At 44.3% G+C, this 115343-nt stretch carries 94 protein-coding genes and 1 pseudogene (2 of these 95 running past the window's edge); 51 read left to right on the top strand and 44 right to left on the bottom strand.

The features are described from left to right. The 3 genes in view from C1S73_RS03805 to C1S73_RS03795 are tightly spaced (at most 28 nt apart) and all read right to left on the bottom strand, a layout consistent with a single transcriptional unit that may run on beyond the window. Positions 1–270 carry the beginning of an ATP-binding protein gene (locus C1S73_RS03805; RefSeq protein ID WP_038868733.1) on the bottom strand. 1080 nt of this gene lie to the left of the window's left edge, so only the first 270 of its 1350 coding nucleotides appear in the window; its start codon is at positions 268–270; its stop codon lies off the left edge, out of view. Further along, the gene (locus tag C1S73_RS03800; protein ID WP_038868732.1) at positions 260–919 is read right to left on the bottom strand and encodes a response regulator transcription factor; all 660 of its coding nucleotides are present in this window, start codon (positions 917–919) and stop codon (positions 260–262) included. Before C1S73_RS03800 ends, C1S73_RS03805 begins: the two co-directional genes overlap by 11 nt. A gap of 28 nt (positions 920–947) precedes the next feature. After that, positions 948–1376: a PepSY domain-containing protein gene (locus C1S73_RS03795; RefSeq protein ID WP_038868731.1), complete on the bottom strand. Its 429-nt coding sequence runs from the start codon at positions 1374–1376 to the stop codon at positions 948–950. Between the two features lie 338 nt (positions 1377–1714). Between C1S73_RS03795 and C1S73_RS03790 the strand changes: the two genes are divergently transcribed. Continuing rightward, on the top strand, positions 1715–3052 hold the full coding sequence (locus C1S73_RS03790; RefSeq protein WP_038868730.1) for a GGDEF domain-containing protein: 1338 nt from the start codon (positions 1715–1717) through the stop codon (positions 3050–3052). A 62-nt stretch (positions 3053–3114) separates the two neighbouring features. Here C1S73_RS03790 and radD read toward each other — a convergent pair whose 3' ends face one another. Next, positions 3115–4869 carry a DNA repair helicase RadD gene (radD, locus tag C1S73_RS03785; protein ID WP_038868728.1) on the bottom strand — a complete coding sequence of 585 codons (1755 nt, stop codon included), beginning with the start codon at positions 4867–4869 and terminating at the stop codon, positions 3115–3117. A 154-nt stretch (positions 4870–5023) separates the two neighbouring features. Here radD and rsuA point away from each other — a divergent pair, with 154 nt between their 5' ends. The 3 genes from rsuA to C1S73_RS03770 all read left to right on the top strand — a co-directional run bounded on the left by rsuA (position 5024) and on the right by C1S73_RS03770 (position 8102). After that, positions 5024–5725, top strand: a complete 702-nt coding sequence (gene rsuA, locus C1S73_RS03780) for a 16S rRNA pseudouridine(516) synthase RsuA (RefSeq protein ID WP_038868727.1) — start codon at positions 5024–5026, stop codon at positions 5723–5725. Positions 5726–6237: 512 nt separating this feature from the next. Further along, a complete protein-coding gene (locus C1S73_RS03775; RefSeq protein WP_038868726.1) occupies positions 6238–7440 on the top strand; it encodes a Bcr/CflA family multidrug efflux MFS transporter in 1203 nt (400 codons plus the stop codon). Next, complete coding sequence (locus tag C1S73_RS03770; RefSeq protein WP_038868724.1) at positions 7440–8102, top strand: DUF2913 family protein; 663 nt, start codon at positions 7440–7442, stop codon at positions 8100–8102. The genes C1S73_RS03775 and C1S73_RS03770 overlap by 1 nt, the downstream gene beginning before the upstream one ends. Before the next feature lie 153 nt (positions 8103–8255). Here the strand turns inward: C1S73_RS03770 and C1S73_RS03765 are convergent, their stop codons facing one another. Both C1S73_RS03765 and C1S73_RS03760 read right to left on the bottom strand, forming a co-directional pair. Beyond that, complete coding sequence (locus tag C1S73_RS03765; RefSeq protein ID WP_038868723.1) at positions 8256–10160, bottom strand: alpha/beta fold hydrolase; 1905 nt, start codon at positions 10158–10160, stop codon at positions 8256–8258. Positions 10161–10376: 216 nt separating this feature from the next. Further along, positions 10377–11816: a DUF2867 domain-containing protein gene (locus C1S73_RS03760; RefSeq protein WP_038868721.1), complete on the bottom strand. Its 1440-nt coding sequence runs from the start codon at positions 11814–11816 to the stop codon at positions 10377–10379. Positions 11817–11910: 94 nt separating this feature from the next. Between C1S73_RS03760 and C1S73_RS03755 the strand changes: the two genes are divergently transcribed. The 8 genes from C1S73_RS03755 to fabV all read left to right on the top strand — a co-directional run bounded on the left by C1S73_RS03755 (position 11911) and on the right by fabV (position 23957). Next, complete coding sequence (locus C1S73_RS03755) at positions 11911–13287, top strand: MATE family efflux transporter (protein WP_038868720.1); 1377 nt, start codon at positions 11911–11913, stop codon at positions 13285–13287. Positions 13288–13416: 129 nt separating this feature from the next. Continuing rightward, positions 13417–14088 carry an ABC transporter ATP-binding protein gene (locus tag C1S73_RS03750; RefSeq protein ID WP_038868719.1) on the top strand — a complete coding sequence of 224 codons (672 nt, stop codon included), beginning with the start codon at positions 13417–13419 and terminating at the stop codon, positions 14086–14088. Beyond that, entirely contained in the window at positions 14069–16522 is a 2454-nt protein-coding gene (locus C1S73_RS03745) for an ABC transporter permease (RefSeq protein WP_038868718.1), read from the top strand. The genes C1S73_RS03750 and C1S73_RS03745 overlap by 20 nt, the downstream gene beginning before the upstream one ends. A gap of 8 nt (positions 16523–16530) precedes the next feature. Then, positions 16531–17646, top strand: a complete 1116-nt coding sequence (locus C1S73_RS03740; RefSeq protein WP_038868755.1) for a lipocalin-like domain-containing protein — start codon at positions 16531–16533, stop codon at positions 17644–17646. 330 nt (positions 17647–17976) lie between these two features. After that, positions 17977–19146 carry a Na+/H+ antiporter NhaA gene (nhaA, locus tag C1S73_RS03735; RefSeq protein ID WP_038868717.1) on the top strand — a complete coding sequence of 390 codons (1170 nt, stop codon included), beginning with the start codon at positions 17977–17979 and terminating at the stop codon, positions 19144–19146. Positions 19147–19592: 446 nt separating this feature from the next. Further along, positions 19593–20219: a TetR family transcriptional repressor PsrA gene (gene psrA, locus C1S73_RS03730; protein ID WP_038868716.1), complete on the top strand. Its 627-nt coding sequence runs from the start codon at positions 19593–19595 to the stop codon at positions 20217–20219. Between the two features lie 69 nt (positions 20220–20288). Continuing rightward, complete coding sequence (locus C1S73_RS03725) at positions 20289–22574, top strand: acyl-CoA dehydrogenase (protein WP_038868715.1); 2286 nt, start codon at positions 20289–20291, stop codon at positions 22572–22574. Positions 22575–22754: 180 nt separating this feature from the next. Next, positions 22755–23957 (top strand): enoyl-ACP reductase FabV, encoded by a 1203-nt coding sequence (gene fabV / locus C1S73_RS03720; protein WP_038868713.1) that lies wholly within the window; start codon positions 22755–22757, stop codon positions 23955–23957. 104 nt (positions 23958–24061) lie between these two features. On the opposite strand, the gene C1S73_RS03715 is transcribed toward fabV, so the two are convergent. Together C1S73_RS03715 and C1S73_RS03710 are read right to left on the bottom strand one after the other, a co-directional pair. Continuing rightward, positions 24062–25744, bottom strand: coding sequence for an aspartate:alanine antiporter (locus C1S73_RS03715; RefSeq protein ID WP_038868712.1), 1683 nt, complete (start codon positions 25742–25744; stop codon positions 24062–24064). A gap of 182 nt (positions 25745–25926) precedes the next feature. Next, complete coding sequence (locus C1S73_RS03710; protein ID WP_005428550.1) at positions 25927–26193, bottom strand: GrxA family glutaredoxin; 267 nt, start codon at positions 26191–26193, stop codon at positions 25927–25929. Between the two features lie 359 nt (positions 26194–26552). Between C1S73_RS03710 and C1S73_RS03705 the strand changes: the two genes are divergently transcribed. Beyond that, complete coding sequence (locus C1S73_RS03705; protein WP_038868711.1) at positions 26553–27791, top strand: iron-containing alcohol dehydrogenase; 1239 nt, start codon at positions 26553–26555, stop codon at positions 27789–27791. Positions 27792–27858: 67 nt separating this feature from the next. Here C1S73_RS03705 and C1S73_RS03700 read toward each other — a convergent pair whose 3' ends face one another. The 5 genes from C1S73_RS03700 to C1S73_RS03680 all read right to left on the bottom strand — a co-directional run bounded on the left by C1S73_RS03700 (position 27859) and on the right by C1S73_RS03680 (position 33446). Then, the gene (locus tag C1S73_RS03700) at positions 27859–28713 is read right to left on the bottom strand and encodes a MurR/RpiR family transcriptional regulator (RefSeq protein WP_038868710.1); all 855 of its coding nucleotides are present in this window, start codon (positions 28711–28713) and stop codon (positions 27859–27861) included. A 310-nt stretch (positions 28714–29023) separates the two neighbouring features. After that, a complete protein-coding gene (gene panP, locus C1S73_RS03695) occupies positions 29024–30670 on the bottom strand; it encodes a pyridoxal-dependent aspartate 1-decarboxylase PanP (RefSeq protein WP_038868709.1) in 1647 nt (548 codons plus the stop codon). Between the two features lie 121 nt (positions 30671–30791). Then, entirely contained in the window at positions 30792–31304 is a 513-nt protein-coding gene (locus C1S73_RS03690; RefSeq protein ID WP_038868708.1) for a hypothetical protein, read from the bottom strand. 208 nt (positions 31305–31512) lie between these two features. Beyond that, the gene (locus C1S73_RS03685) at positions 31513–32418 is read right to left on the bottom strand and encodes a LysO family transporter (RefSeq protein WP_038868707.1); all 906 of its coding nucleotides are present in this window, start codon (positions 32416–32418) and stop codon (positions 31513–31515) included. A gap of 107 nt (positions 32419–32525) precedes the next feature. Next, on the bottom strand, positions 32526–33446 hold the full coding sequence (locus C1S73_RS03680; protein ID WP_038868706.1) for an HDOD domain-containing protein: 921 nt from the start codon (positions 33444–33446) through the stop codon (positions 32526–32528). 370 nt (positions 33447–33816) lie between these two features. On the opposite strand from C1S73_RS03680, the gene C1S73_RS03665 reads away from it, so the two are divergent. Beyond that, entirely contained in the window at positions 33817–34404 is a 588-nt protein-coding gene (locus C1S73_RS03665; protein WP_038868704.1) for a TfoX/Sxy family DNA transformation protein, read from the top strand. 211 nt (positions 34405–34615) lie between these two features. On the opposite strand, the gene C1S73_RS03660 is transcribed toward C1S73_RS03665, so the two are convergent. The 3 genes from C1S73_RS03660 to C1S73_RS03650 all read right to left on the bottom strand — a co-directional run bounded on the left by C1S73_RS03660 (position 34616) and on the right by C1S73_RS03650 (position 37806). Next, on the bottom strand, positions 34616–35164 hold the full coding sequence (locus C1S73_RS03660) for a hypothetical protein (protein ID WP_038868703.1): 549 nt from the start codon (positions 35162–35164) through the stop codon (positions 34616–34618). Between the two features lie 207 nt (positions 35165–35371). After that, positions 35372–35869: a response regulator gene (locus C1S73_RS03655; RefSeq protein WP_038868702.1), complete on the bottom strand. Its 498-nt coding sequence runs from the start codon at positions 35867–35869 to the stop codon at positions 35372–35374. Then, positions 35866–37806 carry an ATP-binding protein gene (locus C1S73_RS03650; protein ID WP_038868754.1) on the bottom strand — a complete coding sequence of 647 codons (1941 nt, stop codon included), beginning with the start codon at positions 37804–37806 and terminating at the stop codon, positions 35866–35868. The genes C1S73_RS03655 and C1S73_RS03650 overlap by 4 nt, the downstream gene beginning before the upstream one ends. 185 nt (positions 37807–37991) lie before the next feature. Here C1S73_RS03650 and C1S73_RS03645 point away from each other — a divergent pair, with 185 nt between their 5' ends. The 4 genes from C1S73_RS03645 (at position 37992) to C1S73_RS03630 (ending at position 43772) form a co-directional block, all read left to right on the top strand. After that, positions 37992–39254, top strand: a complete 1263-nt coding sequence (locus C1S73_RS03645) for a DUF945 family protein (protein ID WP_038868701.1) — start codon at positions 37992–37994, stop codon at positions 39252–39254. A gap of 131 nt (positions 39255–39385) precedes the next feature. After that, positions 39386–40480 (top strand): 3-phosphoserine/phosphohydroxythreonine transaminase, encoded by a 1095-nt coding sequence (gene serC / locus C1S73_RS03640; RefSeq protein WP_038868699.1) that lies wholly within the window; start codon positions 39386–39388, stop codon positions 40478–40480. 164 nt (positions 40481–40644) lie between these two features. Continuing rightward, a complete protein-coding gene (locus C1S73_RS03635) occupies positions 40645–41817 on the top strand; it encodes a sugar ABC transporter substrate-binding protein (protein WP_038868698.1) in 1173 nt (390 codons plus the stop codon). Beyond that, positions 41814–43772 (top strand): diguanylate cyclase domain-containing protein, encoded by a 1959-nt coding sequence (locus C1S73_RS03630; protein ID WP_038868697.1) that lies wholly within the window; start codon positions 41814–41816, stop codon positions 43770–43772. The genes C1S73_RS03635 and C1S73_RS03630 overlap by 4 nt, the downstream gene beginning before the upstream one ends. Positions 43773–43862: 90 nt before the next feature. On the opposite strand, the gene C1S73_RS03625 is transcribed toward C1S73_RS03630, so the two are convergent. The 5 genes from C1S73_RS03625 to C1S73_RS03605 all read right to left on the bottom strand — a co-directional run bounded on the left by C1S73_RS03625 (position 43863) and on the right by C1S73_RS03605 (position 49379). Next, complete coding sequence (locus tag C1S73_RS03625; protein ID WP_038868696.1) at positions 43863–44249, bottom strand: hypothetical protein; 387 nt, start codon at positions 44247–44249, stop codon at positions 43863–43865. 504 nt (positions 44250–44753) lie between these two features. Further along, on the bottom strand, positions 44754–45767 hold the full coding sequence (locus C1S73_RS03620) for a helix-turn-helix domain-containing protein (protein ID WP_038868752.1): 1014 nt from the start codon (positions 45765–45767) through the stop codon (positions 44754–44756). A 570-nt stretch (positions 45768–46337) separates the two neighbouring features. Then, positions 46338–47285 (bottom strand): helix-turn-helix domain-containing protein, encoded by a 948-nt coding sequence (locus C1S73_RS03615; protein ID WP_038868695.1) that lies wholly within the window; start codon positions 47283–47285, stop codon positions 46338–46340. A gap of 70 nt (positions 47286–47355) precedes the next feature. After that, on the bottom strand, positions 47356–48288 hold the full coding sequence (locus tag C1S73_RS03610) for a helix-turn-helix domain-containing protein (protein WP_038868694.1): 933 nt from the start codon (positions 48286–48288) through the stop codon (positions 47356–47358). 170 nt (positions 48289–48458) lie between these two features. Then, complete coding sequence (locus C1S73_RS03605) at positions 48459–49379, bottom strand: helix-turn-helix domain-containing protein (protein WP_038868693.1); 921 nt, start codon at positions 49377–49379, stop codon at positions 48459–48461. Between the two features lie 163 nt (positions 49380–49542). Between C1S73_RS03605 and C1S73_RS03600 the strand changes: the two genes are divergently transcribed. Then, positions 49543–50346 carry an EAL domain-containing protein gene (locus C1S73_RS03600; RefSeq protein WP_042604558.1) on the top strand — a complete coding sequence of 268 codons (804 nt, stop codon included), beginning with the start codon at positions 49543–49545 and terminating at the stop codon, positions 50344–50346. A 4-nt stretch (positions 50347–50350) separates the two neighbouring features. On the opposite strand, the gene dsdC is transcribed toward C1S73_RS03600, so the two are convergent. Beyond that, positions 50351–51292, bottom strand: coding sequence for a DNA-binding transcriptional regulator DsdC (gene dsdC, locus C1S73_RS03595; protein ID WP_038868748.1), 942 nt, complete (start codon positions 51290–51292; stop codon positions 50351–50353). A 256-nt stretch (positions 51293–51548) separates the two neighbouring features. Here dsdC and dsdX point away from each other — a divergent pair, with 256 nt between their 5' ends. Then, on the top strand, positions 51549–52838 hold the full coding sequence (dsdX, locus tag C1S73_RS03590) for a D-serine transporter DsdX (protein ID WP_235860732.1): 1290 nt from the start codon (positions 51549–51551) through the stop codon (positions 52836–52838). 15 nt (positions 52839–52853) lie between these two features. Next, positions 52854–54185, top strand: a complete 1332-nt coding sequence (locus C1S73_RS03585) for a D-serine ammonia-lyase (RefSeq protein ID WP_038868691.1) — start codon at positions 52854–52856, stop codon at positions 54183–54185. Between the two features lie 87 nt (positions 54186–54272). Here C1S73_RS03585 and cydC read toward each other — a convergent pair whose 3' ends face one another. From cydC to trxB, 3 genes are all read right to left on the bottom strand, one after another. Beyond that, complete coding sequence (gene cydC / locus C1S73_RS03580; RefSeq protein WP_038868690.1) at positions 54273–55997, bottom strand: heme ABC transporter ATP-binding protein/permease CydC; 1725 nt, start codon at positions 55995–55997, stop codon at positions 54273–54275. Next, positions 55990–57777: a heme ABC transporter permease/ATP-binding protein CydD gene (cydD, locus tag C1S73_RS03575; RefSeq protein WP_038868689.1), complete on the bottom strand. Its 1788-nt coding sequence runs from the start codon at positions 57775–57777 to the stop codon at positions 55990–55992. Before cydD ends, cydC begins: the two co-directional genes overlap by 8 nt. 103 nt (positions 57778–57880) lie before the next feature. Further along, positions 57881–58840 (bottom strand): thioredoxin-disulfide reductase, encoded by a 960-nt coding sequence (gene trxB / locus C1S73_RS03570; RefSeq protein ID WP_038868688.1) that lies wholly within the window; start codon positions 58838–58840, stop codon positions 57881–57883. A gap of 371 nt (positions 58841–59211) precedes the next feature. Between trxB and C1S73_RS03565 the strand changes: the two genes are divergently transcribed. Both C1S73_RS03565 and C1S73_RS03560 read left to right on the top strand, forming a co-directional pair. Next, a complete protein-coding gene (locus C1S73_RS03565; RefSeq protein ID WP_009705852.1) occupies positions 59212–59868 on the top strand; it encodes a 2OG-Fe dioxygenase family protein in 657 nt (218 codons plus the stop codon). Next, positions 59852–61087 (top strand): cysteine desulfurase-like protein, encoded by a 1236-nt coding sequence (locus tag C1S73_RS03560; protein ID WP_038868687.1) that lies wholly within the window; start codon positions 59852–59854, stop codon positions 61085–61087. Before C1S73_RS03565 ends, C1S73_RS03560 begins: the two co-directional genes overlap by 17 nt. 79 nt (positions 61088–61166) lie before the next feature. On the opposite strand, the gene C1S73_RS03555 is transcribed toward C1S73_RS03560, so the two are convergent. Beyond that, on the bottom strand, positions 61167–61991 hold the full coding sequence (locus C1S73_RS03555) for a DUF2797 domain-containing protein (RefSeq protein WP_038868686.1): 825 nt from the start codon (positions 61989–61991) through the stop codon (positions 61167–61169). Positions 61992–62331: 340 nt separating this feature from the next. On the opposite strand from C1S73_RS03555, the gene C1S73_RS03550 reads away from it, so the two are divergent. Then, positions 62332–63675, top strand: a complete 1344-nt coding sequence (locus C1S73_RS03550) for a GGDEF domain-containing protein (protein ID WP_038868684.1) — start codon at positions 62332–62334, stop codon at positions 63673–63675. A gap of 158 nt (positions 63676–63833) precedes the next feature. Here the strand turns inward: C1S73_RS03550 and C1S73_RS03545 are convergent, their stop codons facing one another. The 3 genes from C1S73_RS03545 to C1S73_RS03535 form a co-directional block, all read right to left on the bottom strand. Beyond that, a complete protein-coding gene (locus C1S73_RS03545) occupies positions 63834–65204 on the bottom strand; it encodes an SLC13 family permease (RefSeq protein ID WP_005443284.1) in 1371 nt (456 codons plus the stop codon). A 245-nt stretch (positions 65205–65449) separates the two neighbouring features. After that, positions 65450–66196 carry a SanA/YdcF family protein gene (locus C1S73_RS03540; RefSeq protein WP_038868683.1) on the bottom strand — a complete coding sequence of 249 codons (747 nt, stop codon included), beginning with the start codon at positions 66194–66196 and terminating at the stop codon, positions 65450–65452. A gap of 166 nt (positions 66197–66362) precedes the next feature. After that, positions 66363–68051, bottom strand: a complete 1689-nt coding sequence (locus C1S73_RS03535) for an NAD-dependent malic enzyme (protein ID WP_038868682.1) — start codon at positions 68049–68051, stop codon at positions 66363–66365. Between the two features lie 237 nt (positions 68052–68288). On the opposite strand from C1S73_RS03535, the gene C1S73_RS03530 reads away from it, so the two are divergent. From C1S73_RS03530 to C1S73_RS03520, 3 genes are all read left to right on the top strand, one after another. After that, positions 68289–70643 carry a helicase-related protein gene (locus tag C1S73_RS03530; RefSeq protein ID WP_038868680.1) on the top strand — a complete coding sequence of 785 codons (2355 nt, stop codon included), beginning with the start codon at positions 68289–68291 and terminating at the stop codon, positions 70641–70643. Between the two features lie 111 nt (positions 70644–70754). Then, positions 70755–71513 carry a phospholipase A gene (locus tag C1S73_RS03525; protein ID WP_038868679.1) on the top strand — a complete coding sequence of 253 codons (759 nt, stop codon included), beginning with the start codon at positions 70755–70757 and terminating at the stop codon, positions 71511–71513. 235 nt (positions 71514–71748) lie between these two features. After that, complete coding sequence (locus tag C1S73_RS03520; RefSeq protein WP_038868678.1) at positions 71749–72126, top strand: hypothetical protein; 378 nt, start codon at positions 71749–71751, stop codon at positions 72124–72126. A 148-nt stretch (positions 72127–72274) separates the two neighbouring features. Here C1S73_RS03520 and C1S73_RS03515 read toward each other — a convergent pair whose 3' ends face one another. The 8 genes from C1S73_RS03515 to C1S73_RS03480 form a co-directional block, all read right to left on the bottom strand. Further along, a complete protein-coding gene (locus tag C1S73_RS03515; RefSeq protein WP_038868677.1) occupies positions 72275–73378 on the bottom strand; it encodes a phosphoribosylaminoimidazolesuccinocarboxamide synthase in 1104 nt (367 codons plus the stop codon). 204 nt (positions 73379–73582) lie between these two features. Further along, a complete protein-coding gene (locus C1S73_RS03510) occupies positions 73583–73975 on the bottom strand; it encodes a SulA-like leucine-rich domain-containing protein (protein WP_038868675.1) in 393 nt (130 codons plus the stop codon). 458 nt (positions 73976–74433) lie between these two features. Next, positions 74434–74721 carry a hypothetical protein gene (locus tag C1S73_RS03505; RefSeq protein WP_038868673.1) on the bottom strand — a complete coding sequence of 96 codons (288 nt, stop codon included), beginning with the start codon at positions 74719–74721 and terminating at the stop codon, positions 74434–74436. Positions 74722–74987: 266 nt separating this feature from the next. Beyond that, positions 74988–75173, bottom strand: a complete 186-nt coding sequence (locus tag C1S73_RS03500; protein WP_038868672.1) for a hypothetical protein — start codon at positions 75171–75173, stop codon at positions 74988–74990. Positions 75174–75351: 178 nt separating this feature from the next. After that, a complete protein-coding gene (locus C1S73_RS03495; RefSeq protein ID WP_038868671.1) occupies positions 75352–76332 on the bottom strand; it encodes a J domain-containing protein in 981 nt (326 codons plus the stop codon). A gap of 76 nt (positions 76333–76408) precedes the next feature. After that, positions 76409–77077 (bottom strand): YiaD family glycine zipper/OmpA-like lipoprotein, encoded by a 669-nt coding sequence (locus C1S73_RS03490; RefSeq protein WP_038868670.1) that lies wholly within the window; start codon positions 77075–77077, stop codon positions 76409–76411. A 156-nt stretch (positions 77078–77233) separates the two neighbouring features. Beyond that, positions 77234–77929, bottom strand: a complete 696-nt coding sequence (locus C1S73_RS03485; RefSeq protein ID WP_038868669.1) for a DUF2786 domain-containing protein — start codon at positions 77927–77929, stop codon at positions 77234–77236. Positions 77930–78071: 142 nt separating this feature from the next. After that, positions 78072–78755, bottom strand: a complete 684-nt coding sequence (locus C1S73_RS03480; protein WP_038868668.1) for a DUF3334 family protein — start codon at positions 78753–78755, stop codon at positions 78072–78074. 259 nt (positions 78756–79014) lie between these two features. On the opposite strand from C1S73_RS03480, the gene ydiJ reads away from it, so the two are divergent. Continuing rightward, positions 79015–82050 (top strand): D-2-hydroxyglutarate dehydrogenase YdiJ, encoded by a 3036-nt coding sequence (gene ydiJ, locus C1S73_RS03475; protein ID WP_038868667.1) that lies wholly within the window; start codon positions 79015–79017, stop codon positions 82048–82050. A gap of 92 nt (positions 82051–82142) precedes the next feature. Continuing rightward, a complete protein-coding gene (locus tag C1S73_RS03470; protein WP_038868666.1) occupies positions 82143–82604 on the top strand; it encodes a methyltransferase family protein in 462 nt (153 codons plus the stop codon). Between the two features lie 124 nt (positions 82605–82728). Here the strand turns inward: C1S73_RS03470 and C1S73_RS03465 are convergent, their stop codons facing one another. Beyond that, positions 82729–83454 (bottom strand): DUF3581 domain-containing protein, encoded by a 726-nt coding sequence (locus tag C1S73_RS03465; RefSeq protein WP_038868665.1) that lies wholly within the window; start codon positions 83452–83454, stop codon positions 82729–82731. Between the two features lie 925 nt (positions 83455–84379). Here C1S73_RS03465 and C1S73_RS03460 point away from each other — a divergent pair. The 6 genes from C1S73_RS03460 to C1S73_RS03435 all read left to right on the top strand — a co-directional run bounded on the left by C1S73_RS03460 (position 84380) and on the right by C1S73_RS03435 (position 93393). Further along, the gene (locus tag C1S73_RS03460) at positions 84380–87022 is read left to right on the top strand and encodes a hypothetical protein (protein WP_038868664.1); all 2643 of its coding nucleotides are present in this window, start codon (positions 84380–84382) and stop codon (positions 87020–87022) included. Between the two features lie 15 nt (positions 87023–87037). After that, positions 87038–87787 carry an ADP-ribosyltransferase gene (locus tag C1S73_RS03455; RefSeq protein ID WP_038868663.1) on the top strand — a complete coding sequence of 250 codons (750 nt, stop codon included), beginning with the start codon at positions 87038–87040 and terminating at the stop codon, positions 87785–87787. A gap of 14 nt (positions 87788–87801) precedes the next feature. Beyond that, entirely contained in the window at positions 87802–88575 is a 774-nt protein-coding gene (locus C1S73_RS03450; RefSeq protein WP_038868662.1) for an ADP-ribosyltransferase, read from the top strand. A gap of 110 nt (positions 88576–88685) precedes the next feature. Continuing rightward, positions 88686–89426, top strand: a complete 741-nt coding sequence (locus tag C1S73_RS03445) for an ADP-ribosyltransferase (protein WP_038868661.1) — start codon at positions 88686–88688, stop codon at positions 89424–89426. A 57-nt stretch (positions 89427–89483) separates the two neighbouring features. Continuing rightward, positions 89484–91772, top strand: coding sequence for a hypothetical protein (locus C1S73_RS03440; RefSeq protein WP_038868660.1), 2289 nt, complete (start codon positions 89484–89486; stop codon positions 91770–91772). 4 nt (positions 91773–91776) lie between these two features. Then, complete coding sequence (locus tag C1S73_RS03435; RefSeq protein WP_038868659.1) at positions 91777–93393, top strand: M91 family zinc metallopeptidase; 1617 nt, start codon at positions 91777–91779, stop codon at positions 93391–93393. Between the two features lie 97 nt (positions 93394–93490). On the opposite strand, the gene hutH is transcribed toward C1S73_RS03435, so the two are convergent. From hutH to hutC, 5 genes are all read right to left on the bottom strand, one after another. Next, positions 93491–95026: a histidine ammonia-lyase gene (gene hutH, locus C1S73_RS03430; RefSeq protein WP_038868658.1), complete on the bottom strand. Its 1536-nt coding sequence runs from the start codon at positions 95024–95026 to the stop codon at positions 93491–93493. A gap of 11 nt (positions 95027–95037) precedes the next feature. Further along, positions 95038–96735: a urocanate hydratase gene (hutU, locus tag C1S73_RS03425; RefSeq protein ID WP_038868657.1), complete on the bottom strand. Its 1698-nt coding sequence runs from the start codon at positions 96733–96735 to the stop codon at positions 95038–95040. Between the two features lie 96 nt (positions 96736–96831). Next, positions 96832–97845 (bottom strand): formimidoylglutamase, encoded by a 1014-nt coding sequence (hutG, locus tag C1S73_RS03420; RefSeq protein WP_038868656.1) that lies wholly within the window; start codon positions 97843–97845, stop codon positions 96832–96834. Position 97846: 1 nt separating this feature from the next. Further along, positions 97847–99097, bottom strand: a complete 1251-nt coding sequence (gene hutI / locus C1S73_RS03415) for an imidazolonepropionase (protein ID WP_038868655.1) — start codon at positions 99095–99097, stop codon at positions 97847–97849. A 119-nt stretch (positions 99098–99216) separates the two neighbouring features. Further along, positions 99217–99924: a histidine utilization repressor gene (hutC, locus tag C1S73_RS03410; protein ID WP_038868653.1), complete on the bottom strand. Its 708-nt coding sequence runs from the start codon at positions 99922–99924 to the stop codon at positions 99217–99219. Positions 99925–100117: 193 nt separating this feature from the next. On the opposite strand from hutC, the gene C1S73_RS03405 reads away from it, so the two are divergent. The 5 genes from C1S73_RS03405 (at position 100118) to rplT (ending at position 104355) form a co-directional block, all read left to right on the top strand. Continuing rightward, entirely contained in the window at positions 100118–100861 is a 744-nt protein-coding gene (locus C1S73_RS03405) for a sporulation protein (RefSeq protein WP_038868652.1), read from the top strand. Between the two features lie 304 nt (positions 100862–101165). After that, positions 101166–103094 carry a threonine--tRNA ligase gene (gene thrS, locus C1S73_RS03400; protein WP_038868651.1) on the top strand — a complete coding sequence of 643 codons (1929 nt, stop codon included), beginning with the start codon at positions 101166–101168 and terminating at the stop codon, positions 103092–103094. A gap of 54 nt (positions 103095–103148) precedes the next feature. Further along, positions 103149–103649, top strand: a complete 501-nt coding sequence (infC, locus tag C1S73_RS03395; RefSeq protein WP_038868650.1) for a translation initiation factor IF-3 — start codon at positions 103149–103151, stop codon at positions 103647–103649. A 117-nt stretch (positions 103650–103766) separates the two neighbouring features. Continuing rightward, positions 103767–103961, top strand: coding sequence for a 50S ribosomal protein L35 (gene rpmI / locus C1S73_RS03390; RefSeq protein ID WP_009705876.1), 195 nt, complete (start codon positions 103767–103769; stop codon positions 103959–103961). Between the two features lie 40 nt (positions 103962–104001). Further along, positions 104002–104355 carry a 50S ribosomal protein L20 gene (rplT, locus tag C1S73_RS03385; protein WP_004727974.1) on the top strand — a complete coding sequence of 118 codons (354 nt, stop codon included), beginning with the start codon at positions 104002–104004 and terminating at the stop codon, positions 104353–104355. Between the two features lie 14 nt (positions 104356–104369). Here rplT and C1S73_RS28185 read toward each other — a convergent pair whose 3' ends face one another. Then, entirely contained in the window at positions 104370–104498 is a 129-nt protein-coding gene (locus tag C1S73_RS28185; protein ID WP_265102050.1) for a hypothetical protein, read from the bottom strand. 177 nt (positions 104499–104675) lie between these two features. On the opposite strand from C1S73_RS28185, the pseudogene C1S73_RS03380 reads away from it, so the two are divergent. The 11 genes and pseudogenes from C1S73_RS03380 to pheT form a co-directional block, all read left to right on the top strand. Continuing rightward, positions 104676–104955 (top strand): annotated as a pseudogene (locus tag C1S73_RS03380) (MazG nucleotide pyrophosphohydrolase domain-containing protein). 15 nt (positions 104956–104970) lie between these two features. Continuing rightward, the gene (locus C1S73_RS03375) at positions 104971–105351 is read left to right on the top strand and encodes a RidA family protein (protein ID WP_038868649.1); all 381 of its coding nucleotides are present in this window, start codon (positions 104971–104973) and stop codon (positions 105349–105351) included. 10 nt (positions 105352–105361) lie between these two features. Continuing rightward, a complete protein-coding gene (locus tag C1S73_RS03370; protein WP_038868647.1) occupies positions 105362–105751 on the top strand; it encodes a VOC family protein in 390 nt (129 codons plus the stop codon). Position 105752: 1 nt separating this feature from the next. Continuing rightward, positions 105753–106067 (top strand): heavy metal-binding domain-containing protein, encoded by a 315-nt coding sequence (locus C1S73_RS03365; RefSeq protein WP_038868645.1) that lies wholly within the window; start codon positions 105753–105755, stop codon positions 106065–106067. A gap of 635 nt (positions 106068–106702) precedes the next feature. Further along, entirely contained in the window at positions 106703–107512 is an 810-nt protein-coding gene (locus tag C1S73_RS03360) for a helix-turn-helix domain-containing protein (protein ID WP_038868644.1), read from the top strand. Positions 107513–107682: 170 nt separating this feature from the next. Next, positions 107683–108471, top strand: coding sequence for a TetR/AcrR family transcriptional regulator (locus C1S73_RS03355; protein ID WP_038868643.1), 789 nt, complete (start codon positions 107683–107685; stop codon positions 108469–108471). Positions 108472–108685: 214 nt separating this feature from the next. After that, positions 108686–111064, top strand: a complete 2379-nt coding sequence (locus C1S73_RS03350; RefSeq protein ID WP_038868641.1) for an efflux RND transporter permease subunit — start codon at positions 108686–108688, stop codon at positions 111062–111064. Positions 111065–111090: 26 nt separating this feature from the next. Then, positions 111091–111882: an outer membrane lipoprotein-sorting protein gene (locus tag C1S73_RS03345; protein WP_038868640.1), complete on the top strand. Its 792-nt coding sequence runs from the start codon at positions 111091–111093 to the stop codon at positions 111880–111882. A 33-nt stretch (positions 111883–111915) separates the two neighbouring features. Next, positions 111916–113073, top strand: coding sequence for a hypothetical protein (locus C1S73_RS03340; protein ID WP_373863211.1), 1158 nt, complete (start codon positions 111916–111918; stop codon positions 113071–113073). Between the two features lie 250 nt (positions 113074–113323). After that, the gene (gene pheS / locus C1S73_RS03335) at positions 113324–114307 is read left to right on the top strand and encodes a phenylalanine--tRNA ligase subunit alpha (RefSeq protein ID WP_038868637.1); all 984 of its coding nucleotides are present in this window, start codon (positions 113324–113326) and stop codon (positions 114305–114307) included. 18 nt (positions 114308–114325) lie between these two features. Then, positions 114326–115343: the 5' end (the start) of a phenylalanine--tRNA ligase subunit beta gene (gene pheT / locus C1S73_RS03330; RefSeq protein WP_038868636.1), read on the top strand. The gene runs 1388 nt beyond the window's last position; 1018 of the gene's 2406 nt are visible here — the first part of the coding sequence; its start codon is at positions 114326–114328; its stop codon lies beyond the right edge, outside the window.

Genomic DNA, 115343 nt, shown 5'->3' with positions numbered 1-115343 from the left:
GTAAGGGCGACTAAAGCGAGGGTCGGAAAGTTGAGTAGAAAGAGAGAGTTGTCCCTTACTGTCAACTTCAAGCTGAGCGGCTATTTCGTCCATAAAGACATTTAATTGTGAACGAGTGTCATCCACCATGTAATGATAAACTTGAGTTGGAATTGTCACGCCGGCAGCGAGGATCATTGCGGTGAGCCAAACCACCGCTGCAAGCACTAAGCGGCTTTTAATACTTAGCCGCTTGAGAACGTGCATTGGCAGTTTGTTTTTACTCGGCATTCAACTGATACCCCAAGCCACGTACTGTCTTAATGATCTTTGGTGCGATTTTCTTACGAATACGACCGATAAAAACTTCGATGGTGTTGGAGTCACGGTCAAAGTCTTGTTTGTAAATGTGTTCCACCAACTCAGTACGCGAAATGACCTTCTCTGGGTTATGCATGAAATACGCGACTACTTTGTATTCCAATGCAGTAAGGCTAACCGCTTGTCCTTGCCATAGAACTTTCGAAGAACGCGTATCTAGGCTCAAATCCCCAATCTTCATTACTGGGGAAGCATTACCAGATGCTCGACGTAATTGAGCTCGTAATCGAGCCGTTAACTCCATCATTTCAAATGGCTTTGTTAAGTAGTCATCCGCGCCTGCGTTTAAGCCTTCAACGCGTTGGGATAGGGTGTCACGTGCACTGAGTATGACAACAGGGGTGTTAATGTTCTCATCTCGAATCCCCTTAAGTACTGTTAAACCGTCCAGTTTTGGCAGGCCTAAATCAAGCACGATCACATCCCACTCTTCAGACGTCGCGCGATAAAGCGCATCAATGCCATCTTGGGATAACTCTGGTACCCAACCATTGTTTTCTAAAGTTTCGATAATTTGTTCGCCTAGGCGAGGTTCATCTTCGACAACAAGTATTTTCATGTTCTTTCTTCTTATTATGTTTGATGGATTATTGCGGTTTGAGCGCTTTATTGAAGTTACGACCTTTGATTTCTAGCATTTCAAGCGTAGCAGCATCGTATTCCACTTTGATCACGCTGTCATCGAATAGGATTTTTAGCTCGTAAACCCATTCATCGTCATCTTCTTCCAACTCTACTTTAATAATACGCCCATAAAGATCATTCTCCACCGCTTCATACATATCAGAGAAAGGGCGAATATAGCCTTTCTGCACAGCGCGATAGACTTCGTCTTGATCTTCATCGAATTCAATTCGGGTTCCCGGTTTTTCAACGTCACGAACAATGGCGTGTCCATCTTTGTCGTCATGATGGTCATTGTGATCGTGATGATTCGCAAAGCTTGGCGCAGACAACAAAAGTGGCACTAAACCTAACAGCATGGGTAGCTTGCGTGTAATGAAGGATTTAGACATAGCAAAGCCTTTTTGGGAGAGTTAGCAAAATTATATCCGCTTGTACATGAATGGAAAGTGAATGTGGATTTAGGTGCAAAATTTTCTGCGCTCGAACCGTTAAAAATATAAATTCCGTAATTTAAATAGCTTATAGAGAAAATTGACACTAATTAGGCAAAAGACGGGTTCGCGTTTTGCAACATGCCTATAAACAAAAACACAACAAATGTATATTTTTCGCGCGATATGCTGTTGATATAAATGTTACATATAATTGGTCTGGACAAATCATAGAGCACTTTAATTGGATAGCTCGGTGCAGTTCATAGTGTATGCATGGAGTTCTAGGATAAAGAATGCTTCTTTTTAAATTGTCGAAAAACTCATTAGTGATTTCGTTTTGCCTCTATATCGTCGTAGTTTCAGTGATGAGCGTATGGGCGATCAATCGCAGCGAAAAAGAGTTTGCCTCTATTGCGAACTATCTGGAACTTTATAAAAGTACCGCGATATTAACTGGGCTACGAATCGAGTCTGATTTGAAGAACCAATCCGATGTAAACTTTACCCAACAACAAATAGAGAGCTCGCAACGAGTTAAATCTCTTAACGATGCAGAATTAACCCCAAATGAACGCATCGCGTTTTCTGCTCTAGATGACTTGTTTCGCTACAATAGAGAACTAACAGAACGACCTAACGTTCATATCTACTATCGTTCTTATGAGGGAAAGAAACTTATCTTCTCGAAAGCGAATGATGATCTTGCTATCGACGCATCGATGTTTGATCCCATGCTATGTAGTCAAACTCGTTCCTGTACTTTGAATATGCACGACTCAGACTTAGCGGATCGCGTCATCTTCTCGGAAAACTTCAATAACACAGAAACCGGTGAAACCGCATTCAGCATCTCCAGTCCCGTTTATTTAAATGGTCAGATTTTGGGAGATGTCGTTGTTGAAGTTTATGTGAACTACCATTTTTTAGATGGTCAAAGCCTCACATCAGAAAAAGTAAATGGGCATTACTATGTCACGATAGGGCATGATAAGTACCCTTTTTATGACCTTACTGGAGGATTAGTGCTACCTCTCGATAATACGAGCGTGGTTATCTATCAGCTTCCGGTAGTAAAGGTGCTGATCGATAATCTATGGGTGTTGTTGGTAGCTTGGGGGTTGGTGCGCACCTACCATCGATTGTATTCCTCTAATATAAGGCATCAAAACCACTTAGCGCATGCAATAAAAAATGCCAGCAAAGATGAATTGACGTCTCTACATAACCGGAAGGTGTTTGAAGATGAAGAATTTGAGCAGGTAATAAAACAAGGCCACTACTCTGTGATTTTGATTGACGGTGATAAGTTTAAAGAGATCAATGACAACCATGGCCACAATGCTGGTGACATGGCATTGATTCATATTGCTCGAACGATGCAATCTACGTTCCGTCAGAGCGATTGGTTGATTCGTTTGGGCGGAGATGAGTTTGTAGCGGTGATTCCTTCTTGTTCCTTAGAGTCTGCGGAAAACTTAGCTTTACGACTCAAGGAGAATATCGTTGCCAAGCCTTTAGATCGTTATAATGTAGAAGTAAAAGTAACGACAGGTGTGGCCAAAGCAACAGGGAATGAATCCCTGATAGACGTTATCGAACTCGCTGACCGGGATATGTACCGCTCAAAATAACCGAGAGTTTTCAGTAATCATGTCGCGCCGTTGTATTCAATCTGGACGCGATAATGTGCCGATTACTGCTTTAATTCGTCTTCAAAAATCTTGTCTCGTAACTTCCAAAAACGACCAGACTTTCTCGCTATTACAAATTGAGGTAAGCGAAAGCGATGCTGATTCGCGACCACTTTGGTCGGGGAAGCCTCTTCAAATGGACGATGCTTGTCGGCTAAATGAGGGCGAACAAATTGATCTCTAAAGGTTTGCTTCTGCTTTTTGGTGTTTAAAGACCAAAACTCATGCACCAATGCATTCCCTTCACCTTGATAAGACTCTCCAGAGTATGTCACTTTCAGTTGCGACTTACCGTCACTGGACTTAAATACCGACAAATCCATTTCTGTACATTCGAAGATCAGCGCATCTTTCAGGTTTAATGCTTCTTTGAGTTTTTTGTCTGGATCGACAAGTGTGGCGTCGCACTCATGGCAAATACGAGCCGCAATGTCATTATCTGCACCACATTCGCCGCAGTATTTTGCTCTAAACCGATAACCACAATGCTCGCGTTCTCCGGTTTCGTCATCTTCAAAATAGCCTTGGCAGCGACGGCCAAAGTGCTCAAGCAAGAAACCATTGCTGTCTAACTTGCCCCAAAAGTTATTGTTGAATCCGCAAGCAGGGCAGGGAATAGTGATGATCTCGCTGGTGGAGTCTGGCTTTGGGTCGCCCACTTCTGGTTGGTATAAGTCATAGCTGTTACCGGCATAATCGAGCACTAAACATTCGGTTTTGCCTTCTGATAAACGCAGACCACGACCAACAATTTGCTGATACAAGCTGACTGATTCCGTGGGCCGTAGAATCGCGATCAAATCAACATGCGGTGCATCGAAGCCTGTGGTTAAAACGGAGACGTTAACTAGGTATTTAATCTCACGGTTTTTAAACGACTGAATGATCGCATCTCGCTCTGGAGTTGGTGTATCACCAATCACAATGGATGTTTCCCCTTCAGGTAATAAACCATGAATTTCTTGAGCGTGTCGTACCGTCGCAGCAAATACCATCACACCTTGACGTTCTTTGGCGTATTGAATGATCTGTTCAACGATTTGTGGCGTGGCGCGTTTGGCTTTGTCGATCACCATATCCATTTCGGCTTCTTTGTATCGTCCAGTACTGGCTGGCTTAAGCTGCGAGAAGTCGTAGGACAGTACTGGCGCATCCATCATACGTGCAGGTGTTAAGAAGTTTTCATCCAATAAATAACGAATCGGTAGTTCGAAGATACAATCACGGAAAAAACGAGGTTCTTCGGTACGAACTTGTCCGCGAGTGTGGTATTGGTAAATCCACCCCATCCCAAGACGATATGGCGTTGCGGTTAAGCCAAGGACCTTGATACCTGGATTGAGCTCTCTTAGGTGAGTGATGACTTTTTGGTAGCTGCTGTCTTTATCATCGGGTACGCGGTGGCATTCATCAATGACCAGCAAGGAAAATTGGTTTTTGAATGAATCTAAATTGCGTACGACTGATTGAACGGATGCGAATACCACCTGTTGATCGGTTTCTTTTCTGCCTAAACCCGCCGAAAAAACTGAGCCTTTTAAATCGTAGCCTTCATACTTGGCGTGGTTTTGTTCCACCAACTCTTTAACGTGTGCGAGCACTAATACGCGTCCCTTGGCGAGTCTCGCCAGTTCTGCAATAACCAAACTCTTACCGGCACCTGTTGGTAGTACAATGACCGCTGGTGTGGTGTGTTTGCGAAAATAATGAATCACCGCTTTTACAGAGTCGGCTTGGTAAGGGCGAAGGGTGTACATGAAAATCTGTGAAATTGCTCAACTATTCTAATTAGGATCGCTATAATACCCGACTTTTATACCCAAGTGACTTTTGAGTGCGGTTTTACTTACCGATTGTTAGCTTAAATGGGCTTGGGCAGAGGTCATTTGGGTATAATTCAATGAGGTATTCATGCGTTTAGATAAATATTTGTGTGATGCTCTGGGTGCGACTCGCAAGCAGGCAACAAAGATCATCAAAAGTGGCGAAGTAACCATCAATGGTGAAGTACAAAAAAGTGGTTCTTTTAAAGTACCAGAAGGTGGTGTCGTCCAGTGGGATGGTCGTGACGTTGGTAAACCTGGCCCACGTTACATCATGCTATACAAGCCTGCGGACTTTGTTTGTTCGCATGAAGACGGGCATAACCCGACCGCTTTCGTTCTGCTCGATGAGCCGAAAGTAGAGAACTTGCACTTTGCTGGTCGTTTGGATGTCGATACGACAGGATTAGTTTTGATCACTGACGATGGCCAATGGTCTCATCGTATTACTTCACCTAAACACAAGTGTGAGAAAACCTATCGTGTTTGGTTGGTGGATGCGATTGAGCCAGACTACGTGGAGAAGTTTGCCCAAGGGATAGAACTTCGCAATGAACGTGAACCGACATTACCAGCACACTTGGAAATCGTGAACGAAGCCGAAAACGAAGTGCTATTGACGATTGTCGAAGGCAAGTACCATCAAGTGAAGCGCATGTTTGCTGCTCTTGGCAATAAGGTTGAACACCTTCACCGTGAGCGTATCGGTTCTATCGTATTGGATGAAGCTCTAGAGCCCGGTGATTACCGTGTGTTAACCGAAGAAGAAGTCGAATCGGTATTAAAGTAATTCTTTCTGATTGGAAATAATCGCTGTTCTGGGAAATTGTTTAGTTCTCGATAGGAACTAGTGTTTTGGTAGGAAATCACTCAGAATGGGGTTTCCTACCAAATTTGTGTTAATGACTGAACCAGTCATGTATTCGCTGCTCGTAAACGCAGGCTGAACTGTATTTAATCTGAGAAAAACCTTTTCTCTTGTTGGTCCTTACTGACGATAAGTACAGACGGTGTTAACTTCACCGCCTCTTCGTTTTAGCTCGGTTATATTGTCGCTGCGCATAATCATCATGCAGGTTTAAGCGTCGAGTTAGTCAAGACCGCCTTGGTATACTTTCGTCAGTAATGCTCAAGTGACACTAAAAAGTGAAAAAGTACTTGAGCATCTGTATTTCTCAATAGTATGGATACTACGCACTGTTTTTTGTAACTCTGTTATGAAGCCAGTGTTCGAGAAGTGTCACTCATCTGTCTCAATCAATGTGGAATGTTGATGGGAGGACCACAACAAGAGGTAAATCAATGACAGAAAAAGCCCAAAGTGCTCCCCAGTCACAAATCAGTTTTTTATTGTTTCTTGTTCTCGGTGCAATCGGTGCATTAACCCCGCTTGCTATCGATATGTATCTGCCAGCTATGCCTACTATCGCGAAAGATCTAGGCGTGACAGCAGGGGCAGTGCAAATTACGTTAACGGCGTACACCGCAGGCTTTGCGTTAGGCCAGTTGCTTCATGGACCGCTAGCTGATAGCTATGGTCGCCGACCTGTACTCATTTTAGGTGTGTTCTTTTTTGGTTTGGCGGCGGTAGTTAGTGCAACTACAAATGGTATTGATGCTCTGACGTATGTACGTACTGCACAAGGTTTTGCAGGAGCAGCAGCTGCCGTGATCATCCAAGCTGTCGTTCGCGATATGTTTGACCGTGAAGACTTTGCACGTGCAATGTCGTTTGTGACCCTAGTTATCACTATTGCGCCGCTTGTTGCGCCTATGATCGGTGGTCACTTAGCGATTTGGTTCGGTTGGCGCTCTATCTTCTGGGTATTGGCTATCTTTGCTGTCGTAGTGATTTTGCTGGTGTTATGGATGATTCCGGAAACGCTAAAACCAGAAAACCGTCAGCCATTAAGATTCCGAACAACAATTCGCAACTATGCACGCTTGTGTTCAAATCCTGAAGCATTAGGTTTAATGCTTTCTGGGGCGTTCTCGTTCTCAGGTATGTTTGCATTCCTGACGGCGGGTTCATTTATCTATATAGATTTGTATGGTGTTCGACCGGACCAATTTGGTTATCTATTTGGTTTGAACATCGTGGCGATGATCATCATGACCAGCATCAACGGTCGTTTGGTGAAAAAAGTCGGCTCTCATACCATGCTTCGTTTTGGTTTAGCTGTGCAATTAACCGCGGGTATTGGTCTGTTTGTTGGTTGGATGTTCAACCTTGGTTTGTGGGGTATGGTGCCATTTGTCGTGCTGTTTATTGGTACCTTGTCTACGATTGGTAGTAACTCAATGGCGTTGTTGTTGAGTGGTTACCCAACCATGGCTGGTACAGCATCTTCACTTGCTGGCACCTTGCGTTTTGGTACTGGTTCACTTATTGGTGCGCTGGTTGCTGCAATGCCGAGCGGTGTTGCATGGCCGATGATCATCGTTATGTTTGCTTGTTCAGTGCTGTCTGCACTGTTTTATTGGACTTTAGGAAGAAAGGCGTAATGTCTAATTACACCAAAGAAATTCAACACTTGGTTAATTCTGCTCTGGAAGAACTGGATCAGGAACATCGTTCAGGTAAATTGGCGAATGCGCCAGTTGCTAACAATCATTACTTGGTTCGTTGGGTGACCAAAGCGCTAAAATCACAGCGTTTCGGTCGCACTGTTGGGGATGATTTAACGCGTTGGCAAAAAGCGGGTCGTTCAAAAGGGAACGATGCTGGCTTGCTGTTTATCTTCAAACGTATTTCTGCTTATTACGCACAATTCTTCCCAGAAGGCGAAGAACAGAAAGTGATCAAAGATTCAGACATTGAAGCGTTTTTGGATCTTATGGAGCAAGCTCAGTGGGAAGTGTCGACTTCTGAGCAACTGATTGGTTGTGGTAAAGTACAAATCTTCACTGAGGGTCAAAACTCTCTGGCGCTTTGTGCAGACCAATGTGAAAGCTGTTTTGATGGTGAAGTGCTTGCTAAACCGATGAGTTGGTTTGTTCGCGGTAACCACGCTGAATTTGTCGAGAAAGCAACGCAAGCTGGCTACATGGTCCATAAGGTGACCGATTACAAGTCAATGGTGAAATACCACGGTGAATACCTGATCTTCCCTGCGAATGAAGGTAATCAGCTGGCAGAGATCCCGTTGTCATTTAAAGCAGACTAGACCGTATCAAGCATCTCAATAAGTAACCCAGTTTCACCTACAGGTGAGATAAGAACGTTACTTATCGGAGATTACGGCTCTTTAAAGCGTACATACTGTGGTGTGTACGCTTTTTTTGTTTTTGAGGGCATGACATTCACTTCTATCAAGCGATTAAACAAACTTATGGCTGTGATCGTAGAAGTTCATTATCCGTTTTAGGGCCCAATCTCGATATCGGTCGGATTCAATTAAAATGTCATGCCTTGCATGAGGAATGCTTAAAAGCCTTGAACTGGCACAATGCTCATTGAATAAGTCTTGGGCAGGCAACGACACAACGTTATCCCCCTCCGGTTGCACGATTAAAATCGGCGTTTTAATGTCTTTGGCTTGAGCTAAACAATTTTTACCCGCAGCAACGGCTTCGCTAATCCACTTAGGGCTAACACCACCGAGTCTCAAGTTGGGGTGGTTGCTCAACAAATCACTGTAGGCTTTAAAGCGATTAGGGCTACTTGTATGGTCATTGCCTTCAAAGGTTTTAGTCACAAATGCTGTTTGGGTAGGGGCGAAATTCGGTGTTTTCTGAAGTTGACTGATGAGTTTAATGGTGGCCGTTTGAATGCCGCCAACCACTTTGGGTAATTTGATACCAAACATTGGGCTTGTTAGGGCGCAAGCTTTAACGTTGTGATCATAACTCGCGAGGTATTGAGTTGCGACAGCACCTCCCATCGAGTGGGCGAGCATCATAACTTCGTCTTTATGTTGGCTCTCTACAACCTCTTCAAGAAACTGAGCTAAGTCTTCAACATAATGTTCAAATTGGTCCACGTGTCCAAGTTCGCTGTGTTCTGCCAAGCGTTGCGACTCTCCCTGACCTCGATGATCAAAGGAATAGATATTGAAGTATTGGCTGAGTTCGTAAATGACTTCTTTGTACTTCCAAAACGATTCATTTCGCCCCTGAACAATGACTAACGTTCTTGTATGGTTTTGAGGGTTCACGTTAATCCAAGCGATATCATTATTCATCGCACCTTTAAAGTAACCGCTCTTTCTGTTTTGCCATACGTCATCTATTTGATGGTGATAATCCTGCTTATGGTGGCTCAATTCCGAGGTAATGGGGTGATAGCGTTTATAAGGCTTGTGAGGAATATTGAGTTTTCTTCCTATGCTGGTCACAAACAAGCGGCCTAGTTGAGCACCGTGCAAATAATCCGCATCGAGTTGCTTTTTCGTACTCTCAACAACCGAAGATTGTAAGTTCCGCGCTGGAGAAATCTCGTAAATGTTTACATCACCAGGAGGAGAGGCGAGAAAGCGTCGAGTTTGTCGATAAGTTTCTTCGTGTTTGAGCAAAATAGCCGATAGCTCACTCATTGTTTTGGATGGCGCGCGCTTTAGCACGGCTTCTATTAAAGGATGATGCTCGTCAAAGTCTATGGGCATCGTCCGGATTACCACGATGTGTTTGTAACCTCGACGATAAGCTTCTTCAACTGGGATTGGTGCAGATACACCGCCGTCTAACCAACGTGCGCCATTAAACACTACGGGCTTTTTGTGCAGAGCGGGAATCGCACAAGATGCTCTCAGCACATCCTTCCAATTATCAACGGTGACATCAAAACACTCTGTCGTTAGGTTTCGTGCGTGTGTCGCGACGGCGACGACTTGCTTTGTTTTGAGTAAATCAGAACCTTTTTCCCAGTTTAACGGGATGCTTATCTCGGCATTGTCTACTAAAAAATCTAAGTCAAACCCTTCACCATTGAGCAAGTATTTCGTGAGTTTAAAGAACTCAGGGCGTCGTGTTGTTTCTGTGATGATTTTGTAAGCATGCCCTTGATGCCCACAGATATACGAGGCGAGGTTGAGAGAGCCAGCAGAAGTACCAATCAGCAAGTCAAAAGGATTGAAATCAGCATGTAGAAAGGCATCTAACACGCCTGCAGTAAAAATGCCTCGCTGGCCGCCACCTTCTGTCACCAACGCGATCTTATCGACGTGTTGCTGACGAAGCATAAAGTTATCGTGGTGTTTACTGCTAATGATGTATCGATTGCCCATTGTGATTCCAAAATCTGCTTAACGTTATAGTCACTAAGTTCAGAACAAAGCCGGTCTAAAAAGGTATGAGCTAAGAATAATATGGAGATTGTACTGAAATAAATTCAATTAAATTTACAGAGTGTTAATCAATATAGAACCTTTTCAATAGCACTCTCAAATAGCCTTTATCTGCTTTGTTTGAAAGTGCTATGAGCGGCCAACCGCAATGGGGCGTTACTCACGCTCTAGATGCTCTGCTTCTTTGGCGATCGCTTTTACCATACCTTTGAAGATGAATAGGTGTGCTGGCATCATCGCAAACCAGTAAAGCAAACCAGGGAAGCCTTGCGGGTGCCACCATGCGGTGATATCGAATTCGCGCTCTTCGCCATCGTCTTTGATTGTAATTTCTAAACGACCAAGTCCGGGACCTTTCATACCGAAAAACAGTGAGAGGAACTGGTTCTCTTCGCAGCGAATGACCTTCCATGAATCAATGAAATCACCTACTTTGAGCTCTGGCCCCGGTGGTGAAACTCGAATGGGTTTTCCTCCACCAAAGAAGATATCAAGCCACTCTCGGGTGCGCCAAAGGATGTTGGCAAAGTAATAGCCTTTTTCAGGGCTCCCGATCTTTTGTGCGACTTTCCAAAGTGATTCTGAAGAAGCTTTTGTCTTAATGCTTGCTCCTGCTTGTTTTGGATAATAGCCGTAGCCTGGTTGCCAACGTTTGAGAGCTGCTGGTTCAAACCCCCATACGTTACTACGCACAAAAGTTCCCTCTGTAGCGATGGTGTCCGCTACGGACTGTTCATAGCTGATTAACTCTTGTGGAAATCGTTCGTGAATGGCTTTGGTATTGGCAATGTAATCGTGCTCTAAACCAGCAAGCAGCGCTTTACCAATACTTGTGGGAACTGACGTCACAATGGCTAACCAATACGATGCCATTTTGGGTGTTAGCAGTGGCGTTGACCACAGTCTGTAAGGTTTCTTCGTTATTTTACAAATGACTTCAAATTGCTCGCGATAACTTAATGTATCCGGCCCACCAACTTCATAGATTTCACTTTCTGTTGGTTTGGTTTCTGCCAGTTCCAGCAAATAGTGATTGAGGTTGGGTAGGGCGATTGGGTTAGCTTTGGAGTCGACCCACTTAGGCGCAATCAGAATCGGCAGGTTATAGACGAAGTCACGCATGATCTCGAATGCCGCAGACCCTGGCCCAATAATCACGCCTGCGCGAAGCTCGGTAACAGGAACACCGGCTTGACGAATGATCTTCCCCGTCGCTTTACGTGCTGCTAAGTGTTGAGAGTTGCCGGTTTGAGGCTGAATCGCACTCAAATAGATCACGTGTTCTACGCGACTTTTCTCAAGCGCATTTTTAAAGTTCTCTGCGAGGTTTAACTCGTACTCAACAAAGTCGTGACCTTGTGCCATACCATGCACAAGGAAGAACACCAAATCAAAATCATTTACGACTTCAAGCGTCGCTTCTGCGTCTGCGAGGTCTAAATAAGTGAGAGTGAGATTAGGGTGTGGCTGAGTTCGAGATTCTAAATAGTCAATATGACGAGCTGCTGCAGTGACAATGTAACCTTTATCGATCAGTTGTGGAAGAAGTTGAGAGCCTATGTAGCCGGAAGCCCCGAGTACCAACACCTTTTTCATTATGAATCCTTTTATTACTGGTGGATTAGTCACCACTGGGTATAATCATGAGACACTTTTCCCGTTCTATCAATAAGTTGTCGTCGGAGCGAGCATGACTTTTTTCTCACAATTGGTTATTCATGCTGATAAGTCGTTTTTACGTCGACTATTTGCCATCGCATTACCCATAACTTTACAGAGCATGATGTTCTCCAGCCGAAGCTTGGTGGACGTACTGATGCTCGGTCAATTGGGAGAGGCTGAAATTGCTGCGGTCGGCGTTGCGGCAAGAGCGACATTCGTTACGACCATCATGCTCCTTGGCGTCACAACCGGCGGGGCGTTGTTAACAGCGCAGTACTGGGGAGCGGGAAACAAAGTAGGTGTAAGGCAAAGTACGTCGTTGACGTGGATGATCTCCATGGTTTTCGCTGCCCTTACGGTGGTGTTGTTCGTTCTGTTCCCAGAACCAATCATGCGCCTGACAACGGATTCGGAAGAGGTGATTCGACTTGGTGCTGATTATCTCGTTATTTCATCGGTTAGTATGTTTGCTGTAGCCTGTGTCGCAAGTATGGCTGTCGGTCTTCGAGCCATGCATCAACCCGGGCTTAGCACCTTTTTCAGTGGCATCGGCATTCTGTCCAACATCTTCCTTAACTGGGTGCTCATTTTTGGTCAATTTGGCTTTCCTGCGATGGGTATTAAAGGGGCTGCCATTGCAACCGTTATCAGTGGTGCTATTGAAGTAACTTGTTTATTCAGTTACCTGTGGTTTAAAAAACACATCATTGCGTTTTGTCTGGATGATATTCGTGCCAGCTTGGTGTTGGATAAAATTACACGTTTCTTGAAGCTCTCTCTTCCGACCACATTTAACTTCCTTGCTTGGGCGGGTGGTTTGTTTGCCTATCATGCGATTATGGGGCAAGCAGGCGTTCAAGGTTTAGCGGCATTGTCAGTAATGACGCCGGTAGAGTCAATTGCTCTAGCTATGATGATTGGTTCATCTAACGCTGCTGCAGTATTGGTGGGCAATCAATTGGGAGCGAAGAACTTTGGCCCTGTCTATTATCAAGCTTGGGCGACGGTGATCCTCAATGTGGCGATTGCTATCGTGGTGGCGATTTTACTTCTGTTTTCTAACCAACTTATTCTCGACGCCTTCAGTGCGTTGACACCAGAAACGCGCCACCTAGCTGAACAGTTTATGGTGATTCTTGCCGTCGGCGTGGTTCTTCGCTCTGTTCCTATGATGGCCATTGTCGGTGTGCTTCGTGCGGGTGGGGATGTGAAGTTCTGCTTGTACCAAGATCTGATTGCGCAATGGGTGATTAGCATTCCTCTTGCCGCCTTTGGTGCTATCTACCTAGGCTTTGAACCACAATGGGTTTACTTATTGTTTCTAACCGAGGAAGTGGTTAAGTGGGGGACATGTTTACACCGCATGGCGAGTAAGAAATGGATGAAAAATTTGATCGATGCTTAAGAAGGGTCGCGAGACAAGTTGCATTTGTAGTCTGATAGTGTGATCAACTATTCAAATTACTTCCTACCAACCGGATTTTAGTGTAGATTCTGATTCCAATTTTTAAACACCATTTGAGCGGCAAAATCAATGTTGAAACTGTCAGACCTATGTAAAGGCTATGTAGACGGGGGCGAATTTCATCCTGTACTACAAGGGGCAGAATTAACATTACAACAGGGTGAACAAGTTGCATTAATGGGAGAGAGTGGTTCTGGTAAGAGTACACTCCTTAATTTAATTGCAGGCCTTGATATCGCTGACTCTGGTGAAATTCAATACCCAAGTTTCGCGATGCACAGTGCTCCAGAGCGCTTAAGAACACTTTATCGTCGAAACAACATCGGCAACATCTTTCAGCAATTCAACCTGCTGCCTACTTTGAATATTGCAGATAACATCCGTTTCTGTCGCCAGTTAAAAGGCTTGCCTGAAGACAAAGGTTTATGGCGCCAAATTCTCTCTGCACTCGATCTTATGCCGCTTTTAGGGCGTTATCCAGAAGAGGTATCAGGTGGACAGCAGCAGCGCGCTGCGATTGCTCGTGCGCTGTATATGGAGCCGAAGATCTTACTTGCCGATGAGCCGACTGGTAGCTTAGATGAACGAAATGCTGAAGCGGTAATGCGCTTGTTGACCAGCCTTGCTCGTCAGCTTGAGTGTACGCTGTTGTTGGTGACGCACAGTGAAAAGGTCGCTGAGCACATGGAAGGCCGCATTCGTCTTCAAGGAGGGCAATTGCATGTTATGGCCCGTAGTTAAGGCGCTACTCGGTCATTACCGTCGTTACCCACTTCAAATTATTCTTGTTTGGCTTGGTTTAACCCTCGGAGTATCACTCCTTGTTGGTGTGACTTCAATTAACCAACACGCGAAACAGAGCTACGAAACTGGTGAGAAACTTTTTTCCAACCCTTTGCCTTACCGTATTCGTACTAAACACTCTGCAAACAAAATTCCTCAAGGCTTTTATATCCAGCTTCGTCGTGCTGGTTTTAATCAATGCGCACCATTTGATGTTCTACATTTAGACACCAACACCGATCTAAGTTTGATGCTAGTGGGGGTTGACCCTGTTGCATTGCTGCCGCTACAGCAAGGTAAATCGCTTAAAGATCTTCCAATGTTGACGTTAATGAAGCCGCCATATCCAATCTTAGTCAGCCAAGATTTAGCTGCACATATGTCATGGAGTAATGGGGACTTTATTACACTGAATGATGGCAGTCAGCTCGGACCTTTGAAGGTTGATAGTGACAACTTGCTTTCTGGTACGCGTTTAGTCACGGACATCTCTCTATTAAGAATGCTGCAACGCAGTTCAGGATTGTCTGCGATTGCTTGTGGTGAAATGCCAGAGGAAAAAGTTCTGGCGCTAAAAAACATGCTACCTAATGGCATGACGTTGGTGCGCAATAGCCGAACAGAGTTAGAATCGCTTACTAAAGCATTCCACATGAATTTAACGGCCATGGGAATGTTGTCCTTCCTTGTTGGTTTGTTTATCTTCTATCAAGCAATGTCTCTGTCTTTTATCCAACGTCAACGTTTAGTTGGTATTCTTCGCCAAACGGGCGTGAATGGCATGCAGCTCGCACAGGCATTGATGTTAGAACTGACCATTCTAGTTTTGGTTGCATGGGCTTGTGGTAACTTCTTCGGGTTGATCTTAGCGAATGAACTGATTCCTGCAGTGTCATCCAGCTTAAGTGATTTATACGATGCCAACGTTGGTCTCACCATTGGTTGGTCATGGGAATCGAGTTTATATAGCTTGGCAATGTCGGCGTTGGGCGCTCTGATTTCTTGTTTATGGCCTTTGATTCGTTTGTTGAAATCACAACCCATCCGTCTTTCTTCTCGTTTATCTTTGATGCGCTTTGCTGGACGTGAATTCTCTTGGCAGGCGTTTGCTGCTTGTGCTTTTTGTGTGGCGGCCGTTGCGGTTTATCAAGCTCCAAGAACGCAAGAGTCAGGTTTTGCTATCATCGCGCTAATGTTGATCAGCGTGGCGTTGTTTATGCCATTTTTGATGTGGCATATGTTCCAAAGTTTCTCTTATTCATTACGTTGGGTTCGTGTCCGTTGGTTCTTCGCTGATGCGGCGGCAAGCATGAGTTACCGGGGTGTTGCTACGATGGCCTTTATGCTGGCACTTGCGGCGAACATTGGTGTTGAGACCATGGTAGGCAGTTTCCGTGATACGACCGACAAATGGTTGAGCCAACGTCTTGCTGCAGATATCTACATCTACCCTACGAACAACTCAGCAGCTCGCATGAGTGCTTGGTTAAAAGAACAACCAGAGGTCGATACCGTTTGGTGGCGTTGGGAAAAAGATGTGCCTACGGAACGTGGAGCGCTTCAAGTAGTGAGTACAGGGGCTTCGGAAGGGGAACTTGATTCACTCACAGTAAAACTTGGCGTGCCTAATTATTGGTATCACTTACATCATTCAAAAAGTCTGATGGTCAGTGAGTCTATGGCATTGAAGCTCGACATTCGCCCTGGTGACTATATTGATCTTCAGCCACCGTTAGGGGGAGGGTGGCAAGTTGTTGGGGTGTACTACGACTATGGCAACCCCTACAACCAAGTGATGATGTCGCACCGAAATTGGCTGTATGCTTTTGCGGGCTCAGGTAACGTTGGACTTGGCGTTTTACTTGAAGACAATGTTAATGGCGAAGGTTTGAAACGTCGCTTAGAAAACGTGTTCCGCTTGTCACAAGACCGAGTCTTCGACAACAACAATATCTATAACCAAGCCATGAGAGTGTTTGACCACACCTTTGCGATTGCAGGCACACTAGGCAACATTACATTGATTATTGCTGTGTTTGGCTTGTTCTTTGCCACCCTTGCTGGCGAGTTTTCACGGCAAAGGCACTTTTCTTTACTTCGTTGTATGGGCGTGTCGGGTAAAGAGCTTGTCCTCCTTGGTGGGTTACAGTTGTTTGCTTTTGGTATGATCTCCGCCATTATTGCCGTCCCGCTCGGATTAGCGTTGGCACATTTGATTGTTGATATCATTATTAAGCAATCTTTTGGCTGGTCTTTAGAGTTGCAAACGATCCCTTGGGAGTATGTTCAGACGATTGCTTGGGCGATGTTTGCCATCATGATCGCGGGGGCATTGCCAGTGATCAGAATGATTAAGAGTACTCCGATGAAGTCGTTGAGGGATGCTCTGTGACGAAGAATATGAAGCCGAAAAAGATCTTCTCGATATCAGTGTTGGTGTTTATTGCTTTCATTGCATTAACGGGTGCGACACTGTATTTCACCCATTGGGCCGAAGCGACGGCAACGAAAGAGAGTGACATTAGCGCAGTACTACAAAGAGAAAGCAAAACGATCTTTGAACCAGTGTTGCCAGATGAACATGTCTCGCTTCCGCAGGATTTTCGCTTCCATCCAGATTATCAACATGAATGGTGGAATTACTTTGCCAAATTACAAGATAAGCATGGCAAGGTTTACAACGTTCAATGGAGCTACTTTAGAGTTGCAACAGATGAGCGTGATACCAGAGGTTGGCAAAATCCACAGCTTTTTATCTCCCATATTGTGATTAGCAATGGCTCTAAAGTATGGAAAGAACAAAGAGTGGCGCGTGGTGGCATTGGACAAGCTGGAATGACAAATCGCCCGTTCCGTCTGTGGATAGATAATTGGACGTGGCGAGCGTTAGGTTCTACGCCCTTTCCGGGTAACTTAGAGGTGACAACGGATACCTTTGGTATGGATTTAAATACCACTACTAGCGGCCCGTTCGTCGTGAATGGCGATAAAGGCTTTCAAGTTAAGCACGCGCTCCAATCTGTCGCATCCTTTAGCTTCAGTGCGCCTTTCTTAAATGTAAAAGGCAACCTAACCTTAAATGGTCGGGATATTGAAGTGACAGGGGCTGCGTGGACGCAAAAAGAGTGGGGTAGTGGCCTAATCGGTGAAGGACAACAAGGCTGGGACTGGTTTGTTTTCAATCTTGATGATGGGCGAGCACTTACGGTGAGTCGCTATCGTCATCATGGACAGGTTCCCCATCTGTTTGGCACTTTAGCGACACGTTCCGGTAAGGTGATCAACTTAACTGAGAAAGAATTAACCATGACACCTTTGCAGGTCACTGGCTTATCAAACGGAAGAAGGCTACCGCTGCAATGGATCATTAATGTCCCCGAGCACAACATCAATTTGACGACGAGAATCATAAAATCGGACATGTGGCTTCCGTTTGTGATCCCTTATTGGGAAGGGCCGATACTCGCATCGGGTTCCAATGAGGCGTGGGGATTTATGCAACTCACCGGTTACTAAAAAGAACAGAAAGCCACCTCATCAAAGGTGGCTTTTTTGTCGTTGAAACACGCAGTTTTCGTCGTAAAACTGCATGTTAATCACGAAAATCAGTCACATATTATACTAAGTTAATAGTAATCTATGTGAATACATAGACTTATAGGGAGATTGTCAGGTCTTGTAAATTTATATGTTCTTGTTGAAAAATACGATGTGTCGTAAAGAATACATCGGAAAAATCGAAGTTTATACTCTGAACAAGCGATTATTCTAAAATTTTCAGCAGCTATACACTCTCATCATTCTTTGTTAATCGTTTATTAAGATAATAAATATAAGGGCGAAATCATGAACGATGTCATTCGTGACTTTTTCAAAATGGAATCCGCTGGTGGTATTCTTCTGGTAATTGCTGCGGCAATTGCGATGACCATTGCTAACACCCCACTTGGCGAAACTTATCAAGCTATGCTGCATACTTATGTATTTGGTATGTCAGTTTCTCACTGGATCAACGATGGCCTTATGGCTGTGTTCTTCCTACTAATCGGTCTTGAAGTAAAGCGTGAGCTTCTTGAAGGCGCACTAAAATCGAAAGAAACCGCAATCTTCCCGGCAATTGCTGCGGTTGGCGGCATGTTGGCTCCTGCACTTGTTTACGTTGCTTTCAATGCTGGCGACCCTGAAGCGATCTCTGGTTGGGCAATTCCAGCGGCGACAGATATCGCATTTGCGCTTGGTATCATGGCGTTATTAGGTAAACGTGTGCCAATCGCTTTGAAGGTGTTCCTGCTTGCACTTGCAATCATTGATGACCTTGGTGTTGTTGTGATCATCGCGTTGTTCTACACCGGTGACCTATCAACAATGGCCTTGTTAGTTGGTTTTGCGATGACTGGCTTGCTCTTTATGCTGAATGCAAAAGGGGTGACTAAGCTAACACCGTATATGATCGTTGGTGCTATTCTCTGGTTCGCGGTTCTGAAATCTGGTGTCCATGCAACATTGGCAGGTGTGGTGATCGGTTTTGCTATTCCACTGAAAGGTAAGCAGGGTGAACACTCTCCACTAAAACACATGGAGCATGCACTTCACCCATATGTAGCATTCGGTATTCTTCCTCTATTCGCGTTCGCAAACGCAGGTATCTCATTAGAGGGTGTATCGATGTCAGGTCTGACTTCAATGTTGCCATTAGGTATTGCACTGGGTCTGTTGGTTGGTAAACCTCTGGGTATCTTCACATTCAGTTGGGCGGCAGTGAAACTAGGTATTGCTAAGCTGCCGAAAGGCGTGAACTTTATGCATATCTTTGCGGTGTCAGTGTTGTGTGGTATCGGCTTTACGATGTCTATCTTCATCTCATCATTGGCGTTTGCAAACGTGAGTCCTGAGTTTGACACTTATGCTCGACTAGGCATCTTGATGGGCTCTACCACTGCCGCTGTACTTGGCTATGCGTTACTGCACTTCTCGTTGCCAAAGCAGGCGTCAGAAGAGGTTGCTGAGGAATACTAAAGCGAACCGCTTTTAGAGCAGCAATTTGAAATATGAAAACCTCTCAATTGAGAGGTTTTTTTATATCTTGGATTTACTATTTGCTAGTGCATAGCGGGGAACGACAGACGAAAAAAAGCCCAGAAGAAAATTTATCTGGGCGGATACAAACATAGGAGTTAATAAGAAAAAGCAGCAATGTAACAACCAGAAAGAAACAAGTTTGACGGCCTGAAAAACTTTAAATGCCCTAGTTGTTACAGTAATTCAGACCGAGCTAATTCAATTCAGTTCCATTTTTTTTAGAAGTTTTTTTCACAAAATAATATTCGCTTTAAATTCATTCCTTTACGCCTGCACTTTCTATGTCTGGTCAGACCAATGCTTGAAAATGTGATGTTAATCATTTGTTAATCTGTCGTTTCGGGAGTATATTTTCAAACAGTTGTTTAATACGAGTGATTGAAATGGCCCCGAGAAGTACAACAAAAGAAAAAATACTCGATGTAGCAGAAGGACTATTTGCAGAATACGGCTTCAATGACACATCACTAAGAACCATTACTGGTAAGGCGAACGTAAACCTTGCTTCGGTAAACTACCATTTTGGCGATAAAAAGACGCTCGTTAGAGCCGTTTTAGACCGCTATTTAGAAGCGTTAATGCCGAGCATTAAAACATCTCTGATAGAGCTAAACACCCGTGACGATTACAACATGGATGAGGTATTCGAATCGTTGCGCTTACCCTTACGGGCGTTAAATGATGTGCGACCAAACGGTACTGCCTTGTTTATGTTGTTGATAGGGCGAGGTTACACCGATGTGCAGGGGCACTTGCGCTGGTTTATCAGCACCAGATATGACGAAGTGCTGAAGTTGTTTATGTTCTCCATAGGCAAAGCAAACCCTGAACTAACAGAAGAACAGCTTTTTTGGCGATTACACTTTACCCTTGGAACTTGTGTTTTCACCATGGCATCTAGTCAAGCGCTAACGGAAATTGCGGAAAGTAAATTCCAAAAAGACGTCGATGCGAAGTCTGTCGTCGACCTACTGATTCCATACCTGTCGGCAGGAATGTCCGCCAAGTAAACCTAATTAAATAAATAAAAAAGAAAAGTGAAAGCCGCGAGCGGTAATGTGAACAAAAGGATCTGAACTATGAGCTCTCTACGAAGAAAATGGATTAGTGACCCAGCATTTAAAATGTTTAAGAAAGTACTGCCACCATTGTCGAGTACGGAAAAAGAGGCAATGGAAGCCGGTAGTGTATGGTGGGATGCCGAGTTGTTTTCTGGCAAGCCTAACTTTACAACGCTTCATCACTACCCAAAACCAGCACTGACGTCTGAAGAACAAGCCTTCATGGACAATGAACTTGAGACGTTACTTGAAATGCTAAACGATCAGCAGATCGTAAAAGATAACCGTGATCTACCACCTGAAGTCTGGGAGTTCTTACGTAAAGAGCGTTTCTTCTCCCTGATCATTTCGAAAGAATACGGCGGCCGAGAGTTTTCTGCACTTGCAAACTCAACCATCGTATCTCGTATTGCCACACGAAGCATCAGCGCAGCCGTATCAGTCATGGTGCCAAACTCTCTTGGCCCAGGTGAGCTACTTTCTCACTATGGTACTCAAGAGCAAAAAGACTACTGGCTACCACGTCTCGCTGACGGTACGGATATTCCATGTTTTGCCTTAACCGGCCCTGAAGCTGGCTCAGATGCAGGCGGTATTCCAGACCAAGGCGTAGTTTGTTACGGCACGCACGAGGGTGAAGAAGTTCTTGGTATCCGTGTTAGTTGGAATAAGCGTTATATTACCCTAGCACCTGTTGCGACTGTTCTTGGTCTCGCATTCAAACTTCAAGACCCAGATGGCCTGCTTGGCGACAAGAAAGATGTGGGTATTACCTGTGCATTGATTCCTGCTGATCACGAAGGTGTGGAAATTGGTGAGCGTCACGATCCGCTCGGTTCTGCGTTTATGAACGGTCCAACACGTGGTAACGATGTGTTCATTCCTATGGACTGGCTAATTGGTGGCTCAGAGTACGCGGGTAAAGGTTGGCGTATGTTGGTGGAATGTTTGTCGGCAGGACGTGGTATTTCCCTTCCTGCGCTCGGCACCGCGATCGGTCACCTTACCACACGAACCACAGGCGCTTACGCATATGTCCGTAAACAGTTTGGTATGTCCATTGGTAAATTTGAAGGTGTTGCTGAGGCGATGGGACGCATTGGTGGTTTAACTTATCTACTTGAAGCAACACGTACTTTGACGACGACGTCTCTTGATATGAAAGAGAAACCAGGCATCGTGACAGCTATTGCTAAATACCACATGACGGAAATGGCCCGTACTATCCTGAACGATTCTTTCGATATCCATGCGGGACGCGCGATTCAAGATGGTCCAATGAACTACCTAGCGAAGCATTATCTAGGCATTCCTGTTGCTATCACCGTCGAAGGTGCAAATATTTTGACTCGCAACCTAATGATTTTCGGTCAAGGTGCGACACGTTGTCATCCATACGTACTGAAAGAGATGGAAGCAGCGGCCAACCCAGATTCGAAAGAAGGTGCGAAAGAGTTTGATGATCTGCTGTTTAAGCACATTAAACATGCCACGGGTAACACCTTTGGCGCACTTGGCGCAGCGCTAACTGGTTCTCGTTTTGTTAAGGCGCACATGAGCGGCCCTACGCAGCAATATTACAAGGACATTACTCGTCTAAGCCGTGCGCTAGCCGTAAGTGCTGACTTTGCGATGCTGACGCTTGGCGGTGATTTAAAACGTAAAGAGATGATCTCTGCTCGTTTGGGTGATGGCCTAAGCTACCTGTATATGGCATCAGCCGCGTTGAAGAAGTACGAAGATGAAGGTCGACAACAGGGTGATCTAAACTTTGTCCATTACGCGGTACAGCACTGCTTATACAATGCGTCTAAGTCACTGAATGAAGCGTACTCAAACTTCCCTGTGAAATACGTAGGTGGTGTCCTTAAAGGCTTGTTATTCCCACTTGGTAATCACTTCAAAGCACCGAGTGATGAACTGTGTGTAGGTCTGGCAGAGGCTATGATGACCCCAGGCGCTCAGCGTGACCGTCTGACGCACCTTTGTTACATCGGTAAAGGCGAAGACGACAGTGTGGGTTTGATGGAGCGTGCATTTTTAGCGATGTATGACGTTAAGCCATTAGAGCGCAAACTGATGAAGGCGGCTAAAGATGGCAAAGTTGCACGTAAAGGTCTACTACATGACCGCCTACAGCAAGCGTTTGAAGAAGGTGTGTTAACTGAGCAAGAAATAGATCAGATTATGGCGGCGGATAAGCTGCGTTACAAAGCAATTCAAGTTGACCACTTTAGCCATGACTTCTCAGAAGTTCGTACTAATGTGACGACGAAAAAATCGCATTTGAATTCAGCGGCATAACGTCCACACTAAAATGTTCGAAATAAGCACCTCAGCCGAGGTGCTTATTTGTTTCTATCGGTCATAAATGATGCTGTGAGTGCTCCAACCACTTGCATTTTCGCAGCATTTTTACAGAAATTAGGTGCGAATTAGGGCTGAACCTTTTATCCTAGCAACGTTTTTTAAAGGAAGTTGAATATGATCATCAAACCTAGAATTCGTGGATTTATCTGTACTACTACGCACCCAGTGGGTTGTGAAGCTAACGTAAAAGAACAAATTGCTTACACTAAAGCACAAGGCCCAATTAAAAACGCTCCAAAACGCGTTCTCGTTGTGGGTGCATCAAGTGGCTACGGCCTATCTTCTCGTATCGCTGCGGCATTTGGTGGCGATGCTTCAACTATCGGTGTTTTCTTCGAAAAAGAAGGCACGGAGAAGAAGCCAGGTACAGCAGGTTTTTACAATTCTGTTGCATTTGAAAAGCTAGCTCGTGAAGAGGGTCTATACGCGAAAAGCCTAAACGGTGACGCGTTCTCAAATGAAGCAAAACAGAAAACGATCGATCTGATCAAAGAAGACCTTGGTCAGGTAGATATGGTGGTTTACTCACTGGCTTCTCCAGTACGTAAAATGCCAGAAACGGGTGAACTGATTCGTTCAGCACTTAAGCCTATCGGTGAGACATACACGTCGACCGCTGTTGATACCAACAAAGACGTCATCATCGAAGCAAGCGTAGAGCCTGCAACTGAGCAAGAAATCCAAGATACAATAACCGTGATGGGCGGTGAAGATTGGGAACTATGGATTAATGCACTATCAGACGCTGGCGTGCTGGCAGATGGCTGTAAAACAGTCGCATACAGCTACATCGGTACTGAGCTAACTTGGCCGATCTACTGGGATGGCGCTCTAGGTAAAGCGAAAATGGACCTAGATCGTGCATCAGCAGCACTAAACGAGAAACTGTCTGCAACTGGCGGTAGCGCAAACGTAGCGGTACTTAAGTCTGTTGTGACTCAAGCAAGTTCTGCAATTCCTGTAATGCCTCTATATATCGCAATGGTATTCAAGAAAATGCGCGAAGAAGGCGTACATGAAGGTTGTATGGAACAAATCTTCCGCATGTTCAGTCAACGTCTTTACAAAGAAGACGGCAGCGCTGCAGAAGTAGATGAAGTGAACCGCCTACGTCTGGATGATTGGGAACTGCGTGAAGACATCCAACAACACTGTCGTGACCTATGGCCACAGATCACGTCTGAAAACCTAAAAGAGCTAACTGACTACGTTGAGTACAAAGAAGAGTTCTTGAAGCTATTCGGCTTTGGCGTTGACGGTGTGGATTACGAAGCAGACGTGAACCCAGCAGTAGAAACAGATTTCACACAAATCTAATCGTTTCTAGCGGAATTGAAAAAGGCGCTCAATGAGCGCCTTTTTTCTGTCTAGAATCTTTGAATAAGGAGCGCTAACTGATCTGTAACGCTCATTCATTGTGATTAACTCAGAATAATCAGAATGGTACCAGCTAAGGTCATCAAGATATTGGCTATCGCGTACGTACCTGCGTAACCAAGCGCAGGAATTGTCGACTTAGCGTATTCGTTCACTACGTCCATTGCTGGAGCACACGTACGAGCTCCGATAATAGCACCAAAGAGTAGGGCACGGTTCATCTTAAGCACGTAAGCGCCAACTAGATATGCAAGAACAACCGGCACTACGCTTACAATAAATGCTAAACCAATGATCTGTGGACCAACTTGAGTCAAGTGCTCGAACATCTTGCCACCAGCACTTAAGCCTATTCCGACCATAAAGAACATCAAACCTAAATCTTTGACCATATTTAACGCCCCTTGCGGAACATAACCGAAAGTAGGGTGGTTTGCTCGTAGGAAGCCCAGCGTGATGCCTGAAAGTAATAGGCCGACTGCGTTACCTAAGCTGAATGACACTTGACCAAACGTCATGGTCACCAAGCCAAACATAATGCCCAGAATAAAGAAGCTACAAAACGCGAGTAAATCTGCCATTTGGCTGTGGATCGAGATGAAACCGATTTTCTCAGCGAGACCATGTACACGGCTCTTTTCACCACTCACCTGAAGGACATCACCTTTAGCGAGAACAATGTCTAAATCCATCGGCATTTCAATTTGAGCACGCACTACGCGGTTTAAGAAACAGCCGAATTCAGATAGGTTCAAATCAGACAAGCGTTTGCCTGCAATGGCATCGCTCTTAACCACGATCTCTTCTTCGACTATTCGAAGGTCAAGCAGGTTTCGGTCGAATACTTCTTTACCGTTGCGGAAGCTAGGGTCAAGACGCGCATGGCTGTCTGGGAAACCTACTAGTGCGATTTCGTCACCTTCTTGCAGGATTGCATCACCGTCTGGGTGGGCAAGAATGCCGTTACGACGAATACGTTCTATGTAACAACCCGTCTGGCGGTAAATGCCCAACTCACGAAGGTTCTTACCATCTGTCCAGTCAATCAGCTCAGGGCCAACACGGTACGCACGGATAATGGGTAAATACACCTTTCTTTGACTAGAACTCCCTAAGCCGCGTTCTTGTGCGATTTGTTGAGCTGAGTCGGATAGGTTTTGTTTTTGCAATTTAGGCAGCAGTTTGGCAAACATGATCATGCTGATCAAACCGACCAGATAAGCCATGGCATAACCAACCGATAGATTTTCTAATACGAGAGAAAAATCCATGTTACGCGGAATGGTAGCAAGACCAGAGTTTAATGCATCTTGTGCACCTACCAGAACAGGCGTTGCGGTAAGGGCACCCGCCATCATACCGGCAGATAAGCCAAAATCTAGGCCCATATAATGGCTACAGAAATAAGTTAAGCCGACAGCCGAGACCAACACGGTCATGCTCAAAATGAAGTAATGCTTACCATCTCGGAAGAAGATACCGAAGAAGTTAGGCCCAGCTTCGATACCTACACAGTAGATAAACAGCATAAAGCCAATCGTTAGCGCTTCTGCGTTAAATGAGAAGCCGAGGTGTCCCATGATAAGCGAGGTAATGAGCACGCCAATAGAGTTGCCTAACTGCAGCTTTCCAAAGCGAATTTTGCCAATGGCAAGACCAATTGCTAATACGACGAAGATTAGAAGAATGGGGTTTTGTTCAAGAAGATGTACGACGTCTATGTTCACTGTGTGGCTCGGTAAAGTGTGTGCCAAAGAAAAAGATTAAGAATTGCGAATTGTAACTAAATATAGCAAAAAGATAAGTGAATTTTTTTAGGTTTTACTATTACTTGACGTAAGGGAATAACATTTTGAATACATAATAAAAAAGCCGCTACTAGCGGCTTTTAAAAATTCAGTTATTCGAATTACTCGTCGAATAGACCTAGGTGCTCTTTTGCGTAAGCTTCAAAGTCATCACAACCACCGATGTGCGTTTGGTCGATGAAGATTTGAGGAACAGTTTCTACTGGCTTACCAACTGTTTTCTCTAGGTCAGCTTTAGAAATCCCTTCAGCGTGGATGTCTACGTAACGGTAGTTGAAATCATCACGTTTTGCCTTAAGTGTTTCAGCGTGCTCTTTAGCACGTACACAGAAAGGACATGCAGGGCGACCAAAGATAACTACGAACATAATCTTATTTCTCCTAAATCTATTCTTATTGAAAGCGAACGAAAACGTCAATGCTGCGATTCGCTCTCGTATGTTGGGACAACTATGCCCGATCCAGAACCGGAAATAAAGCAGCAAATGCCTCTTGTTTCGATAGGCGAAATCTATCGTATAAAAACTAAACACGCACTAAGCTTAAAGCCAAGAAAAGTCACTTTTAGAACAAAAGTTAATCGATCTTTGGGCTTAGCTAACTCTGTGAAGTGACGCATAAAAACACACATTTTGAAGGGTTAATGGCGGCAAGGTGCACTCGGTCAACTTTTTTTTGCGCAAAGCATAGCAATCTAGTGTGAGTTGTTGTTTTGGGGAGGAAGTGTATGTTTCAGTTTATGACTGCGACACGGATTATCTTCGGCGAGGGAGCGCTCCAATCTTCGCTGTCTGTAATCAATCAATTTGGCTATAGCGTTTTACTGGTCACTGGTAAAGACACGCAACGAGCCACACCTATCATTAATTATCTAAAAGCGCAGAACATGCGCTATCAACACGTCGCCATCAATGGTGAACCCAATATCACCATGGTGGAAGAAACTGCCGTGCTTGGGCGCAAGTTTCAACCAGACATGGTCATTGCGATTGGCGGGGGCAGTGTCATTGATATGGGGAAAGCGCTCGCTGCTATTATCCCAAATCAAGGGGATGTGTATGACTACGTTGAAGTTGTTGGTCGAAACGTCCCACTAAAAACCAACCCGATTCATTTTATTGCTATCCCTACCACGGCAAGCACAGGTTCCGAAGTGACTCGTAACGCAGTGCTCAAATCTGGGCAAGACCAAGTCAAGGTTAGTTTACGCAGTCCGGAGATGTTAGCGGATGTCGCTATTGTGGATCCCACCTTAACTTATGGTACGGATCAATACACATCTGGAAGGGGAGCGATGGATGCTTTCACTCATTTGATGGAAGCGTATGTCTGCGGTGACCCTAACCCTTTAACTGACATGGTGTGCGAAGAGGGGCTCAGACGGCTAAGCCGCTCTGTCATAGCTGGTTGTAAGCAAGATAATCATAAGGCGAGATCAGATTTGTCTTTCGCAGCCTTGTTGGGAGGTATGGCGATCACTAATGCTAAACTAGGTGCTGCGCATGGTTTAGCTTCGGCATTAGGTGGAAAGTTAGATGCCCCCCATAGTGTGATTACTGCAAGGTTGGCGCCGCACGTAATGCAAGAGAACATAAAGGCAGCAAAGCAAGCGGGCAGAGCGGATGTGATCAGTCGCTATAGGAGGTTGGCACAACTTGTCACGGATAGAACGAATGCTAATGAACATGACGGTGTGCTATGGGTGAAAATGGTGCTCGATAAACTTGAGTTGCCTCATCTTGGTAACTTTGGAGTTTGCCAAACCTCTTTTGAACAAGTGGCCGATGACGCCCTCATGTCCGTTGCTATTAAAGGAAATCCTCTTCCGCTCAATCAAGACCGATTAGTCTATATCTTACGTCAAGTGTGCGATTGTAGCGGGGAATGCATGGAAGAAAGCAAGCTTCATGCTAGTTCAGTTGAAATTCTTGAATCACACTCAGATCTCTCTAGTGTCAACGATTGACTGAGATAGCGAATGCGGTTATCTGTACAAAAAAAGGGGAGCAATTAAGCTCCCCTTCGTATCTCTATTAGTACTGACTTAGCTTGTCGTAACGGCTATCTTTTAGCGCGTCTTTTACTCGCTTTAGGTTCTCACGGAACCCAGTACCACGACGAAGCGTAAAGCCCGTTGCAAGTACATCAATGACGGTCATTTGAACTACACGACTGGCCATAGGCATGTATACGTCTGTGTCTTCCGGTACATCTAATGTAATCGCCAGTGAGCTTGCTTTCTCTAGTGGCGAATCTTTGGCTGTAATTGCAATAACAGTTGCGCCGTTCTCACGAGCTAGATTCGCAATCTCAACTTGGCTCTTGGTTCGTCCGGTATGAGAAATCAAAACAATTACGTCGTTATCACTGCAGTTAATGCAGCTCATACGTTGCATTACAATGTCTTCGAAGCAAGTAATTGGGATGTTAAAGCGAATAAATTTGTTTTGTGCATCCCGCGCAACCGCAGAAGAAGCGCCAAGACCAAAGAATGAGATACGCTTTGCCTGAGTAAGAAGATCCACGGCACGATTCACTTGCATCGCGTCAAGGCTATTCTTCGCTACATCCAAACACGCCATTGTCGATTCAAAAATCTTGTGGGTGTAGGCATCAGGACCGTCGTCTTCTTCAACATTACGGTTTACATAAGGCGTACCATTGGCAAGGCTTTGCGCAAGGTGCAATTTAAAGTCTGGGAAACCTTTGGTATCCAGACGTCGACAGAAACGGTTAACAGTTGGCTCACTCACGTCAGCCATTTTCGCCAACGTTGCAATGCTTGAATGAATTGCAGTTTGTGGAGACGCCATAATTACTTCCGCAACTTTGCGCTCTGACTTACTGAAATTCTCCAGGTTTTTTTGAATTTTTTCTAATGTATTCATAGTGTTCACGAGGGTATAGAGAACAACTCGCTGGCTCTGTTAACGGGTAGAAACACAAAGTTTCTCGGTCGAGAGGGGCGTTAACGAAAACGACCAGCGCCATAAATTCAGTATAAACCCGATCCTTTATCTGGCTAAAACAAATACGGTTACTATTTCGTGAGAATTTGACAAGCCTCAAACAAAATGTTGTAAAAACTACAGAATTGGATGTGGGATCGAAGGTATGTTGCTCTAGTGGCACAATAATGATGTTTGAGTTACACCAAAAAGAAAGAAATTTTCAATTTGATGTAACTCACATTGGCGCTTAAGAATTGAGAATGTCTTCGACAGTTTCTTCAATCTTAGCCATCAAGCTTGGTGCTTGTTGAGCAATTTCACGTTGCTCATCAAGAACAGCATTCAATATGTCGTTCGTAGTTAGAGGGTTCGCCAGCACAACACGAAATACGATGGTATTCATACGTTGCCATTGGTCTGGATTCAGCCTAGTACGAGAGACAAAGGATTTACCAGTTTCGCGTTGGCGCTTCTGAATAAATTGAGTGAGCTGGTTGATCAGTTCGTTCAATTTTTCTTTTTGCGTGCCCTGTGCCTTTTCCAGTGCTGCTCGTAGGTGAGTTGGTAAATAGCGATAGGTCAGTAAACAAAGTTCAGGCTCAGAGACCAGTTCAAAATCTTCTTGCTGCTTGATGAGATCGGCGAAATAGCGCGCTTTTGCAATACTCTGATCGATAAGCAGTTCGTAACCTGGGCGGCTAATGATGTGCATGGCTGCGTAAACTAGCATCGCCATTCCAGAACGAGAGCCTTCAAGCGTATGGCTGCCAAGATCTTTCGAGCCTTTACGCAGTATGTACTGTGCGTGATGCTCGATGGATTTCATTGCATCAGGATCTTTAAACAGAACCATGCCTGCACCCATAGGAATGTACAGTTGTTTGTGCGCGTCAATCGTGACTGAATCAGCAAGCTCAACGCCACCGAGTAGATGACGATGATTGTTCGACATTAGTGTCGCACCACCCCAAGCTGCATCCACGTGGAAGTGGCAATTATACTGTGCACAAACTTCGGCAATTTGGGCTAGGGGGTCTACGCTACCCGTTTCGGTCGTACCTGCAACACCAACAACAGCGATCGGCTTAATGTTTTGTGCTTCAAGCTCCGTGATTTTTGCCTTGAGGTCATCGACAACAATACGGTTGTTTGCATCTGTCTTGACGGCAACTAAGCCATCTTGGCCTAAACCAAGGACATCGGCGGCTTTCTTAAGTGAATAGTGGCCACGCTCTGATACCAAGATCGCAAGACCTTCGTAGCCATAGTGCTTCATCGCTTTGAAAAGGCCTTCCTTTTCTACACCTTTGAATGCACCATCTGCTTTCAATGCTTTGTTGCGAGCAACCCAAAGCGCAGTAATGTTGGCAATGGTACCGCCAGAACAAAATGCACCTAGAGAATGTTTGGCGCTGTGCATCCACTTACGGTAGAACTTTTCGTCCTGACCGTAGATAAGACTGTGTAGCATGCCTAGCACTTGACGCTCTAGTGGAGTGAAAGCTTTTGAGGTCTCAATCTTCACCAAGTTTTGGTTTAAGGCAATCATGATTTTCGACAGCGGCATTAAAAAATACGGCAGGGCAGAAGTCATGTGACCAATAAAGCTTGGTGCAGAGGTGTGAACCGAGTGAGATACTAAGGTATCTAAAAGGTGCTCGGTATGGTCTGATACAAACTCAGGTTGCTCAGGAATCTGAGCAGAAGAAAAGTCTTTCTCGATTTCACGTAAAGGCTTTTCTTCTGCCACGATGTGTTCACGAAGGAATTGATTTAAGTTTTGGGAAAGACTTTCATCAATTTTCGTCAACGTGGAATCTGGACCTTCAGGAATCGTGAAGATCTTTAACAAGCTCTCGAAGCTAACGTCAGCGGTTTTTTGTTCCTTAACCATAGCAAAGAATCTTTGTAGTTATTTTGGTAATGCGAGCGGCACAATCTAAACCAAAACGGGCGCAAAGTCCCGTTTTAATTATTGAAACCCATGTTGCTGAAATGAAACTTTAGGCGGGGTCTTACTCACACTTCTGCTTTTCAATCTTAGCAATTGATTGATTATACTTGTTAAGCGCAGAATCGATCTGTTTTGGATGGCTTAGCAAGTCAGCAAACGCTGAGCGTAGGTCGTAGTTCTTTGGATGGTTAGCAGATTGACGATCGCTGAAGGTTTTCTTCGCCGCTTCACCTAGGGCATCACTGCGTGTCGCCAGTTGCTTCACATCGTGTTGTTCTAGCTTCAACCATGCTTCAACCGGTTGCTCTGTTGCTACTCGGCTTGGATCGTTTTCTAGAAAATAATGTACTGCTTCACGGTTGAGTTCGAAGTGGTGTTTACGGCCTTCTAAGAACCATTGGCTAACTTCGTTTAATTCAGGGTATTGAGTCACGGTTAGGTCTACGAGATCTTGATACCACTGTAGGGAAGCATCAATGTAGCCATCGTATTTAGTTGCAAGACATTGCTGATCAGCAGCAAAAGTAAAAGTTGAGCTTGTAGCGAGGAGCGCCGCAACGACAAAGCGTTTCATTATTATTCCTTTTGGTTGTATTCCCTTTGTAACCCCAATAGACATATGCCTTGCCTGTTACTGATTACCGATCCAAGAGTTAAAAATTAAAGGGCTCGATAACAAAGCGGTGAACCAGAAAATTCTCTTCGAATTGAGCATTTTGAGGTTACTTGGGTATTTGAATTTTTGCCGTATTGTAATGGATGTTAATGAATATTCCTGAGATCTAGCTAGCAAGAGACACAAAGAAAAGCATCATAACTGGCACTAATAAGCTCAAGATAAAGCCACTTACAATGGCAACAGGCACACATCGAACACCGCCCGTGGTTTGAATGACGGGTAGGGTAAAGTCCATCGCCGTCGCGCCGGCGTAGCCAATTGCTGTAGATGGATAACTGCGAATAAGTAGTGGAATGGCAATCAACGCGACCAATTCACGCATCAGCTCAATTAAGAAAGAAGCGCCGCCAAAGATAGGCCCAAAGGCGTCACCCATCAAAATGCCAGCCAGTGAATACCAGCCAAAACCAGAAGACATCGCCAAAGCTTGATAAAGAGGAAGATCCAAAATCATTGCAGCAATTACGCCGCCAAGCATACACGTTGCAATGATCACTGTCGCAATCGCCATACCTTGCTTGTTGAGTAGGATTTGTCTAAGCGTCAAACCACTATTGCGTAGTTGAATGCCGATAAAGAAAAGCAAAAGGAATAAAATCCACTCGCTCGCTGTGTCCACCCAAGACAAACCAATAGGAAGAAACAAGCCAGCAACTAGGCCACCACCCACAACAACGACAAGTTTGATTGACTCTAAAGCCATTGACGAAAGAGGAAGTTTCTTTTGATTCTGATCAGTTTGCAAAGGAAGCAGCTTATCGACCAAAGGTAAAGCGAGTAGGTTGCATACGCTCAGGCAGGCGAAAAATGTGCCAGCGTAAAGAAGAATAGTTTGTAAATTACTACCAAGGTTGTCCAATGCCGCAAGGCTCAAACCCATCAAAGAAAGAATGACGTAAATGAGGTATGAGGTCGACTTGTTGATTTTCTCCAACATCGAAGCTCGAGAAATTGGAATTAAATAGCCCACCACCAATGGGGCGAAGATAAATAGCATCCCTGAGAACATAAAACTCAATGATTCCTTTATGAGGTAAGCAGAATAACTTAGCCACGTATAAACGGATCAAAACACTATTTGAGCTTTAACGTGGCTGGATTTGATGTATCGGGAGATTAAAGGCCGCTGGCACTGAGAACTTCTTTAATTTCACTTTGGAAGTCAGTATCACTCATATTGCTGAGTTCATACAAGACTTCTGCACCAGTTAAATTAAATTCTACTTCGTGTTCTTCAATTCGCTCATCCTGATTACGGAACATCAGTAAATGGTTTGCAATGCGGGCTATATCCAGATAGCTCACTTCTGGACGGGAAGTTTGATATTTTTCGTTTGAAGACACTTCACGGAAATCGTTGTCGAAGCCCCATTTCTCAAGCACGAGTTTACTGGTTGCAGAGCAGCGAGTTTGGAATATTTGCAAAGCAATATCAGAATCGAGGTAATTCCCTCTATCAAGATACAGGTGGTATTCATTGATAAGGCAGAACAAACCGATATCTGCAAGTAAGCCAACAAGTAAGGCTTTCTCTTGCTCGAGATGCCCATAGGTAGCGGGCTCATGTTTTTTAAACTCTTGAACCACCAATACCATTGCTGCGCCAAGCTCACGGGAGACCGCTGCGCTCTTTACTAAGATGGCATTGCATTCTTTGGTTAAGTTCACCGAGTGCTTTAATTGTTCAATAGCTTGTGCGGTAACGATATCTCTTACCCTCAGGATACCTAAGCGTGAAACCGCGGTCGTGAGATCATTACAGGTGATGTTGCGGCGGTTAAAGATAACAGAGTTAGCGACACGAACAACGACAGCAGCAAGGCCCGGGTCTTCGAGTAGGGCATTAGCAACGTCGGCAATCGTTGTATGTTCTTCAGTACAAAGCTGCTGAATTTTAAGTACGACATCAGGGATTGGAGGAAGGGATATTTTACCGGTAGAAATGGATTGTTCTACCAGTTGAGCGAACTCAGATTCCAATGCTTTTATAAGCTTATCTTTATTATTGGGTAGCCAAAAAAATGATAGATGTTCCATTACGACGCTGTGCTAGAGAGCTTTCGTACAGTGTACCCTCACAGTATGTTAGTAATCAATTAAATACAGGTTTGACTCTCGCAATTGCTGTATTAATCACCATGGCGTTCGGTTTTTGGCAGTGGTTGTGTCAAAAAAACATCGCTTTAGGATGGGTAAGTGTGAAACTAATCACGTATGTGGAATTTGTACTTTGGCATATGTGACATAGATCCTAACTTATTTTTCAACGTTAAGTATGATTAAGGCAGTTGGTGAGCGCAATTCACAAAAATATCGCCAACATATCGACATTTTATAATTCGCACTAAGCTGCTGTTCATCTGGTGACATCGCTAATCGGGGTAATTTATTCAGATTAAAGAGGTCAATGGACATGACAGACCAAGCTTTTTTTAACTATGTAAGCAATTTTAGTGAGTATCAGAAACGTTCAATGTTCGGCGGCATTGGTTTATTTAGCAATGACGCTATGTTTGCTCTTGTAAGTAACGACTGTTGCTACTTGCGCGGCGGAGACGAACTCGACGCAGAATTTACTCAACTTAACTGTGAAAAATATAAGCACGTCAAAAAACAAACGACGGCAACAGTTAACTACTATGACGTAACAGACTTATTCGATGCTGGCTTTGCTGGTCTTGATACGTTGTTACAAAAATCTATAGATTGTTCAATTAAGGAACGTAAATACCAAAAGTCCTCAGCCAGTAGACGCCTACGTGATCTGCCAAACATGCAACTGACGTTAGAACGTATGGTGAAAAAAGCAGGAATCGATGACGTAGAGACGTTTTTGGAACTTGGCCCAGTGGAAGTATTCAATAAAGTAAGAGTTGCGTACGGCAGTGATGTCGACGTGAAGCTTTTATGGAAATTTGCTGGTGCAATTGACGGCGTTCATTGGAAACTTATCCAAGAGCCACGTAAAAAGCAGCTACTGGCAATGTGTGAGTAAGCTTATTTAGTTTCACGATGATTGACTCGTCTTAGATGAAGTCAGCGAGTCATAAAAGTGAGCGTTGAAAGCGACAAAAGGAAGTTGGATGCTTTTAGCCACTTCATTCGAGTTAGTCATTGCAACGAATCAATAATTAAGAACAAAAAAACCGAGGTGAGTACCTCGGTTTTTGTTTTTCGGCTTCAGTTAGATTTCAATCAACTTGAGATTAGAACTTGAAGCGAGTGGTGAACATCACTTGATCACCATAGAAATCATTAATACGCGCTTCTGCACCTAGAGAGAATAGCTCTGTAGAGTGGAAACGAGCGTAAACAGAACCAATCCAATCGTCATCGTTATCGATAGACACGTAGCCAGCTTTACCACCCACTTCTAGTTGAGGACCAAGCCATTGGCGAACACCAAGGTTAAGTTCCATACCAACATCAGTACTGCTTGAGTTTGAAGGCTGTACAACACGCATTAGCATTGCACCTGTTAGATCAGCCCAGTTGTTTAGTGGCGAGTGGAAACCAAAACCCGCTGCTGAATCGAAATCACCATCGAATTCAGAGTCGATGCGAGCAATGATGTGCGCATTTGGGTGAATTGATTTGCTGAAACCAGCACCGAATGTTACTGGGCTTGCACCGATACGAGCTTCCATGTAGTCGTAGCTAAAGTTGCTCATTGTTGCTGGAGCGTTGTAATCGTTCGCAGCTAGAGCTTGGCTAGATGCCAACAAAAGGGCAGCGGCTAATAGTGTTTTACGCATAACTAACGATAAACCTTGTCTTATAGTTCCATGGATCCAAGTAACCACTTGAACCGTAATCTGATTTGTTCGACATCATAATAAAAACGAAGGTCTACGACCAACAAAAATGTGTCGATGTTTTGTCAATTGACTCAATTGTGCCAACTTAACAGCAAAAAACGCGCCAGATTCTCTTTATCTGTCCGCGTTTTCTATCGGGAGTGGTTATTCACCAAAGCTACTGCGTCGTTTTGCCATAGCGTTCAAAATAGCTTCGGAATCTAGAATTGCAGTCCATGATAAAAGGTTATCGTCGTTTTCTATCATGAAAGCAGTCAGTTGCGACACAAGCGCCTCTCGAAGCGCTTCGCCTTTCCAAGGTTTTGCGATGTAGTAGTCTAAACTAGCGTGGTTCACCGCTTCTACGGTATCTTCTAGCCCGGCTTGTCCTGTGAGCAGAATTTTACGTGCAGATCGAGTGTCGCTATTTTGACTCAACTCAATCAAAAAGCTGATACCAGTTTGTTCTGGCATAATATGGTCGCAAAGAATGAGAGCCAAACGAACGCCTTCGTCGGTCATTTCTTCTATCACCTGTTTCGCTTCTGTGACAGACTCTGCACCCTCGACAACAAAGTTATCTTCAAAGGGCATGAGATCTTGAAGGACACTATCCAAGACTTCTCTTTCGTCATCCACGCACAAAATCAGATATTTCGTCATGTTTCATCTCCTTCTGATGTGATAGGTAGCCAAACTTTCATGCAGGTGAAATGGTTCAACTCAGAATCCACTTCAATCCAACCATTGTGGCTTGCCACGATTTGCTGGCAAATTGAAAGCCCGATACCTAAGCCAAAGTTACCTTCTTTCTTTGTTGTAAAGTTAAGTTCGAAAATCGCTTTCTTCTGTTGTTCAGGAATGCCGCATCCGTTGTCTTTAAACGAAATCACAGCATAAGGTTGATGGTTTTTTTCGATTAGTTGCGACTGAATGCTGAGTCTCCCTTTTTCTGGGAATGCGTCAATTGCGTTGGAAATGAGGTTTGTCCACACTTGTTGTAACGCGATAGGCTGACACAACGTGTTGGGTAAGCTCGCATAATCTGTCGCGACCTGATGCAATTTGAGGCGATTCTCGAAGATGACCAATGTATCTTCTATGCCTTCATGAAGGTCAGCATAGTGTAGTGTTTCATCATCTGAACGAGCGTAACCTTTTAAGCTCTTAACCATGTCGGCAATACGGGCGGCGCAGACGTTAATCGAGCGAAGTGATGCGCCTACTTGGTGATATTGTTCTAACGTTCCCAATGAGCGCAGTGACGCCGGTTCTTGGCGATTGAGTTTATCGATGAAGGCCAAGTCTGATTCTAATCCTAGATTGACCACTTTTTTTCCTAAAGCGCGGTCGGGTAGGTAATGGTTGAGTTGTTTCACTCTTTCCCTAAGTTCTGCTGTTGAGGCCGGCTTGGCTTTTTGAGCATGAATGAGCAGTTCTACGCCTTTTTCTTGAATGTCGTCGGTTGGGAGTTTGGTGAGTAATTCTTCCAGCGTATGGGTTAGATTTTCGACGCCACGCAATATGGCAGCGATTGGGTTATTGAGCTCGTGCGCTACGCCTGCGACTAATTGGCCGAGCATGGCCATCTTCTCACGTTCAATTAATTGTTGATGAGCAGACTCTAATGATTCTAAGGTTTTTTGTAGCTTCAACTTGGTATTGATACTGCGTTGTAATCGGCGGTTAAAGTGACGAAGGAGCAAATTAGTAAACAGTGGTAGCAAATTAGAATCACTCTGCATCACCTTACGGAACACTTTTCTGTCCAGTTTTATGACTTCTGTTTTGGTCAGTGTTAACGCTGTCGAGAAGGAGCTTTCTCCAGTAACAAACGACATGCCACCTACGATGTTGCCTTTTGAGTGACGAACGACCTCACGTTGCATACCAAGTTCGTCTCGCTTATAAAGCGCAACCTCGCCACTGGTGATAAACCATAGAAAGCTGTTTGGCTCTCCCTCTACCGTTAGTAAGTGTTCGGGTGAGTAGGTTCGGCATGCTTCGCTATCGTCATCTTGGGTGAAAAAACATTGCAACGCGCTAATCACTTGCTCTGCCAATTCACTATCAGAGAGGGCATGGTAATCATTCAAAAAGCCCGCCTGATAGTTACCCATTTGGTTTTCAATATGCGCACGTAACAACTTGTGCTGATCGAGAATTTGGCTATAGCTGAGCAAATCTTCTTTGTCGTGACGAAGGATAAATTGAGTCAATTCTTTTTGGGCAGTATTGAAAAGAACTTTATCGGGTAGAGGTTTGGTCAAGCAGTGGTCGAGACGCCCTTCGTTTACCGCCGTTAAAATAGCTTCGATATCGGATGAACAACTGATCAGTATTCTCCGAGCGTTTTGCGTGTGAGGTTTTCGGTCTAGACCGATAAGAAAATCAACACCATTAAAGTGTGCGTGGTGACTTGCGATGACTAGAGCAACGGTTTGCTCTCTTTCTTCTAGGTATTCGAGTGCGCTCTGCGCTTCTTCTATGGATTCGACAGAGAGAATATCAAATTTGCTTGAAAAGGCGGACAACTCCAATCGAAATTGCTCAGCACTGATAGGATTATTGTCGAGGCACAATACAGCGTAACGGTTCACAGGTGTTTGAGCTCCGGTTAAAACTTGGCACAAACAACATATCAATTAAACACCGCAATGGTTGAGAGCTGAGTATTGTTCTCGATTAATGAACTAAAATAACCATCAATAGTCTGATTTAACTCAATGTTTTATCCGCTTAGGGTTTGGGTTAGACTGAGCACAAATACTCAATAAGTGATGTTATGGAAAATCTTAAAAAAATAGGTGCCATCGGTGGTGCCATTTCTCTTGCGCTTTGTTGGCCACTTGCGGTTGGGCAGATTGGTCAAACCATCATTGAAGATGGTATTGCAAACATGAATGATGACATGGTGAAGGGCGAGATCGTGGAATACGACCGCGGTTACCTTTCTTCGGTTGTCCTTACTCGTTACACCGTGGTTGACCCAGATATCAAAACTCAACTTGAGCGTGATGGTTTGCCAACAACTTTCGATGTTACGAGTGACTTATCTCACGGTTTAACCAGCCTTACGGCGGACTCTAAGCTGGTGGACGCTGATTTCCTACCACTTACGATGCACAGTAAAACCCAACTAAACGGTAATACTGCCTTTACCTTAGATTTGGATAGCTGGAACTATCAAAACGATGCTCAAGGAATGTCATTATCGACGAGCCCATTACAAATCACTGGTGACGTGACGGTGCTTGGTGATCTGAACTATCAAGTTTCAGTGCCTTCAGTACAAGTGGATTTTGAAAACGGCGAAGAAATTCATTTAACCGAACTGACTGGTCAAGGGAAAGGTAAGCAAGCAAAGGGGTACTGGTTAGGTGAACAAACGTTCTCATTGCAGAAGCTGGATGTCGTTGATGCGCAACTTGCTCCGATGTTTATGATTGAGAACGCGACATACAACGGTAACACTTCTCTTAATGAAACTGGCGACAAACTCAACAGTAAATTGAACCTAGAAGCCAACCAACTGCGTTTGACGGATGGGACAGATGTCGACAACTTTAAGTTGGACTTTTCAATCGCCGATGTTGACAGCCAATCGTTTGATCAGATTATGTCTATCTATCAAAACTCGCCAATGCTAGATGAGCAAGAAATCCAAACGTTACTTCCTCACATTGATACGTTGTTTAGCAAAGGCTTTAAATTGTCAGTGAATGAGCTTTCTCTTGCGTTTGGTGAAGGTAAATTCCGTAACGAATGGCAACTGTCTGTGCCAGAAGGAACGGATAATATCACTCAAGACCCAATGAAGTTAATGACGGCAACAAGTGGTTCGCTAAGCACTTATTTCTCTGATGAGCTTGTGGATCTTTACCCATTCATCCAAGAAAGCGTGGATGAGCTGATGGTGATGGAACTTATCGAGAAAAAAGACAACGGCTACCAATTGAAAGCACAAATTTCTGATGGGAAACTGAAGTTCGAAAATGGACAAGAGTTTCCTTTAATCGCTTTGCTTATGCCTGCATTGATGCAATAGGCAAGTTTACAACGTAAGTTTTTAGCTTTTTCAGATTAAAAAGAGGTCGTAAGACCTCTTTTGTTGTTTTTATCCCCACGAAAACATGATATTAATTTCGTCATACTTACTTAGCAGGAGCAATGAGCATCATGGAACAAAATACGGACAACGTATTTAACTTCAGTGCAGGGCCAGCAGGTCTGCCAAAAGCAGTCATGCAGCAAGCACAAAAGGAGCTAATTAATTGGCAAGATCTTGGAACTTCAGTGATGGAAATCAGTCACCGTAGTAAAGAGTTCATCAAGGTTGCGGAAGAAGCAGAGCAAGACCTTCGTGATCTTCTTAATATCCCAAGTAACTACAAAGTACTATTTTGCCAAGGTGGTGCTCGTGCTCAGTTTGCCGCTGTTCCGCTTAATCTATTAGGTGATGCAGAAACTGCGACTTACATCGATGGTGGCTACTGGGCTGAAAGTGCAGTGGCAGAAGCCAAAAAATACTGTGAACCAGATGTTTTCAACGCGAAGACAGTGATTGATGGTAAAACGGCCGTACTACCTGCAACAGAGTGGAAAATTGCCCCTGACGCAGCGTACGTGCATTTCTGTCCCAACGAGACCATTGATGGTATTGAAATTAATGATCTACCAGTGACCGACAAACCGATTGTTGCGGATATGTCTTCAACGATTCTCTCGCGAGAAATTGACGTATCGAAATACGGTGTGATTTATGCAGGCGCGCAGAAGAACATCGGCCCATCAGGAATCGCGATTGCTATTGTTCGTGATGATCTGCTTGGTCTAGCGAAAGAGGTACTACCAAGCATTTTGGACTACAAAGTGCTGGCAGAAAAAGAGTCTATGTTCAACACACCCCCAACGTTTGCTTGGTATTTATCTGGTCTAGTTTTCAAATGGCTAAAAGCGCAGGGTGGTGTTAAAGCTATTGAACAAGTGAACCGTGAGAAAGCGGCGCTGCTTTATGATTATATCGACCAGTCTGATTTTTACCGTAACGGTGTGCATCCAGAGAACCGCTCTTTAATGAACGTCCCATTCCAACTGGCAAAGCCAGAGTTAGACGGAACATTCCTTGAATTAGCGGACGCTAAAGGTCTAAAAGCACTAAAAGGGCACCGCGCGGTTGGCGGTATGCGTGCTTCAATTTATAACGCAATGCCGTTAGAAGGTGTGCAAGCGTTGGTCGACTTTATGCGCAACTTTGAGCAAGAGTATGCTTAATCCAGACCTGTGATATAATCCTCCAAAGCGTCGCAATAGCGGCGCTTTTTACTTTCTACAAGATCGTTTTCTAATGGAATCATTCGCACAGAACCATTGGACGGTTTTGAATAACCAACATTGGTTCGCTATCTTTGTAACACCATCTATTTTCGAGAATTCTAGTGAGAAACCTCTGCTTAACCTTACTGCTTTGCTTCTCTAACCTGACTGTTGCTCAGGAGATCCAAGTATGGAGCGGCATTGAATATTCAACGGTTGCTGAAATCAACGAACGTTTTGAAGAGCAAACAGGAAACACATTGGCGATCAGAGAGTTTGATGTAAACAACATCCGCTCTGAATTGTTATTGGCCAAGCAAACTGGCATTACCGTACCGGATGTCATTTGGGTGCCGTCAGACTTCCTTGGGCTGCATGACTACTTTGACTTGGCTAAGATTCCTAGCAGTTGGATAGAAGAAAAGAGCATTGAGCCCAAAGCTCTGGAATTGGTAACGGTAGATAATGCCATTTATGGTGTGCCTTTAGGTTTGGGTAACCACCTTGTGTTGTACGTAAACACTAAATTGACCCAAGAGCTCCAACCTACGTGGGAAAAATTGTTGGAAGAGGCTAAGAAGGGGCAATCCTCACTCGCGATGCAATATCCAAACATGTACTTTTTAATGTCGTTTGTACCTATGTTTTCTGAGCATCGCTCAAAACCGGTGACCGATATTGATGTTGGTGCGTTAGCGGCGGCGCTTAGATTTTATGGTGAGTTGCCCCAAGAAGGAGTTGTCAAAGATAACTACTCTCAAGAGCAAGCTCGCCAGCAGTTTATTGAAGGGGAAGTTGCCTATCTTATCGATGGTGATTGGGCTCTGGGCGAGCTAAAACAACATTTTTCTAAAGAACTGAAAATCAGCAGTTTGCCTACTTACAACAATCATCACATGCATTCTTTAAGTGGTGGTAAAGTGTTGGCGTTTAACGAGGAGGCGATGGCCAACCCTGCCAAGCAGAAAGCCATGCGAACCTTGGCGATGATTGTACAAAAACCAGAGTTTATTGAAGATGTGATCATCAACCAAAACTTGATTTCTACTAATCGTTCTATCAATCGCAAGTGGTATGACTCTGACACCACCTATTATAGTGACTTGTATGAGGAGCTAACCCCCGCTTATGCTATGCCGAGTACGGTGGAAATGGCGGTCACATGGGAGGCATTGATTCGTGGCTACAAGCGTTTTAAAGCTGGAATGCCAGCAGAAAGCGCCGCTGAGTTTGTGGTTGAATTTATCCAAAAGCATTCCGAGCATATCCATAAAAGCAGGAAGTCTTCATCATGATCAGTTTGCGTAATATCTTAACGTTGATCGTGGTGCTCGGATCGTTGTTACCTGCTTATTGGGTAGGTACTAGCATGATTGATAAACACCAAGCAGATTTGTTGGTGCAAAAAGAAATCAAGCTAGAGAATACCAATCAAGGTATTCAGAAAACCGTCAAAGAAGACCTTACCTTCATTGCCAATTTAACGCGTTGGTACTCGAAAGATCGCCTGTTAGTTCAGGGGATGGATAACGTTCTTTACTCGAGCATCATTTGGCAAATGATTGAAACCTTTGAAGAGTTGGCGACCAACGTCAGTACTACGTACATCATAGACAAAAACTGGCAGCCGATGTATGAGAGCAACGGGTCAGTTTACCATCTGGAAAACAGTAAGTTATTAGAAAAAATACGCGCAGCAGATGTGGTATACAAACAAGGGAAAATGTTTCATACCACCTATTTTGATGAAGGCTTGGTACTCAAAGGTGGTCAAAGTGGTCTTGTTTTTGTGAGTCCATTGCTGCCATATACTTTGCTGCCTGATTCCGAATATGAACCCCAAGGTTATCTTGTTGTATTAGTGTCGTATCAGGACTTGATTCAGATATCGCAACCGTTCCTTTACGCACAAGAAAGTGTCAACTTTCATTATGGCTCTGTCAGTCAAACGAAGGGTGATGCCTCTCGACATCTAACCAATATTGAAGTGCTGAACAACAACTTTGTTGAACCATTAGAAGTTTCGATGATTCACTCTGTGTCTAACGTAGCACGTAATCAGGAGTTGATGCAGTCTAAGCAACAGCTACTCAATATCATAATCGCAACTTTAGTGGTGACGTTATGTATCGCCGTGGTCGCGAGTCGCTGGCTTACGCGTCCAATTCGAGAGATGGAAATCGTCGTACGCAGTTTTAAAAACAACACTCGCCCAGACTTACGACCAAAACGTTTTCAATTTAAAGAGTTCCGCCAACTGATGAACTTGTTAGATTCGTTGTGGTTACAATTGACCAACCACATGGATGAACTGGAGATTCGTAACCAAGATTTACGGAAAGCTAACCAGCAAGTGCAGGACACCAATGCTCAGCTCGCCAATTTTAACCAAGAGTTGGAGCTCCGAGTTGAAGATCAAACAGCGGAATTGCGTGTCAACTTAACGCGAGAAGAAGCCCACCAAGAGAAGTTAATGACTTTAATTAACTTTACCACGAGTCATGCAGGTATTGGTTATCATGCTATCCCAGGAGTGATTAACTCTGGGTTGAATCGTCTGATAACAAGTTCAGATATGCGGTTTAGTTTTAGCCATCCAAAGGGAGGGCAGATCAAAACGATGCGCTCATCCACAGGAACCGTACTTGGTTATTTCGATTATGGTCAGTATGAGATGAATGAAGAAGAACGCATTCTGATCGAACTATTCAAAAAGCAGCTCTACTCTTGGTTGGAACTAGAAGATTTTGCTCGTCGAGACAAGCTTTCACGTTGTCTAAATAGAAAAGCATTCGATGAAGATTATGAGTTCGCTTGCCAGTCGTTGGTAAACGGGCGATGGAAGTCAATAGCGATTATTATCATCGACATTAACGGATTAAAAATGTTGAACGATAACTATGGTCACGACCGTGGTGATTTGTTAATCGCAAAATCAACACAATTGATTAAGTCCGTATTAAAAGAGGAATTCATGCTTTACCGAATCGGTGGTGATGAATTTGCGGTGATTGCGAAAAATATTGATAGCACGGCGCTTGATGCACTAACCCTCTCTCTGGAAGTTGCGCAAGAAGACAAGTGGATAGAACTCTCAGAACATAAGCGTCACCCAGTTAAGTTCTCAGTTGGCGGGGCATCAAGTGAGGGGACCTCTCTTGATAACTTGTTCTCCATGGCAGATGAAGCCATGTATGAGCGTAAGAGAGCGTTCTATGAGAGCACAGAAGACGATTCAAGAAAGACGTAGTTTCGATATACGATGAATACATAAGAAAGCCCTCACTCCTTATAGGAGTGAGGGCTTTCTTTTTCGCCTGTTATTAATGAGGCTGCATTGTCACTTTAAGTGAAGCGTCAAAGGTTTTGCTACTGCGATAGACTGAATAGGGGAAGCATCATCTAATGGGTAAGAGATACTTGAGCTGATAATACCTGCATTGTACAAGCAATAAACAATGTCTAGTTTGATATTATTCTGCTCCAATTCAATTCCTGTAAATACGGTACCGCAATCGGCGATCTCAGTTAAGTTCAAGGCTTTTTGCAGAGATATTTTAAGTAGGCGATCTTCAGAGTCGTAGCTAAATGATCTGACCGCAAAGTCATCAATGTCGATGACTGATTGATTATCGTCATCGGTATCGAGGAAAATCGGGTTTACTTTATCCCTGTATCGAATTGATAGCGTTCCGTGCAAATCGAATGGATAGCGAATCTTTTTCATGCTTTTCACCTGTGAACAAGTCTGTTTCGCGCGTCAAAGATTGATCATAGTGATTGTATTCTGACTTTGGATAGCATCTATGAAATGAAAAAACCTTAAATTGCTAAGTAATTTTATTTTCATGCACTTACGTGAAAATTATTTAATAAACAAAGATACTATTTGTGCTTTTCACTTGTTTGTAAGAGTGATTGAACTGGTACGTTATAGTAAGTTCCCTAATCAACCTTAAGCATATTAATGAATGCTAAAATGGTATTTGCCTATAAATTTATTTCAATCACAAATATGATGACGACAAATAGTGATATCAACGAACGCGGCGCGAGAAGTAAGTTGCAGCAAAAAGGCAAGAATAGAAACTTTATCGAACGTTAAAGGCTAGTGAATTTTCAAGATCGTTGCTATTCGGAGGAAGGCCAATAACGACGAAGCAAAACGTTGTCGACATTGACCTTAACGTAGCGAAAAATTGAAGAGCTGTTTGTTATTCGATGTTTATTATCAGCAAATGCAATGTGGGTGCTCTAGACATGTGTCGCATTCGCGCTCCGTACAGACACCACAGCAAGTTAATAAGTAAAGAAACTCCGGTTGAGTAAATAGCTCACTGGTTTCGATGTACATGACAGCACGCGTATAGCGTTTTGAACCAACTTTAATTGCACCAACAGGATTTTCACTTTCATAGGCAGCAACGCTAAATCCCATTTTTAACATGACATCAACAGAGCTTTTTAAGGTCACGCTCGCATAGTAGTGATGAATATGCGCATTTTGAGCGAGGAAAGTAAACTCAGTGTGCAATTGCCTGCGAAATACTCGTTCGCTTTTCGAATGTTGGCTAATCGCGTAGTAGGAATATGTACCTTTGTCTTTCAATGGTTTCGTTAATCTCAGATCGATGGTATCGATGGGAAGACGATTTCGCTTTGTCCTATCAATTTCGTTTTCTAACGTTGGGTCGCTAAAAAACATACCAATGTTATGACCAACCAGTTTACCTCTTGATAAGTACTTATAAGCGATCGCGCGGCCATCCTTTTGATATTCGACCAGATCGATTGAAGAGAGGTTGTGTTTGATATTGAGCGACTTTAATTGGTCGTGAAAGTTGTTCAAACTATGAATAAAGTCTTGCTCATTATTTTGACTCAGCTCCTCCTCTTCGATGTACTCGTGCTCGACTTGGCGTACACTGTTGTAATCAATGCCAGATATGATTGACATCGCATCCTGATACCGTTGCTTTAGCGACAGCTCGAATTGCTCGACATCTTCTTTTAGCGATAAGTCTAGCCCTAGGCTACATAAGTACGGCAGCAAATTATTCTCGAATGCACGAAGCACTCTTACTCGTCGACTAAGGCTTGGTTGAGTGATGCCTCTTTCCCATCTACTGAAGGTGACGCAATCTATATTTGCTAAATCACCACCTAATAGATTTAGCCTAATCGATGCTTGCTCCTGAGTTAACCCTAACGCGGTTCTTATTGATTTTAGATAACTCCCGAACACCTTACTTTCTCCCATATATCTAAAACATGTCCATAGCTAATTGTTATTCTTCGTTTAAGTTATGTGCATGACATTCCTCTACCGAATAGTTTTAAGGTCATAAACGATATTCGGTTTGCGACCTTCCTTCTAAAATTGATACGGCTGATAGGAGGTTGAAAATGCATTAATATTCATGTCGTATTTATTCATAAATATCATAAGAATCGTATTATGTTTGATATTAAATTGAGAAGGCATTTGTGCTATTGAGCAATGAATAGATGCCTAGTTCTCGCATTTTTGTCTTAATTTTGGGATGGATAGCCCTGAAATTACAGCATTTTTGAGAATTTAGAGTAAAACTTGATGATGTATTTACAATTATACGTGCTGTAAATTATTTCTTGGTCTTATCTTAAAAGTGAGAAATGTTCATATCAGATAACATATTTCATATGGGTATATTAGATATTTATTTAAGGTTATTTGCCGAACTTAGCCTTATTCGGCTGCCAGTAGAGTCATTATTCTAAATTAATGGCGGCGATGAATCGTCCGACATTAATTTAGATAGTCTTTATGTTTTGGTTAACAACGTTTGCTATGACGTTGATGTTGGTGGAGTAGGTATATCATTGAAGATTGTGCTAACAATATCGATGTATCTATTTTAAGTAAGCATTTGCGATAGGCCGTTTTACCTATCGTTACTGAACCTGATTTATCAGGGCTATCATAGGCCACTTTTTCGGCCCCTAAGCTGACAAGGTATTCCGAGAACTGATTATCAAACGAGTAATAGTAGAGGCTGGTAATGTTGGATCTTGCAGCAAGATAATCCACTAAGGTTGGGTGAAGCATCATAAAGACTTGCTGGTTTGCGGCGTATCGACTCAGGCAGCAAAGTGCGAGTTCTCTATTTTCAGTATAAGGTTTCGCTAAACTAAACGGTAATGTATGTTCCGGTCTAGTAAAGAGTGATTCGAGATCTTCTATTTTGAATAAAAAAGAGATGGAGTGCCCTCTGACTTTATGGCTTTCTTCATCTAGGTAAACGTTGGCGATAACTTTATCTTCTTTATGAAAGCTCAATAAGTCTAAGTCAATCAAACCAGGGTAGTGTGCATCGGCATTGATAAAGAAGTTCTTCAATCGGCTGGCATGATCTGCGGTTTCATTCGAGAACATCGATTCTTCAATGATTTTAGTGTCTTTCTGAGGTTTCAATTCTTCGTATTCAGAAGACATTAGTAGCGCACGTTGCGAGTGAAAACGATCATAGAGAATATCATCTAATATCGTTCCTTCTGATGAGGCTTCTATTGTCAGCAAATACGGCTTGAGATCCAAAGTCAGTTGTCGTAGCACTTTGATTGCTTTTACCGAGTTTGGGGTTGTGGCGTTTCTTTCCCAGCGGCTAATGGTGACAGAGTCAACCGAGGTGAATTCTGGGCTAGATAGATTTAGTTTTGTGGCAAGTTCCCTTTGCGTTAATCCATGTTGAACTCTCAACTGCTTTAGATAATCTCCAAACATAAACTTACCTTGTTTTTATTATTGAAATGAACCAACTAACAATTGCTCGTTACATTATGGTCGTTTAACATTAAGCATAGTGGTTTTTCAGAAGCAGTAATAATTCTGGCCTTGTTAGCCATACCGCACTATCTAATTTGAGCAAGCAACGCATGTATTTTTCATGGCCGATTTTAACGATGCCATGCTTATTGGGTGTGTCGAACGCGACCTTTTCGGCCCCAATGTTGATCATGTAATCGGCTGTTAGCTTATCGACTGCGTAGTAATAAAGATCATGAACATTTGCGTGTCTCGCAAGGTAATCGATCCCTGTTTGATGATCGATCCAGAAGGTGGGCTCATCGGAGCAAAAGTGGGTGAGTGTGCAAATCGCCATTTTTTTGTTTTGAGAATAAGCTTTCGTTTTCTTTATCGGGATTTTCAAGAAAGGGGAGCAAAAGTAATCATTGAGATCTTCTGCATGAAAGAAGAAAGAGAGAGAGTGCCCAAGTAGCTTACCCGAATCTTCATTAATGTATTTTTTCCCGTAGATTTTGTGTTCTATCTGATGTTGGTATAGGTCTAAGTCGAATAGTGCTTCGTTTTCAATACCGATGCTGTTGAGAAAATTCTTCAATCCCTCTTCATATTTCTCTGAACGCGATTCAAATAAGGGGAGCTCTTTTACGTCATCTTCTGCGGTTTCTTTTGATGACTGATAAGAGGAACCCATTAATACATCCCAAGGAGAACGGTATCGATCTTTCAAATAGTTGTTGATTTGGGTCCTGTTTTCTTCAACCTCCAATGAAAGTAAGTACGGACGAAGATCATTGGTCAGTGAGCGTAAGACTTTGACTGCTCTAATCGGGTTAGGTGCTGTGCTATTACGCTCCCAGCGACTCACTGTGACAGAGTCAATAGATACAAATTCTGAGTCGATCAAATTCAGTTTTACCGCAAGCTCCTTTTGCGTAAGGCCCGCCTCGACCCTAAGTTGCTTCAGGTAATCCCCAAACATATAAACCTCATAATAAATTGAATATTATTAAATTCTTACCGGAGTCTACATAAATTGTAGTTGTTATTTTAATGTTAGGTAGTGTTACCGTTAACCATGTCAACAATATGTCTGAGTTTGGTTATATCCTTTTCATACTCCTGTTTTTAAAAGGATATCGCAGCGTCCTGCTATGCGTTTTGTAACAGAGAGATGACTTCTGGACGAGATAGCCAATTGGCACTGTCCACTCGATATAAACAACGTTTGAATGACTGATTTCCAATTTTGAGGATGCCATCTTCATCTGGTGTATCGAATGCAACCTTTTCCGCATTTAAACTTTCCATATAATTCACCGACCATTGGTCAATCGCGTAAAAGTAGATGTCATGTATATTGGCATGAGTGGCGACAAATCTCGCCCCTGATGCATTGTTTTCCCAAAACACGGCTTCGTTGGATGAATAACGAGATACCGTGCACATGGCCATGACTCTATTTGAAGAATAACTGCGAGATTGTTGAACTGGTAGTGGAAAATAAGGGGACGAAAAGTATTGCCTTAGCTCGTTGGCATCGAGTAAAAAAGCAATTCTGTGTCCTAATATTTCCTTCGTATTTTTGTCGATGAATTTTCGGGCAAACAATTTTTTGTCTAATTGGTATTGATATAAATCAACATCAAAAAGTGCCTTATTGTCGAGGTCAATATTGCTAAAAAAGTGTTTGAGATTCGCTAAGTAAACGTCTTGAACGCTTTCTAGCAATGGGCATTCTAAGACTTCTCCTGCCGGAGTTGGTACGTCGTAAGATGACGCCATTAAGGTCGCCCATGGCGATTTAAAACGATACTCTGCTATTTCAGCAAGCAGGTTTTTATCTACTTTCGCTGGCAACTGACGCAAAAAAGGCATCAAGTTTGTCGTCAGCACTCTTAAAATTTTTATCGCTTTAATAACCGTGGGGGCGGTCGTTCCTCTTTCCCATCGACTGATAGTCACTGGATCGATGGAGGCAAACTCGGCGCTTGCAAGGTTAAGCTTAGTGGCAAGCTCTTTTTGTGTTAATCCAATCTCTTCCCGCACTTGCTTTAAATAGCCGCCAAACATCAAATACCTCTCTCATTCTGTTTTTATATTAGGTTATTGATTGCTATGTCATTATAGAAGGCGCATAGCAAAGCTCAAGCAATCCCATTTTTCGATGCCTACAGTTGTGCGTTTCGTTGATTTACTCTTTCGGGCTGACAAATACTTTTGAATGGTGTTATGTATGAGTAATTTAACCAAGGAGGATAAATGTAAGCAGGTCTTTGCTGATATTAGTAAGGGAGCATTCTATCCAATCTTTCAACCGATCTATGGTATGCGGCAAGATCTCCTTCTCGGAGCAGAAGTGTTAACGCGATGGAATACGCCTCGTTGTATTGAGTCTTCATTTCGTTGTATCGAAGAGGAGGGGTACGCAAACCAATTTACCAAGCGTTTATTTCAAAAACTTACCAAGCAATTGAAAATGTTGCCGAGCTCTGTCCGATTTATTTCGGTCAATATCCCGCCTTCATATCTAGCGAGCGTTTCATTTTTGGCAGATGTTTTACCTCTATTACAGTCTTGCAACCGAGGTAAAATGACTCTCTGGTTAGAGATTACCGAGAAAAACCAATATCCGACGGAAGTTGCTGATCAACATATGTTTCAAATGAACAGAAAGGTTTGCCAGCGTTTGGGTATCAAAATTGCCTTGGATGATTTTGGTAGTGCGAATCACAGAGATGAAGCCATCATTCGTTATGTTGAGCCCGATATTGTCAAAATGGATCGCAGCTTATTAACCATGAGGGGAGAACAGTATGCGATATTTTGGCAGTGTTTAAGCCTTTGGAAGCAAAAGTACCAATTTGACCTTGTTGCAGAAGGAATAGAGACTCCGGACGACTTGAATTTTGTACGACGTTTGTGTGTGGATTATGCACAAGGTTACTATTTACACCGACCTACACTACGCAGCGATCTTGACGACAATTTGTCATTCGACACATTGGCACAAAGCCAACGGTTACTCAAAAGAGCGTAGCTCGCTATTCCCCATTTACTTGTTGATTCAACCAGCCAATGAAGAGTGCTAATTTAGGTGAGTGCTTCTCGTTAGCCGTAACGACATAATATTTCTGTTTGCATTGCAGAGTTTGGTTCTTAAAAGGGGTGATCAGTTCGCCGGATTTAAGTCGTTTGTCCACCAGTGACAGTCGACCGATAGCAACGCCTGCATTGTGCATTGCGGCACTAACGGCCAAATCGGAACGGTCGAATGAAATGCTTGGAATATCGTCAATGCCTGTTATGCCTTGTTGCTTTGCCCACAGCGCCCATTCATCGTGATGAGAGTTGTAGTCCCATGCTTGGTTGTCGTGAAGTAGGGTGGCGTTAACCAAATTCGCCGGTTTTTCAAACAGATTAAATTGTTCTGCATATGTTTGAGTGCAGACCGGGATTATCTCTTCGCTCATCAATTCTTTCGACCACAACTTTTCTGGCATTTGCTCATCGAAATAGATCGCAGCATCGATGCCATAGCCTTGGAAATTGACGTTCTCATTGCCAGTAAGAATATTCAGCTCGATGGAAGGGTGTTTTTGCTTAAATAGGTACAACCTAGGCACAAGCCAACATTGGGCAAAAGAAGGGCGAGAGTAAATCGTCAGCTCTCCGGAGACTTCGCCATTTCTGACTTCCATGACCTCTTGATTTAACTCGTTGAGTGTTCTGTTCAAGGCGAGATAAATACGTTCACCTTCTTCTGTGAGCGTGATTTTGCGGTGAGAGCGGGTAAACAAGGCAATGCCAAGCTCTTCTTCAAGCTTGTTGATACGGTGAGAGATGGCGCTAGGCGTCATGGAGAGTTCTTCTGCCGCAAGAGAAAATGAACTGTGTCGTGCTGCCACTTCAAAAGTATGAAGCTTGGAAAGTTGAAAGCTATTGATGCGTTGGTTCTTGGCGAAAATATTGTCTCTGGTGTACATGTGCGTCAACGAGTAGAACTTGATAAAACACATAATAACGGTGTTGTTATAGTTAGCTTCACCTATTGGTCGAAAAATTCACTAAACGTCGTATAAATCACGCTTTTGTTTCAATTCACTTCATCTAAAGGTGAGTTTTGATCGTTTGTCAGGGCTATGGATTCCTCGTTTAATTGCAGTCAATTAAAACAACAACATAGGTCTGAACATGGAATCCAACCTTTGGGTCATTACTACCCTCATAACGAGTATCTTAATGATCGTTTTTGCGATCGTTAAGTTTAAACTCCATCCTTTTTTAGCATTGTTACTCGCCAGTTTTTACGTTGGCGGGATGATGGGCATGCAACCTTTAGAGATGGTCAGTGCTATCGAAAGTGGCATTGGCGGAACGCTTGGTTTTCTTGCTGTCGTGATTGGTTTAGGCACCATACTTGGCAAGATGATGGAAGTGTCTGGAGCGGCAGAACGAATAGGCCTTACCCTACAAAAGATTCGCTGGCTCTCACCTGAAGTAATTATGGTGTTAATCGGTCTTGTTTGCGGAATTACTCTATTCGTAGAAGTTGGCGTGGTACTGCTAATTCCACTGGCTTTTTCGATTGCGAAAAAAACCAATACCTCACTGTTAAATCTCGCCATTCCGCTCTGTACCGCCTTGATGGCAGTGCACTGTATTGTTCCTCCACACCCTGCCGCATTGTTTGTGACCAATGAACTTGGTGCTGATATCGGTTCTGTAATTTTCTATGGCTTACTCATAGGTTTGGTTGCATCTTTAGTTGGCGGTCCGTTGTTCTTGAAGGTGATGGGTGCACGTCTACCTTTCAAAACCGTACCTGAAGAGTTCACCTCACTAGAAGTGAAAGATGAAGCACAATTACCCTCTTTGAGGGCGACGCTATTCACCGTGATGTTACCTATTGCGCTGATGCTGTTAAAAACGGCGGCAGAACTCAATATGGAACATGGCAGTGCGCTGTACACCACTTTGGAGTTTATCGGCAACCCAATCACAGCAATGTTTATCGCCGCTTTTGTTGCTTATTACATGTTAGGTATTAAGCAGAACATGGGCATGAGTGTGCTGCTTGAGAAAACGGAAGGTGCATTTTCTTCGATTGCCAACATCTTGCTGATTATTGGCGCTGGTGGTGCATTCAACGGCGTACTAAAGGGCAGTGGCTTGGCGGATGTATTGGCTCAGTTACTTTCTAATCTCGACATGCATCCGATCCTTCTTGCATGGCTTGTCGCGATTATTCTTCATGCGGCAGTGGGTTCTGCCACCGTTGCCATGATGGGCGCGACGGCAATTGTGGCTCCGCTACTCCCACTTTATCCGAACGTAAGTCCAGAAATCATTACTCTGGCTATAGGCTCTGGCGCAATTGGTTGTACGATAGTGACCGATTCGCTCTTTTGGTTGGTGAAGCAATATTGTGGAGCCACGATGACAGAAATCTTCAAGTACTACACGACAGCGACATTCATTGCCTCTTTTGTTGCATTAGCAGGCACATTCCTTCTGTCGTACATGATCTAATAAAGGTAAACAATAATGACTACGCATAACGTAAACGCACTAGTAGCAGAATTCCCTTTGGTTGAGCGACTCATTGGGTTAGAAGAGGTGGTTTGGTTCAACCCAAATATCACGACACTTGAAGAAGGTCTGCCGTTCGTTGGTTTAGGTGCTGCCAACATTAAAGACGCGAGTGAACGACTAAAACGCTTTGCTCCATACTTAGTGAAAGCTTTCCCAGAAACGGCGGCTTCTAATGGAATTATTGAATCGAACGTTGTTGAAATCGACAAGATGAAGTCCTGCTTGGAAACGCAATACGGCACTCAAATTCTTGGACGTTTGATGCTTAAAAAAGACAGTCATCTGCCTATTTCAGGTTCAATAAAGGCGCGTGGTGGCATCTATGAAGTGCTAACACACGCAGAGAAGTTGGCGATTGAAGCTGGGCTTCTAAGTGAAAGTGATGACTACAGCAAATTGTTCAGTGAAGAGTTTCGTCAGTTTTTTCAGCAGTACAGCATTGCCGTAGGTTCGACAGGGAATCTAGGTATGTCTATCGGCATCATGAGTGCAAAACTCGGTTTTTCTGTGTCGGTTCATATGTCGGCAGATGCGAGAGAGTGGAAGAAGGACAAACTGCGCTCTCACGGCGTGAATGTAGTGGAATACGAGCAAGACTACGGTGTCGCTGTAGAGCAGGGACGCAAAGAAGCGGAGAAAGATCCAACTTGCTTCTTTATTGATGATGAAAACTCTCAAACCTTGTTCTTAGGTTATTCCGTTGCAGGCGAGCGCTTGAAGCAACAGTTTGATGAGATAGGCATTGTCGTTGATTCGAATCACCCTCTGTTTGTTTACTTACCTTGCGGGGTGGGCGGTGGTCCTGGTGGTGTAGCGTTCGGCTTGAAGATGGCTTTTGGTGACGATGTGCATTGTATCTTCGCGGAGCCGACACACTCTCCGTGTATGCTGCTTGGTGTGCACACCGGCTTGCATGATGACATCGCGGTGCAAGATCTTGGCATCGACAATATCACTGCAGCTGACGGTTTAGCGGTAGGTCGTGCGTCAGGTTTTGTTGGTCGAGCAATGGAAAGACTGCTTGATGGTTACTACACCATGACGGATGAGCGCATGTATCACCATCTAGGCGAGTTAAGTGAGCTGGAAGATATTCGTTTAGAACCATCAGCGTTAGCGGGCATGATTGGTGCGGTGCATGTTTCTAACGACAAAGCTTACCAAGCGCGAATGCAGTTTACTGAAGAGAAATTAAACAACGCGACTCACTTAGTTTGGGCGACCGGTGGCGGCATGGTACCGGAAGAGGAAATGTCGGCTTATCTGGCCAAGTCAGGTCGTTAACGAATTTTGCACTTGTTATGGGAACAGCGAGAGCAAAAGAAAAGGGCTCATCAATTGATGAGCCCTTTGTCTATTTGAATCCCGGTATTACAGAGATTGTAATAGCTGGTGGTAACGACCTTTTTCTGCAAGCAGTGCTTGGTGGCTACCTTGTTCGATGATTTCGCCTTGTTCCATCAAACAGATGTTGTCCATGCTTTCCAACTCAATCAAACGGTGAGTAATGAATACCACCGTTTTATTGGTGAAGTGTTGCTTGAACAATTCCATCACTGTTTGTTCAGTGCGCTTGTCTAGACCTTCAGTTGGCTCATCAAGCAGTAGGATAGGAGCGTCACGCAATAGCGCGCGAGCAATACCGATACGACGCTTCTCACCACCAGACAGCTGACGACCGCCGTCACCTAGCCAAGCATCCAGCCCTGGTTCGTCTAACAGATTCGCCAAGTCTACTTTAGTCAGAATATCAGCCAGCTGTTCATCCGTTGCTTCTGGAGCCGCAAGCAATAGGTTGTCACGCAATGTGCCATTAAGCACATCAACACGTTGGCTAACTACTGTGATCGCAGCGCGCAAATCGGATTCGCTCCAATCTTGCAGAGGCGCGCCACCAATGCTCACTTGACCTTGGTTTACATCCCAGTAGCGACAAAGCAATTGAATAAGCGTCGATTTACCTGAACCGGTTTGGCCAACAATCGCCGTTTTTGAGCCCTGTGGCAGTGACAGTGTCAGGTCTTTCAGCACTTTTTGCTGGCCATCAGGGTAGGTGAAATCAACCTTGTCGAACTCAATATTTAACGGCTTATCACCTTCACGCTTCGATGTTTCTGGGAAGACAACGTCTGGCTCAGCTAGCGTGATTTCGTTTAATCGACGTGCTGAAGTCAGTGTTTGACCTAGATATTGGAAAGCACCAGCAATTGGCATCAGAATTTCAAAGCTCGCCATGGTTGCAAACGCGAACAGTGCAATCCAAGGGTCTGGTGCACGACCGCCAACGCCATCCGCAGCAAACCAAAGCATTGCAACAAGGGTCAAGCCGTTAGCGAGCATCAACAAGCCAGACGCCATGCCAGTGAGGTTTGCGTTAACAAATTGGTTGGAGAGCAGCTGTTTTTGCTTTTCTAGAATCACGTTACGGTAACGCTCTTCTGCACCAAACAGGCTCAGTTCGCTGTAACCTTGCAGCCAGTCCAGTGTTGCTACGCGCAGTTGTGCTTTGTTTTGAGTCAGGTGTTCGCCATTATGTTTGCCCAGTTTATAGAACAATACTGGCCACACCAACAGCATTACCGTTAGGATACCGCCAAGCAGTAGCGCAAGGTGCCAGTCAAAGAAGGCAAGTACCGCGGTTAGCGACAAGATACCGAAGATGCCAACAATCACAGGGCTGACAAGACGCAAGTACACATGGTCCATCGCGTCTACGTCTGCCACTAGACGGTTTAGCAGATCCGCATCACGCAGAGTCGAAACGCGACCAGGGATCAGAGGCGCAAGCTTCTTGAAGAAGAAGATACGCAGATCCGTCAGTAGCTTGAATGTTGCATTGTGGCTAACTACACGCTCGCCCCAACGGCCCGCAGTTCGAGCCATCGCAGCGCCACGAACACCTGCGCCAGGCAGCATGTAGTTAAAGGTTTCACGAGCAATGGTCAAACCTGCTACAGCGGCCGCAGAGATAAACCAGCCGGACAGCGTTAATAGACCAACAGAAGCTGCCAGCGTTAGAAATGCTAGAAGCATACCGAGTGACAAACCAAACCAGTGCTTTTTATACAGTTTTAGATAAGGGAGTAAATCACGCATCTAAGTTCCCCTTGTCTGATTCACGTTGAGCTAGGTTGGCAGTCAACATTTCTTTAAATAAACCATCTTGCGATGCCAGCGTTGCGTAATCGCCACGTTGAACGATTTGACCCTCTTGCATAACCAGAATCTGGGAGACATTCTGCAGCGGCGCGAGTTGGTGAGTGATCATCAAGTTAGTGGTGGACTCAGTGTATTTACCGATGCCTTCCATAACCAATTTCTCGCTTCGAGCATCCAAACTTGCCGTTGGTTCATCAAGTAGCCAGAAACGGCCGTTTTGTAACATCGCACGAGCAAGAGCAAGACGCTGTGCCTGACCAACAGACAAACCGCCAGAGCGATCTGAGATTTGGTAATCCAGACCGTGCATTTCAACAAATTCTGCAGCGTGGGAGTCACTCATTACAGAGTGGACTTGCTGGTTTTGAATATCCTGCTTACCTAGAGTGACGTTGTCACGAATGCTGCCGTGCAAAAGCATTGGGTTTTGACCAATCCAGCTGATGGTTTCGCGCCATGTCGCCAAATCCAACTCGGAAAGTTCACAGCCGTTAATCTTTAAGTTGCCTTTGTATGGCATAAAACCAAGGATGGTATTTACTAAGCTGGTTTTACCTGCACCACTTGGGCCAACCAGTGCGGTGCTTTGATTCGCTTCTAGCGAGAAGGATAGGGGACCAGCAAGCTGTTTACCTTCAGGGCTGAAGATAACAAGGTCTTGAGCTTCGATATGAATCGCTGCGTTTTGTTCTACGGCCTTGTTGCCATCTTTTACTTGGTCTACATCTAGCTCTAGAAATTCAACAATGCTTTCTGCTGCGCCGACTGCTTGTTGCTTGGCATGGTAGAAGGTACCAAGGTCACGCAATGGTTGATAGAACTCAGGCGCAAGGATCAGAATAAATAGACCAGCAAACAGCGTTACACCTGTGCCGTAGTAACCGAAGTTGAGCTCTCCGATATAGCTAAAGCCAAAGTAAACTGCCGTAATCGCAATTGAGATAGAAGTGAAGAACTCAAGAACCGCTGAAGATAGGAATGCAATCTTCAATACATCCATAGTGCGAGTACGGAAAACTTCAGATGCACCTTTTAACGTCTCGGTTTCTGATTGAGTACGGTCGAACAAACGGATGGTTGTCATTGCTTGCAAACGGTCATAAAAGTGACCAGATAAACGTTGCAGCGCTTTGAAGTTCTTACGGTTTGCGTCAGCGGCTTTCATACCCACCAATGCCATAAACATTGGAACTAATGGTGCAGTAATCAGGAAAATTAAACCAGCTGCCCAGTTAATTGGGAAAACCACCACTAGGATGATGAAAGGCACCAAAACAGACAACGACATTTGTGGAAGGTAGCGAGAGAAGAAATCTTGCATGTCTTCTACTTGCTCTAGGATCAACGTTGCCCAACTACCTGCTGGCTTACCTTTGATATAAGCAGGACCAAGTTGGTGAACTTTATCGAGAATCAGTTGGCGGATGTAAACGCGGATCTGTTCGCCGCAACGATATCCAGCGATTTCGCGTCCCCAAGTACAAGCTGCGCGACCGATAACAGTGACACCAAGTCCGACGAAGTACCAAACGAGTTCGGATTTGTCGACTTGTTCAATAATGAGTTGGTGGAGAATGGAGGCGAGCAGGGCTGCTTGAGCCAATAAAAACACGCTTGATAGTACGCCTAGGCCTATCGCAACCATCAGCCAGCGCTTGGCCAACTTACTCTGTTGCTTAAGCCACTTATTCAAGCTGCTTTGCTTTTTCTTATCCATCGTGAAGGCTTAATGATAATTGTTTTAATGAGGCGGTAGTATACAAAAGAAAACCCAGCGGGAATACCGCTGGGCTTTAAGGATATGACACAAATGTGAAAAGTTATTTGTCAGTAAGTGCGTCTAAGAAGCGTTCTGCATCTAAAGCTGCCATACAGCCGGTACCTGCAGAGGTGATTGCTTGACGGTAGTTATGGTCCATCACGTCGCCTGCTGCAAACACACCTTCGATGCTTGTTTGCGTTGCGTTACCTTCAAGACCGGATTGAACGAGGATGTAACCATCTTTCATATCGACTTGGCCTTCGAAGATTTGCGTGTTTGGTTGGTGACCGATTGCGATGAATGCACCCATTACATCGATATCTTCTGTCGCACCGCTGTTCACGTCTTTAATGCGAACACCCGTTACACCCATGTCGTCGCCTAGCACTTCATCTAGAGTACGGTCGGTATGAAGAACGATATTACCGCTTTCAACTTTATCCATCAGGCGTTTTACAAGGATCTTCTCAGCGCGGAATGAATCACGACGGTGGATCAGATGCACTTCTGATGCAATGTTTGATAGGTAAAGCGCTTCTTCAACAGCAGTGTTACCACCGCCCACAACCGCCACTTTCTGATTACGGTAGAAGAAACCATCACAAGTTGCACAAGCTGAAACGCCGCGACCTTTAAATGCTTCTTCAGACTCAAGACCTAGGTATTTCGCTGATGCGCCAGTAGAGATGATCAACGTATCACAAGTGTACTCACCAGAGTCACCTTTCAGACGGAATGGACGTTGAGACAGATCCACTTCGTTGATGTGATCGAACACGATTTCTGTTTCGAATCGTTCTGCGTGTTCTTTCATGCGTTCCATCAAACCTGGGCCAGTAAGACCTTCTGCATCACCAGGCCAGTTTTCTACTTCAGTTGTGGTCGTTAGCTGACCACCTTGCTGCATTCCCGTTACTAGCACAGGGTTTAAGTTAGCACGCGCTGCGTATACTGCTGCGGTGTAACCTGCTGGGCCAGAACCAAGAATTAATAATTTACAGTGTTTTACGTCGCTCATTATGGCTCCATAGAGGGCTGAACATTTCTCCCGATTGTATGGAAATTCTTAGTGCTTTAAAAGCATAAACGAAAGGAGCGGATCGAATTATTGGTTATAGGTTAGAACTTGCTGATGTTTATGGAGAGGCGTTCAAGACTAGAATAAAATGCTGTTTATAGTAGAGAGTTCTAGTTTCAAATACTGCGCAAGCTCCGTTCTGAATATTTAAACTGCTGTTGATATTAATTGTAGTGCTAAGTGTCGTTTTTTCTTTTTTGTTGAAGCTATCAACGTCAAATTCTGGTAATTACAGAATATTTGCGTATCCTAAGATGTAAATTAAATGTTAATTCAAACAAGCTAGATGTGCCTCATTAAAGGAGCCAATGATGTTACATTCACGAGAGAACACCCTACATTTAACTCAGCTCAGCATGGCAGCGATTGAGCAACTTTCTCCTTCCTTCGAAGGCCTACCTCGTACGGAACACGCCGACGGTCAATATCGTCTTCGTCGTTACTCCGTGGTTGGGTTTGAAAACGGTCAGGTGGTCGATTTAAACAAAAACAGCTTTGTACAATCTTCTGATATCAACCGTTTCCAAGGTGATGTGATTCGCCAGTTTGAGCCGATTGAAAAAGGGATTCTTTCCAGTGAAGGTTTCCGTGAAATGTGTGAGTTGTTCGTTAACGCAAACCACTTACCAGACGGTCAGGAAATCGAGATCCATCAAATTCGAATTACCGCGATTTACGATGAAACCCAAGTTGCGCCGGAAGGGGTACACCAAGATGGTTTTGACCACATCGCGCTAGTAGGCGTAGGGCGTCACAACATCATGGGTGGCGACATCATGCTTTACAGCAGCCACAACCAAGCGCCTTTTTTCCGTAAAGTATTGGAAAATGGCGAAGTGGCAATGCTGGCAGACAGCAAACTGTGGCACAACGCGGTGCCAATTCGCTCAGTGATTAATGACCAAGAAGGTCATATGGATGTATTTGTACTGACAGCGACGGACAAGCGAAATGAACTTCAATCTTAATCAGATCCGAGAACAATTTCCCGCACTGGCGCAATACCACAATGATCGCCCAGTGACCTTTTTTGATGGACCCGGTGGTTCACAAGTGCCGCTGTCGGTACTGGATAGCATGGTGAGCTACCTTGGACGATTCAATTCGAACCTTGGTGGGCACTATTTCTCAAGCCAAGCGACGGTTGATGTAATGCAATCGGCTCGCGAATCGGCACAAGCTCTGCTAAACGCACCGTCCTCTGGCAATATCGTGTTTGGTGCGAACATGACCTCGCTGACATTTCAGCTAAGTCGCGCTATTAGTCGAGATTGGAAAGAGGGCGATGAGATCATTGTTTCAGCCCTAGACCATTACTCTAATGTGTCGAGTTGGCAACAAGCAGCAGAAGACAAAGGCGTGGTGGTTCATCAAGTCAGAATTAATGAAGAAGATTGCACGCTAGATCTTGCGCATCTTCAGAGCTTGTTGAATGAGAAAACTCGCATAGTTGCGGTGACTTACGCATCGAACACCACCGGCTCGATTGTTGATATGCACCAAGTGGTCAAAATGGCACACAGTAGCGGCGCTCAAGTTTATGTGGATGCCGTGCATTATGCGCCACACCATTTAGTCGATGTGCAAGCATTAGGATGTGATTTCTTGGCATGTTCTGCGTACAAGTTTTTCGGACCACATGTAGGAATTGCGTACGTAGCAGACCAGTGGTTACACAGTGTTAAGCCTTACAAAGTTGAACCTGCAACCAATATTGGACCGGGGCGCTTTGAAACCGGAACGCAGAACTTTGAAGGCTTGGCTGGCGTCACAGCTGCGGTTGAATACCTAGCCCAGTTTGGCGATGAAGAAGCATCACTTCGTCAGCGTCTAGAGCAAAGCTATGCGTTATACAGCCAACATGAGCAGCAATTGAGTGAGCATTTCTTGCAGCGTTTAGGGGCGCTCGATGGCGTGAACTTGTTTGGTATTAACAATGAAAGTAACCAACTGAGAACGCCAACTTTTGCGCTGACTTTTGATAAATACTCTCCAGAGTTCATCGCGAAGACGTTGGGTGAGCACAATATCTGCGTTTGGAATGGACACTTCTATGCGCTAGGACTCGTTCGTCAGTTAGGCCTAGAAGAGTCGAGTGGCGTGGTGCGTATCGGTTGTATGCACTACAACACGACAGCAGAAATCGATATGTTGTTTGATGTGTTAGAAAATATCCTCGACGCGTAAGAATCGAAGACGACACAAACTAAAAGCTCGAGCCAGGTGCTCGAGCTTTTTCGTTTCTTTTATTCAATGAGCCGAGAGCTTATTCGCTCACTTCAACTTCATAAGAGGTGAACTTACGCACGTTGATCACGCCAGTATCGAAGATCAGGTATTGGCCTTTAATACCTTGCAATGTACCTGTAACAACTGGGTTTTTATCGAAGTTGTGCGAGGTGATTTTAGTCGGATGCTGCTGAACTGGGTAGCTTAGAGAAGTGATGTTTTCGCTCAACACTTCAATTGCGTCATCGCCATACTGCTGTTTAATCTCAGCGATTTTGTCTTCCACTAATGGCAGTAGTTCTGCAAAGCGATCTTGCAGTTCAATTGGGTCGCCATCGCCTTTCAGCAGCGTTCGCCAGTTTGTCTTATCAGCAATGTGTTTCGCTAATTCGATTTCAATCAAGCCAGAAATATGACGAGTTTTTACTTTGAAGATAGGCAGACCTTGTGTCGCACCTTGGTCTATCCAACGGGTTGGAATTTGGGTATGACGCGTGATGCCCACTTTCAAACTTGACGTGTTAGATAGGTAAACGAAGTGGTCCACCATGCAGTTCTCTTCACCCCATTGCGGCTCGCGACAGGTGCCTTGTTCGTAGTGACAAGTTTCTGGCTTCATGATGCACATGTCGCAACTCGCCAACTTCTTCATACATACAAAGCAGTGGCCTTGAGAGTAGCTCTTCTTGGTTTTCTTACCGCAAGAACAACAGTAGATGTTGCCAGTGTGAGTTAGAGTGAGGGGTTTACCAAGAAATGGGCTCAAATCCACTTCTTCGTCACCCACAGGCAGACGGTAGCTTACTGCACCATCCAGATAAGCACGCATTTTGTTTAGCGTGCCTGTAGCGATTATTGACATGACATTACTCATTATTGTGTTTTTGCACAGTATATACCGAACCGACGTTCAGAGGCAGGAGAAAGCTAATACCTGTTAGTTTTCGCTTTCTGTTTGATGGCTTTTTGAACACTAGACAAAGTCAGCGTGTGAAGTCTTTCGCAAATCTCGCTTGGTGAGAATATTCCTACAATCTTGAAGCGGGTTCACAATTACTTTGTGTGTACTATGTATTGAAATTAAGAATGTGAGTTTTAAATCACTTTTTAACTTGATAAATAACTTTGTTTGAAAAACGAAAAATCTTTCAGTACATTGCACGATATAAACAGAACAGTTGTCAGTAAATAGGCCAGTCGCCATGAAATGGATACATAAATTAATTTTTGCGTTGTCGATATGCACCATCAGTTTGGTGGCGTTATACAGTTTGCTTGGTGATACTCGTAAGCTAGAAGTTACACCGGATCAATTTAATATTCATGTTACAAGTGATGCGATTGCTGGTGGTTTGAGTGAATCTGATATTACTTATCAAAACCACAGTTTGGTTCTGAACTGTGACCTAAAGGAAAGCAAATACGCGTGGCCTTACTGCGGCATCTCCGTTTACACCGATGTGAAGCAAGCGACCAAAGGTTTGGATCTTTCCAGTTACCATACCGTTCGTCTAAAAATTCGTTATGAAATGGCTGGAGAGGGTCAAAACCCAAGCAAAAACTTGCGCCTGTACTTGCGTAACTTCAATTCGGCCTACTCAGACCCGAATGATGAATACACCATCAAATACAATGGCATGCAGTTTTCTCCTTCAGACTTTAGTGAAGTTATTGAGATCCCGATTGAAAACCTTCAGGTGATGACGTGGTGGTTGAATGATAACGACGTTGCGATTGAGCACTCTGCGCCTGAGTTTGCCAACATTACTCGCATTGATCTGGCAACCGGAGCAGGGGCGGCACTCGGTAAACATAAGATCGTTATCGACAAGATTGAGTTTGAAGGCGCATATGTAGAACAGTCGACACTGTTGTTCGCTTTGTTGTTCTCATGGATGGCGCTGGGTTTAGCATTCTCACTACAAGAAATGCGCAAAAATAAAATCGCATACAACAAAGCACGGAAACGCCACCGCCATTTAGAGAAGGTGAATTCGACGCTTCGTACACAAAATTATGAGTTTGCGGAACTGGCACATCGTGATGCCTTAACTGGAGCGATGAATCGACATGCAGTCCAAAACTGGCTTGAGCAACAAGCTCGTCAAGTTCGCTGGGGTCACGATTCGTTTTCGATTCTCTATATGGACTTAGACAAGTTTAAACGCGTGAATGATAAATACGGACATCAAATGGGGGACGATATTTTACGCGAGTTTGTTATGGTGATTGCGAGTTCCATTCAAACTGATGACCGACTGGTACGTTGGGGTGGTGAAGAGTTTGTTGTGTTCTGTCCAAACACCAATATCGAGCAAGCCGTACAGAAAGCTGAGATTGTGCGTCGGAATGTAGAAAAGCATCTCTGGGTCCATGGTGAGCCGTTAACGTGCAGTATCGGTGTTGCACAAATGCAGAATGAGCGTGTTTCAGAAACGATGGCTCGTGCGGATGAAGTGTTATATATGGCGAAGCGTAATGGCCGAAATCGAATTGAAGTCAATTACGGTATGCAAAAACAACCACAAACAGAGACGCTGGGCTAAAAGAAAAAAGGTGGTCGACTGACCACCAAAAGGGAAACTGCTGAACATGACTAGGGGGAGTAGTTAGGTATTCAATTTGATTACCGAGAACAGCAGTTGTAGTGCTAGTTTTGATAAGAGCTGCGTTTGGGCGCCGCTCTTTTTTATTTGAGCAATGTTTACCAGAACAACCAAGCGAATAGAGTTAGCGCGCCGATACATGCAACGTTTAACACCATACCGATTCGCATCATCTCTTTCTGTTTGATATGACCCGTCGCAAATACAATCGCGTTAGGTGGCGTTGCTACTGGCAGCATGAAGGCACAAGATGCTGCTACAGCAATCAGTGCTGATAGAATGACTGGCGATAGACCAAGCGCTTCTGCAATGGTGGCAAATACTGGCACTAATAGCGCCGCACTCGCGGTGTTACTTGCAAACTCGGTTAGGAAAACAACAAACGCAACCACAGATAAAATCGTGAGTAGGACACCAGCTTGCTCAAGGAAACCAGCTAGACCGTTAGCCAAGAAGACACTTGTGCCTGTTGCTTTTAGTACGTTACTTAGACAGATACCGCCACCAAACAGGATCAAAACACCCCAGTCAGTTGTCTTTTCAATGTCTTTCCACTCTACTGCGCGAGATGCACCAAGTAATAGAATTGCACCAATTGCTACGAGGGTATCGAACTTCGCAAAACCGCCAAGCATCGCGTTGATTGGTTTGCTGAAAATCCAGAATGTCACTGTTAATAGGAAAATCGCTAAGGTGATCTTCTTGCCGTTTGTCCATTCAACAGGCTGGTGGTCAAGTTCGAACGTGTGGCTTAAATCTGGCTTTGTCATGGTGTATAGCACCAAGATCGCGATAGGCATCAGAATCAAAGAAATTGGTAAACCCAGCTCCATCCACTCTGTAAAGTTCAAACCGACTTCTGCGGCTGCGATAGCATTCGGTGGGCTACCTACTAGCGTTGCGATGCCGCCAATCGACGCACTGTAGGCGATACCAAGTAGCACGAACAGGTAAGTGCTGTGACTCTTCTTCGCGTCTAGTTTGCTCATAACACCTAGAACCAATGGCAACATCATCGCTGTCGTTGCGGTGTTCGAGATCCACATTGATAGGCCAGCGCTTACACCAAACAACATGAAGACCGCGACAGACATCTTACCGCGCGCAATCAGCAATACTTTGTCGGCTATCGCTTGATCGAGCTTTTGTTTGTGAAGCGCGGCAGCCAATGCGAAACCACCCAAGAACAAGAAAATGATCGAGTTAGAGAAGTTGTTTAGCGCTGCTTGGGTATTGAATACGCCCAAGAATACCGCGAGTAGCGGGATTAGCAGGGCAGTGATGCTTACGTGAATAGCTTCCGTTAACCAAAGTACGGCAACGAAAATCAAAATACATAAGCCGGTTACGACTTGAGGCTCAAAGGGTAGGGTGTTGAACAAAATAGCAAACAGTAAGACATTGGACGTCAATATCATGCTGTTGCGAGTGAAGAACCAGTTCTTCAGTGTCACAGCGAGTGCGGTCATGGTTGTGCTCCTTTTGCATTGCCTTAGTGTTGGTTTTTTATGGCAAAGTAACTGACTTGTAGTTATTTATTGATTAAATGTTACTTCGGATGCTAAAGGGTGTTTTGCCTGAATCGACGGCAGAATAAGAAAGTGTGAGGTTGGGAATTGGAAATGGGTAGAAAGCTACCCATTTGCTTTTAATGAATTGTTATCGGTGTGTAATGCAGAGCGAGAATGTTGAAAGCAGCAACACTTTGGTCGACTTAATGAACCGGAATGTTACGTTCGTTTTCGATGATTTCTTGTTTTTCTTCCACCGTATCTTCCACCGCAACAATTGGCTCTTGAGGACCAAGGAAGCGCGGTTGCGTATTCATGATGTACAAGTCCAAAAACGCTTTCACACGTGCCATAAGTTCACGCGTTCGCATGTTGATCTTCTGCTTGCTTGCCGTTGGTCCAGCTACGGCCAAACACTGCGCATCAATATTGTAAGCGTCAGCAATAAACAGCGCTCGTTCACAATGGAAGCGTTGAGTGACAATCAAGAAGCGCTCAGAGGCGAATATCTTTTTAGCACGAACGATGGAATCTAACGTTCGAAAGCCTGCGTAATCCAAATGAATGACTTCTTCCGGTACACCAGCGCGCAGCAGATCGCGCTTCATTGTCCAAGGTTCATTGTAAGAACGGTGCGCGTTATCCCCACTAAGTAGAAACTGCTTCACCTTACCTTGTTTGTATAGGTCGATGGCGGCATTGATGCGGTGGGTATAGTAAGTATTGAGTACCTTACCGATGTATTTACTGGTGCCGAGAACAACTGCGACCTCGTGCTTTGGCACTTGTTCGTAGTCGGTAAAGATTTCTTCTTGAGCTTGAAGCACGACCCATCGGTCAATCGCAATGATGGTGACGAAAAGACCGAGTAAAGAGATCGACAAAACCAAAGCCAGACGCTTCCATGAGAACTTGAGCTTCCACTTTGACTTTATGCGAGAAAACAGCAAAACGTTCGATGTCCTTATTTCAATGTGTATCCCTCATCATATCTGATAGAAATGAAAAGAGAGAAGCCCATTTATGCCAAAATATGGTTAGGATGAGAAAAAAAAGCATAAAAAACAAAAGCCCCCGCACTGCGAGGGCTAATAATTGTACAAAACGTCTTAAAGCTTAGAATGCTGTGCGTTTGTAACGACGGTAAACCGGTTGCCAGAAGGCTTGGTCAATCGCGTCATTTAGCGCTTCATCAGTGATTTCTAGCGCGACACCTTGCTCAATCGCTTTCTTCGCAACAGCGAATGCAATCTTCTTCGATACCAAGTGAATTTCTTCTAGTGGTGGAAGCAAAGCACCGTTGCCGTTGATCGCTAATGGTGAGCATGTTGCCAATGCGCGGCTTGATTCCATCAACATTTCGTCCGTTACGCGCTTCGCATTTACTGCAAGCACACCCAAACCAATACCAGGGAAGATGTAGCTGTTGTTACATTGCGCGATAGGGTAAGTGTTGCCTTCATGCACCACTGGCTCAAATGGGCTACCTGTTGCAACTAACGCTTCACCGTTTGTCCAACGAATGATGTCATTTGGTGTTGCTTCTACGCGGCTTGTTGGGTTCGAAAGCGGGAACACAATCGGACGCGCGCAGTGCTTGTGCATCTCTTTGATCACTTCTTCACTGAAGAGACCAGGGGCACCAGACACACCAATTAGCACGGTTGGCTTCGCATTGTGCATCACATCAAGAAGTGAGAAACCATTTCCTTCATTTTCCCACTTCTTCGTGTTTTCGAACTTCTGAACCAAGCGCTGTTGGAAATCAAGAAGGTTAGGCATGCCTTCTTGTAACAGACCCCAACGGTCAACCATGTAAACTTGCGAACGTGCTTTCTTATCAGAGATTCCTTCCGATACCATTTGCGCGATGATCGCTTCAGCAATACCACAACCAGCAGAACCAGCACCCAAGAAAGTAATGCGCTGATCAGACAGTTTAGTGCCTGCCGCTTTACATGCCGCCAGTAGAGAGCCTACTGTAACTGCCGCCGTACCTTGAATGTCATCGTTGAAACAACAAATGCGATCTTTGTAGCGCTCTAGAAGTGGCATTGCGTTTTTCTGTGCAAAGTCTTCGAACTGGATCAGGGCATCTGGCCAACGGCGTTGTACTGCTTGGATAAACTCTTCAACAAACGCATCGTAATCAGGGCCAGTGATACGAGGATGACGCCAACCCATGTACATTGGGTCTGCAAGACGTTGCGGGTTGTTAGTACCCACATCAAGTACGATTGGTAGTGTGTAAGCCGGGCTGATACCACCACACGCTGTGTACAGAGAAAGCTTACCGATTGGAATACCCATGCCGCCGATACCTTGGTCACCCAAGCCCAAGATACGTTCGCCATCAGTTACTACGATTACTTTAACGTTGTGGTTTGCTGCGTTGTTTAGCAGGTCATCGATACGGTCACGGTTCGGGTAAGAGATGAACAGGCCACGGCCACGACGGTAGATGTTTGAGAAGTTCTCACACGCTGCACCAACGGTTGGTGTGTAGATGATCGGCATCATCTCAGAAATGTGGTTTTGAACTAGGCGGTAGAATAACGTTTCGTTCGTGTCTTGGATGTTGCGCAGGTAAATGTGCTTGTCCATGTCACTTTCAAAGCTTTTGTACTGTTGGTACGCACGCTCTACTTGCTCTTGGATGGTTTCAGTCGTCTCTGGTAGAAGACCTTCCAAGTTGAATGAACTACGTTCTTCTCCGGAGAACGCACTGCCCTTGTTCAAAAGAGGGGTCGCTAAAAGAGCCGGACCCGCATATGGGATATAGAGTGGGCGCTTGTCGTTGTTCATTGGGTGCCTTAAATGTAGGGTTGAAGGATGCGTGCAAAATTCTAACGGGTTCACTATTTAGTTGTAAACATTCGTTGATGCACATCAACGTAATGTCGCAAAAAAATCCAATTCCCGACGAAAATATCGTCACTGAAACATTAATACTGTCATTAAATGGCCAGAAACGATTCCTAAAGCAGGAATTTCTCACTCAGGTATAATGCCTCGCAATCCATTATCACGTTCTTATCTTTTATGTCTCAATTACCTATCGATAGCTTACAAGCGGAATTTGACCAACTCGTGAATCACCATCATTTGGTGGTTGAGGCCGAAACTGGCTCAGGTAAATCCACGCGATTGCCACTTTGGGCTGCCAATCACGGTCGAGTATTGGTGATTGAGCCACGCCGAATCGCTTGTACCTCGTTAGCTGAATTTCTTGCCGAGCAATCTGGTCAACCTCTAGGTAAACAGATTGGTTACGCGATAAAGCTTCACGCACACTATGATGAAAAGACTAAAGTCGTGTTCGTGACGCCCGGTGTTGCGCTGCGTTGGTTCGCGGAAGACAAACTGGCTAGCTTCGATATCGTGATGGTGGACGAATTTCATGAACGCCGCTGGGACATTGATCTCCTTACCGCGATTTTAAAGCAAGAAAAACAGCACCGTCTGATTGTCACATCAGCCACTTTAGAAGGCGAAAAGCTAGCGAACTACTTGGATGCCAAGCGCCTACGATCAGAAGGTCGTTGTTTTCCTGTCACCTTGACTCATCGCTCAATGGACAGTCGTTACTTGCCGAACAAGAAAGGTTGTGAGAATGATGTTGTGCGCACAGTAAAAGAAGCACTCGAAGACGAAGAGGGCGATATTCTCGTTTTCTTACCGGGTCGAAAAGAGATCACTCAATGTGCGCAAATGCTGCAAAGTATTGATGATGTGATGGTCGTGAAGCTGCATGCATCGGTGAGTGATGAAGAGCGCTATCGTGCGTTGACGGTACAAAAGCAACGTAAAGTGGTGTTGGCAACCAACGTTGCAGAAACCTCTCTGACCATTCCAAACATCCGCGTGGTCATCGATAGTGGTTTGGAACGCAGAACCTTACAACGAAATGGACGAACAGCTCTGACGTTAAGTAACATTTCCAAAGCCAGCGCGGCGCAGCGAATGGGTCGAGCAGGCCGTGTTGCTGAAGGGGCGTGTATTCGCTTGTTTGGTGAGCATGCACCGTTGGAGCTGGTGACGCCGCCTGAATTGCATCGTGAAGAACTCGTAGAACCAATGCTCGCTGCGGCTTGTTGTGGATACAGACTTTCCGAACTTTCCTTCCTCGATTCTGTACCTGAAAAGTCACTTAACTCAGCACTCCAAACCCTGCAGAGGATGGCAGCGATAGACGAGCAAGGTGACATCACCGAGCACGGTAAAAAAGTGTACCCTCTACCAATTGATGCCTTATTTGCAGACTTAGTGACTCGTATCCAAACCAAATCAGAACGAGAAGCGATGATCGATTTAGCGGCAGCGCTTTCTGTGCCCGCTCAGTTGTATCAATTGCAAGGTGGTGAGTCAGCCGAAGCATTAGCGCAAGAAGAGCCATTTGGCTGCGATGCCTCGTTGATGATTCGCTTGGTGCGAGGGGAACAACTTCCCGGCATTAATCTTGATGCAAGCGTGCTTGAAGAAGCGCAAGGGTTAGCAAAGCAAATGCGAGAAGTGTTTGAATTGCCTGATCTTGAAGTCGCATCGCGATACAAACGCGAAGAGTTGACCAAAGCCATTGCTACGTTGCATCCAGAACTTGTATTTGTTCGCCGAGAACGACGTCGTGACGCGCTAGGCAATGGTTTGTTGGAAATGATGGTTGGGCGCAATAGCCGTTTCCCCGAAAAAAGTGAGGCAGCTTTGGTGCTAGGTAGCCACAGTGTACCCGGAAGAGGCGTAAAACAGACGCTCAATCTTGCCTCCGTAATGCTACCTGTGTCCCTCAATCTGCTGCGCGAATTAGAGCTTGGTGAGTGGCAACAGGGCGAAACCAATTATGAGGAAGAAGCCCCACGAGCGACCATGCATTTGGTCTATGCAGGACGAACCATTTGTACGGAATATCAAGCGCTTGAAGGCGAAGTTGCCGTCCAATCTATCGTTGAGATGATTGAAGACGAAACGCTATTGCCCGGTTTTGCTCCATTGAGAAAACAGCAAATTCAGCACTGGAAGATCTATAACGCGCTTGGGTTAAATCCTGAGCCTATTGAAAAAACGGAACTCAACGGTTTGTCTTTCGTTACTTGGTTAGTCGAACAACTGGAAACGCTTGGTGTAGAAAGTGTGGAAGATATCGAGCTGTTTGCAGCCGATGACATCCCGTTCGAGGGCATCCCTGAGTGGGAATACGATGACTTTGTTGAACGCTATCCACTTAAACTTGTACTTGCAGAGCTAAAACTGGATGTTGAGTATTTTGTATCACGCAAGCTCGTGCAGGTTATCTACGCCGAAGGAGGTCGAAAAGGGGATCCTAAACGCTGGGAGTTGCCACGTTGGTCTGGTTGGAAAGTGCAATACAAGAAAGCCAGCAGAGTATTAGATGTGAAGTAACACAATCCGGAACAGTATTTGCTTGACCTCGTTTCCCTTGAAGTTTATGGCCTGTTTTTAGGCGATAAGGAATGAATTTGCCGCTCTTGTTGAGCGGCGTGAAGGAAAACGATGAAGTATAAAGCAATTCCACTATTGTTATGCCCCGTATTGGCTTACGGAAAAAGTATTAATCACATCTCCACTTACGAAGATAACTATGTCCTCGGTACATACACCTCAGACATTAATCAAGATGCTTACAATGAACTCGGTTCTGAAATGGACTCATTACAGCATTTTGAAGTGAAGTTTCAAATCTCCGCTTCGATTCCATTTTATCGATTTAACTCTGGTACTGCGCTAATGGGTGCATACACACAAAAATCTCTCTGGCAACTTGCTAACTCTGACATATCTTCTCCGTTCAGAGAGACCAATTACAAACCTCAAGTATTTCTCGCGCACCAATCCAACATGTTTTTATTCAACCACTTAGAAGCGGGCTATAAGCATGAATCAAATGGTCAATCAAGTAAGCTTTCTCGCAGTTGGGATAGGTTATATATCGCCGCCGAACGTTTTTCAGGCCCTGTGGAATACGGTGCACACGCTTGGTGGGTAATCACCACTGAAAATGATGAAATGGAAGACTACTATGCGCCTTATGAACTTTGGGCAAAGGTCTACACTGGCGCTGGTGTGTTCAATACTCGAGGCTTTTACAACTTTGCTGATGATAAAGGTGGCATCGAGTTAGGTTATACCTTGTACTTTAACGACATCCTTGGTCTGTATGTTCAGGGATACCATGGTTATGGCGAAACGCTCATCGACTATGATCACTCTCAAACTCGCGTGGGGCTTGGTATTCGATTGGTGAATTTATAAAGGTCTTTTATTTGCTTGGTGTGCTTAGCAACGTTTTTAGTTAAGCGTTGAAAATATTAATCAATTGGATGCTTATATATGGCGAAGCTGTACATCATTTGTTACAAAGCTGGTTTTAATATTTCCTTTTGAGGTTAAATAAGGGCATAAAAGACCATTGTTTTATATCCTATTGCTATATCAAAGTAATTGAACGATATTTTGTATATCTCATTTCAGAGTGTCGAGGCATAGGATGGAGCAACAAGGAAAGACATGCATTGAATTCGACTACACCAGCTTCCTAGGGGCAACGGGAAGTAAGAAGTGGACCTTTCTGGAAGCGTTCGCCACCATCGCGCCCATTTTTGGCATGATGTGGAAACAGAACATCGCGGAATTGAGCCAACCAGAGGATCGCCTTTGGGACGCTGCATTAAAATCGATGTCTTCACGTCAGAGCGATGAATCCAATTTAGTGATGTTGGCAAAGCTTGCAAAACATGAAGGAATCCATGAATTACGTGTAGTTATGCCTTATTCGTTAGACTTAAAACAAATCGAGTACATTGAATCTAGAAGTAAACTAAAAGTAGATACCACAGAGCAAGATGTCCTTAATTTGAAGTTCTAACACTAAAGCTATACCTTCCCCCAATCAAAAAAGCGATCGAGTATTCGGTCGCTTTTTTATTACCTGTTGTAAACCTGAGAACCAATGCTGTGTTTTAGCTTAGCTCCTTTTTGTATTCGTTTTTTACTCAGCGTTGAGCGAGTAAAGCTTAATCAATCAAACCGTATTCTTTGCTCAAGATTTCGATGATCTCTGCTTTCGGATTATTGCTCAACTTGATTGGCTGCCCTGTAATTTTTTCTGCGATGCCGATATACGTGCGAGAGATGTCCATCAAAGAATCTACTGGCAGATCGTTATCACGAGCAAGGGCGTCACGCTCGGGCATGCGCTCTTTGTTAAGCAGAATATCAGGATCAGGGAAGTGGTTTAATAAGAACTGACGGAAACCTTCTTTCGAGTTTTCAACGATGTTTCCGGCTTGGTATTCTTTTGTATCCCAAATACGTGACGAATCAGGCGTACCGACTTCATCCATGTAAATTAGCTTTTCGTTACCGGCAGCGTCGTGCACATAGCCAAATTCAAACTTAGTATCTACGAACGTTTGGTCAACGGCTTCAAGCGCATCGCTGATCACATTAAAGCCTTCTTTCAATAGCTTTTCGTATTGCGCAATGTCTTCTGCACTTGAGAAGTTGAAAGCTTCATAGTTCTCCACGATGTTTTGGCGAGTGATGTTCACGTCATCCGCTTCAGGAACGCCTGGAATACCTTTCAAGATACCTTTAGTTGAAGGTGTCATTAGTAATTCAGGTAGGGCTTTATCTTTCTCAAGACCTTCAGGAAGCTCAATACCACAGAATTCACGCTCGCCATTTGCGTAGGCACGCCACATAGAACCCGTGATGTACTTACGGCAGATTGCTTCAATCTTCACTGGCTTCGCTTTTTGTACGATCCAAACGAATGGGTGAGGGATGTCCAAGATATGACTATCAGCAAGGCCGTTGTCTTTGAACAATTTGAACCAGTGGTTAGAGATCGCGTTGAGTGCCGCGCCTTTACCCGGAACGCCTTTGAGTCCACCTTCGCCGTGCCAGATACAATCGAATGCAGAGATACGGTCACTGATCACCATGATGGCCAGTGGGGCATCAGTAGCGACATCGTATCCTTTTTCTTTGATCAGTCGTGCGCTGTCTTCTTCAGTTAACCAGTAAACAGAGCGAACTTTTCCGCTGTGAACAGGCTTGTGGGTGCGAATTGGCAGGTCGTCATTGACGGCAAGTACTTGATTAGCAAGGCTCATTGCGACATTCCTATCATCTTAATCAAACGTCATAAAGAGAAGATATCCAACGAAAAGAGCACGCTGAATAAATCGAATGAGGGCATCATACCAGAACTATTTTAACTCGCCAGAGAAAAAGCAAACGTTTGCCTTAATTTGTTAAAGCACAAAAAAAGCCTCCTTAAAAGGAGGCGAGATGCAGGATGGATAACGTCGATCTTGTTAGTGGTACTTGTTCACTCTGCCTTCGACGAAAAAGACTTCACACTGATAACGTTGAGCAATATCGCGAAGCATTGATTGATTCATTAACGCAATCTTGTTCGATGCGACGACAGCGCTAGCGTTACCAGACTGAATAGCTTTAATCACGATCTCCACTTCAGAGAGCTGTTGAGACGGCTTCATCTGAATGATGTTTTGACAGCGAATGTGGGAAGCAGCAAGTTGCTCAAAATCAGGACGAGGGCACTCGGCGGTAAACAGAATCCATTGCTGTTGTTGAGACAAGACTGCCAACTTAGAAAGAAGTTGGTCCGACACATCGATAGGTTGTGTTGCTTGTGCCAATACGTTGTAGCGAGAGTATGTATGAGATTGAGTTTGTAACTGCATCTTACTGTTCCTTTATACATGCTGTATGTCTATACAGTAGTTTGTTTTTGATGCCTGATCAACCGATTTTTATGAATTGAGTTGAAAAACTTTCCCTTACTTATGAGTTGGTTTTTATCTAAGTCATTGAAACTAATATATAAAATTCGGTTTTTGATATGTTTGATAAACATGGTGAAATGTGAGGTCACCTGCATTCCGGAGCTGTATATGCAGGTGGTTACTACTGTATATACAGTAATTTCGGCTTAGCTACACAGTGGTTTTAACTGGTTTATACAGTGCTTTTTCGTGATGGCACACAGTAGTGTTAGTGCTTTTGAGGAAGAAGAAAGGAAGAGAAAACAAGAAAGGCAGAGGCAGAACGTTCAAGAAAGCGCTTTGCTTTTACAGACAATGATAAAAAGCAGGCTGCGATTACGCAGCCTGAAAATACAAGGATCGATGTTTAATAATGGTTAGAATTCGGTTTTTGCACGTGCGATTTCTGTTTCAAATAGGCCGATGCTGCCAGCCCTTACAAGCTGAACCATAGTTTGAAACATAGTGCGAATTTGTTCGATGTTACCTGAATTGGCGCGGGAGCATAAACTGCCAAGTTCGGAGTTTGCTAATCGCAATAATCGGCTTCTGTTAGGGCCAGAGACTTTTCTTTTAATTGTATTTTTCAAAACCATCAACTCGCCAGTTGCAACGGCTTCAGGAGGCTGGCTAGCAATAATTGCTTCCGCTTCATCTGTGTACATATGGTCACCTGTTTTTTTGTTTGAGCGACAAAACTATACTCCAGATAAATCGAGGGTTTGACTCGGTAACTAGGAAAACAATCGTGTTCACTATGAAATAAGTGACATCGTTTTTAATTGGTTAATTAATAGGCTGAGAAGCACCAGAGGGATAGGGAATATGAATTCCTTCTAGAAAACCGCGATGAAATAAGTATTGAAGTGGGATCAAAAAAGCGCCTTACAAAAAGGCGCTCTTGAAAATCAGTTCCGTTGATTTGCTCTTGTTAGCTTGCTCGTTGTGTCATGCGTTCGCGCATTTGCATTTCGCCTTGGTTAAACAGGCGAACATCTATTTTTGCGATGTCGTAACAGGATTTGCATGAGCTATGGTACTTGCCGTCGACATAATCATGACGAGTTACAAAGCTAGGTTTTTTACACCAGTCACAGGTGCCTTCTTCAGTGAACATTGATTTTCTCCCCACCTACATAAATTTTGAGTCGTTAGGTGTTATTTTTCGCCCAACATTATGGCATACAAAAGATAGCCAGGTTAAATGTCTGTTAATTTGTTTGAGAGGGAGATCGATTGCGAGCCTTGATTTGTGAGGTTGAAAGGCTCGTAAGATAAAGGTGCGTGGCTTATTTTTACTCTTTTGTAACATTTTGTGAAATGGTTTTAAACGCCTGATTTAAACGCTTCATCTCTTCTTCCGAGCCTCTAGAATCAGGGTGATAGAGTTTAGATAATTGTCTGTAGCGCAACTTCACTGCTTTACTGTCTGGAATAGTTTGCGGGGTATAGCCAAACATCGCACAAGCGACGAGAAGTTTTTGGTTCTCAGATTGACCTTTTATCTTCTTAAACTCTTTAAATACTTTTTCGAGTTGGCGCTTAAGTTGTTTATTGGCAAATTGAAGTTCTTTCACTTGTGTCTCTAATTGCAGAGAGCGTGACACTTCATTTGCTGCAGTGGCTTTGGCCTTTTGTGTGTGCCTGCGGTAACCGAATGCACCGCCACCAAGAAGTAGAGCAAAGCCCAGAGCGCCAGAGGCATACCAAACGTTGAAGTTTTCAGCTCTCTTTGCTTGTTGAATTTCAATGGTCTCTTTCTGTTCTTCGTCAATGGCTTGCTTATCCAACTCTACAATTTCAGAAACTTGTTTGGCTCTGAGTTGATTGAAGCGATCTTCCAAAAACTGGTTATAGGCTTCTTCTGCCTGAGGGTTTTTAAGTGCAGACAATTGATACCAAGCTTCGACGAGATCGGAATTCGATACTTTTGCTTGATGGTGCTGGACAAAATCAGCCAACAAAAAGCCACGGTCGGTAGGATCGTTTAACGCAACAGAAGTGAACCAATAAATCGCTTGGGTGAAATCCGTGTTGCCAGTTAAACCACGAGCGTAATCTTCTGCTAATTGTTTTTGAGCAGGTAAGTAATCTTGATGTGCCGCTTGCTCTAGCCAATAACGTGCGTCAGTAGGTGATTCTGGATTGGGTTTCAAAACCAGTTGCTGCGCAAGCTCGAATTGGGCTTCAGGTTGTGTCGGGTTCTGAGAAGCAAATGCAGTGCTCGTAAGGCAGGCACTTAAAGCAAAGGTGAGGGCTGTGGTTCTGAAAGACATTGGGTATGTCAGGTCTAGCGAACGACGCTAGACCTGCTCCGGTAATCATTGTTATTACCGATATGGTGCAACCAAATTACTTCAGTGGCAAGATCTGGATTTCAACACGGCGGTTGCAAGCACGACCTTCAGAAGTTTGGTTAGAGCAAATTGGGTTTCGCTCGCCGTAGCCACGTGCAATTGCACGACCTGGTGCTACGTTTTGTGATACTAGGAACTGACGTACCGATTCTGCGCGACGCTCAGACAGTGTTTGGTTGTAAGAGTCACTACCAGTGCTGTCTGTGTAACCGTCGATCACGAGGCTTGTATCCGGGTATTCAACGAGGATACGAGCAACGCCACGTAGTGTGTTGTGGATGCTTGCGTCCAGTTGGTAAGAACTTGAAGAGAAACCAATACCGTTTTCCATGCGAAGTAGCAGCTGGTTTTCACCAACACGTTCTACTTGTACACCTGAATTCAATAGTGCGCGACGTAGCTCTGCTTCTTGTTGATCGAAGTAGTAGCCAACACCTGCGCCAGTAGCACCGCCAGCAGCCGCACCAATTAGAGCGTGTTTACGACGTTCTTTTGCGTCATCACCTGTTGCCAAACCGATAGCCGCACCAGCGATAGCACCGATCAGTGCACCTTGTGTGGTCGAGTTAGTCTCGTATTCACCTGTGGTTGCGTTTTGGCGTTGAGTTGCTTGACAGCCAGTAAGAGCTAGCACTAGCGCAAGTGCAATAGACATCTTTTTCAAGGGAAAATCTCCGTATAAGCTGAGGCGCAATTGCGCCTCATAATGGGATGCGAATTATGAATGAGTAGGTATTGATATTTGTTATGCGAACGTCAGATTGATAGAAGCTTTGTAAGCTTTTTCTTATAGTTGCTGATGTTATAACCGTTTGTGCAATTATTTAGACGGATTGTCTAACATCTTTCTCGCTTGTTCACCACCAACGCCACGGTTGACGGAAACCTTACGACCTTTTTTTAACCCAACTTCGTAATCTGCAGTTAGGTTTTTCATCGCTTCTCTGAGCTGTTGCTTGAACGTTTCGCGATCGATGTTTTTAAATTCTTTATCAATGTAATTATTGATTTTATTGGCTGACTCTTCATCTGGAGAGATAACAGGCAGTTTTTCCAACGCACCTTCAACCCAGCCAGAAACAAATGAGTTTACGCGGCGCGTTACTTCCATTGAAGAGGTCCCAGAACCGGCAAAACTATTGCGGAATTGTCCGGTGCTCTCGTTCATTTCACGGTAGATAATATCGAACGCAAAGGCCGCGAAAATAGCGCGGTCAGCCTCTCCGATAAATTCGACGCGTTTAAGCCCTTTGTGATTCAACAAGACGGCTTCAACACCAAATTTGGTATTGATACCACGAATCACGCGCAACAGCGTTGAACTGATGTTTGCTGGCAGCAGATGCGAAGATTGAGTTTTACCCATTTTGATAAACTCAATATCATCTTTATCCAAGCCATACTTAAGCATAAGGCGGTGCGCCATCTTGATAGCGTTTGCAGCCTCATTTACGTTGGCGGAGTTGCCCAGTTCTAAGCACTTGGCGATTTTTTTCAGAGCTTTTTGTTTATCCATCGACGACCAATAACGAGAACGGAAATTTAGGAAGTCGGATATATTACCTTTTTTCAGTCAAAAACGGAATAACGGGAGTAGGAGAAAGGCAGCGAGAAAAACAAAGCCCCTTTAATGACAGGGGCTTTGGTGGGAAGTTGAATTACAAACCGAGTTGGTCGAGTAGGTCATCGGCATCGCTTTTGGAACTAGCTGCTTCCGATGCTTTCTTGTCTTCCATACTTTTGCGAGTGGCTTCTAAAATATCATCTGGGCTTTCATCTTCTGCCACTTCAAACTCTTCGAGTTGGATAAATTCAGTTTTGTCCATCGCAAGCTCAAGGTAGAAGATGTTGTTATTCGCTGTTGAGAAGGTCACGCGGCGTGCTTGAGGTCGATCGAGGTTGGTATCAACTTGCAGAATCACTTGCTTATTGAGCGACAGCATTTTTGGTTGGTTCTGCGTAATATTGGTTTGTAGCTCTTTACGAATCTTGTTCGTGAAATCACCCACTAGTTGATTCATCAGTTCACCCAGTACATCACCGACTTCATCTGATGTGTGTGAGATCGCCAGTTCCTCTTCTGGCATGCCCATATTGCGCATGTAGTTGGTGTAGATCTCAAGTGCTGCTTTTGCGGTAAAGTTAATCACTACAAGACCTGTGAAGCCACCATCAAACAGTACAAAACAACCAAAATCCGGCTTGAGGCTGGTTTTATTGATCTTTTGTACCATTGCAGAGTAGTTAACTTGAGAAGAGGTTGCCGAAGTAAGAACGCCAGAAACCGACTGGCAAAGTTTTAGAAGGATATCTTCAGTGGTTACAACTTTATTTTTTTTCATCCTGAAAGCTCATATTGAAAGGCTATTTCCCCTTCAATGTAAGGCATCAAGCCTTAAAAAATAAAGCATAAGTTTAAATCTTGTATAGAGATTCTGATTTGAACGCCTTTTTAAATGTTGTAAAGTGACGTAATTCAAAGAAAACAACTTCATCCTCGTCTCGGTCTCAGTTTTATGGCTGCGGGTCGAAAATGCGTGGATGACTAAAAATTAGATAACCCGCAGCTGATTGGATCAGCGCAGTAGGGGCAGGAAGCAAATGTTACCAAGATTACACTCGCAAACGGATGTCGATCCTCTCGTTCTGAGTTTTTTCAAAGAACTCGAGCACTCCGGGTTTACTGGCGATATTGAAAGCCAGTACTCTAGTCGTCTCGCAGTAGCCACTGATAACAGTGTCTATCAGCAACTCCCTCAGGCCGTTGTACACCCCAAAACCACCCAAGATGTCTCGCTCATCGGTAAATTGAGCAACAAAGAGGAATATGAGCGTATTACGTTCTCTCCTCGTGGTGGCGGCACTGGCACTAACGGTCAGTCGTTAACCAAAGGCATTGTGGTTGATTTGTCTCGCCACATGAACAAAGTCTTAGAAGTGAACGAGCAAGAGGGATGGGTTCGCGTTCAAACGGGTGTCGTCAAAGACCAATTGAACGATGCCGTTCGTCCTTATGGTTATTTCTTCTCCCCAGATTTATCGACCAGTAATCGGGCAACGATTGGCGGTATGATCAATACCGATGCTTCCGGTCAAGGCTCGCTAAAATACGGTAAAACGTCTGATCACGTTCTTTCTCTTCAAGCTGTTTTTGCCGATGGTTCAATCTTAGAGTCTGACCTTTCTCACGGTTTGCCGACTGAAGGCGAATTTGCTGACACGGCAATGCGTGTAACGGAATCTGTGTGTCGTGACAAACGCCAGCAAATTAACGACAAGTTTCCTCCGCTAAACCGCTTCTTAACCGGCTATGACCTTAAAAACGCATTTGATGAAGAGGCAGACAGCTTCGATATCACTCGTGTTTTGTGTGGCGCTGAGGGCTCATTGGCGTTCATCACCGAAGCGAAGCTCAACCTAACCCGCATTCCTAAAGCGCGAACTCTGGTTAATGTCAAATACAACAGTTTTGATTCGGCTCTACGTAATGCGCCATTTATGGTGGAAGCAAAAGCGTTGTCCGTTGAGACCGTGGATTCAAAAGTTCTGAACTTGGCGAAGCAAGACATTGTTTGGCACACCGTCAGTGATTTGATTACTGACGTACCTGATAAAGAGATGCTTGGCATTAATATGGTTGAGTACGCTGGTCAGGATGAAGAAGAGGTTGCTTCTCAAGTCGCGTTTCTAACGGCCAAGCTCGATAGCATGCTAGAAACGGAAGAAGCGGGCATCATTGGCTACCAAGTATGCAGTGATGTGGCGAGTATCGGTCGTATCTACAACATGCGTAAAAAAGCCGTGGGTCTATTGGGTGCTGCGAAAGGGCGTGCGAAACCAGTCGCGTTTGCTGAGGACACTTGTGTTCCGCCAGAAAACTTAGCGGACTTTATCGTTGAGTTTCGCGAGTTGCTAGACGCAAAATCACTTAACTACGGCATGTTTGGCCACGTAGATGCTGGTGTTCTCCATGTTCGACCGGCATTGGATCTGTGCGATCCTCACCAAGAAGCTTTGATGCATGAAATCTCAGATGAAGTCGTTAAGTTGGTGGCAAAATTCGGAGGTTTAATGTGGGGCGAGCACGGTAAAGGTTTCCGCTCTGAGTATGGCCCTGAGTTCTTTGGTGAAGAACTCTTTACTGAATTGCGCCGTGTTAAAGCCGCGTTCGACCCTCATAACAAAATGAACCCAGGCAAAATCTGTACGCCGCTAAATAGCGATGCAGAGCTTGTCAAAGTCACCGATACCAAACGTGGTTACTTCGATCGCCAGATTGATGTTCAGGTACGTGATAGCTTCAAGCAAGCGATGGAGTGTAACGGTAACGGCTTGTGTTTTAACTACGACACCAGCTCGCCTATGTGTCCTTCAATGAAAGTCACTGCAGACCGTCGTCATTCGCCAAAAGGGCGTGCGGGTTTAGTTCGTGAATGGCTACGCCAACTAACAGAGCAAGGCATCGATATTCTCGATCTAGAAAAACAAACTCTGGAAAACAAAACGTCCATCAAAACCATGATTGACCGAGTCCGCCATTCGATTAATCGTCGTCACGAGTATGACTTCTCTCATGAAGTGTATGAAGCCATGAACGGCTGTTTAGCGTGTAAAGCGTGTGCTAGCCAATGTCCAATTAAAGTTGACGTACCGAGCTTCCGTTCTCGCTTTCTTAATATTTATCACTCACGTTACCAACGTCCAGTTAAAGACTATTTGGTATCGAACATTGAATCCATGCTGCCATTGATGGCAAAAGCGCCGAGTGTAGTAAATGGTGTGCTTAAGCAATCTTGGGTGCAAAGTTTGACTGCGTCGACAGTCGGATATGTTGATGCACCGCTGCTGTCTGTACCGACCTTGAAAGAGCGAGTAGAGACGTTAACTACAGCTTACGATCTGCAAGCGTTGAGTGGTTTGCCTTCTGAGGACAAGCAAAAGTATGTACTAATTGTACAAGACCCTTTTACCAGCTATTACGATGCTGAAGTAGTGGAAGACTTCATCAAGCTCGTCAGAAAGCTCGGTATGAATCCTGTGTTGTTACCGTTTAAACCAAATGGCAAAGCACAGCACATTAAGGGTTTCTTACGCCAATTCAAGAGCACCGCACAAGACACTGCAAAGTTCTTAGAAATGGTTGCGGATTTGGATATCCCTATGGTTGGTGTCGATCCTGCGCTGGTACTTTGTTATCGAGACGAATATGCCGAGGTATTGGGCAGTAAACGTGGTGATTTTGATGTGTTGACCGCTCATGAATGGCTCCACCCAAGATTAAGCGAGTTCCAGACATTAGAGTCGAAAGAGGAAGCACCTTGGTACTTGTTCGCGCATTGTACTGAGAAAACCAAAATGCCAAATGCTGAGAAGGAGTGGGGGGCTATTTTCGCTCACTTTGGGGCGATACTAAATACAGTACCCGTCGGGTGTTGTGGTATGGCGGGTACATTTGGTCATGAAGTGGATAAGCTAACCATGTCGCGGGATATCTTTGATCTGAGTTGGAAGCCTAATCTAGATAAGTTAGACAATGAAAGATGTCTCATCACTGGCTACTCATGTCGAAGCCAGGTCAAACGCTTTGACGGGGTAAAACCTAAGCATCCGGTTCAAGCTTTGCTAACCTTGGTATAAATAGCTTCGTAAGCCCAGTTTTACTGGGCTTTTTATCACTTATAACTCGCGTTCATTTTTGACACGCAGACGCTTTCATAAGGATATGAAAATTGAAAAAGCTTGAGCTTAAAGTGCCACCTGTCGCTTTGTTTTTGCTGATGGTGCTTCTGATGTACTGGCTGAAAGAAGCCATGCCAGAAATGAAAATTACTGTGCCGTTTGTTGAGTTTGTTACCGCTGGGCTAACTTTGATCGCGGGGGTTGTTGGTATTGCTGGTGTTTACGAGTTTCGAAAAGCTAAGACGACCGTTAACCCAGTTAAACCAGAAACTGCTTCGTTGGTGGTGGATACTGGTGTGTTCGCTTACACACGTAATCCAATGTACGTCGCGCTATTGCTTGTCATCATTGCGATTGGATTATGGTGGCAACACCTCAGTGTTATCTTATGTGGCGTATTGTTTGTTGCTTACATGAATCGCTTTCAAATTAAGCCAGAGGAGCGAGCATTAGAGCGATTGTTTGGTGAAGACTATTTAGATTATAAGAATCAAGTACGTCGCTGGATTTGATGACAGTAAAACAAACCGCAGATAAAAAGAAAAACACAGATAAAAAGAAAGCCCAGCAAAGTCGCTGGGCTTTCTTATGAATTTGGTTTTGAAATTGGTCGGCAGAGACTTTGTCTGTTAAGAACTAAGCTGCCTTAGCGAACTTTGCTAGAAAGGCGTCCTTACGCTCGTTGAAGCGTTGAACCAAATCGTCTACCGCATCTTGGTCGTATGGCTTAAGGCCACTTGCCACCATTCGCTTGATCCCTTTGCCTACCACTTCGCCGTCTTGTTTGAATGCAAAGTTTAGCGTTACCACACCGCGTTTACCTTCTACATCAAAAGTCGCGCCAGTAAAATCGACTTCCGGGTGAGTCAGATCGAGACGGTTAAATTCCACTTCCATGCTCTCGTAGATAACAAGAGGGCGCTGGCAGTTGATCATCATTTGTTTCTCTTCCATAAGAGGAACCATAATGTGTGGGAAGTTCATGCCAGAGAACTGAACGTAGTTTGTTACTACGTGTTCAATAAATGCAGCATCGCGGTTGGTTTCACCTTCGCGAGACATGTGTAGGTACTCTTTGCCTGCTTCATTGACGACCGCACTTTCTTTTTCACACTTATTTTCAATGTGAAGTGCAACGCCATCGCTTACCATTCCTGAGAAATCGAAACGCATTTTTTGGCTCACACCTTCTTTGCTCAGTAACACTGCAAAAAGCAGGTCTCCTGGAACACAAAAGCGTTTGTTGTCTTCATCATGAATAGGGTTGTAATCACCAGCTACGCGCTTGGCAAAGTGACTTGCTTGCTCGCGAGTAAATTGGAATTGGTGATTATTGTTTGAAAAATAAGGTGTTAGAAACATAATTTTTACGTAGTAACCGAAACTGTCAGGGATTATAGGCGAATATCTTCCTGCCAATGGTCCATCCAGTGGAAAGTTCACAGCATCTTAACAATGAGACGACAAGGGGGGTGAATAAAGCCACAGTCCACTCGTTCATCGTTGGCTTGGAAATACCTAGGAAAATAGGCGCTTTTATCAATAAATCATAGTTCAAATGTATCGTTTGAGGCTAAATATAGTTGGTGCAATGGCTTACTTCTCTTCATTTTGTGAGATATTGACTATTTATCATCGTAATTAATGAGTAATTGAAATATTAAATTGTTATAAAACAGCGTCTTAATAATAGTCATACCGAATAATATTGGCGTATTATTATTTGGCGTTTTGCACTATCTACATCCTCTTTTGTCCAAAAAGACACTATTGGTTCTCTTGTAACTAACAATCTCTGCCTAACCTGACCTAAAGATAATCAAACAGAAACAGTAATCTATATTGTTATTATTATCCGTGTTGGGAGCGTTCCCATAATTTGTCCTTATTAATTTTAATGTCTTACTTATCATTACCTTAAGTGGCGAATCACTTACAACAAGTTGAGATAAGGTGCATTGCCGCAACTGGGCTGCTGGTTTAATGTTTTGCGAAATTTTATAAAAACAATAAAAAATAGCGCCCTTGCAACCTTGATAGCCTCTTTCCTAACAGACTGTCATGTACGCAGGAGGTAATAAAACACAACAACAAAAGTTTGGCTGTCTATGAAATCAATGATCCCTCGGCATCAACCAAAGGCTTAGCTCTAAGTCTCTCTGCTCTCAACGTTTGCCCACGAGAGCACCTTAATTAAAAACGTTTAATTTCCGGTTGCGAATAAGTAACCCGGAGGCTTGCTGCTTCCTGCAAGAAGCGAATAACTTCTCAAACCAAGGATAATTATATGAAGTTACGAAAATTGGTATTGGCGTGTGCCATTGCTTCCCCCTGTGTTAGTGCTTTTGAAGTTTGTAATATTGGTGATGAATACAACGTACTGGATCGTGAGAGCTTCCACGATATACGTAAGTCAAATTACCGAAACTTCAGTGAAGACCTAACGCCACAAGATTTATTTTTGTCTGCGCCCGAACACCACGCAGACGCGCGACCTTCGCTTGCTGAGGCAGATGAAGTTTTCCCAGAAACTGCATCTCTACTTGAGGTCGGTCCTGCCAATGTTGCGGTTCTTGAATCCGAAGAAGCGGCGAGTTTGCTTGCGACAATCGGGCATTCGACGACAGGTTTTGCCAAGGGTGCGCTAGAAGCGTTAGGACCAGTAGGCGATACCATTGCCGTGGGGTTGTGGGCAAATGATGTGGCTCAAACCTTTGAAGATGAAACGAAAACGTCCTACGACCGCTTTGCTACGGTGATGAGCCTGATTGATTGGTTTGGCGTTCTCAAGCTACCTGAGCGAGAAATTGATCGTAAGATCCTAACGGCTCGTTGGAATCGAGTTGCCGCGGGTGATCATTATAGCTTTACCGTTCACGACGACATCGTCACTCAACAAGACAAAAAAGATAAGCAGCATTGGGCGGATCTTGCATCCGGTCAAAAGCGCATGCTTGAAGCGCTGGCAAAGGGTTATGCCTCTGATGTAGCGCTTAAATATCAGCAGCATTATCAAGAAGCGTTAAAAGCGCAAGCCGTGTTAGCAGAGACGTTGATTAACTCTGTCGAGAGCGAAGTTCAGAAAGCCATTTTTAATAAGCTCGCGTTAGAAGGCGCGGATGCCAAACTGTTTGCCTCTGATCTTGCTTCAACTTGCCGCACAGAGATTGATGCGTTGCTGGCTTTGTACCCAGAGCAGGAAGAAAACAACAACCGCCCAATGTATGTGCCATCGAAGCGAGAAGCTAATCGAGCACTAGCGCGCTTGCAGCATTGCCAACAAGACCATCTGGACTTGGCAGTGGCGGTGCTTGATGAACTTAGAAATGGGGAAGTGGAAGGCTTAGATCGTCAATCACTGCATCAACTTTACCGACAAGTTCTCAATTCGAAGATCAAAATCGTCGAGACCGCGAACGCCCAGCTTGATGTGCTTAGAGCCAAGTTAAAAGAAGAAATGTATGCAGAAGGCATGAATGCCATCGATCGTTTGTTTGATTCAGAAGCGGTTGCGAAAGCCCATCGCTATTTTAAAGACCAAGCGGATTATTTAGCAATAGATGAAATGTCTCGCAGTATTTTTGGGCGTCCAGCCACGGCGACTGAACGTCGTCAAAAGTACTTTGTTATTCAAGAAGGGTACGAGAAGTGTACTCGAATTGGGATACTTGGGGGGGACCCGAACTTCAGAGGGTGTACTGAGTACACGTGGATTCCTGCCGAGAAAGAGCATTATGACTCTGCAAAAGATGAAGTAATTTCGCAGATGGTGATGCCAAATCGCGATGCGATTAAGCGTGTCTTTACACAATCTATGGATGAACTGATCAACGAAGGTTGGAGCTCTCAACATGAAGAGGCTTGGCTTGAGCAGCAGATCCTAAGCTTTTCCGATAAGCAACGCATCATCAGAACTGCAGGAGCCGACAAAGCGCGAGTGATGCGTTGGATGTTTGATTCTAGTGCGGCACTGGAAGCCGAGTGTGGCGGTGGTAATGCTTGTGCCGCTTGGTCTCCTAGCTACCTAGCAAAAGAAAACCTATCTCGCGAATCGTCATTGCACCACATTGCTGATTGGCATGAAAGGAACAAAGACTCAGGGTATTACGTGCATTCAAAGCGCTTGGCAAAACTGGAGGATTTTATTAGCTCGGCACTAGAGAGTGAATGGCAGGCAACCCATGTTAACGGTTTTTATAGTTACCTATATCCGGGAAGCTTTGATCTCGATAAACATGCTCCTTTAATTGCGTCAGCGCTAAGGGCGTCCAACTTGAATACCAGCAATCTTGCGGCCGCATTACCGCTAGCGAAAAGCGTGGTAAAAAATCGTATTTTAGAAGCGATGAGTGTGGCTGACAGCAATGGTGAGGAATGGCTTGCTGCCCAGCTTGGCGACTTCCAGAGATACATTGGCATTATTCATGCGCAGAATATTTCTACAGGTCACTACGCATCAGGAGAAGTAGGGACGACCGCACTCCTATCTGAGCCACTACCTGCACATCTACTGCGCTATATGACGTTGGACGTTTATTACAACATCGACGACAGTGACTCTGCGTATTACCACCCAGCGAACAGTGGCGAAGACATGAGTTATGACGTGCGTCTACATGCATCGATCGATGATTTGTTTAACGCTGACTCTGAATTGGGTAGAAAGCTCGACCTGCTGGTTCAAGTTAATAATAACTTCACTAACCTACCGGGCAGAACTTGCATGATTATGTACCCGCAACTGAGAGACGCCTTGTTTAAGGTCTCCGGTGATGAATCAATGTATTGGTTAACGCCGTTTTCTGATTGGTTTGACAGTGTTACTCGCCAACAGCTAGAGCTGTTTAGTGCGATTCGATTCGGAGTCATCAAGCAGAATGAGCTAAATATCTCCTGTGATTTAAGCCCAAATAATCCTAGATATTGGTAATGGGAGGAACAGACTATGTTGAGGATTATTTCACTCTGTATTCTCTGTTTTAGCTTCGTCGCTCAGGCTGCGCCTTTTGAGGCATTGAAAGCCCCTTTACGTAGCCAAGTACAAGTCGATGAATTGGCGTCACAGTTTTCTGATTGGGCGAAAGCTTCCAGTGGTTGGCGATATAAATTGATGACGGCGAATGAAGTCGAAGCCTTGGAAGATTTTTCCGTTTCTGGCTATCAGCTTGCGAATGACTACTTAAGAGCTACGGATACCTCCACTTGGGGGAGTGCGGGAAAAAGTGCGAGGAGGTTTATTAAGCAGGTTCGTAGTGCCATGAAAAAACTGCCTCACTACAAGGGTGTAACCTACCGTGGTGCGTGGGCAAAGCAGTCTCTTTTGAACAAACTCCAAGTGGGAGATGTGGTCGTGGAACCTGCATTTACATCCAGTAGCACCATTCCAGAAATCGCGAAGCGTTTTGCCGTGGTTCGGCCTAACTCGCCCCAACCTTTACAGCGTGTGCTGTATGAAGTTCAAGTAAGAAACAGTGGTCGCGCACTTGGTGGCTTGTCTGAATTTGGTGGAGAAGCTGAGGTGTTGTTACCACCAAACACTTACTACAGAGTGACAAATATCGAATTGAATCGAGGTTCTGCGATGGTGGCGCTAGAGACCGTTTCGTCACATGAAGCGACGACGGGAACAACATATAACCTCTATTCAGGTGAAGAGATAAGCCATTCCTACTGGCGTACTCTAGTCTGCAGTTGAACAGGGAGCTTAATATGAAAAAAATGATTTTAGTCTTTTTACTGACTTTCTCGACTCACCATTTGGTGATAGCAGAAGATTTTGTAGAGTTTAAAGGGCGGGATTTGTCACCAGTTCAACAAGAGCAGATGGCAGATGACCTAATGGACTGGTCTGTCGAGAATCACGCAAAGGCAGAGCGGAAGATGATTCCGGAAGAGTACTCAGCAATTAAACGTTACGGTCGTGTAGACCATGATGTTGTGAATGAGTACATGCGAGCTGGCGAACCCAAAGAGTTCTTGATGCAGGGATATGGAGAGGCGCTTAAAAGCCGTGTTTCTCATATGCGAAGTGTGATGAACAAGCTGCCAAACTATAAAGGCACGGTTTATCGGGGCTCATCCATTAAGAATAGCCTTCTGGAAAAGCTTAATGTTGGCGACATCTTACATGAAAAAGCCTTTCTATCGACTTCTACTATTCCAAGTGTCGCCAGAAACTTTTCCGCTTCTGGAGCATATGAGGGAGTGTCTGCGGCTCAGTTTAAAATTGAACTGAAGTCGTCTGGGCGGGCTATTAATGCTTATACCTTTAAACCTTATGAAGCAGAAATTTTAGCAAAGCCCAATACTTATTTTCGTGTAGAAGCCATAGAGAGGCTTTCATCGAGAAAAAACTACATAAAAATAAGAGAGATCAAGAATCCAGCAAAATATCTAAAGGCTGAACCAGATATACACATTTACGATAGCTTTAGTGGAGAAGAAGTGTCACTTAGATCTCGGTCAGCATTGTATTGTCTTTGATGGTAGTTACCTCTCATGCCTGTTGTATGAGAGGTATTGTTTAAAATAATTTATTAACATTCTCCCAGTTATTTTTCTGGGAGATTTATTTCGTCAATTGGTAAATAAAAGTGAAATCTAGAAAAGTAATATTCGGCTTATTAGTTCACGCTAGTTTGTGTTCTCATGCAATTGCGGGCTTGAAGTACAATGATAAATACTACAGTAATGCAGATATAGAACAGATCATGGAAGTTATGTCTGAGCCTGGCATTGATGATTATGGAGAATTTAACAGACTAAGAACAGAATTATACGAACAAGCTGATGTTCAAAAAGATGTTCTTTCAGAAGAAGAGGTCGCTGCACTTGCCGAGTATCAAGACTATGCTTTTGCATCGACTCGAGAAAGTTTTATCTCAGGCGTTTTTGATGATGAAACCCTGAATATCATTGATCATATAGATTCAGCGTTTGAAATCGGTGCAAAGTATCAAGGCGTTACCTTTAGAGGAGAGCGTGAACTTGGGGCTTATATGTCAGACATACAAGTTGGAGATATTGTTAGTCCTAGCGCTTATGTTTCAACGTCTATATCAAAAGATGCTGCCTATAACTTTCATTCTGGCCAGCTTGCAAGATTTGAATTGCGACAGGGTAAAAGCGGTATTGTAATACCAAATGTTATTGATGGGGAGCTGGAGGTTCTTATTAATAGAAACTCTTACTTTGAAGTGACAGCTATTAAAACGAGTTATATGGGAACTCACGTTATTTACCGAGAAATAAATCATAACTCAATAGGTAATAAGAAAATAAAAGATATGCATAGCGGCGAAGAAATCACAGCCGCTGAAGTGTGCGATTTTTAAAGTCATATTTATGAACGGTCCATTTTACTCTTTAAATATATAAAGAACATATTACTAATGAATTCAAAGTTAATACCCAGTTTCATCGCTTTGGCTGCATTCAGTCCTGCTACCTATTCATTGTGCTTTATCGATGGTGTGTCTGATACACAAAGCTTAAATAGCTTCTATAGTCAGCGTCTAGAAGGGCACCTCCATCAGGAATTTTTCTCAGAACCTCAGTTTGGCTCTACATTCGGTGAGCTAGAACACTCTTCACAACAACAGCTGTTTTCTGAGGCATGGCCTTCAACAGAAGAGGCATTAAATGCTGTACCAGTAGCCGCAGAAAGTGCGTTAAGTGGCCCTGCAATATTAAATCGTCTGGGTCGAGCTGGAAGCTCTACACTTGAAGTGCTTGGCCCTGTTGGCGATGCTTTTGCTGTGGGGGTTTGGGCAGAGAGTATGGCATCTACATTTTCCAAAGAGTCATCGACGCGTTTAGATAAAGCAGCGTCTGTCTTCTCGATTGTGCCATTGGTCGGTGATGAGCTAAACATGCTGTCCAATGATATTAAATACTTTGCAGCGAAAGAGAAGATTGAGGAGTTTGAATCTCAAACTCACTATGTTTTTAATGATCATCATCCTGATTTCAATCGATTTCATCACAAAAAGGAAGACGCAATTAAGCTGATTAATCAATACGATAGGCACGTTAACGCGTCGATTGAAATGTACATCGACCAACTATTGCTTGCTGCGGATACGGAATATCGCCGAATAACAGCAGGTTATGACCGTCAGCTTGTGAGGCAAATGGCGAGGATGGATCTGGAATATCTCAAGGTTTATGGTCACATATCAGAGCAATCAAATCTCAATAGCCCGTTATGCTCGGACGTTGCTGATAATCCGCTTAATTTGCTGGATTGTGTCAAATCACAAGGTCAGGAGCGGATTCAGCTGATCGCTCAACAATTATCCTCGTCAGAATTAAATCAACTTCACCTAAAATTACACGAAGCGAAGCGCTCGCTTGTCCAAACTTCCATAAATAACTTGCAGGGGCACAAAGACATACTGCTCAGTAATGTCATTGCTCGTGCAAAGAGCCATCTTCCTGAAGTCTACCAATACACGAGACTTAACCGACGTTTACTTGAGGAGAGGGCACGTATGAGTGGGTTGCGTGAGTATGCGAAAGTGAATTGGAATGTGGATTATTTGTCAGAAGAGCAATTACATACCGCGACATTTGAAGTGAAGCCAGCAAGAGAGTGTTGGGGTATACCGTCCGTTTATCCCGGTGGTATTCAGGCATCGCTTGACGCATGTAAAGACTCAGGACCGCTCTATGACACCTACCATGTATCTAAAGATCAAGAGCTCGTTGATGTGATCAGAAAATCGTTTAACTTCGATGTGGATACTTATGTGGGAGCGAAGGTCAACCAAGGTTGGCAGTCGGGATTATTGCGCTCTAAATTAAATGATGTGGCTTATGCGTATGTATTTGGTCAACTCTCAAATCAAGCATTTGAAACCTTGATAACACAGCTATCAACAATGAAAGTGCTTCCTTATCAAACTACCTTAACCGAGTACTTAAATAGCCAGGGCTTGAATGCTAACGATCCTGAGCAAAGGAAAGACTGGTATCAGCTTAGCCGTTGGTATGAACTGCTTTTAACTGAAAAACCATCCGGAGGGGTATTAAGTGCTATCAAGCAATATGAAGTGTTCCGCGCTTTCATACAGCCAGTCTTCGAACAAACGATTGTTGCGGCTTACCTTCGTGATGTGTACTACTCAATACCTTACCCAAGCCTCTATTCAGCGAAGAACCTTCGATTTTATTCTCCAATTATGGCAAATACTTTTGACCAAGTTGTAGCGAGCTCCAACGCGAACACGCTGCTGAGAAACTTAGATTCGGCTGTGGGTGAAATCATCGAAAAAGTACATGAGGTTAATACCGCTAACGACTTACATTATCTACTTGGTGATTTGGCCTTGTACGCACAAATCGCTCAACACCAACAATCTGAAGTGCATGTACTGACGTCTGGTGTTAATTCTGCCCAGCTTTTTAATAGTTCATTATCAGTGGTGCATAGACAGTATCTCAATGAAGCGCATCAGCGGGGCCTTTTTCAGCAAGTGAAAGCATCAGATCAGCATCCTCTTTGGCAAGCGCTGTCTAATGTCGGTAACAAACTGTCTGAAGGTGAACTGGAGTTGGCGATTACTCAGTTGGGTGATGTTATTCGGAACAACGAAATGACAATGCTTCCGCAGATTAACGAAGTGCTTCTCCAAGAGCTAGAAGAGCTTATCGAGCTACAGATTAAGATTGAGGGTTAATAGGATGAAAACTTTAACAAAAGTGATGTCAGTCATTTTTACATTCTTAATATTGATTGGAAGTGCTTTTGCTGGTGGTGGTGCAGAGATGGGGGAGTTTTATGCTGCCCCTGATGGTGTGAAGGTCATTTATGGGTACAACACCCCGCAGTACGGTAATCTCTATCGAGTATCAACTAACCTGTATGTACAAACAAAGGATGACGCTTATCTTGCAGATATTAAACTTCTGATTCAAAAACTGAAAATATCACCGACTGGGCGAGAAGTGTTGCGCCAAATCGCGACTTATACTCCCGTCAATGCTCCAGAAGATACTGTAGCCCCCCTTATTGAGCATCTTCAAGGCGTTGATACGAATAAGGTTAATGTGGTGACCGTGATTCGCGAGCCGGAAAGCGCTGGTCGTTTGTTTGAGACCGTTCCTTCCAGTTTCGTTGATAGGCAAAAGTCTGAGCTTGTCTATTCAAGGCAATTTGATGGAAAAGGCGTGTCAAACACGGTCTTCTTTTCTACCCAAGAGGTGGTTAATATTCCGGGAACGGACAAGCCTTTTGATCAAGCGGTCGCGCTAGGTCATGAGTTAATTCATGCTCGTGATTACGCTTCAGGCGCGATGCCTCCAGGTAGTGTGCTATTAAAACATCGTCATCCCGAAACCGGACAGGTTACAGAGTACTCGATTGAAAATGCCGAATATCAAACGACGGGAATTTTCCATTATAACAATGCAGAAAGCGGCAGAGATGCTGAGACTGCGATAAGTGCAATTCGTAGTGATGCGATCATGAGGCGGGAAGAGATGTACTTCCGCTGGAAATCTAATGGGCAGAACAAGCCGAAAGCTTATTTGAAAAATGAAAAGGTAGTGAGTGAGTTTCATTTGGCCGATGATCTTGGCGCATATAAGAGAAATACTTATTGGCCTGCAGGGCAGTACCAATATCATCCTTATACGGTTGAGGTAAGGCCAGCTGCTGCAGGATCTCTATCACCCAAATGGAATACATTGGAGGGTAAGCAAGCCCATGTCGAAGTTCGTCGAGCATTGAACCAGTCTTTGAGTGAAGGCAAGGAGACGGCGATTGTGCTTATTGATGCGACCGAGCAACGATTATCGCAAAGCTTACAACACTCTCCGGCGCTGACAAGGCGTGGTTTAGGGAACCAAAGTGCGATCTTAAATTATGCTGCTAAGAACAACATTAAAGTGTTCAATGCTTATAGTTCTGAAAATGAAACGCCTCTGGCGAGTTTGAAGAAGAAAAAACGCAGCCGAATGTACCGCGCAATTCTTGGGCAACCCGAAAGTTCGGGTGGATACAAAGATGTTCAGTTTAGTTTGGACAATCAATCCTTACTTTCACAAGAACTCGAAGGTCAAGATACTGTACTCGTGATGGCGTATTCCGATGGTCAAATGACAACAAACATCGTCGATAGTTTATCAGACGACCTCAATAAGCAAGTTCTGGTCTCACGACATTCTAATCTCGATTATCAACCTTCAAACTTGAGTGTAGAAGAGAGTACCGCTTGGTTGAATATCCGAGAAAAACAGAATGTGAAAATGCTTGGCTCTGGCAGCCGTAGCCGTTTTAACATTTGTAGTATTCAGTAATGTTCTAATGATGTTGCTACAAAGGTAACAAGAAGAATCAAAAAATAAAGCCGATTGAGTTTGCTGCTCAATCGGCTTTTTCTTAATAAGAAGTGTATTAGTGCACGCTAGGGAGCAAACTCTCTGGCATTAATGCATTGTGCAGTGCCAGTTTGAGAAGGGAGTTTGCCTGCTCGATATCTGGCGCGAAGTAGCGGTCTTTGTCGTAGAACGAGACTTTCTCGCGCAGCATTTGCTTGGCAATTTCGATACGCTCAGAAGACTTGTTTGGCGCTCGGAAATCCAACCCTTGCGCGGCAGATAAGTATTCAACCGCCAAAATACCACGCGTATTCTCTCCCATTTCTTTCAAACGACGAGCCGCAAACGTGGCCATTGAGACGTGATCTTCTTGGTTCGCGGACGTAGGTAAGCTATCGACAGAAGCTGGGTGAGCCAGTGTTTTGTTTTCACTCGCTAGTGCTGCTGACGTTACCTGCGCAATCATAAAGCCCGAGTTGACGCCGCCATTGTCGACCAAGAATGGAGGAAGTTTAGACAGAGCACTATCAATAAGCAGTGCCATGCGACGCTCTGACAAACTACCAATCTCTGCAATCGCAAGAGCAAGGTTATCCGCCGCCATAGCAACGGGCTCCGCATGGAAGTTACCACCAGAGATGATGTCGTCGTCTTCTGCGAACACAAGCGGGTTATCCGATACCGAGTTCGCCTCTACTTGCAGAGTGTCTGCCGCATTGCGAATTTGTTGTAAACAAGCACCCATAACTTGAGGCTGACAGCGCAGTGAATAAGGGTCTTGAACCTTTTCACAGTTGGTATGGGATTCACCAATCTCACTGGTTGCTTCTAACATATGTCGATACGCTAACGCCGCATCCATTTGGCTGCGATGGCCACGAACTCGGTGGATACGAGGATCGAACGGACGACGGCTGCCTAGTGCTGCTTCTACTGACATCGCGCCACAAACGGTAGCAGATGAGAACAAATCTTCGGCAATGAACAAGCCTTCTAACGCAAATGCCGTTGACGCTTGAGTACCGTTAAGCAGTGCAAGACCTTCTTTAGGCGCCAGTGTAATTGGTTCTAGACCAGCAATTTGCAGAGCCTCTAAGCCAGAAATGACTTTGCCATTGTGACGCGCTTGGCCTTCACCAAGAAGTACCGTACTCATGTGAGCCAGCGGCGCTAAGTCTCCCGATGCGCCTACTGAGCCCTTTTGTGGCACGCATGGATACACCTGCGCGTTCACCAAATCAATCAGCATGTTGATGACTTTTAAACGCAAACCTGAGAAGCCACGCGCAAGGCTATTGATCTTAAGAACCATCATTAAGCGAACGGTTTCGTCAGACATGAATTTCCCGATGCCTGCCGCGTGAGAGAGTACAATACTGCGTTGCAGTGTTTCTAGATCTTCTGGCGCAATACGTGTGTTCGCGAGTAGACCGAAACCCGTATTGATGCCATAAACGGTGCGATCTTCTGCAATCACTCGGTCTACAACTTGAGTGCTTTCCTCAATGGCCGGAATGGCTTCTGGATCGAGAGTAAGGTTGACAGGTGAGCGGCTCACCTGACGCAGTTCGTTTAAGCTAATATGGCCTGGCTTTAGCGTTAAATTGAGCATGTCTTTCATCCTTACTTCAGCTTTTTCAGTTCTTCGTTGAGCATTGGTAGATCTAATTTTTGTTCGGCTGCGCATTGTTTGGCGATGTCGTAGCCGGCATCAGCATGACGCATAACGCCCGTCGCTGGGTCATTGTGAAGTACGCGAGCAATACGCTCAGACGCATCATCACTGCCATCACAACAAATAACCATTCCCGAGTGTTGAGAGAAGCCCATACCAACACCGCCTCCGTGGTGTAGAGACACCCACGTTGCGCCGCCTGCTGTATTCAATAGCGCATTAATTAGCGGCCAATCCGATACGGCATCAGAGCCATCCATCATACCTTCGGTTTCTCGGTTCGGGCTGGCTACAGAGCCGGAGTCTAAGTGGTCACGGCCAATAACAACCGGTGCTTTAAGTTCACCGTTTTTCACCATTTCGTTGAAGGCTTGGCCAAGACGTTCACGGTCTTTTAAACCCACCCAACAGATACGTGCCGGTAGACCTTGGAACTGAATGCGTTCACGTGCCATGTCTAGCCAGTTGTGCAGGTGAGGGTTATCAGGGATCAGCTCCTTTACTTTCTGATCGGTTTTGTAGATGTCCTCTGGATCGCCAGACAACGCTGCCCAACGGAATGGCCCAATACCTTCACAGAATAATGGGCGAATGTAAGCCGGTACGAAACCAGGGAAATCAAATGCGTTTTCTACGCCTTCTTCCAACGCCATTTGACGGATATTGTTTCCGTAATCCAGTGTTGCAGCGCCGCGGTTTTGCAGCTCTAGCATGGCTTGAACTTGTACAGCCATTGATTGTTTCGCCGCTTTCACTACGCCGGCTTCATTTTGCAAGCGCATTTCTGCTGCATGAGACATGCTCCAACCTTGAGGTAAGTAGCCGTTCAATGGGTCGTGCGCAGAGGTTTGGTCTGTTACTACATCTGGTGTGATGTTACGTTCCACAAGCTCTGGGAAGATGTCTGCTGCGTTGCCTAGTAGACCGACAGAAATAGGCGTGTCGGATTCTTTGATCATCGTTAGCGCTTCATCCAACGATGTGGCTTTCTTGTCGACGTAGCCTGTGCGTAGACGGTAATCGATACGTGATTCATCGCACTCGACGGCTATCATAGAGAAGCCTGCCATGGTACCTGCTAAGGTTTGCGCGCCACCCATACCACCTAGACCGCCAGTTAAAATCCAACGACCTTTTGCCTCGCCGTTAAAGTGCTTTTTAGCGACCGAGACAAACGTCTCGTAAGTGCCTTGAACAATGCCTTGTGAGCCGATGTAAATCCAGCTACCTGCAGTCATTTGTCCGTACATCATCAGGCCTTCTTTATCGAGCTCATTGAAGTGCTCCCAATTGGCCCAATGTGGAACTAGGTTTGAGTTCGCAATCAGAACGCGTGGCGCATTTTTGTGAGTCGGGAAAACGCCAACTGGTTTGCCTGATTGAACGAGAAGAGTTTGGTCATCGTCGAGTCTTTCTAACACTTCAACAATCTTATCGAAGCATTCCCAATTTCGTGCTGCTCGACCGATACCACCGTATACAACGAGCGAGTGAGGGTGCTCGGCTACGTCTGGGTCAAGGTTGTTCATCAGCATACGAAGTGGGGCTTCCGTCAGCCAAGATTTGGCGCGCAGGTCGGTACCGCGTGGAGCACGAATTGTTCTGCTGGTATCAAGTCGTGGATCTTGTCCTTGGCGCTGTGTCATTTTAAGACTCCTTTAGTTTCACGTGTGTACCAAGTCTGTGCTTGGCTATTTCTACTCGAGTAAAGTGCTGTTCGAGTTAATCGTTATTGGGTTTGCTTATTTAGGCTTGTGGTCTTTCTCTGCCATGGCATTGGCAATGTCCCAACATAGGCGGGCTGCCAATCGAGCGGTTTGACTATCGACGTCATACGTGGGGTTGTACTCGGCAATGTCTGCCAGCATAAGCTTGTTTTTGTAATGTAGGATTCGGTCGAGAAACGGCGAAATGATGTCGTAGCTGACTCCTCTCGCTGCTGGGGCGCTTACACCCGGAGCTGTTGCCGCAGGGAATACGTCCAAATCAATCGTTAGATAGAGGTAATCGCAGTCATCGATAAAGTGCTGTAGCTGCGTTAAATGGTAACTGTGGTTCATGTAGCAAAGCTGTTTGTCTTCCACATACCAAACGTTGAGTTCGTCCGCTTTCTGGAATAGTGCTTTAGTATTGCTGCTGCGACTGACACCGATGCAAGCGTAATGAAACTTCCAATCATTGTGTTGGCAGAAGTCATGGATTTGATTAAATGGTGTCCCTGAGCTCGGTTTTACATCTGCCAGCGAACTTTCAAAAGCACGTAGGTCAAAATGTGCGTCGAAGTTGATTATGCCAATCTTCGGCTGCTTTTCTTGGTGATGAGTTTTGAAGTATTCGGCCAACCCAGAAAATGACGCCCATGCGATCTCGTGCCCGCCACCTAGGACGACGACCGGCGTATGGGGTAGTGCTTGAGCAACCGTGGCTGCGCATTGCGATTGGCTGCTCTCTAGTAAGTCGTCTTCGCAAACGACAGTACCAAGGTCATAAAGCGGCGCATCTTGGTGCCAAGCGAGATTGGCTAGGGCACGACGGATTAAATCCGGTGACTTTTTCGCGCCAATACGGCCTTTATTTCTTGCAACACCCGCATCGGTAGCAAAGCCAAGGATTGAGACGCCTTCGCTTTTGTTCGGCAACTCTTCAACAGAAATATTTTTAATCACGTGGTGAACGCGTTTACCCAGTTCTCCATCTTCTGCATCGTGGCGACCTTGCCAATGAAATGGAGCGGTATTTGGATCTGATTGAGCCATGTTACAGTCCTCCGTGAGAGACATATTCACCATTGACTATACGACCTACCAAACGTTTTGCGCCGACTTGGTAACTGAGGTCTGCCGGGTGTTCGATATCCCAAATTGAGAAGTCAGCGTCATAACCGACTTCAATCACGCCACGAGATTCCCCATAACCCAATGCTTTTGCCGCGTTTTGAGTGACGCCACGCAGCGCTTCTTGAGGCGTTAGGCGGAACAGAGTGCAAGCCATGTTCATCATCAGGGTTAAATCTGCGAACGGTGACGTGCCAGGGTTGATATCCGTCGCTATCGCCATTGGCACCTTGTGCGTTCTAAGCAAATCGATAGGTGGTAATTGGGTTTCACGTAAGAAGTAAAATGCGCCAGGGAGCAAGGTTGCGACGGTAGAAGAGTAGGCAAGGGCACGTACGCCAATTTCATCCAGATATTCAATATGATCGGCAGAAAGACCATTGTATTGGGCGGTTAGAGCCGTACCACCTAAATCAGAGAGCTGCTCAGTATGACCTTTCACATGCAAGCCATGTTTTTTTGCCGCTTCAAAGACCCGCTCGGTTTGCGCTAAGTTAAAACCAATCGATTCACAAAACACATCGACGCTGGTGGCGAGCTTTTCTTCTGCCACGAGGGGAATAATGTCATCACAAATGTGTTGGATATAATCGTCAGCACGGTCTCTAAATTCTGGTGGGAGTGCATGAGCGGCGAGTAGAGTTGTGGTGATTTTTACTTTGCGCTCTTGCTCTAAGGCTTTCGCTGCTCGCAGCATCTTGATTTCATCAGCTAGCGTGAGACCGTAACCAGACTTAACTTCGATAGAGGTAACACCGCTTGCGAGCAATCCATCTAAACGTGGCAAAGCGAGTTCGATAAGTTGTTCTTCAGTGGCGGCACGAGTGGCATGAACGGTAGAGAGAATACCACCGCCTTGCTTGGCGATTTCTTCATAAGGCACACCATTGAGGCGCATTTCAAACTCGTTGGCTCGATTTCCGGCGTACACAAGATGAGTGTGGCAATCAATCAAACCTGGCAACAATAGCTTGCTTTGAAGATCAATGGTTTGTTCGTAGTGGTCTGGATTCAAAATGGATTCGGTATGTTCGCTATCGTTACCTTGTTCTTTCGTGCTGATGGCGACAATTTTTCCTGATCGAATTCCCACACGAGCAATTGGAGTTGGCAAGTATCCTTGTTCTCTTTCTTGCATGGTTACCAGTCGTGCATTTTCAATCAACAAATCCATTTCCACTCATCCCAATACTTGCTTGATTAAATGTATATACAAATAAATAGGAGAAAAAAGCATCACTGACAAGACTAATGTTGCTGAAATGTGATCAAAACGAAGAAGTAATGCCTAGTTTACAATAAGATCTTAGAGCTTAATTTGTACTTATTGCCTGGGTGATAAAGTAACGCGGTGCTGACCAGTTTATCTTGACTCCACGTACGGCGATTAAGTAGCAAACACGGCTCGTTGGCTTGCATTTTTAGGTCTTGTTTTACACGAGCGTCGGGGATAATTGCTTCGACAGTATGTTCGATGGCACTGAGTGGGCAGTTGCCCGACAAGTACTGGTTTGGCGTCATACAAGTGAAATCTTGTTGCAAGTAGTTGGGCGCATATTGACTGTTGACCCAACGCAGTTCTAGTTGGATAGGAGTGTGATCTTCAAAATGGATAATCTCACTGTAAAACACTGTGGTACCAAGCATCACGCCAAGTTTGGTCGCAATACTGTCATCGGCTTTGATGGAGATTTGTTGCAACACTTCACTGTGATGCTCTCGTCCGCGATTACTGATTTCATCAGCAATGTTACGAATGTCTAATAGGGGAGATTCAGACTTCTCAGCCGGATCACAAACAAAGGTGCCGAGACGAGGGCGGCGTTGAAGTTTACCTTCATTCACTAAATCTCGGATCGCTTTGTTGACGGTCATACGGCTCACACCAAACTGTTCCGTCAATTCGATTTCTGTTGCGATGCGATGACCAACCATCCACTCACCCGAATCAATTTTATCGAGGATAAATCGTTTGATTTGCATATAGAGTGGTGCAGACATAAAGGCTTCCTTTTAATTGACTATACAAATAGTGCGTAATCTATAGACAAATTGCAAACAGACATACGTATTTTGTGCAGTGATAAAAGGAATTAGTCCGCATTCTTGTCGTCTATTGCTTGCAGGAGTTTCATCAGTTGTGTAAACAGAGACTTATCAGAATAACGAAAACAGACAGTCACAAAGGAATCGCATGTTTAAAAAACTAAAAGCGTCACTCGGTATCGGCTCGGCAAAGGTAGATACGATTTTAGATGAGATGAGCGTTTATCAAGGTTCAACATTACGTGGTCACGTCCAAATCAAAGGTGGTGATGTTGAACAACAAATTGATGCCATCACCATCAAACTGAACACGGAAATGAAAGTAGAAGCAGACGACAGCGTTAGTTACCAGACATTCACGATCGATCAATTGAAGGCGGTTGAACCTTTCATCATCCAACCGAATGAAGAAAAACAAGTGCCGTTCGAGTTAAAACTGCACGATGAAACGCCAATTACGGCAGTAAGCGCCATGAAAAACCAGTGTCATGTTTGGGTAGAAACCACATTAGACATCGGTTTTGCGATTGACCCACGCGATCGTGACTACATTGAAGTAAAGCCATTACCCGCAGCATCACGAGTAATTGGCGCCATTGAGCAAGCTGGTTTTACTATGGTTAAAGCCGATGTAGAGAAGGGCTTCTTACGTGGTAATACATTCTCGTCACGTTCGGGTATTTACCAAGAGCTAGAGTTCCGTAATAACGGCTTCGTTTCCACTAAAGAAATCGAATTGTCATTTATATTGGATGGTGCGACGCTCCATTGTTTAGCGGAGATCGACCGCTCATTTAGCATGTCTGGTGATCAGTATCGTTCATTCTCTTTACCTATTGATGCGACAGATTCACAGGTTGCAGCAGCAATCGCTCCGACTCTTAACCTGTAATCGCTTACTCTACGGTTCTCATAAGCTCTGATGGAAGAGGGACACTCACTATCAGAGCTATTTTCATTTTTAGATCGCGTCGACTTTTTTTCAAAATTATTGAGGCTCTCATTCATTGAACAATGAAGTTTCAGTGACAAATTGAAATCGCTCTTTGCATTCTAAATGTGAGCTAGGTACAATCCCCTTCTCGATATTGGTCCGGTATTCGTGTTACCGAGCGGCCTTTACCGATTCTCGAAAAATCTTCTAATTTGAATAACATGTGTTGCTTGGTGTGCAACACCACTGTAAAGGATATAGCATGCCTATTATTACTCTTCCTGACGGCAGTCAGCGTCAATTTGACAACCCAGTTTCTACTATGGAAGTTGCGCAATCGATCGGTCCTGGTCTTGCAAAAGCAACTATCGCTGGTCGTGTAAATGGTAACCGCGTTGATGCGTGTGACTTAATTGAAGAAGACGCAAGCCTTGAGATCATCACAGTTAAAGATGAAGTCGACGGTTTAGAAATCGTTCGCCACTCATGTGCTCACCTTCTTGGTCACGCTCTAAAGCAACTTTACCCGCAAGCTAAAATGGCGATCGGTCCAACCATCGACAATGGCTTCTACTACGACATCGACCTAGAAGAATCTCTAACGCAAGACGATCTTGAAAAGATTGAAAAGCGTATGAAAGAACTAGCGAAGACCAAGTACGAAGTTGTTAAGAAAAAGGTCAGCTGGCAGGAAGCACGTGATACGTTTGAATCACGTGGCGAACCATACAAAGTGGAAATCCTAGACGAAAACGTATCTCGTGATGATCGTCCAGGTCTTTACCACCATGAAGAATACATCGACATGTGTCGCGGTCCTCACGTTCCTAACATGAGTTTCTGTCAACATTTCACTCTATTGAATGTTGCGGGTGCTTACTGGCGTGGTAACAGCGACAACAAAATGCTTCAACGTATCTACGGTACGGCTTTCCACGATAAGAAAGCACTGAAAGCGCACCTTACTCGCCTTGAAGAAGCAGCGAAGCGTGACCACCGTAAACTTGGTAAGCAACTAGACCTATTCCACATGCAACAAGAAGCACCAGGTATGGTGTTCTGGCATCACAATGGTTGGTCTATCTTCCGTGACCTTGAAGTATTTGTACGCTCTAAGTTAGACGAATACGGTTACCAGGAAGTAAAAGGTCCACTTATTATGGACCGTGTTCTTTGGGAACGCTCTGGTCACTGGGACAAGTACGCTGATGCGATGTTCACCACTTCTTCTGAAAACCGTGAATACGCACTGAAACCAATGAACTGTCCAGGTCACGTGCAGATCTTTAACCAAGGTCTAAAATCGTACCGTGATCTACCGTTACGTATGGCTGAGTTCGGCTCATGTCACCGTAACGAACCATCTGGTGCACTACACGGCATTATGCGTGTACGTGGTTTTACTCAGGATGACGCTCACATTTTCTGTACTGAGAGCCAAATTCAAGAAGAAGTAACAAATTGTATCAAGATGGTGTACGATACGTACCAAACATTTGGTTTCGACAACATCGTAGTGAAACTGTCTACTCGTCCAGAGAAACGTGTAGGTTCAGATGAAATCTGGGATCAATCTGAAGAAGCATTGAAACAGTCTCTAGAATCAATGGAAATTCCATACGAGATTCAAGAAGGCGAGGGTGCATTCTACGGTCCTAAGATTGAATTCACGCTATACGACTGTCTAGACCGTGCATGGCAGTGTGGTACTGTTCAGTTAGACTTCAACCTACCAGGTCGCTTAGGTGCAACCTACGTAGGTGAAAACAATGAACGTCTTGTTCCGGTGATGATTCACCGTGCAATTCTAGGTTCACTAGAGCGTTTCATTGGTATTCTTATCGAAGAATATGCTGGTTTCTTCCCAACTTGGTTGGCGCCAGAACAGGCAATTCTTATGAACATTACTGATAAACAGTCAGATTATGTTCAGGAAGTAGTACAAAAACTACAAAAAAGTGGAATTAGAGCTAAAGCGGACTTGAGAAATGAGAAGATTGGCTTTAAAATCCGCGAACACACTTTGAAGCGTGTACCGTATATGCTTGTTGTCGGTGACCAAGAAATGGAAGCTGGCGAAATCGCAGTACGTACTCGTAAAGGTAAAGATCTCGGCAAATTTAAAGTGGATGATTTCATTGCATACATCCAAGACGAGATTTCAAGCCGTAAGCTCAATCTGGAGGAATAAGCTATTAAAGGCGGAAGACGCGGCCAACAGCCGGTAAAACAAAACCCACACCGTATGAACGGTGAAATTCGTGGCGTTCGTGAAGTTCGACTAACTGGCGCTGACGGTGAATCAGTTGGTGTTGTATCGATTCAAGAAGCGATCGCAGCTGCTGAAGAAGCAGGCATGGATCTTGTGGAGATCAGTCCTAACGCTGAGCCGCCAGTCTGTCGTGTTATGGACTACGGCAAATTCCTCTTTGAGAAGAGCAAATCTGCTAAAGAGCAGAAGAAAAAGCAAAAACAGGTTCAGATTAAGGAAGTAAAATTCCGTCCTGGAACTGATATTGGAGACTATCAGGTAAAACTACGCAACCTGACGCGTTTCCTTGAAGAAGGCAACAAAGTGAAGGTAACAATTCGCTTCCGTGGCCGAGAAATGGCGCACCAAGACATCGGTGTTGACGTTCTTCATCGCTTAAAAGAAGACACTGTAGACTTTGCTGTAGTGGAATCTTTCCCAAGTCGAATCGAAGGTCGTCAGATGATCATGGTTCTAGCCCCTAAAAAGAAGTAATTAACGGCTCATCAAGTAATTAAGACCTAGCCGTTTCCCTTTTAAAGGTAAGCGGTTGGGTTTTGTTCGCCCTAATTACGTTGTTTATTAAACCTACTCAATGCGGAGTTATTCATCATGCCTAAGATGAAAACCAACAAAGGTGCTGCTAAGCGTTTTAAGAAAACTGCTGGTGGTATTAAGTACAAGCACGCTACAAAACGTCACATCCTGACTAAGCGTACTACTAAGAACAAGCGTCAGCTACGTCCAAATGCAATTCTTCCACGTTGTGAAGTTGCTGCAGTTGTTCGTATGTTGCCATACGCTTAATTCTTTATAGTTATCAATCGTTTAGTTTAGGAGAAGCATAATGCCTCGCGTAAAACGTGGTGTACAAGCTCGTGCACGTCATAAGAAAGTTCTAAAACAAGCTAAAGGTTACTACGGTGCACGTTCACGTGTTTACCGCGTAGCTTTCCAAGCAGTTACTAAAGCTGGTCAATACGCTTACCGTGACCGTCGCGCTAAGAAACGTCAATTCCGTCAACTATGGATTGCACGTATCAACGCAGCATCTCGTCAAAATGGTCTATCTTACAGCCGTTTCATCAACGGTCTTAAGAAAGCATCTATCGAGATCGACCGTAAGATCCTAGCGGACATCGCAGTATTCGATAAAGCAGCATTTGCTGTTCTAGTTGAAAAAGCGAAAGCTGCTCTTTAATTAGCAGTTTAGGATTAAGAAAAGGAGAGCATTAGCTCTCCTTTTTTATTGCTTTCTGTTTCCCTTGCCACAAACTCTCCCATTTCCCATTTCCCATTTCCCATTTCCCATTTCCCATTTCCCATTTCCCATTTCCCACTCATATCCCAACTCCGACCAAATCAGTTGCTCTAATGGCTGGATTTGCTATTTTTCCTCTACTCATCACGTCATGGATAAGGAGCATCTGTGTTACCGAGCTATTGGGAATATCGCGTTCAATCATTCTGTTATCTACTGATGGTAGGGTTTATTAGGATTACAAACAAAAAGGATTAGAAATGGACATTCGACAACTACAAGCGCATATAAAAGAGTTTGATCACGACCCGGAACAGAAACAGCATTATTTCCTCAAACTGATTGAAGAAGTGGTTGTCTGAATCGATTAGGAAAGACGCCACTGGACAACCGACAGAGGAGACAATTAAAGGAACAATCGCGGAAGAACTCTACGACGTACTCTATTATGTTTGTGCATTAGCCAATGTTTACGAAATAGATTTAGAAAAAACGCACGAAGTGAAAGAGATACTGAACAAACGAAAATACAACCGCTAGGGAAGGGGAAACTACATGGTTCAACGCATCAGTTACGAATTTTTGCCGCAAATTGCTGGTCCTTATGTCCATGCGGCAAGACATTGTGAGACCTTGTATGTGTCAGGGCTGACAGCCATGGGTTCACCAAGTCAAAGTGAAAGCCTAATCGAGCAAACAAAAACGATTCTGTCTTACTTGTCGCGGATACTCATTGAAGAACAAAGAGAGAAACGCGATCTCGTCAAGCTGACGATATTTGTAACCGACATGAACCAATTGTCAGAGATTCGCTCGGTATTATTCGACTTCTATGAGGGCTATTTACCGGCTTGTTCATTAGTCGAGGTGAGCCGTTTGATTCACCCCGACTTATCTATTGAGATTGAGGCAGTCATCTCATCTGAAGCATTATAGAGAGGCTTTAATGAAAATAAACCGCTTGGATCACCTTGTACTGACAGTTAAAGACATTCAAACCACACTGGATTTCTATATACAGGTTCTCGGTATGGAAAGTGTTACTTTCGGTGAAGGACGAGTAGCCTTGATTTATGGAAAGCAAAAGATAAATCTTCACCAACTAGGGAACGAGTTTGAACCTAAAGCACGTCAAGTTGCTTCTGGCAGTGCTGATTTGTGTTTTATTACAGACACACCTATCTTGGATATTATCTCTCACCTTGAAGCTCATGCTATTGAGGTAATTGAAGGGCCTGTTCAACGGACCGGTGCAATTGGTAACATCCTATCTGTTTACATTCGAGACCCAGATGGTAACTTGATTGAGTTATCTAACTATCTTACTGAGGCTTAACATGATTTATTCAACAACCGAGACGATTCCAGGACGAGAAATCGCTGAGATAAAGGGTGTAGTAACGGGGAATGTGGTTCAATCTAAACACATTGGCCGAGACTTCATGGCGGGTCTAAAAAGTATCGTTGGCGGTGAGATTCGCGGTTATACAGAAATGATGACTGAAGCTCGAAATATCGCGATTCAGCGTATGGTCGAAGATGCAGCGAATATGGGTGCTGATGCGGTGGTTGGCATCCGTTTTACAACTAGCTCAATTGTTGATGGTTCTTCTGAAATTCTTGCGTTTGGAACGGCTGTGAAGCTCGTATAGTTGAAGAGGCTTTTGTCGTTTTAATACAGTGCAGATTGTTTTTTCGTTCGCTATTTTTAACTCCCCCCTTGTGTGTCATTCATGTCGGTGAGTTTGTCTCGCCATCTAGTACGAAAAGTCTGTCGACGTTGTCAATAAGTCCAAGACAACGTCGTTCCTAATTGGGTTCCTCTTCCTATCGTTTATATGCAGATCACCATTTCTAGGTATTTATTGTATCCATTCGTTGCTTTGAAATTTTGACTAAAGTGACTTCGATCGCACTGCGCTGCTAAACCTAATTGTGTTCACGAACCATCAGTCCTGCTGAATAATTATGCCTTTTTTGATGAATTGTTTTTAGGGCAAATGTTCTAACGCATAATGCTTGTTTGAGTCGTAAACTCTCGCCATATTTTTACTTTCTAGGATTTAATGCGACGAATAGCATTAAAACTATGATGTTTATAATGTAATGAATTTGCCAAATATAATGAAACTGAATGCATTTTAAGTGCCAGCATTTACATCGTAAATGTGAATGAAAGTATATTAATTCAAAGTTTTCTTATAAAAATATGAACTTATGCCTTGCGAAGTGATTCTAAATTGTTACAAATACTATACAGCTGTAACATTGCCATAAGGAATTGTAGATGAGAGAACTCACTCCCGAGTACTTGTTAGCCGCATTACGACAAGCGATAAAAACTAAAGGGCTAACATATCGAGAGTTATCTGAGAAAATGGGCATGCCGTTGTCCACTTTTAAACGTCATTTAACTAGTACTAACCTTGCTCTAGATAAGCTACTCGAGTATTGCCGCGCGGTTGACTGCACCCTCGATGAATTGCAGAAGCTGGCAAATCAACTTCAAGCTGAGGATCAAGATTACTTTAGCCACACGCAAGACGAAGTCTTTTTCCAATTTCCTCATCTTTACGATTTTTATCGAGAGTTACGGATGCTTCGTGGGAAAGACGGCTATACCATCCTAATGAAAAAGTATGACCTCTCGAAACAAAGTATGTCAGACTATTTAGGCGCGCTAGAGTTACTTGATCTGGTTTATGTTGATGAAGAAAACAACATTACGCTGCATGGTCCGCTTTACTACAGCTACGCTGAAAACTCGAAGCTTAACGACAAGTACACAGAGATCATCAAGGATCAAACGACCACGCACGAGAAGTGTGTTCGTGTTGCATTATCTCGAATGAAAATTACTGAAGAACAATTACTTACATTAGAAGAACAGGTCGCGAGCACTGTTCTCGATTTTCACTCCAAGAATGTCGTAGCAGAAAATTTCAATGTCTCCGATTTTACGAATGTCTTACTGGTTGCAGGACCACACCAACCTGTTACCTTCTCTGATGGAATTGTTCAAACTGATGGTAACTTTATTGAAGATATCCGATGTGCGATCGCTTCGGCTGGGGATAAGCCAAGTCTATCAATATAATCAGTAGTTATTTTTAGTGATTTATAGATTCATGCTTGTAATGTGTATTTGATGAGCTAATATGACGATGTGTCAATTATGACGATTCGTCAGAAAGGTAATGAACTTTCTGCCAATCATATTCGTGTTACTATTCGTTAGCGTCACATGGGGATACGGATCAAAGAATTATGTTTAATTTTGGCTGCAAAAAGAATGACAAACAGCAAGACTGTCGTGTTGTTTCCGGCTTAACGAAGAAACAACAGGCGATTGCCGATCGTGAGGTAGAGTTGATTCAGCTTGCGAAGTCATTGGTGCAAGAGCAGGGGTTTGCAAATCTCACGATGGATAAGCTAACCGCAGCGAGCCCTTATTCAAAAGGGACCATCTACAACCATTTTTGTAGCAAAGAGGACGTGATTCTTGCTTTATGTATCCATTCATTGAAGAGTGAAGCCGTGTTCTTCGAGCGTACGGCAAACTTTGATGGTAATACTCGCGAGAAGATCATTGCGATGCATGTTGGGTATCGTATTTATGCTCGCATGGAGCCTGTATTATCAACGTGTGCAATTGTTGCTAAAACGCCGTGGGTGATAGAAAAAGCATCTCCAACGCGCCTTAACGAATTAAACCAGTTGGAAGAAGAAGTGATATCCGGTGCGGACGCTTTGGTAAACCATGCAGTAGAAATAGGAGATCTTAAGTTTTCTCCAGCTGTTGGCTCAGATGCTATTGTGTTTGCTAATTGGTCTATTGCGTTTGGCTCTAATGCGCTGGCGCAAAATGCATCGAACAGTCGTTGTATCCAGCGCCTACAAGACCCCTTCTCTGTGCTTCACAATGCGAATATGTTACTTGATGGCCTAGGATGGTTGCCGCTCTCAACAGAGTGGGACTACCGTAAAACTTGGCGTCGAGTGGAGCAGGAATTGTTCAGTGAAGAAGTTGCATTCTTAGACTCAGTGAATCGCTGATTCCCATGAATGCAAAAAACCAATCCACTAAAGATTGGTTTTTTAATCACACTATTTGACGGATCGTCAATAACGATGATTTTTACACCAATAACCAATACCTCTAATTAAATCGGTGTAGAGATCGCGTTAGAAACGTATCTGGAATTAGAGAACAGCATAAGCTGCTTTTTTAACTCCGTTTTATGACGAAACGTCACAAAGGGAGAGTGTGATGAAACACCACCAAGCTCAACAAGCTTCCTCTGCTCAATGGGGGAAGATTCCAACCAAGTACAGTATATGGGTACTACTGGCCACAGTATTACTCGTTGTAATCGCGACAATAGGAGGAAAGAACCTTTATTTTCGTGGTGACTATAATATCTTTTTTGATGGCACTAATAAGCAGTTGCTTGCCTTTGATGAAATTCAAACCACCTTTGCTAAAACCGATAACTTAGCCATTGTTATTGCACCAGATAACAATGATGTCTTCACCCCAGAAACCCTCCAACTTGTCCAAAACTTAACGGTTGACTCATGGCAAGTCCCTTACTCAAGTCGTGTTGATTCCATTGCGAATTATCAACATACCGAAGCAATCGAAGATGATCTTCTTGTCGAAGACCTACTTTATGAAGACTATGAATTAACGTCGGCGCGCATTGCCAAAGTTAAGCATATTGCCCTGACGGAACCAGTGATTAAAAACGCTTTGATTTCTGAGAAGGGCGACGTAACGATTGTAAATATCACGGTTCAATTGCCTGAAGTTGATAAGACCGCTGAAGTTCAAGAAGTGATGAACCACATCAATAGGATGATTGAGCAATACCAGCAGAATTACCCAAATGTTGAGTTTCATAAAGCAGGCATTATCGCGATGAACTACGCCTTTATGACGGCTGCGCAAGAAGACAGTTCTACGCTGGTCCCTACGATGTTGCTTGTTATTCTCGTGTTCCTAACCATTATGTTACGTTCTTTCTTGAGTGTGATTGCGACCTTGGTCGTGATTATCGGGTCCGTGATGGCAACTATGGGATTATCTGGTTGGGCAGGTATGTTCCTGAGTACGGCGACGGTCAATGTCCCAACTTTAGTCATGACACTCGCGGTTGCAGATTGTGTTCACGTTATCGCCACGATGCGTCAGTCTATGCAAAATGGATTTAGCAAAGCGCATTCGATAGAACGCAGTATTGCACTCAACTTCATGCCAATCCTTATTACTTCAGTAACAACGGCGATTGGCTTTCTGATGATGAATATGTCGGATTCTCCAGTGTTACGAGACTTCGGTAATTTATCCGCGCTGGGCGTCATGATTGCCTGTTTCTTATCTGTTACTTTGTTGCCAGCCTTATTAAAACTGTTACCGATACGAGCCAAACAAAATACATCGAAAAACGGTTCTGATTTTATGGATAAGCTAGGCGATTTTGTGGTGACAAATCGAAAAGCCTTATTACCCCTTTCTGTTCTAGTGATCGTTGTCAGTGCTAGCTTAATCCCGCTAAACAAAGTGAATGATGAATCTGTGAAGTACTTTGATTCACGAAGTGACTTTCGCCAAGCCGCTGACTTTATGGAAGAGCGAATCAGTGGGATGACAAACATCAGTATTGCCATCAAAACTAATGAGTCGCAGGGAATAGCAGACCCAATATTTTTGAACTCGATTGGTCGTTTCACCGATTGGTTGCGTGCTCAGCCGGAAACTGATCATGTCGCAACTCTGGCGGATGTGTATAAGCGTCTAAATAAAAACATGCATGCCGACGATGATGCTTATTATTCACTACCACAAGATCGCGAATTAGCCGCGCAGTATTTGCTGCTTTACGAAATGTCACTGCCTTATGGGTTAGATCTCAACAATCAAATTAATGTTGATAAATCCTCAATTAAAATGGTTTTGACCGTCGATAACTTAGGCAGCGTTGAATTGGTTGACCTTGAGAATCGTATCTACGCTTGGTTTGCGAATAACGCGCCTCAATATGAAGTCGTTGCGTCGAGCCCTTCGTTGATGTTTGCCCACATTGGTGAAACCAACATGGCAAGTATGCTTTCTACCTTACCTATCACATTGGTGCTTATTTCTGCACTGCTCATCTTTGCGCTTCGCTCTCTCAAGCTGGGATTGATCAGCTTGGTGCCAAACATCGCACCAGCCGTCATTGGGTTTGGTTTATGGGCGCTGATTTCAGGAGAAATCAACCTAGGATTGTCTGTCGTAGTGACGTTGACACTCGGGATCGTGGTCGATGATGCCGTGCACTTTTTGTCAAAATATCAACGCGCACGTAAAGAAGGGCAAACTGCCGAGCAAGCGGTTAGATATGCGTTCCATACGGTGGGGCGAGCACTCTGGATAACGACTGTCGTTTTAGTCGCAGGTTTCTCTGTTTTGGCAATGTCGAGCTTCCGTTTGAATGCTGACATGGGCCAACTGAGTGCGATAGTCATCTTTATTGCCTTAGTTGTGGATTTCTTATTCCTACCAACGTTATTGATGTTATTCGATAAAGAAGCTTATGCACAAAACAAGACAATAAATAACCCGGATACGGACTCACAGAAAAGTGTTACGGCAACTCAGTTGTAATTCTGAAAACAGACAAGGATAGAATGATGAATTTACTCAATACACGATTGAAAGTAGCGGTAATAGCAGCCTCTTTTCTCATGACGCCATTTTCTTGGGCTGACGAAACCAAAGGTTTGGAAATTGCACAAGAACGCAAGGCTCGTGACGAAGGTTGGCGTGATTCTGTTGCGACAATGCAAATGATCCTGCGAAATGCTCAAGGGGAAAGCAGTACCCGAGCGATGCGCTTAAAGTCTCTTGAGGTAGTTGATGATGGTGACAAAGGGTTAACCATTTTTGATGAGCCACGTGATGTAAAAGGCACAGCATTCCTGAATCATTCACATACAGTGGGTTCCGATGACCAATGGCTCTATCTACCTGCATTAAAGCGCGTCAAACGTATTGCATCACGTAATAAGTCGGGGCCATTTATGGGCAGTGAGTTTGCGTACGAAGATCTAAGTTCGTTTGAAATTGAGAAGTATCGATTTAACTATCTCAAGGATGACGCTATCAAAGGGCAAGATACGTTTGTTTTAGAGCAAATTCCAACCGATAAAAATTCAGGTTACACCAAGCAAGTTGTGTGGTTGGACAAAGCGCATTATCGTCCAATGAAAGTAGAGTTCTATGACCGTAAAGGCGCGCTACTTAAGACTTTGGTTTTCTCTGATTACAAACAGTACTTAAATCAATATTGGCGAGCGCACACGATGGCGATGACCAATCACCAGACCGGCAAGAGTACTGAGCTGACAACAAGTGAGTTAACGTTCCAAACTGGATTAAAAGACACCGATTTCAACAAAAACATACTTAAGCGCGTTAAGTAAGGAGATCGAATGAGTAGGGTAAACATGGCCAGTATGATATTCGCTGGCCTAACCACTATGCCTTTCTCTGGCTCTTTATTGGCGGTTGAGTTAGCAGGACAGGTCAACATCGAGCATCGTCAGTTTTTCTCCGATGGTGCTCAGGGGCAGGGGAAAGGACAAGCTTCACTGGTTTTGCAGCCGGAGTTTTACTGGGACCTAAAAGATGGGGAAGCAAGTTTCACGTTCACTCCCTTTTATCGTTTAGACAGTATGGATGACGAGCGGACTCATGGTGATATTCGCGAAGCGTTGTATTTAACTTATTGGGATGACTACGAGCTACGTGTCGGCATCAGTAAAGTCTTCTGGGGTGTGACCGAGTCAGCACATCTGGTTGATGTCATAAACCAAGTCGATGCGGTAGAAGCCGTTGATGGTGAAGATAAACTCGGCCAACCCATGGTCCATTTTACGTCAGTCAAAGACTGGGGAGTGGTCGATGCCATGGTGTTGCCTTATTTTCGCGAACGAACATTTGCAGGCAAAGATGGGCGTTTGAGGATTGATCCCGTTGTATCTGATGATGCGCTGTATGAATCTAGCCGAGAAGAAAAGCATGTGGATGTCGCTTTTCGGTACGCACAAATGTTTGGCGATTGGGATGTTGGCTTAAGCTATGTTTATGGAACAAACCGTGACCCGTATTTTCGGTTTGATCAAGGAGAGTTAAAACCTTACTACGCCCTAATGAGCCATGTTGGGCTGGATGTTCAAGGCATCGTGGGCGATTGGTTATGGAAGCTAGAGAGTGTCTACCTCGATAGCTTCGACAATCATGTCGGCGTCGTGACCGGTTTTGAATACACGATAGTAGGCGCTTTTGAGACAGTATGGGACGTAGGCATTATTGGTGAGTATCTCTATGATAGCCGTGGGAACAACGCGCAAAATATCGGTCAAAATGATGTCTTTGCAGGCATTCGTTTAGCGCTCAATGACGAAGACGGCACAGAAATCTTAACGGGTATAACGCAAGATCTCGACAACTCCGATGTGTACAACGCAAAACTTGAGGCTTCCAGCCGCATTTCAAATCATTTCAAGTGGCAAATCGATGCTTGGTTGTTTAAAAACGAAACGCCTACCGATCTGCTTTACTTCGCCAGAGACGATGACTTTGTCGAGCTATCTATTCAATACTATTTTTAGCATTGTCGACTGACCTAAAGTGTTTTCACTTGGGGACGAAACTGCAGTATTTATGCACAAAGCAGCAAGCCATAATCCTAGGGATTTACGTGCAAAGCTGCTTTTTTTGCGTTTTTGTGTTCTTTTTATTCAATAACCTCTTCTTTTCATAATTCAATTTGGCTTTGGTGGCGGGTTTGGCTACTATGTACAGCTATCAAAAAACCAATCACTCCCTTATGGATACTACCAATAGGTAGATGAGGAAACGATGCAACATCTAGAAGAGATCATTGCTAACGCGAGTGCAGCAATTGAAGCCGCAGAATCGCTAGTCGTACTTGATGAAGTGCGTGTTCAGTATCTAGGTAAAAAAGGTGAGCTAACTGCTCAACTTCAAAGCCTAGGTAAACTACCACCAGAAGAGCGCCGTGAAGCGGGTCAAGAGATCAATAAAGCGAAAGGCGTAGTTCAGCAAGCTATCGCAGCCCGTAAAGATGCACTACAACGTGCAGAGCTTGAAGCGAAGCTAGCAGCAGAAACGATTGACGTAACACTACCAGGTCGTCGTATCGAGAACGGTGGTCTACACCCAGTTACTCGTACTGTTGAGCGTATTGAAAAGTTCTTTGGTGAACTTGGCTTTAATACTGAGTCTGGTCCAGAAATCGAAGATGCATTCCACAACTTTGATGCACTAAACATTGCCGCTGATCACCCAGCGCGTACTGACCACGATACTTTCTTCTTCAACCCTGATTTGATGCTTCGTACTCACACGTCTGGCGTACAGATCCGTACAATGGAAAATGGCAAACCACCATTCCGTTTCATTGCACCGGGCCGTGTATACCGTAACGATTACGACCAAACGCACACGCCAATGTTCCACCAAGTGGAAGGCATGTTAGTTGATGAGAACGTGAACTTCGCTCAACTAAAAGGCATTCTGCACGACTTCCTATGTAACTTCTTTGAAGAAGAAGTAGAAGTTCGTTTCCGTCCATCTTATTTCCCATTTACAGAGCCTTCGGCTGAAGTAGACGTAATGGGTAAAAACGGCAAATGGCTTGAAGTTCTAGGCTGTGGCATGGTTCACCCGAACGTACTACGCAGTGTAGGCATCGACCCTGAGAAATACTCTGGCTTTGCATTCGGTATGGGTGTAGAGCGTCTAACGATGCTTCGTTACGGCGTAAACGACCTACGTGCGTTCTTCGAGAACGACCTTCGTTTCCTAAAACAGTTCAAGTAATCCAGGGGATAAATCACTATGAAATTCAGCGAATCATGGCTTCGTGAGTGGGTTAGTCCTTCGATTACCACTGACGAACTAACTCACCAAATTACAATGGCGGGTCTAGAAGTTGACGACGTACTACCTGTAGCAGGTTCGTTCAACGGCGTTAAAGTTGGTCACGTTGTTGAATGTGGTCAGCACCCAGATGCGGACAAGCTACGTGTAACGAAAGTTGACGTGGGTGAAGAAGAGCTTCTAGACATCGTTTGTGGCGCACACAACTGTCGCCAAGGTTTGAAAGTAGCAGTAGCAACAGTTGGTGCTGTTCTTCCGGGCGATTTTAAAATCAAAAAAGCGAAATTACGTGGTCAACCATCTCACGGTATGCTTTGTTCATTCACTGAACTAGGTATCGACGTTGAGTCAGACGGCATTATGGAACTAGCAGAAGACGCAGTAATCGGTACCGATTTCCGTGAATTCCTAGGTTTAGACGACGTAACGGTAGACGTAGACCTAACAGCAAACCGTGCTGACTGTTTCAGCATTCGCGGTATGGCACGTGAAGTAGGTGTACTAAACCGCGCTGACGTGACTGAGCCATCAGTAGAAGCAGTAGCGACTTCAATCGAAGACAAAGTGTCTATCGAAGTGAAAGCGCCAGCTGCGTGTCCACGTTACCTAGGTCGTGTGGTTAAGAACGTGAACGTTCAAGCTGAAACGCCACTATGGATGCAAGAAAAATTGCGTCGTTGTGGTATTCGCTCAATCGATCCTGTTGTAGACATCACTAACTACGTGCTTCTAGAGCAAGGCCAACCAATGCACGCATTCGATCTAGCGAAGATCGAAGGTGGCATCGTAGTTCGTATGGCTGAGCAAGGTGAGAAGTTAACTCTTCTTGACGGCAGCGAAGCAGAACTAAACGCAGATACGCTAGTAGTAGCAGACCACAACAAAGCACTTGCAATTGCAGGTATCTTTGGTGGTGAGGAGTCTGGTGTAACAACTGAGACTAAAGACGTTCTACTAGAGTGTGCATTCTTTGCAC

It is taken from the genome of Vibrio jasicida 090810c (genome assembly GCF_002887615.1).
Lineage (GTDB): Bacteria > Pseudomonadota > Gammaproteobacteria > Enterobacterales > Vibrionaceae > Vibrio > Vibrio jasicida.
This window is presented reverse-complemented; position numbering and strand designations above follow the sequence as displayed.

Coding starts and splice junctions, on each gene's coding strand:
- C1S73_RS03665 (WP_038868704.1), top strand. CDS start 33,817: ATGGACATGACAGACCAAGCTTTTTTTAACTATGTAAGCAATTTTAGT.
- C1S73_RS03685 (WP_038868707.1), bottom strand. CDS start 32,418: ATGTTCTCAGGGATGCTATTTATCTTCGCCCCATTGGTGGTGGGCTAT.
- C1S73_RS03690 (WP_038868708.1), bottom strand. CDS start 31,304: ATGAAACGCTTTGTCGTTGCGGCGCTCCTCGCTACAAGCTCAACTTTT.
- hutH (WP_038868658.1), bottom strand. CDS start 95,026: ATGCTCAATTTAACGCTAAAGCCAGGCCATATTAGCTTAAACGAACTG.
- hutG (WP_038868656.1), bottom strand. CDS start 97,845: ATGGCTCAATCAGATCCAAATACCGCTCCATTTCATTGGCAAGGTCGC.
- psrA (WP_038868716.1), top strand. CDS start 19,593: ATGGCCCCGAGAAGTACAACAAAAGAAAAAATACTCGATGTAGCAGAA.
- C1S73_RS03745 (WP_038868718.1), top strand. CDS start 14,069: ATGTTATGGCCCGTAGTTAAGGCGCTACTCGGTCATTACCGTCGTTAC.
- C1S73_RS03790 (WP_038868730.1), top strand. CDS start 1,715: ATGCTTCTTTTTAAATTGTCGAAAAACTCATTAGTGATTTCGTTTTGC.
- fabV (WP_038868713.1), top strand. CDS start 22,755: ATGATCATCAAACCTAGAATTCGTGGATTTATCTGTACTACTACGCAC.
- rpmI (WP_009705876.1), top strand. CDS start 103,767: ATGCCTAAGATGAAAACCAACAAAGGTGCTGCTAAGCGTTTTAAGAAA.
- C1S73_RS03765 (WP_038868723.1), bottom strand. CDS start 10,160: ATGGGCAATCGATACATCATTAGCAGTAAACACCACGATAACTTTATG.
- C1S73_RS03465 (WP_038868665.1), bottom strand. CDS start 83,454: ATGTTTCTAACACCTTATTTTTCAAACAATAATCACCAATTCCAATTT.
- C1S73_RS03440 (WP_038868660.1), top strand. CDS start 89,484: ATGAATTCAAAGTTAATACCCAGTTTCATCGCTTTGGCTGCATTCAGT.
- C1S73_RS03355 (WP_038868643.1), top strand. CDS start 107,683: ATGTTTAATTTTGGCTGCAAAAAGAATGACAAACAGCAAGACTGTCGT.
- pheS (WP_038868637.1), top strand. CDS start 113,324: ATGCAACATCTAGAAGAGATCATTGCTAACGCGAGTGCAGCAATTGAA.
- C1S73_RS03520 (WP_038868678.1), top strand. CDS start 71,749: ATGGAGCAACAAGGAAAGACATGCATTGAATTCGACTACACCAGCTTC.
- C1S73_RS03370 (WP_038868647.1), top strand. CDS start 105,362: ATGAAAATAAACCGCTTGGATCACCTTGTACTGACAGTTAAAGACATT.
- C1S73_RS03625 (WP_038868696.1), bottom strand. CDS start 44,249: ATGAAAAAGATTCGCTATCCATTCGATTTGCACGGAACGCTATCAATT.
- C1S73_RS03340 (WP_373863211.1), top strand. CDS start 111,916: ATGATATTCGCTGGCCTAACCACTATGCCTTTCTCTGGCTCTTTATTG.
- C1S73_RS03565 (WP_009705852.1), top strand. CDS start 59,212: ATGTTACATTCACGAGAGAACACCCTACATTTAACTCAGCTCAGCATG.
- hutC (WP_038868653.1), bottom strand. CDS start 99,924: ATGTCTGCACCACTCTATATGCAAATCAAACGATTTATCCTCGATAAA.
- C1S73_RS03760 (WP_038868721.1), bottom strand. CDS start 11,816: ATGAAAAAGGTGTTGGTACTCGGGGCTTCCGGCTACATAGGCTCTCAA.
- hutI (WP_038868655.1), bottom strand. CDS start 99,097: ATGGATTTGTTGATTGAAAATGCACGACTGGTAACCATGCAAGAAAGA.
- C1S73_RS03585 (WP_038868691.1), top strand. CDS start 52,854: ATGACTACGCATAACGTAAACGCACTAGTAGCAGAATTCCCTTTGGTT.
- cydC (WP_038868690.1), bottom strand. CDS start 55,997: ATGCGTGATTTACTCCCTTATCTAAAACTGTATAAAAAGCACTGGTTT.
- radD (WP_038868728.1), bottom strand. CDS start 4,869: ATGTACACCCTTCGCCCTTACCAAGCCGACTCTGTAAAAGCGGTGATT.
- C1S73_RS03680 (WP_038868706.1), bottom strand. CDS start 33,446: ATGGAACATCTATCATTTTTTTGGCTACCCAATAATAAAGATAAGCTT.
- C1S73_RS03660 (WP_038868703.1), bottom strand. CDS start 35,164: ATGCGTAAAACACTATTAGCCGCTGCCCTTTTGTTGGCATCTAGCCAA.
- C1S73_RS03750 (WP_038868719.1), top strand. CDS start 13,417: ATGTTGAAACTGTCAGACCTATGTAAAGGCTATGTAGACGGGGGCGAA.
- C1S73_RS03435 (WP_038868659.1), top strand. CDS start 91,777: ATGAAAACTTTAACAAAAGTGATGTCAGTCATTTTTACATTCTTAATA.
- nhaA (WP_038868717.1), top strand. CDS start 17,977: ATGAACGATGTCATTCGTGACTTTTTCAAAATGGAATCCGCTGGTGGT.
- C1S73_RS03360 (WP_038868644.1), top strand. CDS start 106,703: ATGAGAGAACTCACTCCCGAGTACTTGTTAGCCGCATTACGACAAGCG.
- C1S73_RS03405 (WP_038868652.1), top strand. CDS start 100,118: ATGTTTAAAAAACTAAAAGCGTCACTCGGTATCGGCTCGGCAAAGGTA.
- C1S73_RS03610 (WP_038868694.1), bottom strand. CDS start 48,288: ATGTTTGGGGATTACCTGAAGCAACTTAGGGTCGAGGCGGGCCTTACG.
- C1S73_RS03755 (WP_038868720.1), top strand. CDS start 11,911: ATGACTTTTTTCTCACAATTGGTTATTCATGCTGATAAGTCGTTTTTA.
- C1S73_RS03365 (WP_038868645.1), top strand. CDS start 105,753: ATGATTTATTCAACAACCGAGACGATTCCAGGACGAGAAATCGCTGAG.
- C1S73_RS03740 (WP_038868755.1), top strand. CDS start 16,531: ATGAAGCCGAAAAAGATCTTCTCGATATCAGTGTTGGTGTTTATTGCT.
- C1S73_RS03710 (WP_005428550.1), bottom strand. CDS start 26,193: ATGTTCGTAGTTATCTTTGGTCGCCCTGCATGTCCTTTCTGTGTACGT.
- C1S73_RS03525 (WP_038868679.1), top strand. CDS start 70,755: ATGAAGTATAAAGCAATTCCACTATTGTTATGCCCCGTATTGGCTTAC.
- C1S73_RS03515 (WP_038868677.1), bottom strand. CDS start 73,378: ATGAGCCTTGCTAATCAAGTACTTGCCGTCAATGACGACCTGCCAATT.
- C1S73_RS03725 (WP_038868715.1), top strand. CDS start 20,289: ATGAGCTCTCTACGAAGAAAATGGATTAGTGACCCAGCATTTAAAATG.
- C1S73_RS03545 (WP_005443284.1), bottom strand. CDS start 65,204: ATGACCGCACTCGCTGTGACACTGAAGAACTGGTTCTTCACTCGCAAC.
- C1S73_RS03450 (WP_038868662.1), top strand. CDS start 87,802: ATGAAAAAAATGATTTTAGTCTTTTTACTGACTTTCTCGACTCACCAT.
- C1S73_RS03375 (WP_038868649.1), top strand. CDS start 104,971: ATGGTTCAACGCATCAGTTACGAATTTTTGCCGCAAATTGCTGGTCCT.
- infC (WP_038868650.1), top strand. CDS start 103,149: ATGAACGGTGAAATTCGTGGCGTTCGTGAAGTTCGACTAACTGGCGCT.
- dsdC (WP_038868748.1), bottom strand. CDS start 51,292: ATGTACACCAGAGACAATATTTTCGCCAAGAACCAACGCATCAATAGC.
- serC (WP_038868699.1), top strand. CDS start 39,386: ATGGAACAAAATACGGACAACGTATTTAACTTCAGTGCAGGGCCAGCA.
- C1S73_RS03615 (WP_038868695.1), bottom strand. CDS start 47,285: ATGTTTGGAGATTATCTAAAGCAGTTGAGAGTTCAACATGGATTAACG.
- C1S73_RS03795 (WP_038868731.1), bottom strand. CDS start 1,376: ATGTCTAAATCCTTCATTACACGCAAGCTACCCATGCTGTTAGGTTTA.
- C1S73_RS03770 (WP_038868724.1), top strand. CDS start 7,440: ATGTCTAATTACACCAAAGAAATTCAACACTTGGTTAATTCTGCTCTG.
- C1S73_RS03460 (WP_038868664.1), top strand. CDS start 84,380: ATGAAGTTACGAAAATTGGTATTGGCGTGTGCCATTGCTTCCCCCTGT.
- C1S73_RS03535 (WP_038868682.1), bottom strand. CDS start 68,051: ATGAACAACGACAAGCGCCCACTCTATATCCCATATGCGGGTCCGGCT.
- C1S73_RS03555 (WP_038868686.1), bottom strand. CDS start 61,991: ATGTCAATAATCGCTACAGGCACGCTAAACAAAATGCGTGCTTATCTG.
- C1S73_RS03600 (WP_042604558.1), top strand. CDS start 49,543: ATGAGTAATTTAACCAAGGAGGATAAATGTAAGCAGGTCTTTGCTGAT.
- C1S73_RS03560 (WP_038868687.1), top strand. CDS start 59,852: ATGAACTTCAATCTTAATCAGATCCGAGAACAATTTCCCGCACTGGCG.
- C1S73_RS03655 (WP_038868702.1), bottom strand. CDS start 35,869: ATGACGAAATATCTGATTTTGTGCGTGGATGACGAAAGAGAAGTCTTG.
- ydiJ (WP_038868667.1), top strand. CDS start 79,015: ATGTTACCAAGATTACACTCGCAAACGGATGTCGATCCTCTCGTTCTG.
- rsuA (WP_038868727.1), top strand. CDS start 5,024: ATGCGTTTAGATAAATATTTGTGTGATGCTCTGGGTGCGACTCGCAAG.
- C1S73_RS03480 (WP_038868668.1), bottom strand. CDS start 78,755: ATGAAAAAAAATAAAGTTGTAACCACTGAAGATATCCTTCTAAAACTT.
- C1S73_RS03455 (WP_038868663.1), top strand. CDS start 87,038: ATGTTGAGGATTATTTCACTCTGTATTCTCTGTTTTAGCTTCGTCGCT.
- thrS (WP_038868651.1), top strand. CDS start 101,166: ATGCCTATTATTACTCTTCCTGACGGCAGTCAGCGTCAATTTGACAAC.
- C1S73_RS03500 (WP_038868672.1), bottom strand. CDS start 75,173: ATGTTCACTGAAGAAGGCACCTGTGACTGGTGTAAAAAACCTAGCTTT.
- cydD (WP_038868689.1), bottom strand. CDS start 57,777: ATGGATAAGAAAAAGCAAAGCAGCTTGAATAAGTGGCTTAAGCAACAG.
- C1S73_RS03645 (WP_038868701.1), top strand. CDS start 37,992: ATGGAAAATCTTAAAAAAATAGGTGCCATCGGTGGTGCCATTTCTCTT.
- C1S73_RS03800 (WP_038868732.1), bottom strand. CDS start 919: ATGAAAATACTTGTTGTCGAAGATGAACCTCGCCTAGGCGAACAAATT.
- C1S73_RS03530 (WP_038868680.1), top strand. CDS start 68,289: ATGTCTCAATTACCTATCGATAGCTTACAAGCGGAATTTGACCAACTC.
- C1S73_RS03345 (WP_038868640.1), top strand. CDS start 111,091: ATGAATTTACTCAATACACGATTGAAAGTAGCGGTAATAGCAGCCTCT.
- trxB (WP_038868688.1), bottom strand. CDS start 58,840: ATGAGCGACGTAAAACACTGTAAATTATTAATTCTTGGTTCTGGCCCA.
- C1S73_RS03505 (WP_038868673.1), bottom strand. CDS start 74,721: ATGTACACAGATGAAGCGGAAGCAATTATTGCTAGCCAGCCTCCTGAA.
- hutU (WP_038868657.1), bottom strand. CDS start 96,735: ATGACACAGCGCCAAGGACAAGATCCACGACTTGATACCAGCAGAACA.
- C1S73_RS03605 (WP_038868693.1), bottom strand. CDS start 49,379: ATGTTTGGCGGCTATTTAAAGCAAGTGCGGGAAGAGATTGGATTAACA.
- C1S73_RS03550 (WP_038868684.1), top strand. CDS start 62,332: ATGAAATGGATACATAAATTAATTTTTGCGTTGTCGATATGCACCATC.
- dsdX (WP_235860732.1), top strand. CDS start 51,549: ATGATCGTTTTTGCGATCGTTAAGTTTAAACTCCATCCTTTTTTAGCA.
- C1S73_RS03495 (WP_038868671.1), bottom strand. CDS start 76,332: ATGTCTTTCAGAACCACAGCCCTCACCTTTGCTTTAAGTGCCTGCCTT.
- C1S73_RS03510 (WP_038868675.1), bottom strand. CDS start 73,975: ATGCAGTTACAAACTCAATCTCATACATACTCTCGCTACAACGTATTG.
- rplT (WP_004727974.1), top strand. CDS start 104,002: ATGCCTCGCGTAAAACGTGGTGTACAAGCTCGTGCACGTCATAAGAAA.
- C1S73_RS03485 (WP_038868669.1), bottom strand. CDS start 77,929: ATGGATAAACAAAAAGCTCTGAAAAAAATCGCCAAGTGCTTAGAACTG.
- C1S73_RS03705 (WP_038868711.1), top strand. CDS start 26,553: ATGTTTCAGTTTATGACTGCGACACGGATTATCTTCGGCGAGGGAGCG.
- C1S73_RS03700 (WP_038868710.1), bottom strand. CDS start 28,713: ATGAATACATTAGAAAAAATTCAAAAAAACCTGGAGAATTTCAGTAAG.
- C1S73_RS03775 (WP_038868726.1), top strand. CDS start 6,238: ATGACAGAAAAAGCCCAAAGTGCTCCCCAGTCACAAATCAGTTTTTTA.
- C1S73_RS03630 (WP_038868697.1), top strand. CDS start 41,814: ATGATCAGTTTGCGTAATATCTTAACGTTGATCGTGGTGCTCGGATCG.
- panP (WP_038868709.1), bottom strand. CDS start 30,670: ATGGTTAAGGAACAAAAAACCGCTGACGTTAGCTTCGAGAGCTTGTTA.
- C1S73_RS03350 (WP_038868641.1), top strand. CDS start 108,686: ATGAAACACCACCAAGCTCAACAAGCTTCCTCTGCTCAATGGGGGAAG.
- C1S73_RS28185 (WP_265102050.1), bottom strand. CDS start 104,498: ATGAGTGGGAAATGGGAAATGGGAAATGGGAAATGGGAAATGGGAAAT.